Below are 115,343 nucleotides of genomic sequence, written 5' to 3'. Positions count from 1 at the left end.
GTGTGATTAATTGCGACTCAACAATGTTCAACGCTAGAAAAATGCCGGCCGGCAAGAAAGCACTACTCGTAAGTCCGAACTGGACAAGGCCTACTACTAACAATACAAGGCAGCTAGCGATGCCGCCTAAATAAGGTACAAAGTTCATGAGAGCGACTAATGCTCCCCACAGTAATGCATCTTCGATACCAATGTAGAAAAATACTGCTGCTGTAGCTAAACCCAAGCAGGTGTTAATAATACTGATGGTAACAATATAAGAGGAAAGCTCGTGTTGAATTTGACCAACCAGAACTAACGCGCGCCTTTTATCGGTGACAATAGGAAAGTCTCTAATAAAAACGTGAAATAGACTGGGCCCAAACACTAATAAGAAAAATATGAGCACAAAGCACGCGAGAATTTGTGCGACCATCAATGGTGCATTGCTAAAAAGCGTTAGGCCCATATCTATGCCATTCTGCTTAATTTTATCGGTTACCGAGTTTGCATTATCAGCTTTTGGCGGGGGCTCAGGCGGCTGATCATCCTCGCTAAACCAGCTAAAGAATGACCCTTCTTTATCTGCAGGTTTAGTGTCGACTGGGGGCTCAGTGGTGTAGCCATCTATATGGCTACTAATTTCTTCAATTTCTTCAGTTATTTCCGTTGCTATCTTGGGGAGAGATTGCATCCAACGTTCGGCAGGCTCGGCTAGTTCCAAAGCTAAAAAGGTAAAAGGGGCGACGAGTATTGCAATGAGAATAGCTGCGGAAATGGTTGGTGGCACAAAGAATTTCTTGGCAAAAGCCACGAGAGGACTAAGTAATAATGCAACAAATGCAGAGAAACAAAGAGGAATAAGTAAGGTTTTGGCAAGATAAAGTGTGTAGATAATAGCAAAAATAACAAGCGTATTGAGCAACCTTGTTTGTTGGGCTATTTTGGGAAAAGAGCCAGAGTACTTCTTGTTCCGTTTAGTTTGCGTAGAGCCAGCGTTATCCATGTCTTAGCCTCTGCAGAGAAATATTTTTGCGTATATTTCTTTGAAATTAGAGTGTTAATATTACGAAAATTTCATCATTAAAGTTCACAAACAATACAGTTCTTAATTTAGATCAACCATCCCTTAACGCACTTACGTTTCCCTCGCCGACTTCTCCCGTTTTTACCTGTAAATAGCAACGCATACATTAGCGTTAAAAACACTATCTTTATTTGAGTTCGTGAGTCTGTTGGCCTTTATCACAGTAGTAAAGTGATTGTGGTCAAAATGTTAGCCATAGAGAACTTTATACTTTAGTATATTTTTTTCCTTATAATTTGAGAGCGCTATGCCAGAGCCAAAGTCTGAGGCTGTATCTTCTTTCACCAATGACACTCCATTCCAAGCTCTCGTAGAAAACATCACCGATGCGGTTATCCTAACTGATATTAAAGGGCTTATCACTTATGTGAACGATAAAGCACGTGTTATCTGTGGTCTTCATGAGTCAAATAATGTCGATGATTCAGTATTCAGTTTGTTTCCCGATGAAAAATCGGACCTTATTATTCAGCAGTTTGAAAACGTTCTTAAACATGAACAAAGCACGCCATTAGAAATTCGTTTGGGAGCAGATCATTCTTGGTTCAAACTCACAATATTTCCTGTTATGAAGGATTTTGTAGGTTTTTCTTTTCATGATTTTTCGATGAAACGAAGACTACAGATTATTTCCAATTCACAGCGAGATGCTATGAGGCTAGCGTTATCCGGCGCAGACTTAGAGGATATATTGGCATGTTTGGTCAGCGCCGTGGAAAAGACCATCGACTTTCAGGGCGTTTGTGGTATCTCATTAGTTTCAGAGGATGAGCTGTCGCTTGTTTGTGCTGCAGCGCCTTCAATGCCAAGCAAAACACGTCAATATTTTGATAATTTAGCCATTGATGATTTATCGCCCTTGGGAAAATGCTGTCAAACTCGTGATGTGGTCTGTGTCGATGTCAGCGAGCAATCTGAATTTCATGATTTTTGTCGCTCTACTCAAGAGTTAGGGCTGCAATGGTTTTGGTGCCGGCCCATTTTATCTGCTGAAAGTCGCACTGTTTTAGGGACTTTTTGTTTATTCCATCATGAGCGTTTTACGCCCTTGCCTGATGATGTCGATATGATTAACGCGCTCTCGAAAACTGCCGCAATTATTATCGAGCGTAATAACGAAAATCGTGCTCGACGTGAGGCTGAATCGGCGTTATTGAAAAACGTCGAATCATTCAATAAACAGCGAAGATTGTATGAAACGGCCTTGTCTAACACACCAGATTTGCTTTACATCTTCGATCTTGAGGGGCGCTTTACGTACGCAAACAACGCCTTGTTGCAAATGTGGGGCATGACGTGGGATGAAGCTATTGGAAAAAACTGCTTGGAATTAGGCTATGAACCTTGGCATGCCGATATGCACATGCGAGAGATTCGACAGGTCATTGAAACTAAACAATCTATTCGTAGCGACGTTCCATTTGACGGTACCAACGGTCGACGCATATACGATTACATCTTCGTTCCTGTTATTGGTGAAGACGGAAACGTTGAAGCTATCGCAGGTTCAACAAGAGATATAACAGAACGTAAGCAAGCCGAAGAAATGGTAAAGCGTGCAGAATCGCGAAGGCGCTTGGCGCTAGAGGCTTCGCATAGCTTTGGTATTTGGGATTGGGATATTAAGCAAAATATCTTTACAGCAGATGAACGTTTAGGGGAGCTATTTAATCTTACCAGCGATGAAGCAGAGCACGGTGTGGCGATTGAAGTACCCAGTCAGTATATCCATCCGGATGATTTAGATGCGAATAAAGTAGCCATCCAAGAAAGCATCGACAATGGCACGCCCTATAACCAGGAATACCGTATTTTACAAAAAGACGGCACTATTCGCTGGGCTTCTTTTAGAGGTCAGGTAATTTATGACAGTGCAGGGGAACCCGAGCGCTTTCCAGGTGTGGGGGTTGACACGACACGCGAACGCAATGCGGTAGAAGCGCTTCAAGAAGCTGACCGCAGAAAAGATGAATTCCTTGCTACGTTAGCCCACGAGCTGCGTAATCCTTTGGCGCCCATTCGAAATGCGTTAGAGATTTTACAGTCTCAAGATTATAGCCAGACGCAAAAAAGTGAGGCTTTCGGGCGGGTTGAGCGCCAAGTAACCCAGATGACAAGGTTAGTTGATGATCTTATGGACGTGTCGCGCATCACCCGAGGCAAAATTAGAATTCATCGGGAGCCCGTGAATTTATGTGAAATATTGGGCACGGCGATAGAAACGATTCAACCTTTAATTGATGAAAAGCGGCATACGTTATCAGTGGAAAAAGTCTCCGTTCCTATTTGGGTTAACGGTGATCTCATCCGGTTGTCGCAGATTTTTTCAAATATAATCAATAATGCTGCTAAGTACACGCCAGCCGGTGGAAAAATTGATGTTCAAATCAATACGTCGAACAACAGGGTAAATATCGTTGTTAATGATAATGGTGAAGGTATTCCCACCGATAAATTAGACTCAGTTTTTGATATGTTTACTCAAATTGATGGTGCTCTTGAACGCTCTCAGGGCGGCCTAGGCATAGGTCTTACCTTGGTTAAAAAGCTTACCGAAATGCACAGCGGAAGTGTGCGCGTGCACAGTGATGGTGTGGGAAAAGGCACATCGTTCTCGGTCACATTACCTGTACTAGAAGCTGCACAGAAAACGGAAAGTAAACCGGAAAAGAGCAACAATGTTGTGGGTATTACTTTTGAAAAGCTTAAGATTTTAATTGCTGATGACAACCAAGATGCGGCTATTACTATGGGCTGGATCTTGGAGGCAAAAGGCTGTCTTGTACAGGTTGTGGAGGACGGACCATCAGCATTAGAAGCTGTGCAGACATTTATACCTGATTTAGTCATGCTAGATATAGGCATGCCTGGAATGAATGGCTACGATTTATGTAAATTACTTCGTGAAAATAGCGCGTTAGCCAACGCAATATTTGTGGCTCAAACAGGATGGGGACAGCCATCGCACATTCAGCGCTCGAAAGAAGTTGGATTTAACCATCACCTCGTAAAACCTTTAGATTTAAACGATCTTGAACCAATAATTGCGCAAGCATGGCAGGTGAAAATATCCTCAAAGCATTAACGCCTTAAGTTTTCAGTAATGGGTTTGTGCCGATTCGTCTTTATAGCCCATGATCTTCTAGGTTCATTTGTTTTTTGACATGATGGGGATGATGGTTGAACACAAGAATGACGCTACTTCCTATTAGCGGCATGCAGCAAACCCTTCAAATGGATAACGATGCGTTAGCCATATTAACTGGCCGAGAGCCTCTAGTGACCGGCAGCGAAGGACTGGCCGATATTCATATTATGAACGCCATATTCGAGGCGGCAAAAACGAGCAGGCGGGTGAGCCTGTAGTTGTTTACGGACCATGAATAGACCTTTATTGCTCACTCATGAACGCTCATACAAATGAACTTACTTAGGGGTTTTGTATAAGTCACCTATCTAAATAGCAAGCCCGTTAAGAAAGCGGGCATGTTTATTACTAATGTAGCTAAGGCCTTCAATGGCAGAGTTAAGCGATTCGGCATCGGCGAGCTGCTCAAACCACGCATTAATTTCTCGCCCCTCTATCAAACCCATGACAGCTCCTAATACAAAGCCACGGTGCACGTTGTCTCCACCTACGTTCGTATTGGCCATAAGTGCGCGCTTAGAGTTATCTACATAGCGATAGGCAAAGTATAAAATACTTGGCCACGCATCACTGATATAGCATGCAGGTGAAAACGTACGGCCCACTACTTCAATATCGCTTTTTTTCTTTGAAATTAAACTAGGCAAGTTCAGCCTACCAGAACGCTGAGCAATATCTTCAAGAATAGCGGCAGGTTCTTCATCCTCTCTGAGCATCAACCTATTCAGCAAGTCAACGTAGAGGTCGCAAACCATAGCAAGTGATTCATCTGGATGGGTCAGAGAAAGATGATGGCGACAAATTGCTTGAATATCTTTGAGTGGCTGTTGTTGAGCTATCTGAACAATAGCAAGGGGCGTTACCGATACCAGCCCGCCAATAGATGCGGTATCGTGTGTTACTGCACCGCATTGATTTGCAGGAATCCCACGTTCAAGCTTGGCAAAAAAGCCGCGGTGGTAAGACTCCGCATAGGTGTCAGGATGTTGTGGCTCATCAGCGCGCATAAAGGCTATATAGCGCGAGAGAAATTCATCGGGTTCATAACCCTTGAGCGCACAGGCTAAAACAATGCGAGCACAATGTGCATTGAGTGTATTCTCTCCAGCTTTCATTCCCTGATGATAATGAACGTTGTCTTTACCCCAAAACTGTCTTTTCCCTTTAAGAATGACCTCGCCCACTATTTCCCGCTGACTGCCAGACGCCCTGTTTGCACGTCCGCCTTGTTGTGTAGAGTGCAGCGACATTATGGATGAAGGGTGGAACGAAGGGGCATCTTCAAATTGTTCGATACCTAACGGAAAGGCTTTATAGATATCGGCAGGGTTATAGTACCAGTGCACAGGCATGGCAAGGGCATCGCCGATAAACGCGTTCTTAAGTGCGGCTTTTGCGCGCTCTAGTTTCAGTGAAGACATATTTCTCTCGCCTATGTGTTGATGCGCAGTAATGGATATTTATTTACTGACCGTAAAACGTTTACGCGTGAGTAACCCAAAGTGATCGTTCTTTTACCCCTCAATTGCAGCTGTATTGAAGACGTATGGGAAAAAGGCTGATGGTAAAGGTAATATGGTTTTTACAGGAGGAAACGCGCTGGCGATAACTTTATACTCGCTTTTTTTAAACGCGCAATGGGTGCCCTAATGTTCATCGAAAAGCGACTTATTCCGAATGTATTTTCGCATATAGTGATACGTGATAGGGCGCAACAACCAGCTTTTAAGAGACATTAAAAATCGCCTGTGAGTAGGCGTGTTTTCATAAATTTTATCATCATGCAGCCAAAGCATTTTCCCCACATGCCAAAAATAAAAAGGGAAGGGAGGCATGAAAGTTATCACGTCAAGATCGCAGCAAATGCGATACGTTCTATGATGTAATAGGTAATGTTTATACCATGACCGCGTTCCGACGGCCGGCTGCCCGAAAGTGACTACTCTTTTTACCGATTTCGCAAACCTTCTCTCAAAATAGTCGGCCATTAGCACGGCGACGGCGCCGCCAGATGAATGGCCTATAAAAGAAAATCGCTTGCCTTGCTCGCGAAGGGGGTCTAACACTTTAACCAGTAGCTCTCTAAGCGGTAGTGCGTCTTCTGAGGTTTTCGTACTTGAATACATTGGCTGAGCAAGCAATCTGGCAAAACCCCAATGTACAAAAAAACTTCTGTTTAGCTGTCGTAATCTATACGGTATGAAAAACAAATTGGCGAACCAGTCTTTGAATCCTAGCGAACCACGAAAAACGATAATGACTTCTTTTTTGTTTTTTACCCACAGGATCCTTACGCTCATTCTGCCGTACTTGTCCACAAGGTGGCGTTCGTGAAAGGGGTCTAATATTTTTTGATATTGTGCGTCAGCATCAGGGTAGGCGAGTTGGCAAAGAATGGCATATCGTTCGTATTGATAGCGTTTCAGTTTCTTCATGAAAACTCGTATCGAAGCAATTTGCGTGTTTGAGGTTGAGCCTTCGCAGACTCTTTCCGAGAGTTTCCTACGTTACAGGTGGTTTATTTCAGAGTTATGACGGCAAAGGGTTATTTTGCTTGAGTGATATAGGGCCCAGAACATAGAGAGCAGAGAGAACAGAGAGAACAGAGAGAGCAGAGCCAACGGTTTACTCTCTAAACAGGTTGTTTTAGTCAGTTATTTCAGCAGCGACAACAGAGATTTCCACAAGTAGCGCTTCGCGCGCCATATCAGCGGTTACACAGGCCCTTGCTGGCGCATAACCCTCGGGCACCCAGTTGTCCCACACCTCATTCATCTTGGCAAAATCATCCATAGTTTTCAGATAAATAGTGGCAGAAAGCATATGTTTTCTATCGCTACCCGCTTGAATAAGCAGGCTGTCGACTTTATCCAACATAGTCTGAGTTTGGTGAGTAATGTCTTGTGTGGCATCAGCACACACTTGCCCACATAAATAGATAACGCCATTGTGTTTCACAATACGACTCATGCGCTGCTTAGTTTCCATTCTTTCGATGTTCATTAAAAAGGCCTTTCAATAAATTGGGAGAGGAAATGTTGAGCGACTTTAATCGGTTTGCGGGGGTACTTCAATTTATTCTCACTGCTGTTAGCTTTGCAGCTTGAAAGAGTCACAACACGTTAAACAACTTATTCTCTCTAATTTAAAAAATATTGTGAGATTTATTTCTCGGCCGCGAATCATTAGTCAACTACATTCTATTTGGGTAGGAGCAGACACTAGTGGTAGGCATGCTTTTAGACCAACTATAAAGTGATTAAGATAAAAAGACTTAGGCTATGCAAAGATTCAATCCATTGAGAATAGTGAAATGAGCGTCGATAGGCATGGAATGTACTTAGACATCATAGAAAGGCACAAGGGAATAGTGTTTAAAGTCGCTCGCTCCTACTGCAGCAATGAGTTTGACCGAGAGGATTTAGTCCAAGAAATTCTCGCTCAAATCTGGCGTTCTTTAGATACCTACAATGATAGCTTCAAAATAACAACTTGGATGTATCGAGTGGCGCTTAACGTTGCGATATCGTTTTACAGGAAAGATAAGACAACTGCTTATAAGCATACAGAAATAGAAGACAAGTTAATGAGTTATGACATGGAAGCTGAACGAGCAAATGAACAGAGTTTGAATGAGTTATACACATTTATAAACGAACTGAGCAGCGTAGATAAAGCGGTATTCTTGATGTATCTAGAAGGTGAAAGCCAGTCTGAAATTGCGGCTAATTTAAAAATCACAGTTTCAAATGTTTCCACCAAGATCAGTCGAATTAAACAGAAGTTAAAGACAAAATCGGCTTAAGAAAAAAGGGATGAAATATGAATTTAGAACAGATGCAGTCTGTGTGGCAGGCACATAGCGAACAGTTAGATGAGAGTATGAGCCTGAATAAAAAACTACTTCAAAAGATACAGGCTGAAGGTAACAAAAGCGAGTTGAATAAGCTCATTTTGACGAGAGCCATTGAAGGCATTGTATTTTTTTGCATCGTTCTTTCTTTGGGAACCTATATGGCTTCGTCCTGGAGTCTAACCGCACCGGTGGTCTCTGCATTTGTGCTCAATGTATTTGCAATAGTAGGGCTAGCCGGGAGTATCGGCCAAATCGCGGTGTTAAGTAAGATAGACTTTTCGAAACCAATGAAGGAAATCTTGAATGATCTAATTGCTGTAAGAACGCACAGTCTGAATGTTTTTAAACTACTAATTCTATCTGCACCTTTTTACATGGCTTATGTATTCCTGGGCTACGACCTGTTTTTTGGCGTTGATTTATTCTCATTAATGTCGGCAAACACAGCAATTAGATTTTCAGTTGTTGGCGTGATATTTGGAGCTATGGTGGCGCTGCTTGTCCATAAACTCAAGCCAGAAAATAGAACAAATAAATTAATTGCTTGGCTTTATCAGGAAATATCCGGCCGCAGGTTAACGCACCTGTTAGATCAATTCGAAAGTATGGACAAAGAGTGAGAAGAAGGGGCCATTAGATTGTTTTTTAGCGAGGCACATCAGTCCGGAAAAGTCGATAAGACCGATACTCGGCCGCCACGCTTGCGTGGCAATTTGCTGAATTTCAGGCACAAAAAAACCGACTCAAAAGTCGGTTTAAGTATCTGCTTCTGTAAGAAGAGATGGTACCAGTGGGCGGACTTGAACCGCCACGCTATCGCTAGCAACGGATTTTGAATCCGTCATGTCTACCAATTCCATCACACTGGCATAGTGTATAGACATCAACGTGGTGTTGATGCTTGGCATTATAGCGATGCCGCGCGCCTATACAACTACTTTTTGTGCTTTTTATGACTAAGTGCCGAAAGATTGTCCAAAGGCGCTCGCCGCTTCAGCCATTTCTTATTTTTTGTCACTCGGTATAACCTTACTCTTATCTTTCAATTAATAACTAGGTTTGCCGCTGCTACCATCTCTGAAGCGTCCAATTAAGTGCAATTACCGCAATGATTGAAGATGCAATTGGCATTATTGCCTTGGCGTAAACCTTTACGTTTCGAATAGCCAGTAGCAGGGGTAGCAACAAAGAAACAATGGCGAGTTGACCTATTTCAACCCCTAAATTGAAGGCCAATACGTTCATTACCAAGCTGCCCGACTGGGCGTTGAGGTCACCAAACACGCTGGCGAATCCCATTCCATGTAATAGTCCAAAGCCAAAGGTGATAAATCCTAATCGCATGATGATCGGAAACATGTTGTTTAATGCGGTGATGGCCACGGATAAGGCGATACCTAACTCTACTATACGGCTATCGAGCGTAATGAAATTGAGCGCTGTGGCCGTTAAGGTTATTGAATGAGCAAGAGTAAATGTGCTCACAAGTATCACCGTATTTTTAAAAATACGCGCTTTGCTTGCCGCTCTTTCCCAGCGGTTATTGTTTCGACGAAGGTTCACGGTAAGTAAGGTAGCAACCAAGAAGAGAATGTGGTCAAGCCCGATGAAAATATGCCAAATACCTTGGTATACCATTTCACCAAATTGAGTGAGCCAGTCATTGTTTAGAGGGGAAACAGTAATTGATGTTCGCTCGCTGTCTAATACATATACCCCGTTAAAGTCGTTTAGCGTTATCGATGTAAGCAACTTATGGGTAGGAAAGTCCGCGACAATGCCTGTGTATTGCACGGTTAGCTCATTTAACTTTGCGCAAGTGACTTTAAGCGGGTAGGCCAACAACGATTCTGCGGATATATTTTTTATAGATGGTGGCGCTGTACTGAGCGCACAGCGCTGGCCATTATCACTGATGATAACATTGCTCTGTATATAACTGTTTGCCAAGCTGTGGTGTCGATTCACCTCGCCCCACGTAAGGCTACCGTTGTTATCAATATCTAACCCTGCAGCGCGACCGATATCTTCGGGTTTTAATAACAGTTCACCGGCCAGCACAGTGTCTGATGTGCTATTAAGAGTTAAATACCCGTTGCTCAACTCGTGAGATAAGACGTCAGTACTAAGAAGTGTAAACATTAATAGCGCTATAAGCATGTTTATACTTTTTTGATTGAAAAAGGCAACAGTGCTACACATCAGTGGATACCGCCTTTGCTTGTCGTGCCCGCTCTAGCAATTGCTTATCGCTATTATTTTGCGCATATTGCCAGTTAAGTTCGGCAAACTTTAAAGCTAGGGCATAGTTTGGTTCTACCTCTAAAAAGTAAGTTGCGACTTGTGCCGCGTGTGAGCTATCTTCACGCCAAACGCGAATCTCCATATTTTTAGCTAACTGAGATTGTACAGGAGAGGTTTGAATGCCCTGTGCTCGCTCTGCCTTAGCCCATTGAAGGAGTAAGCCGTCATCGGCAGTAGATATGTCAGGTACAGAGGCCTCTAAAGTCTCGGTTATGATTTTAAAATTGCCAAGCGTAGTCTGCGCTTCTGCCCAAACCAGCAAAGCGCTAATCGGAAGCTGTGAGAATTCCGTTTTGCCTAATAACTGAAGTGCCTCTTCAGCATTGCCTAATTCTAGCGTCATGTCTGCAAGCACTTCATAAAACCATTCTTGTTCAGTATGTGTGGCTGAACCGGTATATATTTCAAATGCTTTAAGCTTTTGTAGTAACCTAGGTTCAGCTTTTTGCGAAAAATCTGCGTTTACCATACAGGTAAAGGCAATCAAGAAGCTGGTTTTTCCAACTAACTGTTCGCAATATTGTTTTGCCTGTTTTGCGTTGCCCCGCTGAATATTGATATCTGCAAGAAGCAAATGCGCAGCTGGGGAGCGGTAATGTGATATTTGTGCTAAATGCTGCTCGGCTTGCTCAAATTTATGAATACCTTGAAGTAACCTAGCTTCAAGAACAACAAGACGCTCTTTTTGACCTAGATTTAATGCGTCATAGTTATTTCGCATTGCACGTGTAAAGCGTTCTACACGTTCCCGTTCATTGCCCTGTGCAAAAAGATATCGGCTTTGTGATAAAAGTTTATCTGCTTCATCAAAGCCTTTAATTGATGCGTGCTGGGGCTCCCAGGTTGCTATCACGGTATTGTAATTTAATGCTTCGTTTTGAATGTTTGCTGCGTTAGATTCGGTAATAAGCATTAGGTTTGAAAATAGGAGGGTGAAAGCAAACGTTTTAATAAACTGCATTGTCGTTTCCTTTAAAAAAGCCTTCCATGGCTTTACGGTTGACACTGTTTTCCGCTACCGATCCAGACTGTTAATCGATGAGTAAATCGTCGAAAGTCGTATCATCAGCATCCTGTGTGAACTCTCTTCCGTTAATTGGTAGTGGTTCGTCGGTAGGGGCTTGGTTAAATGCATCACGGGTATAGCTAGAAAACGATACCTGCTGAGCTTCTATGGTTACAGAAACCGATGCAGTCACCTCAGGGTTTACACCATCTGACACGGTAAACGTAAAGCTATCGCTGCCTGTTACCTGAGCGTTTGGTGTGTAAGTGAAGCTTCCATCAGCGTTAACTACAGCACTACCTAAGCTACCGTTTTCTCCAAGGCCGAAGGTAAGCGAATCGCCATCTTCATCTGTCGCAGTTAACGTACCGTCAAAGGCAATATCAGCTTGCGTCGTCAGCATCTGATCCACCGCTACTGGTGCCACATTTTCCTCGGGTGGCGTGTAATCGTCGTCATCATCGCTGTCAAAACAGCCCGAAAGCGCTAATACCAATCCCGATATGACCCAAACTCGGCGAGAGCGAGCGTTCGCTGAAGCAAAGCGCGCAATCGAAAATTGGCTGGAGTCATGATTAAATAATGTTTTCTTCATAGGCATAATTGCGTTCCTTATTCTGAACCAGCAAGCGGTGTTTTAAGGTAAGGGAATGCGTTATCAATCATGCTGGCGTCTACAGGTGCGCCGTCAGTGAAAGGTACGGTGCCCACACTTGCATCTTCTGGTGCACATAAACCTAAATCAGTGTCTTCACCTGCTACTGGAATAGGGTGACATAGGCGTCCCATTACTACGCGAAGTGCAATGTCCACCACGTCATCACCTGGGCGGCGACCGTTAGGGAAACCTGCTAAGTCATTTCCTGCTACACCAAAGGCCGACTGTGATTCAGCAGGTGTTGCTGGAATTCCAGTGTTTAGGCGAAGCATTTCAGACGCAGTTACGGTAGCTTGTTGGTTAACACCTGGGAAACCAGTTAGGAACGCTGTTACCAAGTCCGTGCGAGGGAAGTTAGTTGGTGCAAGAGTTTCAATCTCCGTACCCAGCGTGGTATTTACCGCATCTTTGAAAAGAATGTTAAGTAACTCAGGCAGTGATGGGTGAGTCACATAATCAGCGAATTGACCATCATTGCTAGGGTGAGAGGTTGAGAACTTATCCTTGTCACCGATACCAATAACCAGTTCATTCACAAGTGGACTTCCTAGACGAGAAACCTGTGTCATCGCTCCACCGTTAGTTTCTGGTTTTTCAAACGTCGCATCTGGGTTAAGAATGCGAGCTTGAGGTAAGCTTGCCGTTGTCCAGCCGCCAATTACGCCGTTTCCTTCGCCAGTCACACACGCAGCAGGCACTTCAATAGAAAGTGCCGTTACGTTCTTGTCTGCCAAGTCATCGTTCATCGCGCTTTGAGTAATACCGCCCGGGAACCCTTGGCCATCACCTGCACCCGGCGCACTGTCACCTTCAACAGGTACATAGTTTACAAGGTCAAAAGTTTTACCCAGATTTACGACGAAGGGGTCTTTACGCTGCCCAACGAATACCTTGGCCATGTCGTCGCAACCAGGGATGCTGAACGAATAGATAAAGCTTTGGGCATAACGGGCGTATTCCGCTTCGCTTGTGAAGGTTTTATTGCCGATATAATCAAGGGGCTTTTTAAACATATCGCCCATGGCTGGCGTTAGCGTTGTACGCGTACCTGTTTTAATGTCGCCACTGACCATAGTAAGACTGTACATTTCTGAAAAGTTTGCTGCGCTTGAATCATCTGCACTGATACCGCCAACGTTTTTAAGCGGTACTTTTACCATCTTTTTATCGCCTTCTGGGCCGATGGGTAGCGCTATACCTTCATTATCAGCAGCTAGCATGTTATTAAAATTAAAAACAAAGCTAATGTCTTCTACAGCATCACCATCGTTATCGATATGAATGGCGTAGTGGGCATTTGGATCCATAGCAAAGTAGTTAGGGCCGCCGTATGCATCCTGCAATGGAATGTAGTTTGCGATGAAGGTGACGTAGCCTTCTCGGCCTTGTTCATAACTGTTAAATGCGTAGAAGTCAGTGCTGTCTAGCGCTGGATGACGAGTAATGTTCGGTGCTTCTCTATGGCTTGACGCGACTGCGCCCGCTGTTATGGCTGCACACGTTACAGCAACGGCCAAAGACAAGGTTTTGCGTTTAAATTGGATCATGTCGAGTCTCTCTGTTTTTATGAGTTCAAAAGTTAAACGACTGAGTTTTGGCTTTAGATGCAAAATAATTTAAAAAAATGAAAAAAAGTTTTTACAGAAAGTTTAGATATAAAAAAGGCCACATAAACAGTGGCCTTAAGATGTGTCGCTTTTTGCTAGAAAACTTAAACTGACACAATAGGAGCAATATAAAGTACTTCGGTCGGCGAGCCAGTCACCGAACCACCTGGCGCTTCTAAACTAACAGCCAGGGCTGCGATACTTTGACTAAGTAAAATGTCGGGTGTCGCCCGAGTATCTCCGTTAGCCTCCGGCAAAAGCCCGAGCGAAATCGGTGCTTCGCCGTTTGCTGGTACCATCCAGAGTTCATAGTCTTTATCTGCAAGGGCAACAAAGGCATCAGTCACCTTAACGTTCATACTATCGCCTGAAACTTCTATTACCCACAATGGCGTGTTGTCTGCGTTGTTGACCACGGCAATATGCGAAACGACAGGAGCTGGTACAGGCTGCATGACGAAAAGTAATACGGCCAACACCATTGCTGCAGCTGTAGATATGAACGATAAGTTCTTCCAGCGTTTCTGCTTTTCTTTCTCAAAGTCGATAACCTCGCCAGACTTACTAGAAGGTTGTGTATCGCTAGCTACGCTTGCGTCGTCAGCGGCTTTATGTCCAAGTTTTACTTGGATGTTTTCCCACACGTCGTCTGGCGGCGTCACAGGCGGGAGCGTCTCCGCAAAGCCGGTTAGATATTGTTCCCATTGGGCCGTTGCATCGCTCACCGCTTGATATTGCATCATTAACTTTTGATAGCGTGTGCGCGCTTTACCTCTGAGGGTACCAACAACGTATTCCGCTGCCAGTGCATTAAGTCGTTCTTCTTTCAAATAATTCATAGTGACAAGCACCTCTGCAAGCTCTGCAAGCCTCGTCTTATCCAGCTTTTAATTGTACCAAGGGGCGAGGCCAAGTGACTCACCACTTCTTGATGAGACATACCGTTAACGTAAGCTAAATGAATAGCTTGGCGCTGAGGGCCGTCTAATTCATCCAAGCACGCGGCTAGTTTAGCTTGCTCTGCACCCAGTTTAACATTTTGTGAGCTCTCTACTCCCGATGGTGCATCATCGTTTAGCTCAACTTCGTTTCTTACATTGTGATAGCGAATTAAGTCCAGTGCCCGATAGCGCACAATGCTTACCATCCAAGTGAGCACGGTGCCTTTGCCTCGCTGATAATTGCCTGCGTTATGCCATATTTTAATGTAAGCATCTTGTGTGGCTTCATCGGCAAGCTCTGGCCGTTTTAGTAGCTTTAAAGCAACTGCATAAAGCTGTGGGCTGGTTATTTTATAAAGCTCTGCGAAGGCTTTTTTGTCACCGTCTGCTGTTTTACACAGCAAAGGGAACAAAGTTTCATGTTCCATCGTTGCTCCTACCTTTTATTGTTATGGCACCATTCTCACGATGATACTGACTTTCGAAAAATGCTGCTTCTAAGTATTTAAACTAGCACGCTTTTTAAACATTCACATAAAATATTGCGGCGTCAAAAGGGCCTACGCCGCTATTGCTATTAAAAGCTTATGCGCGGTTAATATTTCAAGGAAACAGTAAGACGAACGTTTCGTGGTTCAACCGGGTGATAGTGCAAATCCTCTATGCCATCTTCAGGTTCGCCAGGAAGTCTCGACGCATAAAAGTAGTCGATATCATGATCATCACTATCAAGGGCGTTCAACACTTCTAAAGTCACGTCCCACATCGGCTGACGATAAGCGACCTGTGCGTTCATTAAAAACGTTGATGGCGGTGAAACTTCATCGAAGCTTTCCACCGTACGAGAACTTAAATAACGACCTCGCAGCGTATAACTAAATCCAAGCTGGTTGCTGTTTTGAAAATACGTGAGGCCCGCGCTCACAACGCCCGGAACTGTACCGTCAATATGGCGGCCTTCGCCTTCTACGCTGTCGCTGAATCTTGCTTTTGTCCAAGCAGCTTCAATGTCAGTTGTTAAATGATGATTAACCCAGTAGTAGGCACTTACTTCTATTCCGTGTCTTTCTGATGGTCGACTCGCTTCGGTGAAGCCTGCGTCGCCGACATAAACAAGTTCACTATCTAGTTCTAGTCGCCACAATGCAGCTGAAACGTTATAAGTTCTATTGTCGGTAAAATTAACCCCGGCTTCATAACCAAGAGACTTCACTAGTAACGGTGATGGTTCGGTTGCATCCCCACTTACCGGATCTACAGTAATAGTTGCACCCCGCGCGTCGTTTGAGTGATAGCCTTGACCGATATTGGCAAATGCGGTGAGCTGTTCAGACAGCAAGTATTTCAGACCTGCTTTTAACGTAAAAATACCATCGTCAGCACTACCGCTGTTGGCGTCTAAATCGCTATCTACGTCAACATCTAAGTAATCATAACGACCGCCTAACGACAGGCTTAATCTATCGTTTAGAAAAATATTGGACTGAGCAAAAAGTGCATAGCTGTTGCTTTCTACCGCGTCTTCTCTAACGGTGCCAAACCGGGTTAAATTTTGAGTGCGATACAAGCCTACATTGTCAATATCGTCAAAGCGCCACTGGCCGCCCAAGGTAATACTGCTCCCTTCTGTAATAGCGAGGGGGAGGGTAGTGAATATTTCACCGCCATAGATTTTTCTATCATCAGCTTGTTCGAACTGATCGCCTCGCTCAGGGTTATCGAGGAAGTAAGTGAAGTTAGAAAATAAACTAAGCTCAGTGTCTATGGCATAAATAGAGGCGTTCCATGTGTCGCTAGCGTAGTTTGCAGATAGGCTATAGCGAGAAGACTCCCCACCAACCTGGGTATCGATAGAGCCAAGGCGGTCTATTAAGCCGCTTTGAATAGCACGCTCTGGTACCTGATCGGCGCCATTCCAACTATTATCATAAGCCATGCCTGTTATGGTAAGTTGGCCATCTAACATTGGCGTAATATATCGAATATGAGCGTTTTTCTTTTTTACGTCTTCGTCAACATCAGTCCATGGGCCGTCATAGGTTTGATATTCTAAAGCCGTAACAACGCGGCTTTCTCCTGTTTCAAACTGGTTTAGTGCAACGGCGCGCTTAAATCCAAACTCGCCTAAACCTAAGAATACCTGGTTATTTTCAAGGGAATCTCTCAAATTAAAAATCGCGCCGCCTGCGCTAGAAAAATCGCCAATGTTGGCATAGTAGGTACCTTTAAAGTAGCTAAGGCTGTCGATGAGTTCAGGAATTATAAAGTTTAGGTCGCTGTATCCTTGACCGTGGCCGTGGCTACGCATGTTGACCGGCATTCCATCAACGCTTACGGTAAAATCGGTTCCATGGTCAAGATTAAAACCGCGAAGAAAATACTGGTTGGCCTTCCCTGAACCGCTGTGTTGCGTCACCATCATACCCGGAATAAATTCCAATATTTCACCAGCGCGTAGCATTGGGCGGTCAATCATAGTGTCACCCGACACCCATCCCTGAGAAGCAGAAATAAATTCTCCATCTTTTACCGACGAGTCACCGCGTACCCGAATATGCTCAATATCACCTTCTGGGTCATCGAGGGCGAGTGTGGGCGCAGTTGCGAGTAATATAGCGCTAGCAGTTAATGTTTTTGCAAAAGTTAATGTGGTCACTTTATGATTTCCGTTATCAGTTTTAATAACCATAACGAATGAATGAGGTGCTTGGATGCATTTTTTTAATAACTGTGCAGTCATCGATTTATCAATCATATTATTAAATGACGTTTAGTGTGGCTTATTGTGTTTATGCTATAGGGCGCTTGTGTCAAAATATGCATCGAAAATGATGATGTGAAGAGATACCCGTGGCACGACACGATAAGAAAGTTAAGAAAAGGCAATCGGCACCAAAATCGTCGACGACTGCTGAACATGAAAATGCGAGTAGCGTAGACTCAGAAAGTGAAACCCTTGAGCGAGCGGGGTTTATCCGCAGGTTACTTGCTATGGTTTACGACACCCTAGTGGCAACCGCCGTAGGCATGTGCGCAGCGATGGTGATGATAGTCACGCTGGTGGTTATGTTAAAAAACGGTACGCTCGATTTACAGGGGTACGCGGAGCCCGCTGACCTTATTCAGGCGTCGTTTGGCTATAAGCTGCTTATTCAAGCTTGGGTAGGCTTGTGGATAGCTGGTTTTTTCTTATGGTTTTGGCGCAGAGGTGGGCAAACATTAGGTATGCGAGCTTGGCGCTTGCGGATTTATAGCACCGTTGAAGAGCCCATGACTTGGCCTCGCTTATTCATTCGACTTTTTGCATCGCTAGGTGGTCTCGGTACTCTGTTGGTCTTATTTGATTTTAAGAATAAACAGTCACTGCAAGACCGTTTAGCGAAAACAGAAGTGTTGAAATTAAGCAAAGAGGCAAACGATCACAAAAGCTGGTAGCGTGTGTGTTGGTTGGCTTGAGAAACATATTTTAGAAGGCTATCACTTACTAGCGACGATAATCTATCGGTCAACTGGTAGTGAGTATATAAGCTTTAATACGAAAAAAAGTATTAAAAAAAAGAGGCGAAGCCTCTTTTTTTATATGTGCTGTAAGCTTTCAAAACACCAAGCGTAAGTCACGTTGTTGTTTGATTATCGCCTTAGCATAATACCTGCGACGGCAGCAAACAGCAGGCTTGGTAGCAAAGCACCAAGGAACGGCGGCAACTGATATACTAAGCTCACGGGGCCAAATACTTCGTTTAATATAAAAAAGCCAAAACCTGTTAGTACGCCCATAATAACGCGAGCACCCATAGTCACGCTGCGCAACGGTCCGAATATAAACGACAGCGCCATCAACAACATAACGCCAACTGATATAGGCTGAAAGATTTTTCGCCACAGCGCTAACTCATAGCGAGATGGATCTTGGTCGTTATTATCTAGATAGTTCACGTAATCAAGCAGGCCAGTAATAGACAATGCTTCGGGCTTAACCGCCACAATCCCCAATTTATCGGGAGTAAGGGTCGAGTTCCAGCGCACACGATCGCTTTCATCTAACGTGACATTGGTTTCTGTAAACTGGGTTACTTCCACGCTGTTTAGCCACCAGCCATCGCCGTCAAACTCTCCATTTTTCGCATAGGTGATACTGTCTAGTGAAAGGTCAGCATTGAAACTAAATATGCTCACATCTTTTAGCGAGTCTTGGCTCAGCACTTGGCCAATGCTCACAAACCTGTCTCCATCCTTTGCCCATACAAGCTTGTCAGATGAAAATAAACTTCCGCCCGAAATGGCTTCTGTTCTTATTTGTTTAGCTTTGGTTTCACTGTAAGGCGTTACCCATTCACCTATGGCCATCACCAGTAAAATCATAACAAGCGTCGATTTCATGGCCGAGTTGATGATATTCCAGCGGCTCATTCCCGATGCTTGCATGACCACGAGCTCACTGTTGCTGGCCAAAACGCCCATGCCAATAAGACCGCCAAGCAGGGTAGCCATAGGAAAAAATTGTTCTAAATCACGGGGCAAGCTTAGTAGTACGTAGATAAAAGCGACGAGCATGTCGTAGTCGCCTTCGCCAATTTTTCGCAGCTGTTCTACAAATTTAATAAGTGCGCTTAAGCCAATAAGTACACTAAGCGTAACGGTAATAGTGCCTAACAGCGTACGGGCGATATATAAATCGAGGATCTTAAACATCTATTTCTTCCTCAATATCCAAGCGCGAAGCTCTGTGCCAGTTTTCCTGTCTCGCACAATAAGCATAACGCCTATTATCAGCATAATGGTATGAACCCACCATAAACCAAGCTGGGGCGGCATTTTTCCGTCCTCTAATACTCGTCTGCTTGCAAGTAGTAGTAAGAAGTAGCCAAGGTAAAGTAAAATGGCAGGGAACATTTTCCCAAAGCGCCCCTGACGCGGGTCAACGGCGCTAAGAGGAACGGCAATAAGCACTAAAAATGGGATGGATAAGGGGATAGCAATACGCCATTGAAGCTCTGCTCTAGCTTCAATACTGTCGTCTTCCCAAAGCTCGTTGGTGGGCAAAACACTTACCTTGCGACGGGTCTCGTCTGCAGGTTTATCGGCTATCTGAATCTGGTATTCATCAAACTCAACTTTACGGAAGGCCTTTTCAGACTGCTTGCCTTCGTACTGCACCCCTTCTTTTAATACAAGGTTTCGCGTGCCGTCAGGGTTATTAGCCACTTCACCAGTTTGCGCATACACAACGCGGACATCGCCTTCGCTGTCAGCTGTTTGATTTTGCGACAGGAAAACACGCTGTAAAGTGTCACTCTTGTCTACATCATGAACAAAAATAACCGCTTTCTCGTTACCGGTCTGTTGGAACCGGCCAGGCATCAGCGCCGAAAGTCCCGCCTCGTTTCGCGCTTTTTCCCGCAGTTGATATTCATTTTCGGCAGCCAGAGGCGCGAAATACAGTGTGATCGCGCCAGTAACTACCATGATGAGCACAGATAAAAATAGCATCACCCGCGTAACGTACCATTCACTGATACCACAGGCGCGCATCACCGTCATTTCACTGTCTACATAAAGCCTGCCGTGGGCCAGCATTATGCCTAAGTAAGCACTGATGGGCAGCACCAAAGATGAGAGAATGGGGGCATATAAACCCAAGAATCCAAGCACTAGCCCAGCGGGAATGTCACCGTCTGATGCATCGCCTAAAACGCGCACAAATCGCAAGGTGACAAAAATGGCCATTAGGATGAAGAAAATCGCTAACTGAGATTTCAGCGTTTCCTTAAGTAAATAGCGGAATATCAGCATCTCAGCCCTTCCGGAAAATTAGGAATTTTAGTGAAAGAATGCACAATTTTGTTTAAACTTACTGTTTTTACAAGTTTTGCCTGCAATCATAAACCGTTTGCACGGTGTTTTGACGCAAAATTAACCTATATTCAATAGGCATGAAAGCGTGTATTGCAGCGAACTAAAAAGTTATGCTGCGTATTAAAACATAAAGCAGCGCGAAACGTTACGTGATTTTAGTCATCGTGCAAACCATAAACGACGAAAAGCGAGGTGATATCGTGGAGTTTAGTGTAAAAAGTGGCAGTCCTGAAAAACAACGCAGTGCATGTATTGTTGTGGGTGTCTTCGAGCCGCGTCGCCTAACGGCGGTGGCCGAACAACTAGACGAAATCAGTGAAGGTTATATCAGCAACTTGTTACGCCGTGGGGACCTTGAAGGTAAAGCGGGTCAAATGTTGTTGCTACACAATGTACCTAACGTACTGAGCGAGCGCGTGCTTCTAGTCGGTTGTGGCAAAGAGCGCGAATTAGATGAACGTCAGTATAAGAATATCATTGCCAAAACCATTCAAACGTTGAATGAAACGGGTTCAATGGAAGCAGTGTGTTTCCTTACCGAGCTTCACGTTAAAGGCCGTGATACTTATTGGAAAGTGCGCCAAGCTGTCGAGGCAACGGAAGACACGCTTTACACCTTCTTGCAGCTTAAAACGAAAAAAGGCGAGCCTCGCCGCCCGCTGCGTAAAATTGTATTTAATGTACCTACCCGTCGCGAACTGACGGTGGGCGAGCGTGCTATTGAGCATGGCTTGGCCGTTGCTCGTGGTGCAAAAGTGACTAAAGACGTGGCCAACATGCCACCAAACATTTGTAACCCCGCTTATCTGTGGCAACAAGCGCAAGAGCTAGCTAGCCAATACGACAGTGTCACTGCTGAAGTGGTTGATGAAACCCAAATGGCAGAGCTAGGTATGCAGGCATATTTAGCGGTTGGTCGTGGGTCTGACAACGAAAGCATGATGAGTATTATGCATCACCGCGGCGGTGCTGCAGACCAAGCACCTATTGTGCTTGTTGGTAAAGGTCTTACTTTTGATTCTGGCGGTATTTCAATTAAGCCAGGCGAAGCCATGGATGAAATGAAGTACGACATGGGCGGCGCTGCAGGCGTGCTTGGCACAATGCATACCATCGCTGCACTTAACCTGCCAATTAACGTTATCGGCGTACTAGCAGGCTGTGAGAACATGCCAGACGGTAAAGCATACCGCCCAGGCGACATTCTAACGACCATGTCGGGCCAAACCGTTGAAGTGCTTAATACTGATGCAGAAGGCCGTTTGGTATTGTGCGACGCACTAACTTATGTAGAGCGTTTCGAACCAGAGCTTGTTATTGATGTTGCTACGCTAACGGGCGCGGCAATTATTGCGCTAGGTCATCACGCAACGGCAGTAATGAGCACGCATAACCCTCTTGCTCACGAGCTACTAAATGCATCGGAGCAAAGCTCAGATCGCGCATGGCGTCTACCGCTATGGGATGATTACCAAGAGCAGCTTGAAAGTCCGTTTGCCGATATGACAAACCTTGGTGGTCGCCCTGCAGGGTCAATCACAGCGGGTTGTTTCCTGTCACGCTTTACTAAAAAGTACAACTGGGCGCACCTTGATATTGCCGGTACGGCATGGCGCAGTGGCAAGAACAAAGGCGCAACAGGCCGTCCAGTGCCAATGCTGTCTCAGTTCTTGATGAACCGCGCAGATATCAAATTAGAGGACTAATCATAAATGCCACAAGTGATATTTTATCAACTTACCAGCAGTGACAATGGTGTGGCAGGCCGCGCCAGTGAAGTCATTGCGTCAGCGTTTGCCAATAAGCAAAAAATTAGCGTGTTGTGCGATACACAGGCGCAAGCTGAAGAAGTTGATGAATTGTTGTGGCAGCTACCGGCTGACCGCTTCGTGCCCCATAATCTTTTTGGTGAAGGGCCGCAGTCGGGAACGCCGGTGGAAATTTGTTGGCGGCCAGAGCAGGTAGCCAGACGACAAATGGTGGTAAATGTGGGTTCCGGCATGGTGCCTTCGCCTAACCAGCATCGTCAAATCATCGATTTTGTACCCGTGGACGAGAATGCCAAACAGGCCGCACGGGTGAGATACAAAAACTATCAGCAAGCTGGATGCAATATGCAGTTTAAATCTGCATAGCTCATTCGCGTTTAGCTTCAATTTGAGAGTGTGTAATGGATAAAACCTTCGAACCGCAGTCCATCGAGCAGCAATGCTACAAGTCATGGGAAGAGGCGGGTTTATTTAAAGCTTCAGGTAGCGGCGACCCTTATTGTATTTTGCTTCCGCCACCAAACGTTACCGGTAGCCTTCACATGGGCCATGGTTTCCAGCAGACCATTATGGATGCCTTAACCCGCTATCACCGCATGAAGGGCGATAATACGCTATGGCAAGTGGGTACCGACCACGCCGGTATTGCTACCCAAATGGTGGTAGAGCGCCAACTTAATGCACAAGGCAAGACGCGCCACGATTTAGGTCGCGAAGACTTCATCAAAAAAGTGTGGGAATGGAAAGAGCACAGCGGCGGTACGATCACCGGTCAAATGCGCCGCTTAGGTACGTCACCTGACTGGTCTCGCGAAGTGTTTACCATGGACGAAGACCTGTCTAAAGCCGTCACTGAAGTGTTCGTTAAACTACACGAAGAAGGCCTAATTTACCGCGGTAAGCGTTTGGTTAACTGGGACCCAGTGCTTCACACTGCAGTATCTGACTTAGAAGTACTGAACGAAGAAGAAGACGGCCACATGTGGCACATGCGCTATCCGCTAGCGGATGGCAGCGGTGAACTAGTGGTTGCGACAACGCGCCCTGAAACCATGCTAGGTGACACTGCGGTTGCGGTACACCCGGATGACGAGCGTTATCAAGGCTTTATCGGCAAAGAAATTAAGCTACCGATTACTGGCCGTTTAATTCCGGTTATTGCCGATGACTATGTCGACCAAGAATTCGGTACAGGCTGCGTTAAAATTACGCCAGCTCACGACTTCAACGACTACGACATGGGTAAGCGTCATAACCTGCCTATGATCAATATTCTTACTGACGATGCGAAAATTAACGACGATGCGCCAGAAGCGTATCGCGGTTTAGATCGCTTCGACGCCCGTAAGCAAATAGTGGCTGATTTAGACGCACAAGGCGCATTGGTTAAGATTGAGCCGCATAAGCTTAAGGTGCCACGTGGCGACAGAACGGGCGCGGTTATCGAACCATACCTAACTGACCAATGGTATGTAGCCGTTGAGTCTCTGGCTAAGCCCGCGATTGAAGCGGTTGAAAGTGGCGAAATTCGCTTTGTGCCAGAGAACTGGAATAAGACTTACTACCAGTGGATGCACAACATTCAAGACTGGTGTATTTCACGTCAGCTGTGGTGGGGCCACCGCATTCCAGCGTGGTATGACGAAAACGGTAACGTTTTTGTTGGCCGCACCGAAGAAGAAGTGCGTGAGAAACATGGCCTAGGCAGTGACGTAACCCTTTCACAAGATGACGATGTGCTAGATACCTGGTTCTCAAGTGCGCTATGGCCGTTCGCGACCATGGGCTGGCCAGAAGAAACACCAGATCTTGAAACCTTTGTACCGTCTTCAGTGCTAGTAACTGGCTTTGACATCATCTTCTTCTGGGTTGCCAGAATGATCATGATGACCAAGAAGTTCACTGGCAAGATTCCGTTTAAAGATATTTATATTACTGGCCTTATCCGTGATGAGAACGGCGATAAAATGTCAAAGTCGAAGGGCAACGTGCTTGACCCAATCGATTTGATTGACGGTATTGATATTGAGTCGCTAGTGACTAAGCGCACTGCGGGCATGATGCAGCCTCAGCTTGCTGAGAAGATTGCTAAGCGTACCCGTAAACAGTTCCCTGACGGTATTCAGGCTTACGGCACAGATGCATTGCGCTTTACTTTTGCAGCGATGGCGTCAACCAGCCGCGATATCAACTTTGATATGGCCCGTGTTGAAGGCTACCGCAACTTCTGTAACAAAATTTGGAACGCATCCCGTTTCGTATTGATGAACACAGAAGAGCACGATACAGGCCGTGACGGGGGCGAAATGGTGCTTAGTATGGCCGATCGCTGGATTTGGGCTAAGTTCCAACAAACGCTGGTTGAGTTTGAAAAAGCGCTTGAAGACTACCGCTTTGATATTGCTGCGCAAACGGTCTACGAGTTTACTTGGAACCAGTTCTGTGACTGGTATCTAGAGCTCACTAAGCCTGTGCTTAGCAATGACGTCAGCACTGAAGCTGAAAAGCGCGGTACCCGCCATACACTAATTAACGTGCTAGAAAGCCTGCTTCGCTTGTTGCACCCGCTAATGCCGTTTATTACCGACACTATCTGGCGGCGCGTTGTGCCACTGAGTGCGCTTAAGGTGGAAGAGGGCGCAAGCATTATGGTTCAGGCATTCCCAGAAGTTGATGCGGCGAAGCAAGACGATAAAGTGCTTGCAGACATTGAGTGGGTGAAGAAGTTTATCGTAGGTATTCGTAATATTCGTGGTGAAATGGATATCTCGCCAAACAAACCACTTAATGCGCTACTTAAAAACGTAAGCGATGAAGACGCCCGTCGTCTTGATGCGGCTAAGGCATTCCTAGACAAGCTTTCTAAGCTTGAAACCGTTACGATATTAAAAGACGGTGAAGAAGCACCAGCCAGTGCCACAGCGCTTGTGGGTGAGATGGAAATTCTTATCCCAATGGCAGGGCTTATCGATAAAGACGCAGAGCTTGCCCGTATTACTAAAGCGATGGAGAAAATCGAGAAAGACGTATCTCGTACCCGTGGCAAATTAGGTAACGAGAAGTTCGTAAGTAATGCGCCAGAAGCGGTAATTGAGAAAGAACGTGCGAAGTTGGACGAGGGTGAAAAAGCCCTAGCTAAACTTAAAGAGCAGTTCGAGACCATTAAAGCACTGTAAACGAAAATACTTCAGCTTTAACTGGCTAATGAAGTAGATAAATAAAAGGGTTACCTCACATTTGAGGTAATCCTTTTTTTATTTGATGAAGCTGATAATCAAATAAAGTTAACCATCTAATCGTTTGCCTAAGTATTGTTTAAGCATAGCAACAAGCGCCTTTTGCTTAATGGGCTTGGTAAGATAGTCATTCATACCGGCATCAAGTGCCCCTTGTCTATCTTCCTTCATCGCATTTGCCGAAAGGCCAATAATAGGTACACCGGTAAAACCTTTCTCACGAAGTATCCTTGTTGCTTCATAACCATCCATAACGGGCATTTGAACATCCATTAATACGAGGTCATATTGCGGTGCATTTTCCACTTTTTGTACAGCCTGTTTTCCGTCTTCTGCGATATCGAAAGTAAGCCCAAGATTTGTCAGCATCTCGCCTGTTACGAGTTGATTGATATTATTGTCTTCCACCAACAGCACGTGGCCTTCAAGCACAGTATTTATGGTTTCATGATCAAACTTCGTATTGTCATTTCTGGCGTCTTTCGAGATCACTTGATTTATAAAACGATCGAACTGCGCTGGCGTAAACGGATGCATAATTGACGGTCCGTCCCACAGCGAATCGTATTTTGATTGAAGCGCAGTACCCGCTGTCTCGAACACCAGACCTACCGACTTGCCTGTTTCGTGTAAACTTTTTAGCCAAGTAAGGTTTTCTCTAAAGGTAGTGAAATTTTGTACGTCAAAAATAATGAATTCGGGAAGGTCGGATATTTGTTTCGCTTCCTCAATCGATAAATGTCGCTGTTCCAAGAGCTGAATTTGATGACAATAGGCCAATGGCAGCAAGGGCGCTTGAGTAATATAAAGGCTATCTAAAGGAAGCTGAGGGGTTTGAGCCAAGACGCCTGCCTGGTTTTTAAACGCTTTCAAAGGCAGCTCAATTTTAAATGTACTGCCTTTACCTATTGTAGACGTCGCATCTAGGCGCCCCTGCATAAGTTCTGTGAGCTGGCTTACAATAGCGAGTCCCAAGCCAGTACCGCCATATTTCCTGTTCGTCGACCCATCGGCTTGAGTGAATGGTTTGAAAATTCTATCCAGTTGAGATGGACTCATGCCTATGCCTGAATCTGTAACTTCCATTATGAGGTTAAGCACATTTCCTTTTTCATTTAATGTGCCGTTAAACACTATGTCAACATGACCTTGCTCGGTGAACTTAACGGCGTTATTACCAATATTCATAATGATTTGGGCTATACGCAATGGGTCGCCAATAACCTGCGGGGGAAGCGAAGGGTTAACTGTAAAGTGAACGGATAAGTTCTTTTCCTTGGCGCGTAGTGCAATAACTGCTATCAAGTTATCGAACAGTGAATGCAAGGAGAAACTTACTTCTTCTATTTTTAACTTGCCAGCTTCTATCTTTGAAAAGTCGAGTATATCGTTTATCACGCTTATTAAAATTTGGCCTGAATACGCTGCTTTATCCAAGTATCCTCTTACCGTATTTGAAAGCGTTTGCTGTTGAGCAAGTTCTATCAGACCAATAATGCCATTCATCGGAGTACGGATTTCGTGACTCATATTGGCTAAAAACATACTTTTAGACGCAGTTGCCTGCTCTGCTTTTATCTTCGACTCTGTTAAAGCACTGTTTAAACCCTCCAGCTGCGTATTCATGTTACGCGCTTCATGTAAAAGCTTTTCAGTTTGGCGATTCTTATCGCTAAATACCAGCGCTGCTTTTGCTAATTTACCAATCTCATCTTTGCGATTACTGCCGGGAATATTAGCGATTTGAACGCCTTTAGAAAGCTTGTTAAAGACCAAAGTAATGGAACGGATAGGACCAAGAATACGAAAGGTAGAAAAGAGCGCTGCTGACAGTGCGAGAAGTATCGCTATAAGGGAGAATACCTCACCGTTTTGCTGAGTATGCTTGGCTATTTGATACGTTCTTTGTGTGGCAACTTCAGAATTCGCGGTGACTTGCTTAGCTAGCTCACCACTTAGGTAAAGAAATTCGTTGGCTGAGCCTGCCATGACCACATTGACGAGAAATAAATTGCCTTGAATGAGCTGAGTCAGTTTAAAGAAGTCGCCCTTTAGTTTAGCCGTGAGTGACTTTATTCTTTGTTGAAGGCGCTCGTTTTCCGAAAAGTTGAGACTCTTTAAGGAATCGGCTGCTTTGTTAAATGATTGAATAAACCTCATATCAGGCTTCATTAGATACTTTAGCATTGCGTTTTCAGCACGAATTAGAAGAGTTTTCGCTTCTTCCACCGAAACAACGGAAACTTCGCCTTTTGCTAGGGCTTCATCTAACAATGTGTTGAAAAAAGTAATATCTGAAAGTGTGCCTTGGGCTATTAAATTGTCTCTCTCGGAGCGGGCATTGACGACCTGTGAGAAGTTCTCCTGATAAGCATTTAGGTGTTCTCTCATCCTCGAAAGAATATACCTGTCGCCCTCTTTGCTTCCAGATTGCTCCGCAGCGTCTAGCGTGTCTAATTTGCTGTTTATTGTTACCATCAGCCTGCTGAAGCGTGTGATCGCAGACTTACTGGCGTTTTCTTTAAAAATAAGTACGTTTCTTTGTAGGTCTACAACATCACGCTCTAACTCTTTAACAATGCCGACATTGATAACTGCGTTAGCTGCTGATGAAACTCCTTTACTCAAAACATCCTGATTTTTACGAGCAATAAAGCTCTGTGCCAGAATCAAAGTGATTAGCGCAAGAAAAACGGTGATAAGCTGTATGCGAATTGACGATAACATTTGAACTTACAGAACCCTATTCCATTTTATTAGTGATACTTCTTCCAGAGAGATCATGCGGTAATGAATTCGTACCACTTTTGTAAGCTATATTCATACGTAGGCATAACTGTGTTCCAAACTGCGACGTTACTCAAACGGGTTTCATAACTGCCGCCATTGCGCTGTGCGCCGGCTTTAACACTTATCTTTCCGTCGGTTCCCTTCAACGGCTCTGATGCTACTTTTCCTTCGTACCAATAATCCCATTCGGGCTTCGATAAATAGGAAGCCGAGCGCTGAGGATTAGAAATATAGTATCCCTGTCTAGCGATAAATGCGCCAGGCCAGCCAGATAACCACCAGTTCATGTACTCGTATGCGACGTCTTTCGCTCGTCCTTGTGTAGCGGAAGATAAACACATTACGCCGTGCCAGCCACGGTAACCTTCTTTCGGCGCAGCAAATTTCACAGGAATATCTTGACCATTAAGTGCTGATACAGCGGGCGAGAACATGCTTTCAATAGACACTCTGCCACTTTTCATAAACTCAACCGATTCAGGGACTGATGTCCAAAATCCGTTGAAATGATTTAATTGCGTTAACTCTATAAGAAGGTTGAATAAGTCATCCAGCTCGTATTCAGTAATGGCACCAATATCTTCAAATTGTATAAAGCCTTTGGCCTGTGCGGCAAGCGCTAGGTCAAACAAACCAATCGTTGGATCATTCACGATACCCACTCTACCTGAATATCGAGAGTCTAATAACCATCCCCAGCTTTCTTCTTCACTTTGGAGTTCCACAGGAAGTTTCGTTGTGTCATAGCCAAAAGAGTCAACGTTGTGTACGTAGGGTAAGAAGCTAATTCCATCTGTATGCTTTTCGCCCAAGGATCCGTTGCCTTGAACATGAAGGATTTTATGCGGTGCATCGCCTGCTCCCTCTCTTGCATTTCCCGTGAGTTTACCGGTCTTGGTAAGGTTATTTATTTCTTCCCAATATAGCAGACGCTTTTTTTCTATTGGCTGAATAGCTTGAGCTCGCCACAGTACGTTGATGCTGTTAGACCACTGCTCATAGAGATCGAATGAATTTGGGAGCATCGATGCCTTCTGAAGAACTCTAGCACTGCCGCCGGGTTCAAATGCTATGTTTATGCCCAAGTCTTCCATCGCCCGCTGTCGTATATCTTCTTGGAGCGTTACGTGGGTACCCATTACACGAAGTGTGGGTTTAGGCTTTCCAATAGCAAAAGGAGTCACGCCCGCAGTCAAACCGAAAGCCAGTCCACCCTTTAACAGGGTTCGTCGTGTTGGCGAGGACTTTTGGTTTTTATTATATTTTGCAGGCATATACGCGCGTCCAAAACAAACGGTAACTTAGTTTTATTCTGGCATCGATTGTACAGAAGTACCAAACAATGTTGCGCTTCTGCCAAAAATAAATATATGAATGTGAGTGAAACTCAGCTTCAATTGGCCGAAATTGAAGAGGTATCAGCCGCGTTAAGTCAAATGTCAAAGGCCACTGAAGAAGTATCTCACAACGCTGTACAAACATCAGACAAAACTAAAAGCTGTAACGAGCTTGCAAGCGCAGGTAATCAGATAGTACAAAAAACCGTGGATGATATTCATAGCTTAGGTGAAAGTATAGAAGAGACATCTACTAAAATTTCTGAGCTAAATGAAAAAAGTGAACTCATTAATACCGTACTTACAGTAATCAAATGAATAGCGGAGCAAATAAACCTATTGGCGCTGAATGCTGGCATCGAGGCTGCGAGAGCAGGCGATAAAAAGCTGCAATAATTTGCAGCCTTATCAGTTTGCACGCTGTGTACTCAATCTATCTTTGGCTTCTTACCGACAATCTGCGTATGAATGCTACTCCACCTAGCATAACGAGCGTGAGAAAAGTCCATGTGCCACCGTGCTCTTCAACGACCACAACTGTCTCTTCTTCGACGTGCTCGTAGTTTTCACTTTCAAGAGGAACATACGCAAGAGCGCTATCATCGTAGGCATCTGTGTAAGCGACTAGCATTTCTGTATCTGCGTCATAAAGCTCTAGTAAAATATCGTAATCACCCGGAGCGTACCCAGATAAAAGATTACTTTCAATTGTAAACGTGTCCGTGGAATCTTCTGAATAGATGTAAAAGTCAGACGTCACATGAATAGCTTCATAAACATCGTTTCTACCTAGGTATAAAACTGCATAAACAGGGGCGCGTGTAAAAATAGTATCGGCGTCGAACTCGATTGAAAAAGTAGAGTGATAGCCATCGTAGTCAATATCTTGCTCTAACGATACCCAGCTTTCGTAAATCCAAAATTCATTAATACTGCTAACGACAATGTCGCTAAAAGACTTATTGATGCCCAAATGTTGCGTGTGTTTTCCAGTTTCAAGAATATTCGCGTCTTGATGAAGAGCGCCATCCGAAGACTGAATTTCATCGCGTTGGCTATTTACAGTATCTGTGGTCTTCGATTCAAGCGACGCCGATGGAACAAAGGGCTTGTCGTAGCGATACTCTTTAGACTCAACGGCTTTTAACGGCGAGTCTGATTCAATTGTTGCATGCGCAGGCGCAGTGAAATTCAATTGCACTGCGGTAAAAGCGGAATATGTGGCAAGTGCGAGTAGTAATTTTTTCATCTGTCCATCCTTTTCCAATCGATAATGACAGTGTCATTGTTGATGGAAAAAGATGAACAAAAGCTGAAGGAGAACTTAACGTGCTTATTTAAAAAACTAAGTGCAAGGCTTAGTCATCGAATTGATATTCGTCTTCTTCGTAATCGCCTTCTTCACGGGGTTCAAAGTACGTACCCCATCCATCGTACGTTACGTCGTGTTTGTCAGCGATTTTTAGCAGTGCGTCAGAATCTGCATTGAGTTTTTCAATATCCAGTTTCCTTTCAACTATAGCGTCGAAGCAGAAAATTGTTTCACCGTCATCTAGCATCAATTCCTCTGCATCCGTAACTTCAAAACCGGCTTTAAATGCATCTACGGCGGCTTTTTCTAACACATCGAAGTCTGTACTGGCGAAGTGGTGCTCAATGGTATAGTCGGCGTCTGCTTGGCTGCCGTCTTCTAAAAGGGCATCAATGGTTTCTTGATTAAACTCGTACCACTCTTCTCTTTCATCGAACTGGGTCATAATAAACACTCGTTAGCAATTTTGACGCAAGTTTACCTGCTTTTTTCTAGTTCAGCGACCTGAGTATTGAGCGTATCGAATTTTTGTTTCATTTCATTATTGAAATGTACCATCCACTCTTTGATTGAATGCGCTTCAGTAAGGGGGACGGGAGCAGAAATATCAATGAGCACTATGCCATTGTCCCAACGGTTCCATTTCACTTTGTTGTGCAGGTTACTAGCTGTAACCATGACCACGGGCTCATTGGTCGTTTTAGCTAAACGAAATGCTCCCTGCTTAAAAGGTAGAATACCTCTGCCGTAACTTCTGGTGCCTTCAGGAAATAGCCATACTGACGTCTTCTTTTTTGCAATACGGTGTGCGGCAATATCTAGCGTATTTCGGGCTTTACCCGAGTTTTTTCTATCAATCATGATGTTCCCAGATAGCCAGTATATTTGGCCGAAGATAGGGATCCACTTTAGGCTTTTTTTACCAATTGTGACCACGCCAGGAAGGGCAGCTTTACAAATCGTAATCACGTCAAAGCTATTTTGATGATTGGCTATAAATACATAAGGTTCATTAATTTTAACCGCTGGGTCCTTTCTAATGATGAGTTTCAGGCCCACAATTTTCGCCATGAGAGAATATAAGCTGCCCGCTGCATGAACGTTATCTTTGTGAAAAGGGCGCACAATACAAATAATCAACAACACAACGTTGATAAACAAAAAGGCGATAAAAAGTGCTGGAATGCGGAATAAAGCGATCAAAACAACTCCTAGATTCTATTGACGCGCGCAGTATAGATGAAGTTTCAGCGTACACTTGTCCGATGAGTTTTTACAGCGCAAATCTTTTTATTTAAAAAGTCCTTACCTTTATCACCTTTAGTATGAGGAAATTTTGCCGATACCCAATTACAATAAGAAGAAGCGCAATCGAATTTAACTCGGTAACCAGTATATGCAAACATTCACTCCAGACGACCTCGAAGAAGATATTCTCGCTGACCTAATGGAGGAAATTAACGAACTCTATGAATCTAGTGAGCAAACTCTGATTGAATTAGAGCTTCGTCCTGAAGACAACGAGTTGCAGCGCGCTTTGTTTCGCTCTATTCATACAATCAAAGGCGATTTGGGCTTAGTTAACTTCTCACCGATGATCCCACTTTTGCAGCACGTAGAAGACTTGCTAGATTATTTACGCAAAGGGCAGGTGGCTTACACAAGCACAATGAGTGATTTGGTATTGCTGACCATGGATAGGGTTAAAGCGTTTGTAGAAAGCGTAATGGCCAATGGTAGTGCTGAGTACGATGACAATCTTCATACCCAGCTAGTTTTGGCAATAAGCCGGGTGACACCTGAAAATTCATCTGATCATGAGAAGCGTCTAACAGAAGCCGTACTATTACTAAATCCGGCTCTAGATAGAGTGATTGACGATAACGAGCAATCCAATGCTCAAAATAAGCCGGTCACCCTTGCGGCAACGGGAATACCAAAAGACATTAGTAGCGAAAAAAAGCAGGATATTCTGTTTTTCCGAGATCTAATGCAGTCTATAGAGCGCCGTTCAGATTACTGGGCTGGGCGTGGTGATCGGGTCGCAAAACTTGCTATGTACATTAATGACGTGGCCGAAAATCCTATTGACGAGGACCAGCTTGCCGTTGCCAGTTACGTTCACGATTTCGGTATGGCATTTATGCCTCTAAAGCTACTCCATAAAGGAGATGCTCTTAGCGATAACGAGTTTAATCTTATGCGCTCTCACGTATATAAGAGTGCGCGTTTGTTAGAGCATTTAGACCAGTGGGATATGGCGCGCAAAATTGTGATGCAGCATCACGAGCGTACTGATGGAACCGGTTATCCACTCGGGCTTAAAGAAGACGATATTTGTGAAGGCGCAAAGTTACTCGCTATAGTGGATACCTATGACGCCATGACTCATCCCAGAGCTCACAATGAAGATAAGGTGTTATCAAAAAAAGAGGCGGTGATTGAAATTAACCGCAGCGCCAAAGGCCAGTTCAGCATGAAATGGGTGAGAATTTTCAACCAGGCAATGACGGCGCTTTTGACCAAAGGACATTAACAACCTGCAGTCTTTTTGGGTGAGCTTTTAATAGAAGGCTAAAAGCTATTCAAAAATGATTGGCAAGTCAGACAAATAAAAATAGCAGGCCTGCGTCTGCTATTTTTGAGGTTTGCCTAACTCAACCAGATAATTAGTTTACACCGAGTTCTTTGAGCTTTCTTGTTAACGTGTTGCGGCCCCAACCTAAACGCTTAGCAGCATCTTGCTTATGGCCGTGTGTGTGATGCAGTGCTCGCTCAAGCATAACGCGCTCAAACGTCAGCATCGCGTCGTTAAGAATATTGTGATGACCGTCACGAAGTTGCTTATCCGTCCAGCTAGCCAACAAATCTGGCCACTCCCCCGATTCTGTGCTCGGTTTCTCTATCGCGTTGTCATTATGGATCTCTGGTGGTAAATCGCTAGGCAGAACTTCTTGACCACTTGCCATCACAGTAAGCCATCGGCACACGTTTTCTAATTGTCTGACGTTACCTGGCCATGATAGCTGCGACATGACGCGTTCAGCTTCTTTAGAAATACTCTTAGCTTCTACATCCAGCTCCTTTGCCGCACGACGTAAGAAGTGTCGCGTTAGCAGGGGAATGTCTTCTCTGCGTTCACTAAGAGAGGGGAGATGTACGCGAATTACGTTTAAGCGGTGGAACAAATCTTCCCTAAATTTTCCTTCAGCAACACGCTGTTCTAAATTTTGGTGGGTTGCTGCAATAATGCGTACGTCCACACTCACCGATTGATGACCGCCAACGCGATAAAACTGGCCATCAGCAAGTACACGCAACAGTCGAGTTTGCACATCTAACGGCATGTCACCAATTTCATCTAAGAATAGCGTACCGCCGTCAGCTTGTTCAAAGCGACCTTGGCGAGCTGCTTGTGCACCAGTGAATGCACCTTTTTCATGTCCGAATAATTCAGACTCTACAAGGTCAGCGGGAATAGCAGCCATGTTCAGCGCAATAAAGGGTTTACTTGCTCTAGGGCTGTGCCTGTGAAGCGCATGTGCAACCAGCTCTTTACCTGTGCCAGATTGTCCGTTAATGAGCACGCTGATTGAAGAGCGTGAGAGGCGGCCAATGGCGCGAAACACTTCCTGCATAGCAGGGGCTTCGCCGATGATCTCGGTCACCACATCTTCAGGCTGTGCTTTTGATACGTTTGATTGTTCCCGAGAGTGGGCAAGTGCCCGCTGGGTTAATGTAACCGCTTCGTCTATGTCGAAAGGTTTTGGTAAATATTCAAACGCACCCTTTTGATAAGCGTTTACAGCGCTATCAAGATCAGAATGCGCTGTCATGATTATAACGGGAAGCATAGGGTGCGAAGAATGCACTTCGTTCAATAAAGTCATGCCGTCCATTTGTGGCATTCTAATATCTGAAATGATGACTTCAGGGGCTTGGCCGCTTTGAAGTTGAAGTAATAAATCTTCAGGGTTTTCAAAACTTAAACAGCTTATTTCAGCTGCCTGTAAGGCCTTTTGCAGCACCCAACGAATAGAACTGTCGTCATCGACAATCCACACAGACTCATTCGTCATCGTCTGTCTCCTTACGATCGATTGGTAGATAAATTACGAACTCAGTGTGACCAGGGTAGCTGTCTACATCTATTTTGCCGCCGTGGTGGTTGATTAGGGTCTGTGATATTGACAAACCCAGCCCAGAGCCATTCTGTTTACTTGTGACCATGGGGTAGAAAAGTGTGTCTTTAATTTCCGGCGGAATGCCCGGTCCGTTATCAATAATCTTTATTTTTGCCACTAGCGCATAACGTTTTGTTTGAATCGTCATCTGGCGCTCTATGCGTGTTACTAATTTTATTTCTGGATTAGGCGTTTCGCTTTCTGTTAGCGCCTGAACACTGTTGCGAACAATATTGAGCACCGCTTGCTGGATCATATCTGGATCGAGCATCAGTGGCGGTATACTCGGATCATAATCGCGAACAATGGCAATAGGACTATCGGAGTCAAATCGCATAAGGCTGCGGATTTTTTCAAGGGCCTGATGCACGTTGCTTTCTTCGAATCGTGGCAGTGAATTGGGCCCTAGTAGACGGTCAACCAAGTTGCGAAGACGATCAGATTGCTCAATGATCATGCTGGTAAATTCTTTGTGCTCGTCGTTTAGCTCTTTTTCTAAAAGCTGTGCTGCGCCGCGAATGCCGCCAAGTGGGTTCTTAATTTCGTGAGCAAGGCCACGCACTAGTTCTCGGGCAGCATAATGCTGTGCGTTTTGCAGTGTTTCTCGCGTTATGCGCTTTTGCTGATCAATTTTTTTAACTTCAAATAGCAGGCGTGGGCCGTCTTCAAAGTGCAAATTCGTTACAGTCAAATCAGCAGATACGTAGCGGTTATCTCTAAACGCCAATTTAATTTCATTCTCGGTGAAATCTTCACCTTTCCTTATAGCGGCTTTAAGGCGGGTGGTCTCTATTGTGCCCGGTAGAAAGAAGTCTTGAAGTGGGTGTCCGATAAGCTGTTTTAACCCAGTTTCAAACAAAGCTTCACCCGCATGGTTGGCATAAACAATCGTAAGTTTATTGTCTACCATCACCAATGCGGTGTTTAAGCTATTGATTAGCTGTTGTGTTTCTAACTCGGTGGAATGCATCCGAGCTCGTCTCCTTTGCACCATGTTCGTGCATTGTAGCTTGCAATGATGCGGTGCGCGAATAAAGAACTCAGCAATAAATATTCACTGAACCTCTGTGGTGCGCTTGCATAACAATGGTTGCACGCTATTAGTTATTAATTAACGCCGATGCCTGATGAAGGTAAAGGGTTTGAACTGGAGACGATGCAAGAGTCTTGCCCGTATTGTTAGTTAGTTCAACTTTGTAGGTGTGTGCCCCACGATGGATACCAGATAACTTAAAAACGCCGGAATTATTGCTAGCAATTGGGGCATCATCAAGAATTAACCGATAGATAGGTGCTTTAGGTGCACCAGTTTGAGTCGCTGAAATGGTAATTTCACCTAAATTATTTCGGATTGTCGCCTCAGGTGCTGGAGATTTGATTACTACGCGGTATTTCGGCTTTGGTGCATCGGGCTTGAGTGGTGGTGGCGGGGGAACTTTCGCAGCGGTAACTACGTTCTGTGTTTTTTCATCAAACGCTAATGGCTCTGCATTTTTTTGCGGCTTATCGGTGTAAGTAACAGATCCATCTTTTCCAACTACTTTATAGATTGTTGTAGAAGAAGAGGTTCCAGCGACGGGTGCATTGACGCCTTCAGCTGAGTCGTTCATTTGTGCATCTTGCTGCGTACTTTTTTGTTCATTATCTTGACTTATCGCAGTGGCCTTTAAAGGAAGCAGCCCATAGCTAGCCAGCGTCAGCAGAGATAGTAAGCAGATATTTCGCGTCATGTTTTGCACGTGTTGTTACCTAATCAATGAATTGTTGGGCTGCCTGTTAATTACCTTTGGCCGATCACTTAATTGGTCTGGCTAGATATGACTAAAGCAAGCGCATACTAAATTCTGCCAAAAAGGGGGCTCTATTAGTACTTTTTACCGAAACCACATAACCATAGTAGATAATTAGCGCGCATAAAAAAAGCCCGCAAAGCGGGCTTTAGTATATATCGCTATACAGGTGTGATTACACGCTGTAGTACATATCAAACTCAACTGGGTGAGTTGTCATGTTAAGTTTGGTTACTTCTTCAGACTTAAGGTCGATGTATGCATCGATCATGTCGTCTGACATAACGCCGCCGGCTTTAAGGAAGTCACGGTCGTTATCAAGCGCTTCAAGCGCCATTTCTAGCGAGCTTGCAACTGTTGGGATTTCCGCTGCTTCTTCTGCAGGTAGGTCATACAAATCTTTATCCATTGCATCGCCAGGGTGGATCTTGTTCTTAATTCCATCAAGACCAGCCATAAGCATTGCAGTGAACGCTAGGTATGGGTTAGCTGTTGGGTCAGGGAAGCGAACTTCGATACGACGCGCTTTATCACTAGTTACGTGTGGAATACGAATAGACGCTGAGCGGTTACGTGCTGAGTAAGCAAGCATTACCGGCGCTTCGAAGCCAGGAACTAGACGCTTGTATGAGTTAGTCGACGCGTTTGCAAATGCGTTGATTGCACGCGCGTGCTTAATGATACCGCCAATGTAGTAAAGTGCTTCTTCAGAAAGACCTGCGTACTTGTCACCCGCGAAGATGTTCACGCCATCTTTAGAGATAGACTGGTGGCAGTGCATACCAGAACCGTTATCGCCAACAAGTGGCTTAGGCATAAAGGTAGCAGTTTGGCCGTATGCATGTGCAACGTTGTGAACTACATACTTGTAAACTTGAATTTCATCAGCTTTCTTAACTAGCGTGTTGAATTGGCATGCAATTTCGTTTTGGCCAGCTGTTGCTACTTCGTGGTGGTGCGCTTCGATTACAAGGCCCATTTCTTCCATTACTAAGCACATAGCTGCACGGATGTCGTGCGCAGAATCTACTGGTGGTACTGGGAAGTAACCGCCTTTAACGCCTGGGCGGTGTGCCATGTTGCCGCCTTCGAATTCTTCACCTGAATTCCATTTGGCTTCTGCAGAATCGATCTTATAGAAAGAACCCGCCATGTCTGTGTGGAAGCGAACGTCGTCGAAAAGGAAAAACTCTGGCTCAGGACCGAAGAATACAGTGTCACCAATGCCTGTTGACTTTAGGTACTCTTCTGCGCGACGAGCAACTGAACGAGGATCGCGCTCATAACCTTCCATAGTAGAAGGCTCAACGATGTCACAACGAATGTTTACTTGTGTTTCTTCAGCAAACGGGTCTACAACACAGCTGTCCGCATCTGGAAGAAGAACCATGTCTGATTCATTGATGCCTTTCCAGCCAGCGATTGAAGAACCGTCGAACATTTTACCTTCTTCGAAAAACTCTTCATCAACTAGGCCCGCAGGGATAGATACGTGTTGTTCTTTACCTTTTGTATCGGTAAAACGTAAATCTACAAACTTCGCTTCACTTTCTTTAATAAGCTCTAATGCCTTATCAATCGACATCGTGTCCTCCAGGTTTAATGTAAAAAATGCGGGATGATCAGCTTCACCCCAACAGTGAAAAAAGTGAAAGCGATTATCATGCCATCTATATGCATGCCGATTTCTGTGGCATAGCGGGGCACCTATCACTTCCTTTTAAGTTGAAATGCACCATAACTGTGCGCTCTTGCACCCTTGTGGTGATTTGCTCTTTTTTTACGATAATCAGCCTAGAATACTTTGCAGCATATGGCTACCTAATATGTTCAATCCGGTGCAACATAAGTGTTCAATAGTTGAACAAGTGATTGAAAATCAATAAAACGTGTCCACATCAAAAAAAAAGATGCGCAAATGCCGTGGTTTTTCTGTACAATCCGCGCAAATTTTCTATCTGCATTTTTTTGCAACAAATCTAACGCATACTCCTTTCCACTGAATTGCAGTAGTCGTTGATTTACACAGGCTCTATATAAGCATGAATACCACTGATATAAATAAGTTGCGTAACATCGCAATCATCGCCCACGTTGACCACGGTAAAACGACCCTGGTAGACAAACTGTTACAGCAGTCTGGCACCCTTGAATCTCGAGGTGAGCAAGAAGAACGCGTAATGGACTCGAACGACATCGAGAAAGAACGTGGCATTACCATCCTAGCTAAGAATACAGCGATCAACTGGAACGACTACCGTATCAATATCGTCGATACTCCAGGACACGCTGACTTTGGTGGTGAAGTAGAGCGCGTAATGTCAATGGCCGACTCTGTACTTCTACTTGTAGATGCACAGGAAGGTCCAATGCCGCAAACGCGTTTCGTAACGCAAAAGGCGTTTGCCCAAGGTCTTAAGCCAATTGTTGTTATCAATAAAATCGACAAGCCAGGTGCTCGCCCTGATTGGGTAATAGACCAAGTTTTCGATTTGTTCGACAACTTAGGTGCTACTGACGATCAACTGGATTTCCAAGTTGTTTATGCGTCTGCACTAAACGGTTGGGCATCACTTGATGCAGATACTAAAGAAGACGATATGACGGCATTGTTCCAAACTATCGTCGACCAAGTATCTCCACCTGATGCAGATATCGACGGCGCATTCCAAATGCAAATTTCTCAGCTTGATTACAACTCTTATGTAGGTGTAATCGGCGTTGGTCGCGTTAAGCGCGGTTCTGTGAAGACTAACCAACAAGTCACTATCGTTACTGCCGATGGTCAAAAGCGCAACGGAAAAGTTGGCCTAGTTTATGGCTACCTTGGTCTTGCTCGTCATGAGGTGAGTTCTGCTCACGCGGGTGACATTATTGCAATTTCTGGTCTTGGTGAACTGAAGATCTCTGACACCATCTGTGACGTGAACACGGTAGAAGCGCTTCCTCCACTATCGGTTGATGAGCCTACAGTAACCATGACGTTCCAAGTAAACACGTCACCGTTTGCGGGTAAAGAAGGTAAATACGTAACGTCACGTAACATTCTTGAGCGTCTAACCGATGAGTTAGTACACAACGTTGCACTTCGCGTAGAAGAGACGCAAGATCCGGACAAATTCCGCGTATCAGGTCGTGGTGAGCTTCACCTAGGTATACTTATCGAGAACATGCGTCGTGAGGGTTACGAGCTTGCAGTATCACGTCCAGAAGTAATCTTGAAAGAAGTTGACGGTGAAACACAAGAGCCCTTCGAAACCTTGACCATCGACTGTGAAGAGCAGCACCAAGGTTCTATTATGGAGCAACTGGGTCTTCGTAAAGCTGAAATGACAGATATGTCACCAGATGGTAAAGGTCGTGTGCGTATCGACTTCATTATTCCAAGCCGTGGCCTAATTGGTTTCCAAACTGAATTTATGACGATGACGTCAGGTTCTGGCTTGCTTTACCACACGTTCGATCACTACGGTCCTTATAAGGGCGGTGTCATTGGTAAGCGTAAAAACGGTGTGCTTATTGCCAACGCTAACGGTAAAGCGCTAACTAACGCCTTGTTTAACCTTCAAGAGCGTGGTCGCCTATTTATCGGACACGGTGTAGAAGTATATGAAGGTATGGTTATTGGTATTCACAGTCGTGACAATGACCTTACTGTAAACGCGCTTAAAGGTAAGCAGCTTACTAACGTTCGTGCATCTGGTACTGATGAGGCGCAGACACTCGTTCCACCAATTAAGATGTCTCTTGAGCAAGCGCTTGAGTTTATTGATGATGACGAACTCGTTGAAGTAACGCCTGTTTCTATCCGTATTCGTAAGAAGCTTCTTACTGAAAACGAGCGTAAGCGTGCATCACGCGGGCCTAAGTCTTAATACCTTCTAAGACTTAAACAACTTTTAAAATGCCAGCTTTTCGCTGGCATTTTTTATTCTGAGTGGGCACTTATCTATGCGGATTAACGGTATAAAGTGGCCAAAATTTCGACCAATGGGTAGTGGTCAAAGGTAATTTACCCACCTATGCTTAGATTAATTGGGTTCGGGCCTAAAAAAGGCCTTAAGCTGGCATAAATTATAATTACTTACCGATTTTTAAGGGGATCGTATTGTTTTCTGTAGCCGTAGTCGAAGACGACCCTATCACACTTGATATGATAACTGATGCGCTGGAAACGCAGTTAGACGCCACCGTTTATTCGTTTACACGCAGCAAATTTGCTCGAGACTTTTTATTACAGCAAACTTCTGACTCGTTGAATCTCATTATTAGCGATCAAGTTATGCCGGATTACGATGGTTTAAGCTTGTTGAAAACCTGCCATTCTTCAGGTCTCAACGTTCCATTTTTACTTATTACCGCGGACCCAAATAAAGAACTGGTTATTGAGGCTCGTAAACTTCAAGTCACGGGTTTTTTAGCTAAACCACTTGATATGATGGAATTAATTCAAAAGACCCAAGAAGTAGCTGCACACAAAAGGTAATGGCATTAAGTGATGTTATTTATCTCTATTTAAGTACATTTCGATCTAGCGAAATAGCGTTAAATCACGATATTCACCCTAGTTTATAACGTAGGAAACTTCTACACTGTTGCCACAAGTTTTTATGCAACAGGATGTAATGTGAGCACGTTATTCGATAATACCCCCCCTCGAAAAGACACTTTCTCGTTTAAATGGCAAAAGTACAAAGGAAAAGACGTCATTCCTGCGTGGGTTGCCGATACCGAGTTCCGTTGTGCTCAGCCAATACTCAATGCTATTTCAGGTTATGTAGAACATGGTAATTTGGGATACATTCTTCCGGCACACCATGAAGGTGCAATTCAAGCGGTAGTTAGATGGCTTAAGGATAAGCACAATTGGAACATTAAGCCAGAGTGGTTAGTGTGGACTCCTGGCGTGGTGCCAGCGTTTAACGTTGCCTGTAAAGCTTATTGTGAGACAGGCGATAAAGTGCTTATTCAAACCCCGAATTACCCGCCTTTGTTAGCTGCACCTAAGCTAAATGGCCTAGAGCGGGTTGATATTGGTACGGTAGTTCAACATGCTAATGGTGACAGCGCCGATACGATTAATGAGGTAGAAGGCGCGCGCTACACATTAGACTTTGATGCACTAGAAAAAGAGGCAGCAGATCCTCGATGCAAACTGTTTATTCTATGTAACCCAATGAATCCTGTGGGCTCGGTATTGTCTAAAGAAGAGTTAGATCGTATTGCCGATATTTGTAACGCAAACAATGTAACTCTCTGTTCCGATGAGATTCACTGCGACCTCATTTTAGAAGAGGGAAAAACGCATATTCCTGCAGGGCGTGAATCAAACCTTGCGGAAAATAGCGTTACCTTAATGGCCGCGAGCAAGACCTTCAATATAGCGGGCTTAGGTACCTCATTTGCTATTATTCCCAACCGCCAACTGCGTCAGGCATTTACTAATGCCGCAGCAGGTGTTGTGCCTTGGGTTACCGTATTGGGGCTGGCAGCAACTGAAGCGGCTTTTACCCAGTGTGACGATTGGCACCAACAGCAACTTACTTACTTGCGTGAAAACAGAGATATGGTCTTCAATACCATTAACAGCATAGATGGGCTGCGTATGCTAAAAGCTGACGCCACCTTCCTTGCTTGGGTGGATGCAAGTGGCCTTGGCGTTGAAAATGTTCAGCAGTGGGCAGAGGAAAAAGGCGTGGGCCCATCGCCTGGCATCGACTTTCACAAAGCGGATCATTTTCGAATTAATTTCGGCTGCAGCAAGGGGATGCTCCAAGACATTCTCCAACGCCTAGCCAGCTAAAGTCGGGGGCAAAGTGCTTTTAAGCCCAAAGCTGAAAGCTTTAACCTATTATTGACGTTAAAAAGGGCCAAAGCGGCCCTTTTTCTATGCATTCTGTTAGTTACGTTGGCTTACTGCTTTTAAAACCTGCTAACAGGGTTAACTTACAAAAAAGTCAGATTAATTCTGCCCTCATTTCTGTAACTAGCCAAAAACGCCGATTAGTTTATATAAACCTAAACCAATCACAGTGCCTACTACCACAAAGCCCGCTACGTTACTTTTCCACGTGTTTCTAAATTCTCCCAACGCAGTGCTCTTGTTCATTACCACTAGCAAAAATATGGCAATGATAGGGAGTAGCAGGGCATTGGTGGCTTGTGCGAACAAGATAGCGGGTAACGGTTTAAAGCCAAGTGCTGCAACGCTTACACCTATAACAATGATAATGAACCACACCGCCTTGAAGCTTTTACTTTGCATATTGTCAGATAAACCAAGCGCACCAGTTACTGCGTAAGCGGCTGCGAGCGGTGCCGTGATCGCACTGGTCAATCCGGCTGCAAACAAACCAAGTGCAAAGAACCACTGCGCTTTATCACCTAAAACCGGTTTGAGCTGTTCTCCCATATTAGATGCGTCCATGGTGGCAGCTTGATTGAAAAACGCCATCATGGCCGTGGCCATTACAATTAGTGTGATAAGTCCGCCCATGCTTATTGCTCTGGCAGATTGATTGCGACAGGCAACAACAGCGTCGTGTTTATTCTGTCCTTGAGATGATTTAGCTACGAGGCTAGCGTGTAAGAATAAATTATAGGGAACGATAGTTGTGCCAATTAGCGCTAGCACAGTTGTAATCGCATCGGCATCCAAGCGGGGGGAGATGAATTGGCTAAACATAGCAGCAACGTCAGGCTTGGCTACCAATAGCGTAACTAAAAACACCCCAGCCATAATAAACACCAAATAGACTAGAACGGTTTCAATCCATTTGTAGCTTCCAGACCAAAGCAAGACAATCGCTATAGTGCCCAATATGCTGGCCCATGGACCGATGCCTATGTTAATGAATGCATCTAGACCAATAGCTGCTCCGGTTAAATTTCCAGACTCATAGGCGGCGTTTCCGATACCGATGGCGCTGACTATAAGCAAAATAAACACATTTTTTAGCCAGGGTTTATATGCCATATCTTTCATTGCACTGGCCAAGCCCTTGCCACTGGCCACGCCTAATCGAGCCGCCATATCTTGCAGCACTATAGTAGCGAAAATGGAAAAAAGCAGCGCCCATACGAGGTGAAAACCAAAGTTAGCACCTGCTAAGCTTGCTGTGGTTACTGTTCCCGGCCCTATAAATGCGGCCGCGATGATATATCCTGATTTATCTTTTGCCATTGCAACGACTCTTAGTTAAGTTTTGCTATCATGACAATAGGTAGGCGAGCACGCAACAGTACCGCTAAACCAATACAGTAACAGATTGGTTTTAAACCTATTGTCGCGTACCCAATGCGGGCAAGTCATTTTTCTCTCGCCTTCACCCAGTTTAAGTGAGGGTAAAAGGTTAAAAAATACGCCCTTAGCAAAGTGGGCGCGCAGACTACCGTTTCACGAAATAGAACGCAAATTAAAATAGGACATTAATGGTGAAAGACGGCTATCCGATAACGATGGTGAGCGATATTGTGTCGTTGCCTAATTTTGAAAACGTTCTTCCTTCTACTTACCAAGTTGATGGGATGATCTTTGCCGTAGCCTCCGCACCAGAGATACCCATGCCCGAGCAGTGGATGCCTTGGTTAATTCAGTCAGGTGACAGTAAACTTGTAGATAAGGACGTAGATAGGCTGGCTGATGCGCTGATGAATGGTTTACGCGCGCATCTCGATTTTATGCGACAAGAAAATTCACCACTGCCTAAGGAACTAATTTTGGCCGAAGAGGTGAATGGCTTCAGAAGACCCTCGAAAGCATTAGAAAGCTGGTTGATCGGACTACTTCATGTCCACAAGTTATTAGAACCCGTTTGGGAAAATGCGTGGCAACAGTTCGAGAAAGAGAGAAGTGACAGCACTAAAGAAGCGCCGGAAGCGCGACTATCACGTTGTTTAAAGTTGTTTTCTACATTGGCAAATGTGGATTTGACCCTTTCGTATCGCAATGAAGAACAAACCGAGCAGTTAAAAATTAACATGGCTCTACTGATAAAGCAGTTGCCGTCAGTACTTGCCGATTATACAAAACTTTCGGGCGAGTTGGCTGGGGCGTTGCCTAATCAGTTTGAGACATTCAGCAATAATTAACTACTGTTTGCTTGCACATTAAGTTTTGCAGCTATCGCTGTCGCTGATGCTGGCGCTGATTTAATGTGTGTTTGAGGGAAGCTGTGTAACTGTCCAGTTCCAGCTTCGCTTTTTCGTATTGTTCGTTTAACCGCAAGGAAGCCGGTTCCCTCATCAAGGCTTTGAAGGCCAAATCTGTTTGTTTGAGCAAATCTTTAAGGTGTTGATTACTGTCGTCCATGTCGTATTCCGATAATTACATTTATTTAAATCCGAGAAACAGCTTTAACCCGGTGCTTTCTTGCGCTTACAGTCGTTATTGCTGGTTTATCGCTTCAGGGCTCGATACTCCTTTTATCAAGCCCCAAAGGGGTTAATTTTTCGCTAAAGAGGCTTTACTACCGCCAAACAAACAATAGCGAGTATAGCCAATACCGGTACCTCATTCAAAAAACGGTAAAAGCGAGGAGAATGCCTATTTTCGTCTCGCTCAAATTGCTTCAACAACTTAAACAAATAGAAGTGGTACCCGTAAATAGCAAGTAAAAGCAATAACTTTATGTGAAGCCACCCTGACATTTTAAACCATGTACCGCCATAACTAACAATAAGCGCAACGCCGAATGCTAGAGTTAACAAGGCGAATGGGGTTACGAAGAACCATAGCCGACGCTCCATAACCTTAAATTCGTCTTTTACAACTTGTGATTGAGTGGTGGCGTGATAAACAAAAAGCCGTGGTAGATAAAAAAGCCCTGCCATCCATGCCAACATGAAAAAGATATGCAGTGCCTTAAACCATAAAATGTACATATTAATATTGCGCCTTCTGTAAAAAACTTTGCAAGATATTCCAGGTAACTACGCCAATAATATCGTTAAGTTCTTGATCGTAAATATAAACTGCGCCAGAGCGCGAATTTTTAAGGTGTTCATACACCTCGTGCAGCGTTGACTGGGCGCTAATGCCTTCCATCTCGTAGTAGTTAAGCGCCGTCGCATCGTGTTCCAGACTGACATTGTATTGGACCAGTTTATACTGCACATCTATTTCAAACTTTGATTTTTGAACGACAATTTGTGTTGGATTACTTTCTAAATAATTGAAAAGTGCAGCTTCTGGAGCATCGTGAAACAACTTGTATTCGGTATTCATTGCAGCGAGTACGCCAGTTTTCTCCAGCGCTTCTCGAATTGAAGAAATCGCGTAGGGCAGGTTCTGATAGTCAAGCTGCCGTATAAATATGGATCGGTTTCCAAAAAATTGCGTGGAAGTAACATAAGCTGGCACGATAACAAGCATGGCCGGCAATATAATTTGCGGGCTGTAAGAAAGCTCCATAACCGCTGATAGGGCTGCAAGCGGGGCATGTAGTACTGCAGTCAACATACCTGCAATGCCTAGTAGCGCAAAGCTATTCGTAAATTCGGGAACATCAATAAAGTAAGATAATGGTAAAAGAAGCACTGCACCCGCTAGCATTCCGATCACCATTACTGGACCTATTATCCCTCCTGGTATGCCCAAGCCAATGGCAAAAACCGCTAAAATTACTTTGAACACCAAGGTTGAAACAAGCAGGAGCGCGCCAGGGGAGCTATCAAACAAATGCTCAACGTCTATAAAATTAGCGCCAAGAGCCTCAGGAATGAACATGCCAATAGTGCCTGTAATCAAAGCTGCGAGTACAAGTCGCCACACCATAGATACCGGTCTAAAAAGTGTCATAACACGCATTAGCTGACTGTTAAATAATACAGCTAAGACACCTAAAAGAATGCCTAAAAGAACCAAGTAAAAGTACATCCATTGACTAAACGCGTTAAACGATAAGAATGACAGTTCGTTGACCTCACCAAACACGATACGCGTAAGTACCGAACCGCAGGCTGCAGCTAGCATGATGGGAACAAAGATATGGATTTTGTATTCTCGGAGCACAACTTCCATTACGAAGATAACTGCGGCGAAGGGGGTATTAAACGAGGCAGATATACCAGCAGCAATACCGCAGCCAGCAAGTATTCGAATACTGTTGTAAGGAAGGCGAAGCCACTGGCCTAAAAAGCTGCTACTTGACGCGCCCATGTGTACTGAGGGGCCTTCTCTTCCCACTACAAACCCGCCCGCTAACGCAAGCATACCGCCAAAAAATTGGTTGATGGTGGTTCTTAGAGGCACATAGCCATAATAATATTTTACCCGGTGAATAACGAAGGGAATACCAAGGCGGTAATGTTTGAAGCCAGTTAGAAAAGCAATGAAGAGTATCAGCCCCACACTTATCAAGGGCATGATAAACCATACTAACCAATCGTGAGTGAGAACCGATTTAAGCGACGATACGCCTGTTTCTTGCAGCCATTCCACACATAGCCGGAACAAGATAATAATAAGCGCAGCGCAGGTTCCCCCTACAATGCCCAGCATGCACAACTGAATGGATGTGCGTGGGTGAGCTACTTCCTCTCTTAAAGCCTGCAAGCGCATGTTGTGTTACAGTAGGTTAACGTAGCTAGCAGCTTACCATAAACACTTAAAATTCATAATATTTAGAACGCGTTAGCGTTTTGCATTTTTGTTGATATAGAGATCATGACAACCGATCAGTTAAAACACATTTTAGGAAACTACAAATGGTCACTGCTAGTGGCTTTTATAATGCTAGGCATGGTGGGATTTGGTTATAAACTCGCCCGTATGATTGACGAGGGCGACAGTAAAAAAGTTCATGCGCAGCAAGAGACAATTGCTATTTTGTCTGAAGAGAACAATGCGTTAACGACTAAAGTGAATCAGCTTGAAGTGGCCGTTGAGATTGCGTCGTTAGAAGCTGAAAAAATTGTTAATACACTCAGTGAACAGAAAAAAGAGATAGAAGCTCAGCAAGAGTTAATCAGCTTTTACGAACGGGTAATGGCGCCAGAAAAAACTGAAGACGGCTTTGCTATCGAAGGGGTAGAGGTTTTCAAACTAAGCGACACTACATATCAATTAAGGTTGGTTTTATTGCAGTCAAAACAGCAAAAGGCGGTGATAAATGGCGATTTAACGATTGCTGTTGTAGGTAAAAAAAACGGCGAACCTATTACTCTCAAATCTGGTGAGTCGAACCTGTTAGCAGAGAACGTTAAGTATCGGTTTCGTTTTTTCCAAGCGGTTAACGTTATCCTCACCATTGATAAAGATATCGATGTGGAATCCGTTGAGTTCACTACATCAGTTTATCAATACAAAACTCGAAAGGGTACTTATGAGATAGGGGTTCCATGGAGCGAGGCCCTTTCTGTAGAGATTGAGTAAGTGGTTTTAAGCAGTGCTTTTGCTGCAACGTTTGGGGGGCCCTTTTTGCACTTCATTCTCATATCTTTTTCTATTTAAGATGTCGTGCCCGTTACAACTTTAATGCTCGAGAATTGCTGTCCAAACTAGGGCGCACCGTTAAAGGCGCGCCTGTTTAATACCAATCTATGCAGACTGGTATAAGTGAACTGCTAGCTAGAAAGGGTCACCGTACCTTTCATAATGCCGATATGGCCTGGAAATGAGCAGAAAAACATATATTCTTCATCTTTGCTCAAGCCTTCAACAGAAAACGTAGTTGAGGTTTGCTCGCCACCACCGATAATATCTGTAGCGCCGATAACGCGCTCATCATTAGGCTTTACATAGTTGTTATCTAACCCTGCACTCATGCCATCGGTTGCCACAGCTTGACCATCGGCTTTAGTCGTCATAACCCAATTGTGGCCCATAGATTGTTTCGGCAATTGGCCAGTGTGTTTAAGTGTCACCGTAAATTCGCTACAGCTCGCCGGAATGGTCACGTTCGAGGTGTTGAACTGCATGGCATCGTTTGATTCTACAGTAACCTCACAATCATTAGCGAATGCACTAGAGGCCAAAAAGAAGAGGGCTGTGCCACCAAGTAATTTCTTGATCATAAAAATTATCCTTTGAATTTAAAGTAACTGCACCTTTCGGTGGAATAAGAAGACTCGGTTAACTATACGGGAAAGAATACCACTGGATCATTGTATATGTTAATGGTTATCATTTGTATTTGTGCTTAGGGGGCGTTTGATTCGTCTTTCATAACTTTTAACGCACAAGGAAGCCTATGTCATCGATAAGCAATGTACAGCAACAAGTTCGACTCGGAAACAGCGCAGATGAGCTGGATGTATTGAATATATATAATCTTGATGGCGTAACCTGCATTGCTGATTTGTTGCCAAGCGATAGCGACAAATTTTCTGTCTACCAAAATGCAGTTGAAGTGCTTTATGAAACCATGTGCGACCCAATGGTCAGTCAGCACTGGCGTTACAGTTGTTTAGCGCATCTTTACAAGCCTCTGCTTAAAGCTGAGCGCTATGCTCGCAGCGAGAGTGATCGAATTGCGCTTGCAAGAATAAAAATAGATATGCATTTGCTAGTGCCCTATTTTCTTTAGAGAGCTTACAGAATAGAAAGCTTACAGAGTCGCCTGCACCAATGTGAATGACGCGTAAGCGCTTATGGGCATGCCACATAACACGAGTTTCACCAACACAAGGATACGAGTAATGACAGCAACACGCACAGAACGCGATAGCATGGGAAAACTTCAAGTCCCTGAAAATGCGCTTTACGGCGCGCAAACTCAGCGGGCTATTCAAAACTTTCCAGTAAGCGGGCAGCGTATGCCTGAAGCTTTTATACGTTCACTTGTTACAGTGAAAAAAGCGGCAGCACAAGCCAATATGAAACTCAACGCTCTTGATAGTAATCGTGGGCAAGCCATTGTTAAAGCCTGTGACGAGTTACTTTCTCTTGAAGATATTGTGCAGCATTTTCCCGTCGATATTTTTCAAACGGGCTCGGGGACAAGTACCAATATGAACGCGAACGAAGTCATTGGGAAATTGGCTTCGGGTTACGCAGATGAAGAGGTTCACCCCAATGACCATGTTAACTATGGTCAAAGTTCTAATGATGTCATACCAACAACTATTCATGTTAGTGGCGCCATGGCGCTTACAAACGAGCTTATACCGGCTGTCGAAAGCCTAATTGGCATCATCGAGGTAAAAGCAAAGTCGGTGTCGCAGTACAGCAAAACAGGGCGCACCCATTTAATGGATGCCATGCCGGTAGGAATGGACCAAAGTTTGTTAGCGTGGGCAGCACAGCTTAAGCAGCAAGTTAAAACACTGCGTGCAGTGCAACCTGCTATTCAAACTCTTGCTCAGGGCGGTACCGCCGTAGGTACAGGCGTAAATGCACACCCGGAATTCGCGGTTACCTTTTCCGATAGTTTAAATGCGCTTACCGATGTAGGCTTTAAACCGGCAGACAATTTCTTTGCGCTTATTGGTTCTCAAGATACCGCAGTCACATTATCTGGCGCGACCAAAAGTCTTGCGGTTACGCTCATGAAAATAGCTAACGATTTGCGTTGGATGAATTCGGGGCCGCTTGCTGGTCTTGGTGAAATTGCCTTACCTGCATTACAGCCTGGCTCGTCAATTATGCCAGGAAAGGTGAATCCAGTGATCCCCGAGGCGGTGGCGATGGCCTGTGCACAAGTTATAGGCAACGATGCAGCCATAACAGTGGGAGGGCAGTCGGGTAATTTTGAGCTAAACGTCATGCTGCCTATGATTGCTAATAATCTATTATCAAGCTTGTCGCTAATGACCAACAGCGCCAAGCTTATCGGCGAGCAAGCCATTGAAGGTTTCACTGTTAATAAAGATAACATTGAGACACCGCTCTATCGAAACCCAGTATTGGTTACCGCTCTCAATCCTGTCATTGGCTATGCAAAAGCAGCCGAAATAGCCAAAGCGGCATATAAAGAGAATAAACCGGTTATTGACGTTGCCGAGGCCATGACAGATATACCCAGAGATGAGCTAGAAACCTTGCTCGACCCTAAAGCACTTACTCGTCCTTAAGCGCTTAAAACAGAGATGTAGTATTAAAAAAGTGCGGTGTTTTACCGCACTTTTTTTATGGTGAAATAACCTTCAATTCTGAAGCAATATTGGTGAATCCCTTTGTTCGTTAAAAATAATTCGCTTATTGGCATAATATTGGCTAACACAGCAGTGAAAAGGGCATTACAGTTGCTGTATGTACGGAGGTTTTTTGATACAGTGACCCATTGAAACTATTTGAATCGCTGCGTAAGACGGCGACAAACTATTGCGCTAATAGGTTTTGCTAGTACCAAGGTAAAAGCAACGCCTTTTCGGGAAGAAAAAATGACAGAAACTTGCTTTCGCATGAAGGGCACTACGCTCACCAGTATTGTGTTAGAAGTAATAGATTTTGAACCAGATAACTTCGAAGCTCAGCTATCGCAAAAGATTGCGAGCGCGCCGCAGTTTTTTACCCGTTCCTCACTGATATTGCACCTGATAAAACCCTTGTCAGCTACTGAGTTTGAATTGCTTGTAGCGCTGTGTCGTCGCTTGCAGTTACAACCCATGGCGGTGAAAGGAGAGGTGGCTGAACTTAAGCCAACCATTAACGATTTGGGCTTGGCAGATGTCAGCCAGAGCAAGTTTACCGATAGTGTACTTCGCTCGCAAAATCCCTCTCAGCAAGCTACTGCGAGCAACGGAAATAGTAGTGAAAATAACGGCGACAGTCAGGCACAGCAGTCATCAACTAGCGCCGCGAAACCGTCATCAGGCAGTGATGCTCCGCCATCTGCGGTAAGGCCTTTGAAAGCTGAAATTAAACCAGCCAAAGTAATAAACCGCCCGGTTCGGTCAGGTCAGCAAGTTTATGCTGAAGGCGGTGATTTGGTGGTGACAGCGTCGGTTAGCGAAGGTGCTGAACTTCTCGCCGATGGCAACATACATGTTTACGGCACGTTGCGCGGGCGCGCGCTGGCCGGTGTTAAAGGTAACACGGGGGCCCGTGTATTTTGTCAGTCGCTAGACGCGGAACTCATTTCAATTGCAGGGCAATTTATCATGCACGAAACCGTTAAAGGTGAATGCTGGAAGAAGCCTGCACAAGTATATTTAGAAGAAGAAACATTACGTATAGAGCCGTTGGCTTAATGCTTTGTACGCACCAATAGGAAAGAATAGATGGCAAAGATTATCGTAGTAACCTCAGGAAAAGGTGGTGTAGGTAAGACTACATCGAGTGCAGCAATAAGTACGGGGCTTGCGTTAGCAGGTCATAAAACGGTAGTGATAGATTTTGATGTGGGTTTGCGAAACCTTGACCTTATCATGGGATGCGAACGCCGCGTTGTTTACGATTTCGTAAATGTTATTAATAAAGAGGCATCGCTCAAGCAGGCCTTGATTAAAGACAAGCGCACAGAAAACTTGTTTATTCTTCCAGCGTCTCAAACGCGAGATAAAGATGCGCTTACGGTTGATGGTGTTCAAGCGGTGCTTGATGAACTGAAAAAAGACTTCGAATTTATCATTTGTGATTCACCTGCGGGTATTGAGCAGGGGGCACAAATGGCGTTGTACTTTGCTGATGAAGCTATTGTTGTTACCAATCCAGAGGTATCATCAGTACGAGATTCAGACCGCATTTTGGGTATATTGCAAAGCAAGTCTATGCGCGCTGAGAAAGGCGAGCCAGTTAAAGAGCATCTTTTGCTAACCCGCTACAACCCAACCCGCGTAGAAAGCGCTGAAATGTTGAGTGTTGCTGATGTTGAAGAAATATTGGCTATACCGCTATTAGGTGTTATTCCTGAATCTGAAGCGGTTTTAAAAGCGTCTAACCAAGGTCAACCCGTTATTCTTGACGAAGATGCCAATGCAGGACAAGCTTATGCTGACGCCGTCAAACGTCTGCTGGGCGAAACTGTTCCACATCGTTTCCTTGAAGCAGAGAAAAAAGGGTTCTTTAAGCGCCTGCTAGGAGGGAAGTAATGGGTATTTTCGACCTGCTTAAGAAGAAGCAAAAGCCGAGCACTGCGGCGGTAGCCAAGGAGCGTTTGCAGATCATTGTTGCGCACGAACGTAAAAGGCGTACTGAGCCTGATTACCTGCCTATGATGCAGCAGGAAATTATTCAGGTTATTCGCAAATATGTGACGATTGCTGACGATCAAGTGTCGGTGCAACTGGACAATAATGACGATTGCAGCGTACTTGAACTCAATGTGACGTTACCTGACAGCAACAGCTAAGTCTGGCAGGGAAATGCGCCCTGGCATAGAAGCCAGTACTATAATGGTTTTATACCAGTGCCACAGCGTTTTTTCACCAGAGCTACAGCACGCTATGACTAACGGTTACGTGCGCTAGCTGTTGATAAGGTCTTCATCTACATCAAGTTGTTTAGAGGCCTGTGCAATTAAGTTCTCATCAAGTTGAGGCGGAGAAATATCGACGCCTTCGCTTAATCTAGCAACAATAGTGTCTAATACGTCTACCCGTGCTTGCCACTTGTATTCCCCATTTATAATACGCCACGGCGCGTAGCTTGTGTGAGTACGTTCAAACATCTCGTTCACTGCCTTAACGTATTCTTTTCGCATTTTACGGTTATGTAAGTCTTCTTCGGTTAACTTCCAGCGTTTAAATGGATTGTGAAGGCGTTCCTCAAAACGTTCGCGTTGCTCTTTCGGTGAAATGTGCATAAAGAGCTTAATAATACGTACCCCGCTATCACTGAGCGTTTTTTCAAACGCATTTATTTCGTCATAACCTCGTTGATAGGTCTTTTCGTCGATAAGCTGGTCAACGCGCTCCACCAGTACTCTACCGTAGTGTGAACGGTCGAATATCTTGAGGGTGCTGGGAGAGGGTATGTGCTGCCAAAAGCGATAGAGAAAATGCTTGTCTTGGTCCTCTTTTGCAGGCTTAGCGACAGGAAATACGCTTACGCCACGAGGGTCTAACTTCTCCGTTATACGTCTTATCGCGCCACCTTTACCAGACGCATCCCAGCCTTCAAAAACGACCAACGCACGCTTTTTCTGATGGAAGTAAGATCGCTGAACGTGAAAGAGCTTCTCTTGCTGTTTTCCTAATGCGTCCTTGTATTCTTCTTTGCTATCAAAACGAGACTGCCCGAAATCCTCAAACAAAGCAGGGGGAGAAGGAAGCAATAGCGTATTATCGGTATTATTCATTAGCGCGCCTCGATTTTAATGATTCAGTGCACAGAGCCAAAAAAAGGGGCTCTGGTATTTCAGTGTTAACTACTTAGCTTTATTTTTCTATCTTTACGTTTAGTTTATTGCTCGCTCGATGGTGGGGATAAACTTGAATCGTTAAGTTTTGCCCCAATAATTGCTTACTATCCGCAAGTATTAGATAATTGCGAGCAAGCACAAAGTGCGTAAGCACGAAGTTAATTTAGAGGTGGGTATGTCTGTAGAAACGGCGTTGCCGATAGAGTTTTCTGACGCTGCAGCAGCGAAAGTGAAAGCCCTTGTTTCAGAAGAAGAAAATCCTGATTTGAAATTACGTGTATACGTAACAGGTGGTGGCTGTTCTGGCTTTCAATATGGTTTTACTTTTGATGAGAAAGTGAACGAAGGCGATATGACCATCGAGAAAGACACGGTGACCATGGTGGTTGACCCGATGAGTCTACAATATCTTGTTGGTGGCGTAGTTGATTACGTAGATGGCCTAGAAGGCTCACGGTTTTTAGTTCAAAACCCCAATGCCACTACAACCTGTGGCTGTGGTGCGAGCTTCAGCGTTTAGCGTTCTTCGCAAAGCGATAAGGCTTTTTCAAATAGTGAGCGCTTTTTGTACGGATTCAAAATGCGCTAAACGTTGATGACTTCTACAACCATAGGCATACATCGCATCATTTTGTATGCCTATCGGTTGTCTTGTTTTTATACTTCCTTTTGTTTTCAAATTCCGGCTACACTAATTTCATCAAACGACCACGTTTAGGATAGCGTTATGAAATTGTATGGCTCAACGACTTCTCCCTATGTACGCCGCATACGTATTGTACTCGCCTCCACTGAGCACGAATTTTTAAACCTTCAAATATTTTCGGGTGAAGACCGAGAATTGCTCGCCTCCCGCAACCCGACGCTTAAAGTGCCTTGTCTTGAGGACGAGGGGCAAATGATTTTTGATTCCCGCATTATTTATAACTATCTTGCCGACAAGCTTGATCACGACGGCTTAACTTGGGAAGAAGAAAATCAATTGACCTTGATAGATGCAGCTAACGATTCGTTTGTACAACTCATGCTTCTTAAGCGTTCAGACTTTGATATTAGTGAAGATAAAATGTATTTCAGGCTTCAAAATGAAAGAATTGAAGCTGTGCTTACCGCGTTAGTTGACCAGCTTGATGCTGGTGGTTTTAGCGGATGGACTTACCCAGAAATTTGCTTATATACCATGATCGACTGGGTGCTGTTTCGCGAATTACACAGTATGAAGGCATTTCCAGAATTATTAGCGTTTCACGAAAAGCATCACAACCGTATAGAGGTTACCGCTACCGATCCTCGCGGTTAGCGCTAAAACTTTTTAGCAGAAAGAAAAGCGATAAAGATGGGCTATCGGATAATCAATAGCCCTTCGCAAAGTCGAACTGATACTTAAGCGGCAAACGCGCTAAATAGCGCTCAGCATTTTCTAAAAACACGCTTGCTACATCACTTGGCTGGGATTCCGCTGCCGTATGAGCCGTTATGGTAATGTTTGGGTGTTGCCAGAATCGGTGAGTAGGAGGTAACGGCTCATGCCGAAATACATCGAGCACGGCATGAGCAAGAGTACCTTTATCGAGCGCACTGATTAATGCTTCATCGTCTACAGCACTTCCGCGCCCTGCGTTAATAAATATACTGTGAGGTTTTAAAGCATTAAAAAATTCATAAGATAGCAAGTTTTGTGTTGTTGGCGTGTCTGGCATCAAATTAACGATGTGATCACAGGCACCGGAAAAAGCCTTTATTTCGCTTGGCGTATACACGCGCTCAGCACCTTTTACATCGTTACCACTTCGCGTTAAACCCACCACTTTCATTCCAAAAGCATTCGCTACCGGTATCAGCGCCTGTCCGATGTTGCCAAGACCCACAACACCAAGGGTTTGCCCATTAAGCGCAGCGCGAGGCGATGCCTCCCACTTAGGCGTGGCTGCCCGCTGATTTTTTTCAAAAGCGTTTAAATTTCTTGCATGCTGGAGTAGATAGGCAAATACATATTCACGCATGAGCTTGCCAAAAATTCCCTTTAACCCAGTGAGCACATAATCTTTTCTGCCTGCGTTGAGAAGCGGTGCATTACCTGCCCATGTTGACTGACACCACTTTAGCGCCGAACACTTATCAATAATAACAGCGGTAAGATCTGGGTCGGAAAGTAGTACGGTCACATTATCGGTATCGACTTGATCAGGATGGCATGTAACCTGGTCTATTGTTAGCAATGACTCACGATTTGTTCCTCGCAATGCATCACTATCAGCAATTTTCTGTTGTAAAGCCTCAGCAATTTCATGGGCTTCATCGCTTAGTATTGTCAGTTTTATCATTCCCAAATCCCTCGCGGCTGGTCGCTTAACGCATGGTAAGTAAACATTTCTTTCCTAGACGTACAACTAAAATCGTTCAGCAGGTTGTTCTAAAAGTGTGATTTAAGTTTTACATTTTTGTAAATGGTGTTGGTGCAACGTTGATTGCACCTGAAGTTAATTCGCAACGGAATCGTCATGCAGTCAGAAAATAATGCCCAAAAACCACTAGCAACACATATTGATGTGAAGCACGCTAAAGTACTCTCTCCAAAGCGTAACACAACCCAAGCTGAAACCACGCAGGCTCTGGTGGATGAACAGCTCGCTCACTTTGGTATCGATTCAGCAAGCGATTACGGTAAAGCACTTGCGAGTACTGCACATCACCTTTACGGCGCACAAGCAAGCGTAATGCAATTGTGGGACATTACCAGCAATACCTTGCAAGGACTTGATAAAGAAGACAGAGTCGCGTACTTCAATGCTAAAAAGTTTCTTTCTTTCCAGATTGCTAAAATTCTAGATACGTTACAAAATCCCTTTCGCGCAACTTACCAGAGTTTATCAAGCGGAAATGGCTCGCAAGGGCACTATCCTCTATTTGACAACGTCACCGCGCTCTTCTCTGCAACGCCAGTGGTCGTGCGAACGGCAACCTATGTATATGCCTGTACCGAGTGGGTAGATGATGCGTTTCAAGGCAAAGAGTTTACTCACCAAATTTACTCGCGATTATTAAACCCAACTAATATCTCTCTTGCTAACGCTATTGTAGATATGGAAGCGGGCCCTTACGCCGCCGATTATCTTGCATGGAACTTTAATTCAGGCATGGCGGCAATTGATGCCTGTTTATCAAATGTACTAAGTCACGGCGATGTACTTATCGTTTCTAGAAACGTGTACGGTGGCGTCTATCAGTTGCTCCATGATTATTTCGCTCGCAGCAACCGCATGGATATTCAACTTGCGTGGTTTGACGGTTATGACGCGCAAAGCTTTGCTGAATTTATGCAAACAACGAAAACTGAGCATGCGTCTCGCTTAAATAATGGCGCGAAGATGCATGTATATCTAGAGTCGCCTTGTAATCCACATGGTTATGTATTGGATGTACCGGGCATCTGTGAACTGGCTCACGCACAAAATGCGTTGGTGATGTTGGACTCAACGCTTGCTACGCCTGTTTTACATCAACCCCTGCAGCACAAAAATAAGGCTGCACGACCAGACTATGTGATCCACAGCTACACCAAAGATTTGTGTGGAAGTGGCGCAACCACGGCGGGCGTGGTGATAGGAGAGGGGCATCGCATGTTCCAACCTAAAGGCAGTTCCGCCAATGGTGTAGACTGGTCAGAAACCATGTTCTGGGATGTGTATTACATTAAAGGCGCGTTTCTAGATTCTGAAAAGGCCTTTGACGTATTAAACGGTATGAAGACCCTTGAACAACGCATGATGACGAAAGTTATCAACACGCAAGTCTTTACTGCATTTCTTAATGCTCACGATCAAATTCGCGTTAACTGCCACGCGTTGCCTGAACACAGTAATGCTGGGCTGCGCGAGAAACAGCATACACATGGCTGGCCGTGTACGTTGTTTACCGTTGATATGGCGCCGGCAAACTTACCTCGCGATGTATTCGTTCGCTTCTTTGATGCTCTAGAGCCCGCGTTTAGTCATCAAGTGAGTATTGGCCAGAACAACACGATTATTCTATGCCCTGCGTTGACGTCTCACTCTGAACTTAGTACAGAAGAACAGAAAAAAGCTGGGATTGAATTAACCACTATGCGCATAGCCATGGGAACCGATAACGTCAAGCAGCTCATTGCCCATTTCATGTTAGCCGCTAAACATTTTATCGAGCCACACGTGCCAGGTTTTTGTGAGAATTTTATGGCAAATGCAGACATTGACAGCTTGTATTTATCGGTGAGTGAAAGAGTTTGTTCGCAGCACTTTGGCAGTAAAGCCAGCATGGACTCATTGATGAAAGGGGCATAGCGTTATTATTTAGCTCAAGAAGTTGCATTGAGCAGTCGATAGAAAATGTTGAGGATGTACTCCTTCTCCCGGGCCTTTCCTTACGCGGGCTCGGGATTTTTTTGTATGAAAGATTAATGGCGCTGGTAAGCTCACGCCTTTATCTTAAAATAAAAGATACAACGACTCTTAATCTTGAAGACTATCTAAGGCGGCTTTATGCACGAGTTTAAAATTGATGTAACGCTAGATGCATCATTGCCCTTTGTTTTTGCAGCATTTCACGAACCTGAATATCTATCTGAATGGTTTGCGCCGGGTGATTGTTCAGTGACACAAATCATGTGCGACTTTAAAGAGGGCGGGCGTTATCGCATAAAAATGATGGACCCCAGCGGCATTGAAATGTCTTTGACCGGTGAATACGTGACTATATTAGCAAATGAACAGCTATCGTTTTCCTGGGCATGGGAAGACGACATTGAAGAGTCGATAATAACAACAGTAGATATACACTTTGAAGAAACCGAAGGAAACAACGTTAGGCTCGTGCTTTTGCAGCAAGGGTTTGTGAACAAGCAAGAGTGCGAACAACATAACTATGCCTGGATGTCGTGTTTGGAAAAGCTCGCTGTGTTAGCTGCTCAGAAAAAGTCATTCAATTAATGGTTTAGCCTTTATCTGTAGGCTAGGTTTGATTGCGCTAAAGCGCGCGTAATAGAGGCAGAGCGAGAAGCTCTGCCTTTCTTTTTTACCAACAAAAAGTGCAGCGCTATTATGCCTAAGTAAGAGACGTCATGGCGTCTTTTCCACTTTTTTCACGGTAAGTTTCATAATCGTTATAGCCTTCTTCTGAACCACCATACCAAGTAGATGGATCGTCGAATGATGCGAGCGGGTAATCGTGCTTGAAACGAGTAGGTAGGTCTGGATTGGTTATCCATGGTCTACCGAAGGCTATCATGTCGCCATCGCCAGCAGACAAGCGTTTCTCTGCTTCTTCTTTTGTATAGCCACAGTTACCCATGAGCATGCCGTCATACAAAGCTCTGAACTCTGCAAGCGTCATAGCCTCGCCACGCTCGTGAAAGCCAAACGCTAGGCCGTCCATAACGTGAAGATAGCCTATATTCAAAGTATTGAGCTGTTGCGCAACATAAGTATAGGTTTCGCGGAAATCATCGGCACCCATGTCGTTGAAGACACCGTTTGGCGATAATCTAACGCCCACTTGCTCGCTTGACCACACGCTTAGTACAGTGTCCATGACTTCTGCTAAGAAGCGATAGCGATTCTCTAGGCTACCGCCATAGTCGTCGTCACGTTGATTGCTGCGGCTATCTAGAAATTGGTTGATAAGATAACCATTAGCTGCGTGTACTTCAACGCCGTCGAAGCCTGCCGCTTTCGCATTAACCGCCGCCTTTTTGAAATCTTCAATGGTTCGCTTAATGTCATCATAGGTCATTGCCTTTGGCACTTCGTAAGGCTTTTTACCTTTTGGTGTGTGGATCTCATCACCTTCAATCTTTATTGCTGAGGCTGATAAGGGCAGTTCACCGTTATGAAAGTCACTATGTGACGCACGCCCAGTATGCCATAGCTGCAAGATAATTTTTCCGCCAGCTTGGTGAACGCGGTCCACAATAGAGCGCCAGCCATCTACCATTTCGTCGGTGTAAATTCCTGGAGTATCAACCCATCCAATACCTTCTTCTGAAATGGCTGTAGCTTCTGTGATAATGAGGCCCGCGTTGGCCCGCTGGACATAGTGATCGCCCATAATTTTATTCGGTATGCGATCGGCGCCTGCCCGTCCTCGGGTCATTGGTGCCAGCACCATTCGATTTTGAAGCGTATTACCTGCCCAATCAAAAGTGCTAAAAAGTACTGAATCTGTCATTCCTTATCCTTAATTAATCTGAATACTTCAATAAGGGGCACGAAATAGACGAACCCCTTGTACTTGAGATAGTAGTGAATACATAAATATGGGGGACTTGGATTGATCATTAGGGCAATAGAGAAAAGATATCCATTTAAACTTCAGTGCACGAGGATCCTTGATTTCAACACTAGACAGTAAGGCACCAAAAAAAGCGCGCCTTTCGGCGCGTTTAATTAAGGGAAAATAAGAGCCGCAAGGTTTATGTCGAACCGTAGGCCTATAACAATTGCGTCATCAAGCGCGTTGACTCTGTCGCGCTCTGCGAACTGGTCGGGGTTAATAACATAGTGTACGTTTGGCTGAATTCTTACGTGTTCGTTAAGTTGGTAACCATAACTGAGCTCTAACATAGTTTGACTACTTGCCGGCGTGCCAACGCCGCCATTCAGAGCTCGCTGAATACGCTGGTCTTCTAGTGCTTCGTTACTATACTGCTGGCGGGTATATACAAAACCAATGGTATCGTCAGGACGTGAGGCAAATGTACCGCGCAATACGAAACCCGCTTTTATATAGTAGTCTTCGATTAATTCGCCTGAAGTGCCGGTTAGCACAGCGCCAAACAGCGTTAGTCCTTCTTTTGTAAGTGGGTTAGGGCGAGTAACGGTTTGTTCAAAGCGTGCGAATATACCCGAGCGACCGTTCCTAACTGCATAACCATTTCCTGACTGTGCTGCATAGTTGCCCTCATCATCAAATACAGGATCGGTATAATCAGCACCATCGTACCAACCGCCAATCTCATATCTTTTTGGAAGCTCGTCATCATTCCACGTGGTTTGATAACCTAGCGTAAACGGAACTACGACGCCGGTGGCCTCATTTGTAGCCCAATCAAATCCGTGGTCCCCCAGGTCTTGATGGCTGGTATTGTCTTCATATATTCCTGTATGGAAGTAGGTCTTTGGTGAAAGCCAGTATTTTGCATGTCCGCCCCAACTCGACACAGGCCACCAGGTAAAGTTACTGGTTCTAAAAACAAACGTGGGGTTGCCGCACGCTGCGTTTGTTTGAAAGTATTGGCAAAGCTCAGACCCCAAAAAACTGATGTTGGCCACTGTGCGTCCACCTTCTACTTCCAAGTCACCGTCAAGAAATGTTGATGAAATAGTAAAGCGAGCAAGACGAGTGTTTTGACCACCAAATATTTCCTGCACAGAAGTGCTATTGCCGATGTAATGCTCTGCTAGGTTTTTTCCATGTCGATTGGTCATCGCAATATGAACTTTAGTGTCGTCCCAATCTAGCAAGGTATTTAAATCTAATTCTCCTCCTATAAAAAGCTGTCCCGCGTAAGCACTACCTCGTCGCTGACCTCCCTCAATATTTGTCGCTGACTCGCCGGTGTAACTAGCTTGAAAGTCGAACGCTTCTTGCCAGTTACCTTGTGATGCTAAACCGGTAGTAGAAAATACGAGCGTACTTGATATAAGCGCTGCAAAGAAAAATTGCGATATTGTCTTAGCCGTGCAGAAGGAGATAGGTTTATCCATCATTTTTCTCTCAATTAAAATACGTTGCGAGTTTGAACTGTTATGACCTTGTGACGAAAAATACAAAGGTATTTCTTGTCTGTAGCCCGCTAATTCCTTGTTAAATCTATAAAAAATGAACCAATTGAAATAACAGCGTGTTAACACTTTCTTAAGGCAAGACGAAATCTATCTAAATGTATCGATTAAATCAACCGTGTTTATTTATGTGTTTTTGCTGGTTTGTTTAATTTTGGTTAAAAATTCAAGCAGGTTCGATTGTCGAAGATAGTTATTGTGGCTCACATAAAACCGTCAAACGTTACTTTTTATATTATTGATATTTATATTATATTTTGTTTTTTGATAATATGCGTTATTCGAGGGTGGAGGGCTTTGTTAATTAGTCTTTTAATCCAAAGTATAAATTTTTACCTTTTTATAATTAAATAAACTAAATTGATTTATTGACAGTGATAAAATGCGGTGATTAAATTGGTTAACTAATTATTTACAAGCAAAAGGCCGTTTATATGAAAAACAACGCCCCTTTAGTTTCCAAAGACACATTACTTCCCTTTATACTATTAACAATTTGCTTCGCTGCATGGGGGGTTGCTGCCAATATGACTGACCCACTTGTTAAAGTGTTTAGTAAAATATTTACCATGTCTTCGCTGCAATCAGCACTTGTACAGTTTGCCTATTATGGTGCGTACTTTTGTCTGGCAATTCCTGCAGCCTTTATCAATAAACGCTTTTCTTACAAAACGGGAGTGCTCACCGGATTAGGGTGTGCTGCTGCGGGAGCGTTTTTGTTTTATCCAGCCAGTCAAACTATGACCTATGGCTTTTTCTTGGCCGCCCTCTTTGTATTAGCGGGTGGGCTATCTATTCTTGAGACCTCAGCTAATCCTTACGTAATGGCTATGGGAAGTGAGAAAAGTGCTACTCGCCGCCTCAATCTCGCCCAGGCGTTCAACCCTGTGGGTACAAACTTAGGGGTATTTTTAGCCGCGACCCTTATTCTACCGAACCTGAATCAAGCCTCAGCAGAAGAGCGGGCAGCCATGTCCGTAGGCGAGCTTAAATCTGTTATCGGAGCTGAACTTGATGCGGTAATGCTGCCTTATGTAGGTATGGCTTGTGTGCTTGTGTTAGTTTGGGTTGCAATAGCACTGATTAAAGCGCCCATTCAAGAGTCGGTAGAGTCTAGAGTAGAAGACGTTAAGCTTGGTGCATCGCTAAAACGCTTAGTGGCAAACAAGCACTATCGTTTTGGTGTATTGGCTCAGTTCTTTAACGTTGGCGCGCAAACCTGCGTTTGGACGTTTACTATTCAGTACGCTATGACAGCTATGGGTGGAAATGAGGTTAGTGGTGGTGAGATATTGCAATACAGTATGATTGTGTTTCTTATCTCTCGTTTTGTTATGACGTGGGTCATGCAGTACCTTTATCCAGCGAGACTTCTAATGATTATGTCGCTAATCGCAATGGCGCTGTGCATTTTTATGACTCAGTCACCTAATTTAGCGGGCGTAATTGCACTTGTTTCTATATCTGCATGTTTATCACTCATGTTCCCTACGATTTACGGTATTGCTCTTGAGGGATTAGGAGAAGATACCAAGCTTGGTGCTGCAGGTCTTGTAATGGCGATACTGGGCGGGGCAATTATGCCGTTATTCCAAGCCGCTATTATAGATAGCGCAGGAGTAGTAATCTCTTATGTTGTTCCCGCTATTTGTTTCTTGCTAGTGGGTGGCTATGGGTATTTCGATATGCGCGCCAAAAAAGGATGTGTTGACAATAAAAGTAAAGTAGATGCTGAGGCGTTAAAAGATATGGAAATGGGAATCGCCAAATAGGTGATAAGCGTTCTTCATGAAGGGCGATGCTACAGCGCCCTTTTCATGCTTTTTTAAAAAGCGCTCCGAGCACAGTGGCTTTAGACGCCCCTGTTACCTCAGGTACATTGCCGGGTATGTCATTGACATAGGCATGTGCAAACCACGCAAATGCGGCACCCTCAACGTGTTGAGGGTGCATGCCAAGAGTAAAGCTATCAGAAACCTTGTAGTTATCTAAGGCGTCCACAAGATAGGCCAAGAGCGCTTTGTTAAATGCGCCCCCTCCGCAAATAATAACTTCGCTTGCTTCACTACATTTATTTACTCGTGGTAAGTACGTCTTGATATCTCGAGCAATAGTTTCGCCGGTCAAAGCCAGTAAAGTAGCCTGAACATCCTTTGGCGCTAAATTGTTACTCGCCTCTTCACCATCTAACGCCGTACTAGAAGGAAAGTAATCTGCGAGCGTGTTACTTAACCAGTCGATATTGAAATATTCTCTACCTGTACTTTTCGGCGCAGGTAGCTGGAAATAGTCGTCCAGTAGAAGCTGCTGAAGCAGGCCCGAGTGAGGGGTGCCCGATGCTGCCCAGGCACCGTCTCTATCAAAACTCTCATTCAAATGAAGGCTTATCCACTGGTCCATTAACCTATTTCCCGGTCCGATATCAAACCCTCTGGGTGCGAGGCCTTCATGTTGAGGGGAAAGCAGTGAAACGTTAGCAATACCACCTATGTTCACAAGGGCGCGATATGTTTTACTACTAGCAAAAATTGCATTGTGAAAGGCGGGAACAAGGGGAGCGCCCTGTCCTCCAAGCGCAATATCCTTACGCCTAAAATCGGCGATAACATCAATGCCGGTTAACGTGGCAATAGTATTGGGGTCGCCTATCTGGCAAGTAAAACCTCGAACTGAGGATTTGGCAAAGTGTGCCGATAGCACGTCTGCATTTGGGTGGTGGCGTACTGTTTGGCCGTGGGAGCCAATGGCCGTTATATCTGATGCAGTAAGGCCGTTTCGTTCAAGTAATTCTAAGGTAACCCGGGCAAAGGTTTCAGCAACTAGTCTGTCTGCAATTGCCAGACTATTCAGTTCGTCAGGGCCTTCTGTGCAAAGCGCGTTAAGCGCTGAAAGTAACTCGTTTGAATAGGGTGTTGAATGTGCGGCGAGGGTAGTACACGAGGTTTGTGTAATATCACACAGGACGGCGTCGACGCCGTCCATGCTAGTGCCAGACATAAGGCCAATATATTTTGCCATAGCGCTGCTATTTCATCGCAAGCATAATACGTTTGTTGTTGTTAAGCTGCTGTTGACGAAGTTCTGCTATTTCCATAAACCTTTCTCGCTCTTCCTTTGCAATCGGTAGCGCTTTTGGTAGCTCTACTGTTCGTGGGTTTCTATGTACACCATCTACCAAGAATTCATAATGTAGATGCGCGCCAGTCACCATACCTGAGCTACCAAGATAACCGACAGTTTGACCTTGTTTAACGGTATCTCCAACCTTCACTGCACGTTTCTTAAAGTGAAGGTATTTGGTGGTATATTTTTCACCGTGTTGAATAAAAACATGGTGGCCGTTGTATTTATCATAGCCCGCTTTGATCACTTTTCCATCGCCAGCGGCCATGATTGGTGTGCCAACCGCAGCAACATAGTCAGTACCGCGATGTGCTTTCCAGCGCTTTTGTACAGGGTGAAAACGCGCTTTTGTGAAGTTAGAACTTACGTATCTAAAGTTAACGGGCGCACGCAAGAAGCTCTTACGCATACTGCGGCCTTCAGGCGTATAGTAGGTACCGTCTTCATGAAGGATCGCGCTAAAATGTTCACCTTGGTTGGTAAATTCAGCAGCCACAATATCGCCATAGCCAACAAACTCACCATCAATATATTGTTCTTCGAACACGACATTGAAGGTATCACCAGAACGAATCTCCATTGCAAAGTCGATATCCCAGCCGAAAATTCCAGCCAAATTCATAATTTGATTACTGGTTAAGCCAGCGTCGCTCGCGGCATTCCAAAAGCTAGAGTGAATTTCACCTTGCGCGAAGTTATAGCGAATGTCGACATCACGTTTCTCAAGCTGGGCAGTAAGCCCGTTATCATCGCCAGACGTACTAGGACGAACAAACAGGGTTTCCGTTGAAGACAGTTTGTACTTCAATTCTCCAAAACTACCGTCTTTATTTGCTTTAAACGAGAGTTCATCGCCAGGCAGCAAAGTAACAAGTGTTTTTGCTAGCTCGCCAGCTTGTGTCACATTATAAACGTCGCGGGCAGTAAAACCTGCTCGTTTAAATAACTTTGCTAATGTGTCGCCACTGCGAACTTTATAGGTTTGCCACGTAGACTCTTCTTCACCAGAAAACACATCAGTAGACGGCGTAATATGCAGATCTACCGGATAGCGAACGCCCGCGTCTAAAATATGCGCCTCTTGATGGCGGCTAGCTTCAACTGGCTCCGACGGCAAAAGGATAAGCCCGCCAAGAAACAGACTCGCGATAGCGATACCTGTTCTGTGCTGCTTAGGTAAATTTTTATATAAATTGACCGCTTTTGAAGGGTCTAATTTCTTTCTCATACTACTGCCCACCTGAGAAATGTTATGTGCACAACTCTATTTCACATACGTTGCTTAAAAATGCAACTTTTCTCATTATTTTTGTTAGCGCAAATTGTTACACCCAATAGCTCTTAACACCGTGGTCATCTAAAGTGTGCGCTGAATATTAGCGAATGTGAAGGCTTTAGCCATCCCTTTACGTTCGACATAAGACAATTCAGTACACAGATTTCACGTTCAAAACTGTTGGGTTTAACAACATGACTGTTTGTAATCCGTTTTTTGACGCGCAAACCTTTTAATGGTTCCGTTGTACGCGTAAAATGCCCGCCATTATTGAATGTACAGTTTATTTAAGAGTGTGACTTACAAATGAAAGATTGGCAAACAGCGCTAGCTGAGATTAAACGGGGCGTAGATGAAATACTTCCCGAAGAGGATTTAATTGAAAAACTAAAATCCGGCAAAACCCTAACCATTAAAGCGGGTTTTGATCCAACTGCGCCCGATCTGCATCTTGGTCACACTGTATTGATCAATAAGCTGCGTACATTTCAGCAACTAGGCCACAAGGTTGTTTTTCTTATTGGCGATTTTACTGGCCTCATTGGCGATCCTACAGGTAAAAATGTAACACGCAAGCCCTTAAGCAAAGAACAGGTATTAGAAAACGCGAAAACGTATCAAGAACAGGTGTTCAAGATCCTTGATGAAGATAAGACGGAAATACGTTTTAACTCAGAATGGATGGATAAACTGGGCGCAGCAGGCATGATCAAACTCGCTGCAAGCCAAACGGTTGCGCGTATGCTAGAACGCGACGACTTTAAAAAGCGTTATAACAATGGTCAACCTATCGCTATCCACGAATTTCTATATCCGTTGGTGCAAGGTTGGGACTCTGTAGCGCTTGAATCAGATGTTGAATTAGGCGGTACTGATCAGCGCTTTAATCTACTTATGGGTCGTGAACTTCAAAAAGAGCAAGGTCAAAAGCAGCAATCTATTGTGATGGTACCGCTACTTGAAGGCCTAGATGGCGTTCAGAAGATGTCTAAATCTTTGAACAATTACATCGGTATCACAGACGCGCCAAACGATATGTTTGGTAAAGTGATGTCTATTTCCGATGATTTGATGTGGCGTTACTATGATCTTATCAGCTTCCGCCCACTAGAAGAGATAGCTGAGCTTAAATCTCGTGTTGCTAACGGTGAAAACCCTCGTGATATTAAAATCATGTTGGCGAAAGAAATTATCGCACGCTTCCATGACGATGCCGCAGCTGAAGGCGCGCATCAAGATTTCATTCAACGCTTCCAAAAAAATGTCATTCCTGACGACATGCCAGAGCTTGAAATAGCGCTAAGCGACGAAGGCATTGCAATTGGTAATTTGCTAAAAGAAGCGAAGCTTGTTGGGTCAACGTCAGACGCTATGCGTATGATTAAGCAAGGTGCAGTCAAAATTAACGGTGACAAAGTGGAAGATACCCGTTTAGTTATCACTGAAAAAGGTGAAAACGTGTACCAAGTGGGTAAACGCAAGTTCGCGCGCATCACACTTGCCTAGTGTTTTTCTGAAATGTTTTGAAAGCCCGCTCATTTGAGCGGGCTTTTTTTTGCTTGAAATATCAATTTTGAAACATGGTTGGCGATTTTTTCTTTAAAAATACGATTTGTTGCTAGTGCAACATTGACGTACTAGCCAAAATTGGAAACGAGCATGTTTGGCTTTTGCTCTTGTAAATAATTGGCGCTACATGTTTTTTTAAGATTTTTTTACTTTTTTAAAAAAAGTTTGTCAGGTTTTTGCCATTGCCATCGTCTATAGGGGAAAAGTTAAACAATAATCCCAACTGTACGATGAGCAGTTTACGCGTTGCAGCCTGGGGTGAAACACCAGCGATATTTAAATAAAAAATACTTAGGCAATGCAAAAGGATAGAACAATGACAACCTTAACTTCAGCTCATACAGCATACCAACACGCTAATAAGAGTCTTCCTGCAAAAGAAGCATTAATATGGCTTAAAGAAGGCTGGCAGCTTTTTAAGAAAGCACCAATCAAGCTATTAGGCCTTTCATTTTTAATGCTGCTTATGGCTGGGCTTCTTCAGGGACTCTTGGGGCCTGTCGGGTTAGGAGTATCTAAGTGGATAAGCCCGATTTTAGCTACCTTCATGTGGTTGGCGATCGCTAATTTAGCAGTAAAAGGCAGGGTAAGCCTGTCAGGTGGGACATTGCGTTCATGGGCGAATATTGCATTATGGAGCTTAACCGGGCCCGCAATAGCGTGGATTCAATTTCAAATTGGCGATATGTTAATAGGGGCTGAGTCAATGGCGGCTTTAGCAAGCGGTAATATAGTAGATGTACCTGCTTGGAAAGTTGGGCTAATGATGGGCTCGGCGACACCAATAAATCTACTGCTTCTATTTGTACCTTTGTTGCTAATTTTAAAGCATCATTCAATCTCAGCGTCTTTTAAAAATAGTATCGCTGCGGTAATAGGCGCTTATAAACCCATGTTAGTAGTAGGTGTGATGATGTTCTTGAGTGTTGCACTAGCGCCTTATACCTTTGCATTATCGGGGTTAGTGTTAGGTCCTATTGTTTCATGTGCATGCTTTGTTGCTTTTCAGCGTTTGTTCCGATAATCGATCACTGAACGAAACTCGACAGCTCATTTACGGCGTGGAATTAAAAATAATAAAAATGGAATTGCAGTGAAAGAAACCATGCAAATTGAAAAACTGCTTTGTGAATACGCGCCACTCATGGCGCGTATTGCGGCAACGTTTGAGGCCAATAAATCCCTTCAAGATGAACTGATACAAGAAATATCGCTGGCGGTTTGGCGTGCTTTCGAAGGAGCTCCAAAAGAGGGGGGGAGTGGCTTTCGCGGAGAGGCAAGTGTGAAAACATTTGTGGCCAAAGTAGCGCACAACAAGGCGGTTGACCACGTGATTAAAGAGCAGCGGCGTCAAGAGTTCACTCACGAGGGAGAATTTGATTCTTCTCACACTACCAGCGCTAGTTCATCTCGAGATGCAACGTTACAAGAGAATGCGATGGATCTCATGACTGGCTTACGTCAGCTCGAAATAAAGCACAGACAGGTACTTGCCTTGCTTTTGGAAGGTTTCAGTCAGCTGGAAATTGCCAGTATGTTAGGTATCAAAGAGAGTGCAGTCGCTAAACGAGTAAGTCGCGCCCGCCAACAGTTAACACAGATTATGGGACAGCAGCCATGAGCGGACACAGAAAAGCCATGAGCGAACATAAAACAGCCATGAGCGAGGGTAAAAAGCCATGAGCGAAGAAGGATCAAATGTGAGTAAAAACACTTCCAGTATGAGCGAATTAGATAAACAGCTTGAACAGTGGCAAAGTGCATATAAAGAGGCAACGCCTTCAGTGGATACTGATTCACTGATTAAAGACACCAAAAGCGCGAGATTTAAACTTAAACTAAGAGGTGCCTTTGATTTCGCCCTTGGGCTTGCGGTTTCTGTGTGGTGCTTAACGTTAGTGCTGTTTGAGCCCTTAACTGCCTACCAATTTTTTCTGTTTTCGGTACTTACGCCTATCCCTGTTGCGTTTGGAATATGGGGATATTGGGTAAGACAAAAGCAGTGGAGAGCGCAAACACTAGACGTGCAGTCGATGCTGTCATTTAAACAAATCCAGCTACAACAGCAGTTACATTACTGGAAAGTGAGTCTTTATGGATGCGTAGCATTGTGGTGTGGATTGCTAGTGTTAGCTATTTTTAATGTGCTCATGTTCGATACGTATACCTTATGGGGTACACAACTACTCATTAACAGTGTAGTCGTGTTCGTCGTATATCGCAGGTATAAAAAGCTAACGGCAGACTTGCCGGCGGCGCTGGCGAAAATAGACGACATGAAATAACTAATACCAGTCCGCAAAGGTAATTACCTACTCAGCGAGAGTTAAAATTAGCGTAATCGTGGCGTGTTAACGCAGGTATAAAAGCGGTAGTTTCAGTTCTATAACTCTAGTATAGGAGCGAAGCCCCCATAGATAAGGCGCTTACCGTCAAACGGCATGGGGTTTTCGCTATTGTTCATTCTAGGGTCTTGCATCACCTTCTGCCATGCGGTATCACGCACTTCTTTTGATGGCCAAAACGCAATTGAAAACACAACGGTTTCATTTTCTTTAGCTTTTACAGCTAGGGGAAAAGACGTCACCTCGCCATCGGGGACATCGTCACCCCAAGCTTCGAGTATTTTTGTGGCGCCATATTCTTTAAAAATATCACCAGCGAGTTTGGCGTGCTCAATGTATAGCGCTTTATTTTCGGTGGGAACGGCTACAGCAAAGGCATCAATATATGACATGAGGTGACTCCGTCAAAGAAGAAGTGACTAAAGTAGCCTAAATTATAGTCAGCATGCAATATAAACATTGTTAGCGTTCTGCGAATTTCGCCCATTGATAAAGACCATGCAGCGCGAGCCTTCTCGCTTTCGCAAAAGGATAGGTTTTAAGTGGCGAACAATAAAGGGGAAGGGATAAATCGACGTCACAGGTACCTAGCATACGTTGAGCGAGTCTTTGCCCAGCAAATGCGGCAAAAGAAACCCCCGAACCGCAGTATCCCATGGCATAACCGATAGTAGAGCCAGAGCGGTGTGTATTATTGTTGCTAGCGTCATTGTAGACGAAAATTCGGGGCATACTGTCTAATGACACACTCACCCAGCCACTCCAGAAATAGTTCATGGCAATGCTACTTAGCGCTGGAAAACTTTTTACCATGGCGTTATAGAGACGCTGCTTTTCTGAGGAGTTGTCGCCACCTTTTCCAGTTACCGCGCCACGACCACCGAATAGTAGGCGTCCGTCGGGTAATACACGATAATAGTATTTCATCATTCGTGTATCCATAAAACTCATTGGCACAGTTAGCCCAGATTGCGCACGCTGTTCATCATTCAATGGAGCTGTGACAAAAATGCTCGACTGAACAGGGAACTGCTTATTATCTATGGCGTCGTGAAAGCGCTTAGGGGTATAAGCGTTAGTGGCAATTAGTATGTGTTTGGCTGATACAGAGCCGTTCGGGGTTGTAACTACATATCTTGTCTTATGCTTCTCGATACGGATAGCAGGAGAGTCATAGTAAAGCGAAGCGCCAAGTGCTTTTGCTACTCGTGCATACTCGCTTACCAATTTTAACGGATGTAAACACGCTCCATTTACTTCAACTCCCCGTAAGTCCCCTGAATGCCGAAGCGAGAAGTGAGATCCTCTTGACTAAGTAGGGTACTTGCTACGTTGAACTGAGATTCATGGTGCTTTGCGCTATCGCACAGTAGGTTGGCTTGTTTTGGGCTGTGAGCAAGTTTCAAATAGGGTCCTTTGACTAGGTCTACGTGCATATCAAAGTCTACAATACGTTGATTGAGTAGATTTACCGCGCCATCAAATTCAGCCTGCATACCTTTAGCAACCGCATATCCCCATCTATTTTCTATGGCACTTAATGCTAGGCGACCGCTTCCAGAAAGAATGAAACCACCATTGCGACCTGCGCAGCCAAAACCCAATGAATTTGCGTCGAGCAGTGCTACCTGTTGACTAGCTTCAGCAAGCGTCATTGCAGCCGACAGCCCAGTATATCCCCCTCCAATAACAAGGTAATCTGAACTTATATTTTTACTTAACGGTGGCAGCGTTTCAGGTTTGTGAGTGGCATGCCAGTAGCTTTCGGCTAGGGGCTGAGATGGTGAAACGCCGTGGGAAACTAAAGGGTCGTAAGGCATAAGAAACAAAAAGTAGTAAATACTCGATAAAGCTTAAAATTCAAGAAGCATTTCTGCGCCTTCACATTCGCAATATTCCGTGCATATAGGGCAGTCGTAGCCTTCATGAATAGAAGCATAGCGCCATTTATTGGGGTGTTTTTTTATAAGCTGCCCGCCATTTTTGGTGAAATACTTAAAAGCGCTATTGCCAGGGCTGGCCAGCCAAATGTGTGCTAGTCCCGCATCTGCGCCTTGTGCCTTTGCACACTCAATAGACTTATGCAGTAATTCGCTCCCAATTCCTTTACCTTGCATGTCTGGATCAACGGTGTTGCACTTAAAGTAGCAAACATTTTCAGCTGTCGCAGGCCACAAGGAAGGCGTGCACCATTCGTCGCTTTGCCATTGGTTGTGAGCAAAGGTTAAACGAAAACCAACCACGTTATTTTGATTCAGCGCCACCCAACTAGCGTTGATATCGCCTACAAAGCTTTTTGCGTAATAATCGGCTAGCAAGTCATTGGTAAGATAATTGTCGCCATGCACCTTATTACCCAGTGAAATTACACCTGCAAAGTGGATAGGCGAGAGTGGCGCGTAGGTTATATCACATTGCGCCAAAACGTTTTGATGCATAGGGGCTGACTTCATGACTTCTCTTTACTTGGAGTATGCTTTATCCCGTCTAGGTGAACATCCAGAGCCTCTACGGATATAAGTATTTCTCTCACGGACATCCACAGTGAATAAAGCAATGAAACTAGGCTTGCTGCGAAGACCCAATTGCCCACCTGCTGGTAAGTAAGATAAATGGCGAGCATCGAAACGACGCACAGAAAAAAACTCCCGACACCAGCTATTTGCATGCGTTTGATGAGTTGAATGCGTAAACGCAGGTTTTTGATTTGAGCTTGCGTATTATCGTCTCGTTCTTCTTTCGAGAAGTTTCTGATTATCGTGGCGAGCGTCAAAAAACGATTTGTATAGGCCAAAAGTAGCAATGAAATTGCTGGAAACAACATGGCTGGGGTAGAGATATCTATTTTCATAAGAGGGTTATACAATCGAAGAATAACGAGAGTGTATCACACGCTGTTATCAACACACAGCGCACAGCGTCTTAGGTAATGTGTGCTTGATTAGAGGGTGTTGAGCAACACTAACAAGCGTTAGTAAGCAAAAATAACCGTGTACGCAAGGGCCAATAAAGTTACATTCTATCGACCGTCATTCCTGCTGCACTCCAACCTAACATGTCGCCTTCCAAATGCATGACTTCAGAAAAGTCGAGGTCTTCTAATACTTTCATTGCGAGTTTGGCTCTTCTGCCAGAGCGACAATAAATGATGATAGGCTTATTCTTGTGATTTTCTAATTCGCTAAGGTAGTCGTTAATATTTTCGTGAGGCATATTTACTGCCCCTGGTATATGGCCATCTGCAAATTCTTGTGGAGAACGCACGTCGATAAGCAGCCAGTCTTTATTCGCAACGCGTTCAATGAGGTAAGGCGAGGCAGCGACAGATGCTTGTGAGGTCGCTTTTGCAGTACATTGAAGCGTTGCAAAGAGTGCAACACCGACAATAAAAAGAAAAAACACAACAACTATTCGCATGCTAGAAAAACTCTTACTCTCACTTCGAAATTAGACTTAAGTATAACGCTTATGCAATTTAGTTTATACCTTCACACAGCAATTTTAGTTCATTTATTAAACGCAAAGAAAAGCGACTGGTAACGTCAGGATCTACAACGAGCAACGGTGCGTCTAAGAAGTCACGGTGCTTGGCCCAAAAAACTTCAAGGTCTGTGCGTGTGCTCTTTGACGCCGCCACTAATACGTGAGGTTGCCTCATTAAAACATCTTTTACGCTTACCTGTGGATAGTCGACGGGGCTGTCGTGGAACAAGGTTTGGGCTCCGCATACATTAAGCAGTTTATTCGGCCATGCTCCCGGCCCAATAGACATAAGCGGCACCGTCCATGAATAATAGAATATGGGTTTATTGGCGACCTTTGCGTATTTCTCTTTTAGGGCGTTGAGTTCGTTAATAAATTTACCTGTTAGTGCGTTGGCACGTTTTTCTGTACCAGTCAGTTCGGCGAGTCTGTTTATTTCTCTGGGAATGTCTTCCAAATTTTCAACGTTACTGCTAAAAACCTCAAGCCCTAAAGAGGAGAGTTTGTGAATATCCTGAGGCTTATTTCCCCCATCCCAAGCGAGGATTAGATCGGGTTCAAGGGCTATTATAGTGGCGATATCTGCACCTTGATAGTCGGCTACGCGAAGAATAGCTTTGGCTTCCTCTGGAAAGTCACTGTAGTCGCTTACGCCCACAAGGTTTTTGCCTAGCCCTAAACTGAAAGCCCATTCAGTTAGGTGGGGAGCAAGGCTAACAATCTTCAATGAAGCGTCATCTTTTAACTTTATTTCATTATGCGCCGTGCTGCTTGTGCTAGCAGCATGTGACAGCATGCTTATGAATGCAGCCGAGAAACATAGATATATAACGCGTAAACTAAATGCATAGCGAAATACATTTAGCATTTTACTTTGCACTAGGTTGCTGCTTTTCTGACGCATCACTACATTTTTCATCGTTTGTTGAAGCCCATGAAATACTCGATTTATTTCATCACTGCGGATAGGTAGCAGTGGTCGCTGCACGGCCGTCGACTACTTTCACCATTAATTAAAAGCTAGGTTAGGGCCAAGGCCAAAATCGCAAGAGAAGCCACGGCCGTTGTTGCTAGCATCGCATACGTAATTGTAGATTTGGCAGCAATCATGTTTGAGTATTTCACATCGCCGTCGCCCCCAACTCGGGTATAACGAAACTTCCTATTTGCGTAAATTGCCGGCCCGCCAAGCTTTATATTGAGAACGCCGCCCATCAATGCAAGAAGTAACGAAGTTTTATCTTTTACTGGTGAACGTTTTATTGCACTCATCCCCTTGATTGGATGACTAACGAGAAGAGTTACTAATCCACCAAACAAGGCTGGTGGAAAGGTAAGTAAATAAACGAGTTTTCGCACCGGTCGGGCAAAATAAACCATGCTTGGCGTGCGATAATGCCATTGCCAAGACGTAAGTAACAGTAAACGATAGATAAGTGCACCAACTGGGCCAGTTACTACATAATAAAATATGACACCGCAGTAAAGATAAAGAAATTTCAGCCACAGCGACTCAATTGCGGCTTTAGCAATGCCAATATCAGACAAAGAGCCACATTGCCTCGCGGTCATTGTTTGCACCATCTCTCTTGCGAGAGACTTTTTATTTCTTCCCACACTTGCCAACACTCGTTTGTATTGTTGGCGCTGGTAGCCAAAATCGAGTAGCGCAATAAGAATGATGGCCTCGAAGAAAATAGGGTATTGGGCCATATAGACTAAAATGGCAATACAAGTTACCAATGGAGCAAGCAGGACAAGTGCAGCGAGAGTGCCTGAAATATAATGCTGGCTAGGGCCATAGTCGCGAGATGGTACGACTTTGCGCCCCATCTGTTGTACAAGGTAGCGCATTAGTGTTAGTGGATGAGTACTTTGGGGCCAGCGCCATATTGCGTCTACGGCGACAGCTAACCAAAGTACTAATAGCGACTGATATCTAGGGTCGCTAATAATGTCTGTCATCTTATTTTGCGAGGGCTTTTATCATCGCCATTACAAGCTGTGCTGAATTTTTGGCAGCAGTGTCTAAATATTCTTTGAAGCTAACCGATGATGTTTTTCCAGCAATGTCCGACAGCGAACGAATCACAAGAAATGGCGTGTCAAGCATGTAGCAAGTTTGGCCTATAGCGGCGCCTTCCATTTCAACTGCTTTCATATCAGGAAATTTCTCACGTAGTTCTGCCACGGCTTCATCGCTGCCGATAAATGCATCGCCAGTACAAATTAAGCCAGTTGTCGATTGAAGCGATGTAATTGTTGCCGCAGCATTATGTGCTGCTTCCATCAGTGTGGTATCACAACGAAAATCTTCAGGCATACCGGCACATTGACCTAGCTTATAACCAAAATGAGTCAGGTCGGCATCATGGTGAATGACGTGGCTAGCAATCACCAAATCGCCAATGTTGAGGGCTTTATCAAAACCACCGGCTGAACCGGTATTCACCACAGCATCGGGGGCGTACTGCTCAATAAGCACAGTGGTGGCAAGGGCTGCAGCAACTTTACCAATACCGCATTTAACTAACACAACGTCTAAGTCGTTAAGTGTGCCTTCATAAAATGTAAGGTGCTTCCATTGCGTTTCTTTTACATCGCAAAGTGACGCTTTAAGTAGCGCAACTTCTTCGTCCATTGCACCTAAAATACCAATTTTTTTCATAACTATACCGACGATGTTGAGGGGATTTAACGGGTGAATACGCTCTAAAGTGGTTTAATTGTATAAGGAAATCTTTAAAACTGACAGAAAAATGCCTTTGTTACTGCTATTTGAGAGTAAGAAAATAGCAATGTAACAAAGGCTAGGGGAAGTTAGGCTTGTTAGATTAAGCCGCCGCGGGTCTGCTTGAACGAATTGGGCGAGTTGGTCGCTTGGTCGGCTCAGGGTTATGAGTCGGCAATTGAGCCATCTTCTGCTGAAGGCGACGGTATGGAATGAGTTTATTTTCCAGACATTCGCGAATGTCATCTACCGTATAGCCAGACTTTACTTTAATTCTTGCGTGAGGAAGGCCAGCAGCGTCGAGCGCTCCTGTGACAAACCAGTCTTTCTGAGTTTTGTAGCCTTCTTTACCTTGGCTGTGAACTAAATCGATAGCCATTACAGGGCTCATATCTTGTTTGTTTACTAAAACAAAATCTAATTGACGGCTAGATGCTCTGCTTAACGCTTGGCTAGCCGTTTTTTTGTTGGTTGACTGTCGCACTGCAATGAGGTCGTTAAGGCGCACGCGGCACACAATTCTAAACTCTCTACCTACGGCCTGCTCTATTAGATTTAGGAACGTATGCTCCACAGGAGTAAATAATTGTGGCTTTCGTCTAAATGGAAACGCGACCCCGCCATCTGACAATTTAATGGCACCTAGCGCAACTAAAATAAGTAACATCATTAGAATAATTGCCAATTCCATCGTAACCCTCGCAAATATCAAAAAATAAAAGCCCGTGACAATTCGGTTGGTTAAGGTGCGCTAGTTTTTTGAAACTAACTCGAGCACTTTAGCTTTACCAGTGTCAGAAAAATGACACCAAGCATTGTCACCGTGTTGTACTTATCGAAATTGCAAGCCAGATGCCAACATGAGTAGTTTTACATGGCTTTTTAAACTGAGGGATTATTTACTGTTTGACGTAACCAGAATATCGATTTGGGAACCAGCATTATCGGGGCTTATTACTACCCTAATAGCCTTATCTTCAGACGTGAGTAACGTGCGCCCGCTAACGGGGGAGTGAGCTTTTAGCAAGGGATGTGCGGCTTGATAGAAACCGAGCATCTCCCGTGTGGAGCGTGGAGAATGGTAAACCATTACCGCTGTCATGCTTTCGTCAAATGCTTGGCATTGGCGGGCCTCTTCGGAAATTTTAACTTGCTGAAATTCCGATGGGCAAGACACTAAAGTAGGTTGCTTCGCAAAAGCGCTCTTTGAAGCAGCGTTAACCGAAACAGTATCGCCGTAGGATGAGCCACTTGTGCTTGCGAACACTGTCAAACATAGGGCGAGTTTTTTAATGTCTAAGTTCTTCATAAATAGCGTTTTGCGTAGTTTAATTCTTATTTGAATTTAGAATACTAGAGCCGTTGGTCCAGTACATCAACTAAACCTTGGTCTATTAACGTATGTTCTCAGCAGTTTTCGTATTTTCTGGGCACGCTAAAACAAAAAAGCTCGATAGTCAGACTATCGAGCTTTTCGTTAGCGGTTATTTTAGTGCTGCTTAAACGCCGATGTAGTCCATAATGCCTTCTGCGGCTTTACGACCTTCGTCAATTGCAGTAACAACCAGGTCACTACCACGTACCATATCGCCACCAGCAAACACCTGGGGATGAGAGGTTTGAAAGGCGAACTTACCTGCTGAAGGGGCGCGTACGCGTCCTTTTTCATCAAGCATGATGCCGAAATCTCCGAACCATGGTGCCGGGCTTGGTTGGAAGCCAAACGCAATGATAACTGCATCCGCTTCAAGTACGTGCTCTGAACCTTCTACTTCCACAGGGCGACGACGACCATTGGCATCTGGTGGCCCCATTTCTGTCTTAACGAGCTTAACGCCACAAGCTTTACCGTTTTCATCAACAGCAATGTCTAGCGGCTGGAGGTTAAATTTAAACTCTACACCTTCTTCCTTAGCGTTAACTACTTCTCGGCGTGATCCGGGCATACTCTCTTCGTCACGACGGTAAGCGCAGGTTACCTGTGCAGCGCCTTGACGGATTGACGTACGCACACAGTCCATGGTGGTATCACCACCACCTAATACAACTACGCGCTTGCCTTTCATATCAATGAAATCAGAGGGGGCTTTTTCAAGGCCCATTACGCGATTGGTATTAGCGATAAGGAAAGGTAGGGCTTCGTAAACACCTTCAACGTGCTCGTTGTCAAAGCCGCCTTGCATCGACTTGTAGGTACCCATGCCAAGGAAAACAGCATCGTATTTATCAAGCAAGTCTTGGAACTGGATGTCTTTACCGATTTCGGTATTAAGTACGAACTCAACACCCATCTCGGTAAAGATTTGGCGGCGTAGCTTTATTACGTCTTTCTCTAATTTGAAAGACGGAATACCAAACGTAAGTAGGCCACCGATTTCTTCGTATTTGTCGTAAACGACAGGTTTAACGCCGTTACGAACCAGAATATCAGCACATGCAAGGCCTGCAGGACCTGCACCCACGATAGCCACTTTTTTGTCGGTCCATACCACGTCTGACATGTCTGGGCGCCAACCCATTTTAAACGCAGTATCAGTAATATACTTTTCAATACTACCGATGGTGACCGCACCAAAATCGTCATTCAGCGTACAAGCGCCTTCGCAGAGCCTGTCTTGTGGGCAAACGCGACCACAGACCTCTGGCAAGCTGTTAGTTTTATGCGAAAGCTCTGCGGCTTCTAAAATTCGGCCTTCGTTAGCCAAGCTCAACCACTGAGGAATGTAGTTGTGCACGGGACACTTCCATTCGCAATAGGGGTTACCGCAGTCCAAGCAGCGATCTGCTTGGCCTTCGGTTTGAGATTGGCTAAGCGGCTGATAAATTTCCGCGAACTCATGTTTGCGTACCATGATCGGCTTTTTCGGCGGATCGATACGTTCAACATCGACAAATTGATATACGTTCTTTGCCATAAACTAAATCCTCTTACTGAGCCTGAATGCGTAATTCAGCACTTGAACGACTGATGTGACCAAGCAAGTTTTTCACATCACTGGTTTTTGGCTTAATAAGCTTAAAGCGTTTCAGCGTTGCGGCGAAATCAGTAAGCAACGATAACGAATGCTCGCTTCCTGTTTCTTCGTAATGCTGATTAATTAAGCCACGTAAGTGCTCAGCAAGAATTGCTTTATCTTCAATTGACATAACATCGACTAGTTCGGCATTTACACGGTTGTCAAGATCGTCGCCATCATCCATAAGATAGGCAAAACCACCTGTCATACCAGCACCGAAGTTAACACCAACCGGACCAAGAACAGCCACAATACCGCCTGTCATGTACTCGCAGCCGTTATCCCCAATACCTTCCACTACCGCAATGGCACCAGAGTTACGAACGCCAAAGCGCTCACCGGCACGGCCAGCAGCAAACAGCTTACCGCCGGTTGCACCGTAAAGGCAGGTGTTACCCATAATGGCGCTGTCGTGGGCGTCGTATGAGATGTCGCGAGGCGGATGAATAACCAGCTTACCGCCGGTCATCCCTTTACCTACATAATCGTTGGCATCGCCTTCAAGGTGCATATGCAGGCCGCCAGCGTTCCATACGCCAAAGCTTTGACCTGCTGTGCCAGTAAGCTCAACTTTGATAGGTGTATCTTCAAAGTCGTGGTTACCGTGATGTTTAGCAATTTCACCCGACAGCAATGCGCCTACAGAGCGGTCTGTGTTGCGAATTGGGTATTTAAGGGTAATCGACTTGCCCTCAACCACAGCTTGCTGACCGTCTTTGAGCATCTGGGCATTCAGCTCGCCTTTATCAATTGGCGCGTTAGTCGTTTGCGAGCAGAATAAACGCGTGTGCTCACCTGCTTTAGGCTGCGCTAGCAATGGAGACAAATCTAAACGGTTTTGTTTAGCAGTAATGCCATCTAGCACCCTAAGTAGCTCTGTGCGACCAACAAGGTCGTCGAACTTAGCAATACCCATCGACGCCATGATTTCACGTACTTCCTGAGCAATGAACTTAAAGTAGTTCATTACCATGTCTGGTAGGCCGATGAAGTGGTCGTCACGCAGCTTTTGATCCTGCGTTGCTACACCGGTTGCACAGTTGTTTAGGTGGCAAATACGCAAGTATTTACAACCTAAAGCCACCATTGGGCCTGTACCAAAGCCAAAGCTTTCCGCACCTAAGATACCTGCTTTTACAACATCAAGACCGGTTTTCAAACCACCGTCGGTTTGAACGCGAACCTTGTGGCGTAGTCCATTTTCGATAAGTGCTTGCTGAGTTTCAGATAAACCTAATTCAAATGGGCTACCTGCATACTTAACCGATGTTAGCGGGCTTGCACCTGTACCGCCGTCGTAACCTGAAACGGTGATAAGGTCGGCATAAGCTTTTGCTACGCCCGTTGCGATCGTACCTACACCCGGCTCAGATACTAGCTTAACTGATATCAGCGCCGTTGGATTAACCTGTTTCAAATCGAAAATTAGCTGCGCTAAATCTTCAATTGAATAGATATCGTGGTGTGGAGGCGGTGAAATAAGAGTTACACCCGGCACAGAGAAACGTAGCTGTGCGATGTACTTATTTACTTTGTCGCCAGGAAGCTGACCACCTTCACCGGGTTTTGCACCTTGCGCCACTTTAATTTGAATAACGTTAGCGTTAACCAAATAATGAGGCGTTACACCAAAACGACCTGATGCAACCTGCTTAATTTTAGAGTTCTTTTCAGTACCAAATCGAGAAGGGTGTTCACCACCTTCCCCCGAGTTTGACTGACCGCCCAAGCGGTTCATGGCAATCGCCAGCGCTTCATGGGCTTCAGGGCTTAATGCACCAATTGACATTGCTGCGGTATCAAAGCGAGGGAATAGATTTTCCGGTGCTTCTACTTCGCTAATATCAATAGGATCGCAATTAGGGTTGATGGCTAGCAAGTCGCGAATGTGCGCAGGTGCACGCTCGTTAACTAGCTTAGCGTATTGCTGATAGTCGTCGTAGTTACCTGACACCACCGCTTTTTGAAGCGTGCTAACTACGTCAGGGTTATAGGCGTGGTATTCGCCGCCATGTACATATTTTAGCAAGCCGCCGTGGTCTACTGATTTACGCTTGAGCCACGCTATGCGATTGAGGTTAATAAGGTCTTGATGGAAGTCATCGAAGCCTGCACCTTGAATACGCGACGTCACGCCTTTGAAACAAAGCTTCATCACTTCGTTATTCACGCCCACTGCTTCAAAGAGCTTAGAGCTACGATAGCTAGCTACAGTGCTAATACCCATCTTAGACATGATCTTATACAAGCCTTTATTGATACCCTTACGGTAGTTCAACGTGGCCTGCATAGGAGAAATGTCTAGCTCGCCTTTTTCGCAAAGCTGCTCGATAGTTTCGTATGCAAGGAATGGGTAAACCGCGGTTGCACCCAAGCCGATAAGTACGGCAAAGTGATGCGGATCGCGGGCGCTTGCCGTTTCAACAACAACGTTCGCGTCGCAGCGCAGTGACTTTTCTACCAAACGGCGCTGAACGGCACCCACTGCCATTGCTGCAGGGATAACTAAGCGGTTTTGTTTAATGTTTCTGTCAGACAGAATAACGAACGCAGCGCGTTTGTTTTTAACCAGCATTTCTACTTCATTACATACGCGCTCAATGGCTTTCTTCAAACCTTCTTGCGGTGCATATTGAAGCTCTACCACTTCAGAGTAGTAGTTGTCTGGGTTGAATTCACGCAGCTGTTTAAGGTCGGTATACATCAATATTGGCGAGTCGAACAATACTCGGTCAGCGTAACCTGACGTTTCACTAAATACGTTTTGTTCACGTCCAATACAGGTTGCCAGCGACATTACGTGATTCTCACGTAGCGGATCGATAGGCGGGTTAGTAACCTGTGCAAACTGTTGACGGAAATAGTCATAGATTGTGCGCTGACGCGATGACATAACCGCCATTGGCGTGTCGTCACCCATTGAGCCAACGGCTTCTTGACCGTCTTTCGCTAGCACTTTCACAACCTGCTGAATTTCTTCGTAGCTATAGGCGTGCAGCTTGTGATACACCGCCATAGCGTCATCATTAAATACACGCTTACCAATAAGAGAGGCATCAAGCTCCTCGATAGGTGTAAGTCGGCGAATGTGTTTATCTAACCACTCTTTATAAGGATGGCGAGCCTTGAGGTCGTCATCAATTTCGGTAGAACGCCAGATTTTGCCCGTGTAGGTATCTACAGCAAGCATTTCACCTGGGCCAACTCGACCTTTTTCGATAACGTCGGCCTGCTCGTAATCCCAAATACCTACTTCAGAGGCAAGGGTAATGAAACCGTTCTTAGTAATAACGTAACGAGCAGGACGTAGACCATTTCTATCAAGGTTACAGGCAACGTGGCGACCGTTAGTTAAAACGATACCCGCTGGGCCGTCCCATGGTTCCATGTGCATAGAGTTGAACTCGTAAAATGCACGAAGATCATCGTCCATGGTCTTGTTGTTTTGATAGGCGGGTGGAACAAGTAACCGCATAGCACGGAATAAATCCATACCGCCGGCTAAGAATAGCTCCAGCATGTTATCCAGCGATGATGAGTCTGAACCTTCAGTATTAACAAAAGGTGCTGCATCTTTAAGGTCTGGAATAAGTGGCGTTGAGAATTTAGCAGCACGTGCCATTGCCCAGTCGCGGTTACCTTTAATAGTGTTAATTTCACCATTATGCGCAAGGAAACGGAAAGGCTGAGCTAGCGGCCAGCGTGGTAATGTGTTTGTTGAGAAGCGCTGGTGGAATACGCAGATTGCGCTTTGCATACGCTCGTCGGCAAGATCGTGATAAAAGGCAGGCAAGTCTTTCGGCATTACCAAGCCTTTGTAGATTGTTACAAGGCCTGAAAGACAAGCCACATAAAAATCGGGATCTTGTTCAAGACGCTTTTCTGCTCGGCGGCGGATCATATACAAACGACGTTCTAGGTCGCGTTTTCTCCAGCCTGCAGGTGCGTTAACGAACACCTGTTCGATTTGCGGAACGCCCGTTAGCGCTAATTCACCCAGTACTGAGCGGTCGACAGGCACTTCGCGCCAACCCACTACTGATAATGTTTCTTTTTCTAGTTCTTCATTAAGTACTTCACGCGCGGCTTGCGCAAGCACTGGGTCCTGACTTAAGAAAATCATGCCCACGCCGTATTTTTTGCTGAGTTTCCAGCCATTTTCTTCGGCGATTGCATGGAAGAACGCATCCGGTTTCTGTAGTAATAAACCACAGCCGTCACCGGTTTTCCCGTCGGCGGCGATACCGCCGCGATGCTGCATACGGTCAAGGCCGTGTATAGCAGTTGTTACCAATTCATGACTGGCTTCCCCATGAGTGTGAGCGATTAAGCCAAACCCACAGTTGTCCCGGGAATCATTGGGATTATATAAACTCATCTCTTAACTCCTTCAACCTTTTGACTGGGCAAGGTATGCGTTGCGTGTAGATGCGCCTAGGTTTGCGTATCACAACATTATTAGACGTCTTTTAGCCTGCTAGCGTTATTGCTTACAGTGCGCGCCTTTCTTGTCGTTATTTATTATTAGAGGATTACCAGTCGTTTCCGCATTTTTATGCATTATTGCGATGCGGGCCGTACAAAATACCCACATTGAAAACTAAAATCAAACGCTAAAATTGCTCGGCTTCTTAGCTTTTAGTATAAATATAAATTAATTGTTTAATTTCAATAATTTGCATTATTTATTTTAGGTTTGTAACAAAATTGTTATAAGCCTAGAAATTCAATTAAATGGCACCGTCTAAACGATAATAGTTTTCGTTTGCATAATTATCATGAATAAATATGCTTTTTAGTTGTCATTTTATGTTGTCAATGATGGGTTGGGCTGTATTTTTATTAAATTGTAAAGTTTTAGTTCCGGTTACATAAGAAGTTTGCTATGTTGGTTAAAAAATAACCTGGTGTAAAGTTGGATATGGTGTTAATGCAATAATAGGTACTTCGACATTACACTCTGAATTGGCCGGCAAGCGAGCGTTTCGGTAAAAATTGAAGAATAAAAATTCACTGTCGTAGCGATAGACGCAACTATTAAGGAAGATGAGATAATGCCCCTGTCCACACTGCCTAAAACTTCACTGAGGCTCGCTGAACACAGATTGGTAGGCGAGAACGTGAGCTTTAAATCGTCGCCAAATACTTCTGGACCATTTGAGTCTAACGCTCCTGATACCATTGTCATTCACTTTACCGCGGGAAGCAGTTTGCAATCGTCAGTCGATGTCCTCACTAGTGCAGATAGTGGCGTTTCCGCCCATTTCGTCATTGGCCGAAACGGTGACATTGTGCAATTGCTGCCGACCAATCAAATAGCATGGCATGCTGGTGTAAGCGCTTATGCTGGAAGAACTGACTTAAACCGCTACTCAATAGGCATCGAGCTAGATAACGCGGGTCAGCTAGAGCCGAGAGACGACGGTCTCTTTGAAAGCTGGTTTGGCAGGCGTTACGAAAAGAGCGAAACGATAGAAGCACTTCACCCTAATCAATCCGTTATGGGCTATTGGCATAAATATACGGATATTCAAATTGCCACAACAGCAAGCCTTTGTCGTTTGCTTTGTGCTCACTATCCAATTTCTACATTGATTGGACATGAAGAAATTGCGCCTTCTCGAAAGGTTGATCCCGGCCCGGCCTTTCCCATGGAAGCATTACGAAAATTGTTGATGTTAGGTGCATATAAGCAGGAGTCGCACTCATATAAAGATGGCCTAAACAATGAGATCGCTTTGCGTCAAGAAACCCATGAGAGATCTGAAAATACTGTACATAACAAAAAAGGTCGCGTGGCTAGCGTAAGCGCAAACACGTTAAATGTGCGCAAAGGGCCAAGCGCGTCATTTTCATTGGTTGATAACACGTTGCAAAAAGGCGAAGTGCTGAAGATATTAGAAACGCAGGGGGAGTGGGCTAAAGTTTCATTTACAAAAATAGGATGGGTGAACACGCAATACATTAATGAAATCTCCGAGAGATTACCGTTTGAAGGATAGTCATTGACCTTGTGCATGTAGATAGAAAATTATCTATGCGGATTGGTATAACGCATTCCCGAAGTGGTGAAAGCCTGATAGGATAAAGGCAAAATAAGTTTCAATTTGACGTACATGCATTCAGATTCACCAAACGATTCTTGGGCAATTCGCTTTGCTCAATTTGTGCAGCGATTTGGCACACTAAAGCTCAGCATACTATTCGTTGTGCTTTCCCTTGTGTTCACGCTTGGCGGTTCATACGTAATTCGCGTAAGTATGGGGAGTCAGGTCCAGCCTGATGATTTTATTAGCGCCGTAGTCCTTACGATGCTTTCAGCGCCATGGGTATTGTATTTCTTCAGTGAGCTAATTAAGCAATTAGAAAACTCACGAACTAATTTAAAAGAAGTAGTAAGCCAGTTAGAAAGTTTGCGAGAAGAAGATGTGTTCCTGAATCGAGAGCTTCAGAGCAATATCAGGCAATTGAACCATGAGATAGAGCAGCGAAAACAAGCACAAGAAGAACGTGAAGCTCTTTTTAAAGACCTTGAAAGAGAAATTCAAGATAAGTCAGAACAAGAAGCCCAGGCTCGCCGTCTTTCAACATTACTACGTTCAATTATTGATGCTTCTCCAGATCTCATCTACTACCGCAATGAAGAAGGCCGTTTTGCTGGCTGTAATCGCATTGCTGAACTTATGACGGGTAAAACCGAGCAAGAGCTTTTGGGGTTAACGCCGAAAGATGTGTATGAAGAAGAGCTTGCCCGCCAAATTGTTGCCAGTGATCACGAAGTATTAGAAACCAACGCCAGTATTACCGAAGAATTGTGGTTGCGCTTTGCTGATGGTCGTCGACGCTACTTCGAAATGAAGCGTGTGCCTTTCTTCGATAAAGAAGGTAATCGTCTAGGCTTGTTGTCCTTTGGTCGAGATATGACAGAGCGCAAACAAGCTGAAAATGCCGCTGCTAAGGCTAGCACGGACAAAACCCGCTTTATCGCTACCATCAGTCACGAACTGCGTACGCCACTCAATGGTATTGTTGGCTTGAGCCGCATGCTGCGCGATACAGAGTTAACCGATGAGCAATTTAGCTGGGTGAGTACAATTTACGCCAGCGCGATAACATTAGGGAACATATTCAACGATATTATTGACTTGGATAAGCTCGACAGAGACAAGCTTGAGCTAAGTCTTAAGACTATTTCACTTAAGGATTTTACTGAGGAACTGAGCAGTATTATTCGCCTGCTTGCAGGAGATAAACAACTCGATTTTAAAACCAAGATTAACGAACCGCTGCCGCGTCTTGTCGAAATAGATGGAACCCGCCTACGGCAAATTTTGTGGAACATCCTATTCAACGCAGTGAAGTTTACGCAGAAAGGGCATGTGAGTTTATCGGTGTCTGCAACTAAGCCAGATGGCGATAAAGCATATGTAACGTTTGTTATAGAAGACACGGGTGTCGGTATTCCTGAAAGCGAGATTGATAAAATTTTTGCGATGTACTATCAGGTTGACCATCCCGACCATCAGTCGGCAACTGGAACCGGTATTGGCCTGGCGATTTGTAAGCAAATGGTTGACTTGATGAAGGGTGAAATTCACGTTTCAAGCCAAGTAGGCAAAGGGACTCGGTTTGAAATTGTGTTGCCTGTGCAAATTTCTAATAGCCCAATGAAAGTGGCCCAGCTAGAAGTTACCGGGCTCAATATCTTGTTGGTAGAAGATATTGAGTTGAACGTAATGGTAGCCAAAGCCTTGTTAGAAAAGCTTGGTCAGAAGGTTGATGTAGCGATGACCGGGCAAGAAGCTATAGATAAAGCACGAGCCACACAATACGACCTTATACTGTTAGACATTCAGCTGCCTGACATGACAGGGTTTGACGTGGCAAGTACGTTAATTGAAGAGGACTTAGTTATGCAGACGCCTATTGTCGCGCTCACGGCTAATGTTATCAAAAAACGTGACGAGTATCTTGAGAACGGTATGGACGATGTGATTGCCAAGCCGATCAAAAAGTCACGGGTTATTGAAGTCTTTAATGAGTTATTTCATGCACCTCCTGCGCCTCTAGAAGTTGATGGGGAAGTAGAACGTCCTGAACCAAACAAAACATTAAGTAACATTTTAGATATGGACTTATTGCAGATGTTGGTTGATACCATAGGGGACGAAATGGTGCGCGCCAGCGTTAAAGTATTCCAAGAAAAAATGCCTGAGTACATGGAAATACTCCAGCTAAGCTTAAGTGCAGACGAAAAATCAGAAGTGTGTTCACAAGCCCATAAGATTAAGGGGGCTGCTGGCTCTGTTGGTTTGGCACGAGTGCAGCGTATTGCTAACCAAATACAGCAGGGCGACCATCCAACGTGGTGGGAGAACGTGCATGATTGGGTGGAAGAGCTGCAGATGGCAGTTCAGCATGATATGAAAGCACTGCACGACTGGCTTAACGAACAGCAAGTTGACGATTAACTTGCGCAGTGCGCTTTATACCAATCCGCATAGAAAAGTGCCCACTCAGAAGGCGCTGGCAAGTTTCCTAGCGAAGCGTGGGAATGCAGGAATGGCTGCTCCCTTTCAAATTCCCAGAATGAAGCTAGGAAGCTTGCCAGACCTTCCCGAAGGGCGAGTTTAAAATGTCCGTACTCTTTGTTGTGTCACCTTGATGTAGAACTACTATACCTGCGGTAACACGCCGCGATTACGAACATTTTAACTCTCGCTGAGTGGGTAATTATCTATGCGGATTAATGGTATTACACATTATCAATGTAAAAAGAGGGCTTGCCCTCTTTTTTATTGCTTAGCTAAGAGATAAACGTTGCTCCAAGGCTTAAGGTTTTCTAGATGTTTAGCAGCGTTGAGTAAACCCGTAAACCGAACGGGCTAATTTAGAGGTAAAAGGAATTTTCGTGATGACGACTGACACGCCACAAGAAACCGTGTTTTCCAACAATCAGCTTAGCGTTGATGAAATACCGTCTTTTAAAACTCTTGCTTTAGTACCTATATCCAGAAAGTATCGCGCGCTAAATATCTTCTCAATTGGGTTAATAGCCTTTGCGTTGACGGGGACTATCACAGGGTTGAGGTTCCAGCGTTTTTGGTCGCTACCAGACAATCTACTTCTAGCTTACCCGTACGTTGTTGCAGTAATAGTTGCAATTGGTGGCGTGTGGGCGTTGTACCACTTTTTTGCCGACGTTCGCATATTTTACGCAATACGAGAACAAGACATAAGCAAGCAGTCAGGGCTCATTTTTAGAAAACTTTCTTGCCAACCCATACTGCGTGTTCAACACGTGGAGGTAAATCGCGGTCCGCTAGACAGATGGGCCGGCCTTGCTTCACTTCAAGTTTTTTCTGCAGGTGGCGAAATGTACACGTTTGAAATTCCAGGGCTAAGCCTGTCGCGCGCAGAGCAGTTGCGTGAATTTATTCTGGCGCATAAAGATATAGGTGCACGCTAATGGCAGCGTCTGGGTCTTCTGAAAACCAAACTATAAACATTATGCGGTCACAAGAGCCAAACGATGATGTTTCTCTATCCCTACAAAACGACGGTGAAGGGAACAGTGAAGATAAGCCTGAAGTCGAGACTGGCGGCGACTGGCAACGGCTTGCTGTTATTTCAATTTTGTATTTTACCATTCGCAACTTTACCAATATGGCGCAAGGGCTTATTTACGCCGTTCCCGCATTAGCCATTTCGTTCAACATTTGGGATAACCTTTTTTCTCCTCAAGTGCTTATTGGCGCCGGAGTCTTATTTTTGTCCACGAGTGGCAGTGGTGTAATCAGCTACTTGATGTACAAATTTCGCGTGCACAACCAGCACGTTGAAATTCATCATGGTGTATTCCAACGCCGTTATACCAACCTGCCATTGTGGCGCATTCAAAATGTTAAGATAGAAAGGCCGTTTTACTATCGTCCTTTCGGCTACGCACTCGTGGTGCTTGATACAGCCGGGAGCGGTAAGGAAGAAGCCAAAATAGTGGCGGTACCTGAAAGTTACGCGGAAGCCCTAAAAAAACAGGTGCTGTATGAAAAAGTGCAGCACATCGGGGATGACGTTACTGGCAAATCTGATGAGGAAATGGGAGATAAGGATTCTAGTACACAACACTCCGCAAAAATCGATACTGCAGCTGCCAGCGCCCATACAAATGAAGATGTGCTTAACCGCCGTTCGGTTAAAGATATTATTATTCATGGCATTACTAATAATCGCGTTTGGATCATACTGGGTGCCGCAGCGCCTTTTTATGACGACGTCTTTGGCGTGGTTTCAGAATGGTTAGCAAGCAAGGGGTTACAGCTTAACCAAATCGTAGGCGAACAGACGGTGGCATGGTGGCAGTTTGGACTGTATGCCTTTGTTGTGTTAATGATGATTATGGCGTTGGTGGCGCTGCTTAGTGTTGGGGGCGCGCTTTTCACCTTCTACGGCTATACGCTTTCAAGGACAGGAGACCGGTATATCCGTCGCAGTGGTTTGCTTAACAAGCTTGAAGTTAGTATGCGAGCATCGCGTATACAGATGATCACGGCAAAGCAAGACTGGTTAGATAAAGTGTTGAAGCGGGTTAATTTGTATTTCGAGCAAAACTCAACCGCTGGACAGCAAATGCAAGAGCTTATGTCGCCGAATAAGCTCATTGTGCCATCAGTAACTGAAGATGAAGCTTTTGCACTTAGCCAGGAAGTAATGCCTGGCTGTGATTTGCGTGGACAGCATTATCAAACGATAAGTCGGCGCTTCATTCGATTTTGGCTGCTAGCAGCTTGGACTACTCCACTTCTCGGCATTTTCGTCGTTGGTGCAGTAACATCTCACTTAGACATTATGATTGGCGCAGTCTCTACTTTTATCATAGTGGCCCTTTTACTGACACTTAGATGGTGGCGGTGGGGAATAGCCTACGATAACAAGTACGTTTACATAAGACGGGGGCGAGTAGGCGTAGACTATCAATGCTTCGAGCCCTACAAAGCGCAGCAAGTGATCGTAAAGCAGAGTATATTTATGAAAAAAAGAAAGCTTGCCACTATTAAGTTTGTGCTGGCCTCAGGAGCGGTGACGGTGCCCTTCCTACCTGAAAAGTACGTGAACAAGGTTGCTGACAGCGTGTTGTTTGAGGTGGAGGCGACAAGAAAGTCTTGGATGTAATTGAGCTGGAATTAGTCAAACTCACTTTAATTACTGAGTAAAAAGCGCCGCCTTTTTAAAAGCTAGTACTTTTTACTCATTACGTATGATTTTTGTTTAAAGCTTTATTCTTGGTAAAACTTTAGTGCATCTAGCACGTCATAGCAGGCGCCCATTGTATGATAATCCGTTTTTCCAACTGGGCTTTTAGTCTCTTCTAGCTTTTCATTGTTAGCCGATAAAATCCTGAACCAAGCGCCATACTTGTGGTCGACCATGTGCCTCCAAGAGTAATCCCAAACCCGGTTGTACCACTGCCAATATTTTTCGTTACCCGTTTCCAGCGCCAATCGGGCGGCACATGCAAAAGATTCAGCTTGTACCCAAAAGTATTTTTCATCATCACAAATACTATTGTCGGGAGCAAAACCGTAGTATAAACCACCATTTGTTTCGTCCCAGCTCAACTCAATTACGGAATCGAATAGCGAGCAGGCGCGTTCAACTAACCAATCTTGTGGTTCATATTGGTGAATTTGTAACAATAGCTTTGCCCACTCAGTATGATGACCGGGCTGAAAACCCCAAGGACGAAAAAGGTTTTTAGGATCATCTTTGTTGTAATCCCAATCTACTTCCCATGTCTTCGTATAGTGTTCCCAAATTCGACCATCAGCTTTGTTTGCTTGACGAATGGTGATATTTCTAGCTAACTCTATAGCGCGCTGGAGAAAAGGAGCGTAGCGTGTTGCTTCGTAAGCCGCAATCAGCGCCTCGCAGCTATGCATGTTTGCATTCTGCCCACGATAATCACTGCATTGTGAAAAGTCAGCATTAAATTCGTCGTTGTATAATCCGAATTCGCTATCCCAAAAGTGCGTTTCCATAAGAGAAAACGTATCGTGAATATACTGCTCTGCCTCTTTTACCCCAGCGCGAAGTGCCCAGCTATAGGCTAAAATTACGAAGGCTAAACCGTAGCAGTGGTTAGTTGCATCAGTAACCGTGCTTTCGGTTCCATCCACAGACAGTGTCCAAGCGTAGCCCTTAGTATCTTTCTGCAAATGATATTCACGTAAAAATTCAATGCCAGACTCGACACGCTCCTTATAACGTGTATCACCATAAGCTATGTGAGCTCTCGCATAGTTAAAAACAAAACGTGTAGAGCTCACTAAGTGACGAGTTTGTTTGTCATACACACTGCCGTCATCCATAAAGTTCTGATAGAAGCCGCCTGATAGAGCATCTACATTAGGCTCGTAGAAAGCCAGTATACTTTTTATATGTGTATCTAAGAATTTATTGGATGAAAAATCTGGTTGAGAAAGCATTCGAAGATCCCCTTAACCTTTTTCTGTGGTGTTTGGCAAAAGCCAGTAAAGCGCCATGGCTGCAGTCCAAGAGAAATCGGCTCCGCCACTTCGCGCGCCAGTTTCTGCATGGAATGATTCGTTAAACCCACTTGTATAAATACAAGCACGACTACCTTCTGTGATTCGCTGCGCTTGTTGCGTGAAACCATACTCTTCCAAGCCTAACACTATCATCCAATTTATATGAATCCAGATAGGCCCACGCCAATAGCGCTGAGGCTCGTAGTTAGGGTCTTCGGGGTGGGTCGATGAAATGGCGTATTCGCTATGATTAAGCCACTTATCTAACTCATCAATTAGCAAGTCAGTTTGATGCTCGCCAACGAGACCTGCGAAAAACGGTAATAGTCCGGCAGATGTACGAGCTTTACACATTGAATTGCTTCGGGTGTCAAAACTATGAAACATATTAGTTTCGGCGCACCAAAGCTTGTTAATTACGCCTTCAGTCAGGTTGAGTCTTTTCTCAAGGTAAGCTGTTTGTTCGTTACTTACACCAACTTTTTCGCATATTGCCAGCAAATCTTTCGTGGCGCGGTGCAGAATTGAAATAATGCTCACATCGTTTACACGATACGGACAATCTTGATAAATCAATGTATCGTCGAAATTCATCTTGCGGAAAAAGTCGACAAGATACAAAAAGCGATCATACTCCTTTTTGTGTGGACGTTCGGAGGCATCGATGTGATTTATGTCACGACGCGAATATTCCCAATCTACACATGGAACAGCTTCTAGTGCTGCATCCCAAGCAGGGCTATTATCCATGCCTGATTCCCACGGATGATAACTTACTACTAAACCTGTATTTTCAGGATCTCTCTGCTTATACCACCATAAGTGGTAATCGATGAGCTGGGGAACGATAGTCTCTATCTGAGACTCAGCAAGAGCACGATCTTTCGTCTCCTCAAACAAAATCTTGATAACGGAAGCTAGCACGGGAGGCTGAGTAATAGACGTACTATCCGGTGAATTCTGTACGCCCCAAATATCAGGACCAGGGAAGTAAGTATCTGAATGCTTGTGGAAAACAACATGGGGCACCATTCCTGACTTCCATTGCGCGCTGAGCAATGACGTAGTTTCTTCCCAAGCTCTAGGCTCATCAAAAGGAAGCCAACCTAAAGCCACGATGGCTGAATCCCAGTTCCACTGAAATGGATACAGTCCGTGCGTAGGCACCGTATAGCCACCAAGATCGTTTTTAATTAGCGTTGCTTTCGCTTCTTCAATGAGATGCGCATCACGGTTTTCTATATTCATCATTAATGTTTACCCAATATGAGTTTTAGATTTAGCAATTATTACACAAAAATTTAAAAATAAAACCCATTTTGGGTTGAAAGTGATAAATTTGTGTTTTATTGTAAATGGGAAGTTAATCGCGAGGTGTTGTGTTCGGCAGTGTGTGAAGCCCTACTAAGACACTCAACATAATTAAAAACGGTTGGAGATACACAGTGAATAAACTACTTCTTGCGACGACTATTTCGTCGCTATTAGCTGGCAATGCAATCGCCCAAGACGCTGAAAAAAATGATGGTGCTCAAGGCGACAAAGCTAAAAAAGAGTATGAACAAATCGTTGTTACGGGCACCAGTCGTGCTCGTTTGGTAGCGGAAACGCCGCAGTCGACTACATCCATGGGCGCGCAGGAAGTAGCGAAACTCTCAATGAGTAGCCAAGCCGATGTTCTTCGTTATGTACCGGGTATAAAGGTAGAAGGCGGTGGTGGTGAAGTCGCTACTAACTTGCAAGTTAGAGGCTTACCGTCATCAGGTCAGTTCCAATTTACTCCATTACTGTATGATGGTTCACCCACTTTGAGTGCGTTTGGTCTTAACTCATCTGCATACGATGTGTACTTTAGGAACGATTTAGGTATTGAGCGTGTAGAATTTGTTCGCGGTGGTGTATCTAACCTATTTGGTCAAGGCTCTGTCGCTGGGGTTATTAACTACCTTTCTAAGAAGGGAACTGAACTTTCAGAAAGCACAGTGCAGCTGGAGTTATCTGATAACAATCGCAAGCGTTTAGATTTTGCGACAAGCGGGCCTTTGAACGAAAAAGGTATGTATTACGCTATGTCTGGTTTTTATCGTTATGATGAAGGCCCAATTGACACTGGACTGCCTACTGAAGGCTACCAAGTTCGCGGTAACATTCACAAAGAATTTGATGACGGGAGCGGTTACTTCACTATCTATGGCCAAGCCATTAACGATGAAGTGCAATTCTTTCTCCCTCTGCCACTCGACGCTCAAAGCCGAGAGCGTGTTGCTGGCAATGACGGGCGAGAAGTAGAATCAACCCAGACTTTCTACGCATCAGGTTTATCTTATGACACTGCAGATGGACGCTATCGCACTCCGATTGAAGAGGGCGTCGCAACAAGAGGTGGCTCGGTGTCTATGGAATTCTCGAAAGATTTGGGTAATGACTATAGCGTACTTGCGCGTGCGAAATATGCAAGTTACGACCACCAGTTCAATTTATTCCTTGATGGAGACGGCATCATTAATGTGCCGGAAACGCAAAGTGAATATTTAGCAAACCGTGGGCTTGATGAGCTAGGTAGTGCAGCATTTACTTATGCGGGAACAGACATTGCGCTACCCGAAGGTGACCTATTATTTGCAAACCGTATTCTAGATAGAGATAGACCCGCTACAGACTTCTCATCTGAGCTGAATATTGTTAAATATCTCGATATTGGTGACTTCTCCCATAGCATTACGGTAGGTACCTTTTTCTCAAGTGCTGAGGCAGAAGACAACAATGTAATTACTCGATATCTTGGTGAGTTTAACAACCAAGCTCGTTTGGTCGATTTATCGATTACCGATCCAGATAACAATAGCGTAATAGTCAGTCAAAATGGCGTCACCGGCCCTGGTATTAGTTTCTCCGATACGACTATTTCTGCACGCAGAAATGCCTTCTATATTGCTGACCAAATGCAAAGTGATGATTGGATCATTGATATTGGTCTGCGCTGGGAAGAAATAGACGACACGATTACACGAGAAGGTAATCAAACGGTTGTCGTTAATGACGATCCTATGCTCTATCAAGACTTACAGGTGAATGTAACGGGTAACGGTGCTTTAACTCACGGTAACGTAGATAACTCGGAACTTGCTTATTCAATAGCTGCGCTCTACAAGCTGGCCGATAATTTCAACGTTTATGCTAACTATTCACGAGGGTTTTTCTTCCCTGAACTTCGCGGCGTTGCGTTTAATCCTAACGGTCAACCAGGACGTTACGAAAGTGAAATAGTGAAGCAAGCTGAGGTAGGTGCCAAATTCTTCTTAGATGATTTTGTGGGAACGGTAGCGTTGTTCAAAACCGATCTCGAAGACAGACGTTCTGTTGACTTCGTGAACGACGAAAACGGCGTAGCAATTGAAGTCCCTGTTTTTCAGTCTACAGAAGCTTATGGTGTTGAAATCGTTGGTAGCTACAACATCACCGATGACCTAATTTTTGACGCTAACTTTACCTACACTGATCATGAATTTACCGAATACGATTCAGATCCTTCTGTGATTGGTAACGAGTTAAGAAGAAAGCCGAACGTAATGTTTAACTCTGCCTTGCGTTATACGCTAGATGACTGGGATATCTCTTTCTACCACAATTACCACGGTAAAAACTTTACTAACGACGCTAATTCTGTTGAGTTAGATGACTTCCACGTATTCCGTTTAGATACGGGCTATACATGGGAACTCGGACAGAATGAGCGACTTCGTGCAAGTATCGCTGTCTGGAATCTATTCGATTCAGATGGTATTACTGAAGGGTCTCCTCGTCTAGGTAATAGCCAAACGGCAGGTGAATCTTACTTCGTAGGTCGCCCTATATTACCGCGCCGTGTGTCTTTGCGTTTGCGTTATGATTTCTAGTCGACGTTGACACTCCCCCTCGCTGATGGCTCTTAGCGGAACTATCAGCTTTTTATTTCGCGACTTGAATAATAAGAACAGCATATGAATTTTTTAGATTATATTGTAGTGATAGGTTACCTTGCCGCTTTGCTGTATATGGGGTTCGCCTTAAGACAGCAAGAAGACAAGGGTGATTATTTTCTTGGTGGCAGAACGTTAGGCTGGAAGCCGCTAACACTTTCCGTAATGGCCACACAGCTCTCTGCAATTAGCTTTATTTCTGCTCCGGCTTTTGTTGGACTGCGGGATGGCGGCGGTATGATTTGGCTGTCTTATGAACTGGGTATTCCTATTGCTATGATCCTGCTACTAGGTACTATCCTTCCGTCTCTATACAAGTCGGGCGTAGTCAGCATATATGACTACCTAGAGCAAAGATTTGGACGTTTAACTCGCGTTCTAATAAGCATTGTTTTCCAATTTAGCCGTGCGTTTGCAACGGGTATCATGATTTATGCAGTGTCGATTATTCTGCAAGGCACTATGGGCATTGAAGCTTGGCAGGCCGTGGTGCTTACCGGCATTATTACTGTGCTTTATTCGCTTCAAGGCGGTATGAAAGCGGTAGTTTATGCCGACGCCATACAAATGGTAATAATTGTGCTGGGCACCATAGCGTGTATAGCCATCGGTCTTCATGCACTTGGCGGTTTTGACGCACTGGTAGAGCAGGCTCCTAAAGAGCGGCTAACCGCAATAGATTTTTCTTCTTTGGGTTTTAGTGGCGATGGATTTGGTTTCTTGCCAATGCTGTTTGGTGGGATTGTTCTTTACGCGTCCTATTATGGCTGTGATCAAACACAAGCTCAGCGTGCGTTATCGGCAAGAGACGAGAATGACCTTCGGAAAATGATTGTCGCCAACGGAATTATTCGTTTTCCTATAACATTGCTGTATTGTTTTTCTGGGTTAATTGTTGGCACACTTGCGCTTACCAACACTGACTTTTTCAGTAAAATCCCTGCTGATAACCCAGACTGGTTGATGCCGACCTTTATCCTAAATTACCTTCCGCATGGGTTAATAGGGCTTTTGATTGTGGCTATCTTATCTGCCGCTATGTCTTCGTTAAGCTCAGCTATCAATTCACTATCGGCGGTGACCGTTGAAGACTATTGCCGCATAACCGATACAGAACTTGAGCAAAAAAGTTATCTTCGCGTGGCTAAAATCACTGGTTTAATATGGGGTGGCGTTACGCTTGTTCTTTCTCTTTTTGCAGGAAATATTGCACCAACAATAATTGAAGCTATCAACAAAGTTGGCTCTGTATTTTACGGGCCTATACTCGCGCTCTTTTTACTTGCCGTAGCAAGTAAAACGCTGAGCGGACGACACGTTAATTTGGGGCTCATTGCAGGCGTTGGAACAAACATCATTATTTGGCTATTCGTTCCAGACATTTTTTGGTTCTGGTGGAATGTCATCGGCTTTGTTGTCACCTGCGTGGTTTCAATAGTAGCGCGCAGTGTATGGCCTTCATCAGTATCTTCAAATGATACTAAAAAGCTTGTTTTTCACTCGATTCTAACCAAGAGCGACATTTTCATATTGCTAGGCTTTTTTATCGTCATGCTAAGCGTATGTTTACTTCTCCCTTCACTATTTTCATAAGGGTCCTGCGGACCCTTTTAGAGGTTTCAAATGATTAAAACATTCCTTTTATCTTTGTATGAAGAAGCGGTGAGAGTTAGCAAACCTAAACACTGTTTGCCAAAGTACTTCGCTTCGTTTGATAAGAATCAGCGAGTATGTATTCTGGGGGCGGGTAAAGCGGCAGCAGATATGGCCGTTGAGGCCTATAACTACTTCGGCGATAACGCTTACGGTTTGGTGGTGACACGTTACGGCTACGAAAATACAGAGCCTACAGGCAATATCGAGGTTCGCCTTGCTGCACATCCAGTCCCTGATGAAAATAGTGTAGAAGGGGCTAAAGCGTTATTGTCTTTGGCATCTAAGGTAGCCCCTTCAGAAAATGCTATTTTCCTTATATCCGGCGGCGGGTCGTCACTCGCTTGTGCTCTGCCAGAGGGTATTTCACTGGATGAGAAACTTGCACTGCACAAATTCTTATTGCGAAGTGGTGCAAGCATTGAGGAAATGAATACAGTTAGAAAACACGTTTCTGTTATCAAGGGGGGAAGACTTGCCGCTGCGTCGAGAGGGATAAATACAAGCTTAGTTATTTCAGATGTTGTGGGTGACGACCCAGCTTTTATTGCCTCAGGACTAACGGTTCAAGATACTACAAAGCCTGAAGATGCAATCGCTATTCTCGATAGGTATGGATTTAGTGAAGCGTCTTCTATTCGTGACCACTTAAATCAAGCTTTGCCGCTTCCGAAGGTCTCAGGTGACTACACATTGGTGGCTAATGCGCAAAGTGCAATTGATGCCGCTGTTAAAAAAGCGAAGGCGGCTGGTTGGGATACCGAGATTATTAGTTATACAGAAAGAGGAGAGGCGCAAACAGTCGCTAAACGGCATGCAGAAATCGCGCTTGAATATAAGAAAAAAGGTAAGCCAATTCTACTTTTTTCAGGCGGAGAACTTACGGTGACCCTAGGTGATTCTGAAGGTGAAGGCGGGCCGAACCAAGAGTATCTCATGGCTCTTGCACACGCACTCGACGGAGAGCCAGGAATTAGTGCCCTAGCAGCCGATACAGATGGAGTTGATGGCAGCAAAGATGTGGCAGGCGCCTTTATTGACGAAGGTACACTTGCGAAGGCATTTAATAAGGGGCTTGATGTAAACGTATTATTAAATGAGCACAATAGCTTTGGCTTTTTTGATGCTCTTGACGCGCATATAGAGATTGGGCCAACACGAACAAACGTGAATGATTTCAGAGTGATTTCTATTTCAACGTAGTGGGAACTCAGCGTAAGTTACGTATAATAGGTACAGCTTAATTCGAATATGTTGAAAGTGAAATCTATGCTGACATCGGCGAGAAACAATCAATTGCTGCGTGGTAATTTCGAGCTTGGCAAAGGCGAAAAGTTGCTTCAAGACAATCCCAAAGCTATCGTCAAAGAGGTGTTTTGGACTCACGGCATAACACAAAGAGCAATATCTGCCGCCACAAAAATACCCCAGCAGACCGTTTCTCGTTTGGTGATTACACTTATTGAAGATGGTCTTATCAGAGGCGTCGGTGAATCGGGGAAAGCCTCCACAGGACTAGAGCCAAACCCCGAGTATGCTTATAGCTATGGCTTGTCGATATTGCTTGATGCTATATCCATTGCTTTGATGAACTTTAAAGGTGAAGTGGTTGCAACCCGGCACGTAGAATTAGACGATATGGGAATTGCTTCGGTACTATCAAAAGCCGTGTCTGAAGTTGAAGCAATGTCAGCAGAACATAGTATCGATAATGACCGTATACTCGGTATTGGCGTAGGCATTTCAGGCTTCTTCAGCTCAAATGATGGCAAAATGAATACGCACCATGCAATTGAAGAATGGGCTGATATCAATATTGCAGATACTGTGGCAGATGCATTTAATTTACCCACTTGGGTAGTAAATGATGGGACGGGAGCCGCCGCTGGTGAGGGGATCGCAGGGGTAGGGCGGAAGTATAAAAACTTTGTGTACTTCTTCGTATCAAGTGCATTTGGCGGGGGGTTGATCAATAACGGTGACATGATTCGGGGAACCCATGGCAATGCCGGGGAGCTGGGCGATATGCTACCTGCTAAACTGTATAGCCACCCAAACCTGAAGTTGCTTGAGCGTATATTGTTAAAGCACGGTGTTGAGGTACCATCAATGTATCGCTTAAATGAAGTGTTTGATCCTGAGTGGCCTGGGGTTGATGAATGGATCTATAAGGTGCAAGACTCATTCGATTTAGTCGCAACGGCAAGTTCAGCATTGCTTGATAGCCAAGCCATTATCATCGGCGGTCACATACCGACTAAATTGGCGCAAAAAGTCATTCCAAGGATTGACGTATATGCACAGTTTAGACGTGGTGCTAAGCGTCCGATGCCCGAAATCGTTTGCGCTGGAGTAACCGATTGCCCGGTTGCAGTGGGAGCAGCAACACTGCCTATAAGAGACTGGTATTTGTAATTTAATCTATGCTTGTAAAGACACTTTTTGCTTTCTATCTCTAAGAATTATCTGATCTTTACCTGCATGCTTCGCTTCGTATAATCGAGCGTCAGCAACTTCTAATTGAGACTCCAAGGAGTCGTGCTCTTCGGCACACACACCGATACTGCACGTCACGTTGAATTTATGGTGAGTAAATCTGGTGGTGCGCACAGTGTCCATAAATGTAGCGAGCGCTGAAAGATAAACTTTTGGTGGTCTTACTGAAACTACAGTGAATTCTTCACCACCGTAGCGGACTATCAGGTCGTCTGGAAAATAGTCTTTTAGAAGTGCGGCGAATTCCTGTAATAATACGTCGCCGGTTTTATGACCGTAAGTATCGTTCACGCCTTTAAAGTTATCGGCATCTATCATCGACACTATGACATTTGATCTGGTTCCTTTATTTTCGAACAACTCTTCGGCTTTTTCATAAAGAAAACGGCGGTTATAGACCTTAGTAAGTGGATCTAAATTAGCTGAGTCACGAATAGTTTGAATCATTTCCTGCGATTCAAGGTTCTGCATTATGCGGCAATAGAATTCTTCGTGATAAAAGGGCTTTGAGAGAAAGTCATTCGCGCCGCTTTTAATAAATTTAGAAGTAAGCACGCTATCGCCAGTGGCAGAAAGCCCGATAAAAACGAGATCTTGCATTCTCTTTTCGTGGCGTATCGCCTTAACCAATTCATAGCCGTCCATGTTAGGCATACGATGATCAGCAATCACCATTTTAATGTCGCGATGATTATCAAGCTCATCGAGCGCTTCCACACCATCGCTTGCTTCGTGAACTTGAAACCTGAATTTGCGAAGCAAGGAGCAGATATGGTTCCGGCTCGTCATAGAGTCCTCAACAACAAGTACCTTTGTGTTTAGGTTTTTTCTTAAGCGATCAACCAGCTTAGATACCTGTAGGTAAGAATAGCGAGACTCTTTCGTAATATAGTCTAGCACGCCCTGATCGAGCAGTTGCGAACGAGTAAATTCATCGAAGTTACCGGTCAGTACGATTGTTGGAACGTTATGAGAAAGTGCTAATTCGACGCTTTCGCCACGGGGGGCGTCGGGAAGATTTAAATCAACAATAGCGGCCAAGTATTCGGTGCCGCTCTCAAGAGCCCCTTTGGCCTCAGCTAAATCTTCACAGAGATCACATGTAAAATGAGGATTTTCTTCAATAAGTTTATTGACGATCTTACGGACAGTCACGCTGTCTTCTACTACAAGCACTTTATACATGTGAACTTCTCTTGATAACTACTCGTTTATAGTAATCAACAATTACTAAAAAAGCCCTCTTGAAGAGGGCCTTTCATACGAATGTCTATATTGAGACTTTTCGATGCCGGCTAATGCTCTTAGCTCTGTTCGACAGGAACGCGCACGTTTCCTTCCATAAGCACCCTTGCACTTCGGCTCATTACTGCTTGGTTGATATGCCACTTGTCGTCTTCAAATGACGCTTTCGCACCAACGCGTAGCGTGCCAGAGGGGTGCCCAAAGGTCACTGAATCTCTGTCTTCTCCGCCAGCTGCTAGGTTCACCAGAGTACCTGGAATTGCTGCAGCCGCAGCGATAGCTACGGCTGCCGTACCCATCATTGCGTGGTGAAGTTTACCCATTGATAACGCGCGAACTAGCACATCAATATCAGAGCCTAAAATGTCTTTTCCGCTTGATGCCTTATATCTTCTAGGAGGTGCAACAAACGCAACTTTAGGCGTGTGTTGTCTGTTTGCGGCTTCGCCTACATCTTTAATTAGACCCATTTGAACAGCGCCGTGTGCACGAATGGCTTCGAATTTAGACAGGGCCCCTGCATCGTTGTTGATGTCGTCCTGTAATTCTGTGCCCGTGTAGCCAATATCTTCAGCGTTAATGAAAATAGTTGGAATACCCGCGTTTATCATGGTCGCTTGAAGTGAACCAACACCAGGTACTTCAAGTGTGTCGACCAATCGCCCTGTGGGGAAGATAGCACCCTCACCGTCCGCTGGGTCAACAAATGCTACTTCTACTTCTGCTGCAGGAAAGGTAACCCCGTCTAGCTCAAAATCACCGGTCTCCTGCACTTCGCCATTAGTGATGGGCACCTTGGCAATAATCGCCTTATTGATATTGGCTTGCCAAATATTGACAATCGCAATGCCGTTTTCGGGGATTCTATCCTTGTCGACAAGGCCATTGCTGATTGCAAACGCGCCAACGGCGGCTGTTAAATTACCGCAGTTACCGCTCCAGTCCACAAATGGCTTGTCTATGGCAACTTGCCCAAATAGATAGTCGACATCGTAACCTTCACGTTCACTTTTGCTTAAAATAACGGTTTTGCTGGTGCTTGATGTAGCACCACCCATACCGTCAGTTTGTTTACCGTATGGATCAGGGCTTCCGATAACACGCAGAAGCAGGGCATCGCGCGCAGGTCCCGGCTTTTGCGCTGCTTCTGGCAAATCGGTTAAATTGAAAAACACACCTTTACTGGTACCTCCACGCATGTAGGTAGCCGGTACTCGAAGTTGTGGCGCATACTTTGTCATGTTTTTTCCTTCCCAAAAAATAGTAAACCCTGTCAACAGAAGTTAGCTGATTTAGGAAGTACTGAGTTGGGTGCGGGACCCTCAATTCGCATGGATGCGAATTGGGAGCCTACATGGATGTATTCACGGCGTGTCCTGCAACCGGCTCAGTTCTTCCCAGCTGAATCAGCTAGCTTCCGCTTCTAAGAAGTCTTTGGCGAAGCGTTGTAGTACCCCGCCTGCGCTGTAAATAGAGACTTCTTCACCTGTATCTAAGCGACAGGTTACGGGCACTTCTAGCTGCTCGCCGTTTTGACGGTTTACTACTAGCGTCAATGTTGCGCCTGGTGAAGGTTCGCCGCTTACGTCGTAGGTTTCCGTGCCGTCTAGCTCTAGCGTCTTACGTGTCGTGCCAGGCTTAAACTCAAGCGGTAGCACGCCCATACCAATGAGATTAGTACGGTGAATACGCTCAAAGCCTTCAGCTACAATCACTTCAACGCCTGCAAGACGCACGCCTTTAGCTGCCCAGTCCCGTGATGAACCCTGACCGTAGTCGGCGCCTGCAACAATAATCAGAGGCTGTTTACGGTTCATGTAGGTTTCGATGGCTTCCCACATGCGGACTATTTGGCCTTCTGGCTCAACGCGGGCCAGTGAACCTTGCTTCACTTCACCGTTTTCCAGCACCATCTCGTTGAACACTTTCGGGTTCGCAAGAGTAGCGCGCTGGGCGGTTAAGTGATCCCCACGGTGGGTGGCATACGAGTTGAAGTCTTCTTCGGGTAGCCCCATTTTTGCCAAGTATTCACCCGCGGCACTGCTTGCCATAATGGCGTTCGAAGGTGATAAATGGTCTGTGGTGATGTTGTCACCTAAAATGGCTAACGGACGCATACCCTTCATGGTGCGCTCGGCATCCATTGCACCTTCCCAATAGGGTGGGCGGCGAATGTAGGTGCTCATTTCACGCCAGTCGTAAAGTGGGTTAATGTCTTTTCCATAGTCAACGCTCAAGTCGAACATTGGCTCGTATACTTTTCTGAAGTGTTCGGGCTTCACCGACTTAGCAACAATAGCGTCAATCTCTTCATCGCTTGGCCAAATGTCTTTAAGCGTTACCGGGTTGCCGTCTTTATCAGTACCTAGTACATCTTTTTCAATGTCAAAGCGAATGGTACCGGCAATAGCGTATGCTACAACCAGCGGTGGCGATGCCAAGAAGGCTTGCTTAGCATAGGGGTGAATGCGACCGTCAAAGTTACGATTGCCCGATAATACCGCCGTGGCGTATAAATCACGGTCAATAATCTCTTGTTGAATTTTAGGGTCTAGCGCGCCGCTCATACCGTTACAAGTAGTACACGCAAAGGCAACTACGCCAAAGCCTAAATCTTCTAACTCGCTCATTAAGTTGGCTTCTTCAAGGTACAGCTTAACGGCTTTAGAACCTGGCGCTAGTGAACTTTTCACCCATGGCTTGCGGGTCAAACCGCGCGCGTTTGCATTTCTGGCAAGTAAGCCTGCTGCAATCACGTTTCGCGGGTTAGAGGTATTAGTACAGCTGGTGATAGCTGCGATAATCACCGCGCCATCAGGCATTTTGCCTTCTTCTTCAGTCCATTTAGCTGCGATACCGCGACTTTCTAAGTCGCTTGTGGGTAAGCGTGCATGCGGGTTAGACGGCCCGGCCATGTTTCTGCCTACGGCAGACAAATCAAACGTAAGAACTCTTTCGTACTCGGCAGTTTCTAAGTCATCAGCCCAAAGCCCAGTGTGTTTAGCGTATTTCTCAACAAGCGCAATTTGCTTTTCTTCACGCCCAGTTAAGCGCAAGTAATCAATAGTTTGCTGGTCAATGTAGAACATGGCTGCAGTGGCACCGTATTCCGGTGTCATGTTCGAAATGGTAGCACGGTCGCCGAGCGTTAAGTGCGATGCACCCTCACCATAGAATTCCAAGTACGCCGATACAACGCGCTCTTTACGCAAGAATTCGGTAAGCGCTAGAACAATGTCTGTAGCCGTTATGCCTGGCTGTGGTTTGCCGGTCAGTTCAACGCCTACAATATCGGGCAAACGCATGTAAGATGCGCGACCAAGCATAACACTTTCAGCTTCAAGTCCGCCAACACCAACTGCAATAACGCCAAGTGCATCAACATGTGGTGTGTGGCTGTCAGTGCCCACTAGTGTATCAGGGAAGGCGACGCCGTCACGAGCTTGAATAACCGGCGACATACGCTCCAAGTTGATTTGATGCATTATGCCGTTACCTGGAGGGATAACGTCTACGTTTTTGAACGCGGTTTTAGTCCAGTTAATAAAGTGGAAACGGTCGTCGTTACGTCTGTCTTCAATCGCACGGTTTTTCTCGAACGCGTCTTTTTCAAAACCAGCGTGCTCAACAGCTAATGAGTGATCAACAATCAACTGCGTTGGAACAACTGGGTTCACTTTCGCCGGGTCACCGCCTTTTGCTGCGATAGCATCGCGAAGGCCTGCTAAGTCTACAAGGGCTGTTTGCCCCAAAATGTCGTGACAGACCACGCGAGCAGGAAACCACGGAAAGTCTAAGTCGCGCTTGCGATAAATAAGCTGTTTAAGCGAGTCGGTTAACATGTCAGGGGCGCATTTGCGCACTAAGTTTTCAGCCAGTACACGCGACGTGTAAGGCAGCTTGGCATAGGCACCTGGCTCAATAGCATCTACCGCTTCACGGGTATCGAAAAAATCGATACCCGCGTTAGGAAGCGGTTTACGGTAATCAATATTCATAAAATCTTAACCTTACGCGCGTTCGCTGATAGCAGGCACTGGGCGAAGCTCTTCACCTGTGTACTCGGCAGATGGACGAATAATACGGTTGTCAGCGCGCTGTTCCATTACATGCGCGGCCCAACCTGTAAGACGAGACATTACGAAGATTGGCGTGAATAGCGGTGTAGGAATGCCCATAAAGTTATACGCAGAGGCATGGAAGAAATCGGCATTACAGAAAAGCTTCTTCTCGCGCCACATGACTTCTTCACAGCGAACAGAGACAGGGTAAAGCACGTCGTCGCCCACATCGGCAGCCAGTTTTTCTGACCATTGCTTGATGATTTCGTTACGTGGGTCAGAATCAGAGTAGATAGCGTGGCCAAAGCCCATGATCTTCTCTTTGCGCTCAAGCATGCCCATCATTTTCTCTTCAGCGTCGTCGGCAGAGGTAAAGCCTTCTATCATTTCCATTGCGGCTTCGTTTGCACCGCCGTGAAGTGGGCCACGCAGTGAACCGATAGCACCGGTCACGCAAGAATGCATATCAGATAGCGTTGAAGCACACACTCGTGCTGTAAATGTAGACGCGTTAAACTCGTGCTCGGCATACAGAATTAGCGATACATGCATAACTTGTTCATGCAGTTCACGTGGCTTTTCGCCATGAAGCATATGCAGGAAGTGACCGCCAATTGAATCGTCATCGGTTTCAACATCAACGCGCACGCCGTCGTGCGAGAAGCGATACCAGTAACAAATAATGCTAGGGAAACATGCCAACATACGGTCTGTCACATCTTGCTGTTGCTCGAAGCTGGTTTCCATTTCAAGGTTACCTAGCATTGAACAGCCTGTACGAAGTACGTCCATTGGGTGGGCATTTTTTGGAATGCGCTCTAGCACTTCTTTCAGTGCTGTTGGAAGGCCGCGCATGCCGCGAAGTTTTGTTTTATAAGCGTCCAGTTCAGACTGGTTAGGTAGCTTGCCCTTAAGAATAAGGTACGCCACTTCTTCAAACTGGCAGTTTTGCGCTAAGTCTTTTACGTCGTAACCACGATAGGTTAAACCAGAACCTGATTTACCTACGGTTGATAATGCTGTTTTACCTGCAACTTGGCCGCGTAAACCCGCGCCACTTAACTGTTTAGCCATCTTGTTGTCTCCGGTCTTGTATAATATGTAAGGTACTTTTGAAAAATATTTCTGATTAAAACGGTTAAAACTCAACTTAAACTGGGTGCGAGGCAGCGAAATAGCGGGGGCGGTGCACAGGGCGTCACCCCTTTGAGGCATGGATGCCGAAACGGAGCCCCCATGGATGGGTTCACGGCGTGGTAACGCCCTGTGTACTGCCCCTGTTCCAAGGAGCTTCACCCCTGCATCCTCGTACCCGCCAACTTCAAGCTGCAATCGTTTATTAATTTAGTTTTTGCTTTCTGCGAATAGGGCATCTAGCTTTTGCTCGTATTCGTGGTAGCCAAGGTAATCGTATAGCTCCATGCGTGTTTGCATGGTGTCGACAACGGCTTTTTGGTCGCCGTATTCAAGTATAGATTTATACACCATTTCTGCTGCTTTATTCATAGCGCGGAATGCACTTAGTGGGTACAGCACCATGTCGGCACCCCATTCGCCCAGTTCTTCTTTATTCCAAAGCTCGGTTTTGCCAAATTCTGTGATATTGGCTAGGATCGGAACGTCTAGTGCTTCTGCAAATGCGCGGTAGTGCTCTTCAGTTTGCACTGCTTCTGCGAATATGCCATCTGCCCCTGCTGCAACATAGGCTTTAGCACGTTCAATGGCTTTCTCTAAGCCTTCTTGAGCAAATGCGTCAGTACGGGCCATGATGAAAAAATCTGGATCTGTTCTGGCATCTACCGCGGCTTTAATACGGTCTACCATTTCAGCAGTGCTCACAATTTCTTTATTAGGGCGATGGCCACAACGTTTTTGTGCCACCTGATCTTCCATGTGAACGGCCGCAGCTCCCGCTTTTTCCATATCACGAATGGTTTTGGCAATGTTAAATGCACCGCCCCAGCCGGTATCAATATCGACTAAAAGCGGTAGATCACAGGCACTGGTAATACGCTGAACATCTGCAATTACGTCATTAAGCGAGGTCATGCCTAAGTCTGGCAAGCCGTAGGATGCATTGGCTACGCCGCCGCCTGATAAATAAATGGCTTGGTGACCAATAGCTTTTGCCATCATGGCGGAATAGGCATTGATAGTACCTACAATTTGTAGGGGTTTGTTCTGCTCAAGGGCGGTTCTAAATTTCTTTCCTGCACTCATGATAATCACTCGCTTATTTGAAAGTAGGGTAGAGGTGAATAAGATTTGAAGAAGCGTTGGTAGAATTAACCATGATTCAACTTCTTCTCAATATTGTTTTTTGAATAAAGAATATGGCGGCGCATAAGCATTTCTGCTAGTTCCTCGTCGCGGTTCGCAATGGCGTTAACAATGTGTCTATGCTCGTCAAACGCAGTGCTCACACGGGGCCCTGCCATACCTAACTGCACGCGATACATGCGTACAAGGTGATACAAACCGTCAATAAGTACGCTAATTAAATGTTCGTTTTTGCTGCCAGTTACAATTCTGTAGTGAAAGTCTACATCGCCGGCCTCTTGATAATAGCTGTGGCTGTCTTTGACTTTGTCGAAGTGGCTGTCTAGCAGTGCCTGCATGTTTGCAATTTCATCATCGCTCATGTAGCGGGCAGCTAAACGGGCCGCCATGCCTTCTAACGCTTCGCGCACCTGATAAAGTTGAATGAGTCCTTCGGGTGAGAGTGCTACAACGCGAGCGCCAACATTGGCTTTGCGCTCTACAAGGTGGCAGGTGGCTAAGCGGTTAATTGCCTCGCGAATAACCGCACGACTGACCTCGTACTTTGTCGACAATTCCATTTCACTCAGCTTGCTGCCTGCGGGAATAACGCCCTCTACTATGTCCTTTCTCAGTTGAAAGAACGTGCGGTCAGCGTTGGTTATGGCTTGTTCGCTTTTTGATAGCACAATACATAGTCTTTTTTTGAGGTAATGTCGACAATATATGTCTTATTCAGTCTTTATTCAAGTGTAAGTGGTGCATATTGTCGACAAAGGGGTGAGATATTAGTCGTACGTTGGCGGTGAAAAGTCCCGGTATTTTTCATCAGTACTAAGGATATGAGTGATGGATTCATGAAAAAAGTGCTGGGTACTGAAATTGTTTTTACCTGTAAAAGGATAAAGAATTGTTTTTAAAGCGCGCTAACTTTCAATAGCAGTAATGCGTGGTTGAATTTTGTCCAACTGGTCAAGCTTTCAACATTGGTTTTTTTACACCATTTTTTAGTGGTTAGACCTGTTAAGTATTTGAATATATTTAGTTTTTAATCCTATTATCTGAACTTTAAAGTCAGTGCGATACCTAACCAATTAGTCTAATATTGAAGTCTTGATTTAGTAAAAGTGTAATATTTCACTTTGCAAGATCGCAAAGTGACGGTAACATGTCGTTCCAGTCTTCAAGCCTAAATTCTTCTACTGAGTTTTAAGGGACTGGAAAAGTATTCACTACTTTTGAAGCAGAGTTTTATTGAAAGTAAGTTTGTAATGTTTTATTACGACTTACTTTTTTATTGCCTGTAATCCGGTATTAGCACAAGGTTATGTGCGCCTCTTAATTCAGTGAGTTTAGCCTTTCAAAGTTCCAAAGAAGAACTTGAAGCAGCCTATAACAACAAATTTATACCTAACACTCACGCAAAAGGGGTTACACCATGAAAACCAATACTGACGTGTCTAAGACACTCGCCAGTAAGCTTTCACCTGTCGCACTAGCAGTAGCGATGACCGTTCCAGCTCTTTCAAACATTGCCGTTGCTCAAGAAGCTGAAGCAACAGAAGAACAAAAGTTTGAAGCCATTACCGTTACCGCAACAAAACGCCCTCAAGTCATTTATGAAGTTCCTATCGCAATCAGTGCTTTTGACGGCGACAAGCTAGCAGCACAAGGCATTACAGATCTAACAGACGTAGGTAAGTTTGTACCAAACCTTAACGTTACTGGTTTCTCTGCGGGCCACACGTCTTCTGTAAACCCTTTTATTCGTGGTATCGGTCTTCAAGATCACCTTATTACTACAGATCCTGGCGTAAGTGTCTACGTTGACGGCGTCTATCTGGGTCGTCAAGTTGGTCAAAACTGGAGCTTAAACAACATCCAGCGTATCGAGGTGCTTCGTGGCCCTCAGGGTACACTATATGGTCGTAACTCAATTGGTGGTGCTATCAACATCATTACAAAAGAGCCAGATCAAGGTGATGTAACTAAAGTAAATACCGAGTTTGGTACTCGCGGCCGCGTTAAAGCCGACATCTTTGTTAACCATGGCTTAACTGAAACTGTTGCGTTCAACATGAATCTAGCGTTTAACAAACGCGATGGCCTAGGTGAGTTTATTAATGTACCTAACGCTGAATACGATGTGGGTGAAACTGAAGATATTTCAGGTCGTGTATCACTTAAGTGGGAACCGTCTGACGACTTCCGCATGGTACTAACCGCAGATGCAAACAACGGTGACGGCGGCCTACGTCCTTACACTGTGCTAATTGACGAAGTGGGCTCTGCGCGCTATTTCGGTGGTGGCAACGGCTTAGGTGTTGAGTTGCGTAACACAGATGTTACACCTGAAGGTGCTGACATTTATGATAATGCTACAGGTACTGAAGCGGTAACTGGCGTATCGAACGAAGCCCGCGGTCTTTCACTGACTACCGAGTGGGATATCAACGAAGATTACACCGCAAAGGTGGTAGCTAGCCAACGTACATCTAAGTACAAAGCGGGTCTTGATGATGACGGTACCGTTTTTTCATTAGATCAGTTCCCTGAGCGCGGTGAAGCTGACCAAACCTCTATTGAACTTCAGCTTAACGGCTACATCAACGAGTACACTGACTTTGTTGCTGGTCTTTACTATTTCAATGAAGAAGGTAGCAACCGCCAAGGCGACGACTCTAACTTCGACGGCGGTCCAAACTTACTTGAGCTAGACCAAGAAACCACATCTAAAGCGGTATATGTAAATGTGCGTCGCGACCTAACTGATGAGCTAAGCGTGTCAGGTGGTATTCGATACACCGAGGATGAAAAAGAAGCGTCTGCTAACGTATTTTCAGCACTTGGTACAATCTTCGACTCAAACGAATGGGATGAAGTTACTTGGGAGCTTGCTACCAACTATACGTTTGAAAACGGCATGACAGGTTACGCAACTATTCAGTCTGGCTACCAGTCGGGCCAGTTTCCAGCACGTCCTTACTGCCTAATCGGCCAGTTCTTCGGTGCGGGTGGCTTCGATGATATCGAAGGCGCGCAAGCTGCCGTACGTGCCAATAACTGCTTCACAGCGTCAGACAACATTACTGCAACTAATTATGAAGTAGGTATTAAAGGTCGTGTAAACGACTACTTTGACATCAGTGTTGCTGTATTTAACACTGAGTTTGAAGATCTGCCTTACCAAGTAAGTCGCGTAAGCGAAGGCGGTTTCGACACAGCCAACCTTGTTGTTGAACAAACATCACGCGGTATTGAAGCTGATGCAACGTTCAACTATGGCAACTTCAGCATGATGACCAGCATTGGTTACATGGATGTTGATGTGGAAGAGCAAGACGGGTTTAATCCGGTAGCACCACTGACTCCAGACCTTACGCTAGCAATTGGTCCACAATACACCTTCGAACTTGATGGTGGCGATTCAATTCGCGTGCGTGCTGACTACTCTTACCGTTCAGAAATGTACGGTGAGCCAACATCTGCGCCAGAGCGTATGACAGAGCTTGACAGCCGTGCGTTAGTTAACTTTGATATCGCGTATACGCCAGCGAATGAAGCGTACACAGTCGCACTTTACGGTCGCAACATTTTCGATGAGCGTTACGACAATGCGCGCTTGAATACAGGTGACTATATCCTGCAAATTTTAAGCAACGACGCGAGTGAGTTTGGCGTTAGATTCTCAACTGAATTCTAATAGCTACAACGAGTTATGATTACAAAGCCAGTCTTCAGACTGGCTTTTTTTTGCTTATTTTTTCTTGTTTTATCTTCATTATTGGCATAGTTTTAAAACTGTTCTAGCAATGTCCGACGATTATCTATGAAAACAAGCGCGCTTTACGGCATTACTTTACTCGCAGTATCTATGCTTGTATTTGGCTGCACTTATACTGTGTATCTACCTGACGATGTAGAAAATCACGCTAACAAAAACGATGGAGTAGCGACTGCTAAGCCAGAGTTTGGCAATCAGTGCCGTTATAGTGGTAACGGTGAATATGGGGTATGCCCAACGGCAAATGGTGAAATGGTTGGAACTGCGTGTTCGTGTCCTTCACCATCAGGGCAAATTATGGGAACGGTGTCTAGATACTAGGCCCTTATCGCAGCTAGACCTTAAAATCATATGGAGTTGAGGTGTGGGATTGTTTACCAATTTTAAAAAATCGCGGTTGGAAAAAAAGTTTAAGAAAAATGAATGGGTGGTTATACAGCCCATTTCGTTCGCTCAGTTTGAACAGCTTATAGTCGACCATGTTGATAGCGGCTGGGAAATTGAAGATGACTATGAAAGACTGGCAGAAAATACGTCAAAGTGGCAATGCGAATTACGCAAAGGAACCAGTATTCTTACCTGCATTTGGACAGCTAACCACCAAGGTATTGTATATGGACCTGAACGGGTACTTACCGGACTATCTGAAAAGCTAAAAGTCTCCACATCTAAAACTATCACGACACCTTGGTTTTAAGTTAGCATTTTTGGCCAGCAATTAGAGCCAGCCTTTTTGTTTCGCTATGCGAGCAGCGTCTACCCGGTTTGTGGCGTCTAGCTTAGATATCGCTTCTGACAAGTAGTTTCTTACGGTTCCTTCAGATAAAAACAGCGACCGCGCTATATCTTGAGTTTTCAGCCCTTCTGATGCCAGCTTAAGCGCCGACATTTCTTTTTTTGATAGCGGGTTGTTGTCATCTAATGCCATTATCGCAAGCTCGGTGGAAATTACCTTTTCTCCGGCAGATACGTCATGAATTGCCTTTATTAAATAGTCGCTATCCGATTCTTTTAAAATAAACCCTTTTACCCCTAAACTTAACGCCCGCTTGATATAACCTGGTTTTGAAAATGTGGTCATAAGGACCATCTTGGTACTGAGGCTTTCATTGGCGAGATGAGCCGCTAAATCTAGTCCAGATACCAGCGGCATTTCTATATCGCTCAAAATGATATCGGGCGCAGGGTGTTCATTTAAATAATTAATCGCTTCTTGTCCATTGCTGCACTTACCGACAACAGTTAGATCGTCTTCTAATGACAAGAGCATGGCTATGGCATCGCGAACCAAAGACTGATCTTCAACGATCAAAATAGTAGTGACTTTTGAATTCATAGCGCAGCCTTCATAGACGAACTTTGATCAACGTTGAGTTGAAGAATGACAATGGGGTGGGGGGTAAAGGAAATGTCCACATTGGCATGGATAGATGCGGCGCGCTCTCTAATTCCCATTAGACCGTTCCCTTCTTTTATCGACTCACTGCTCTTAACAATTCCATGGTCTTTATAAGTCATCTTCACGGTCTGTTCGTAAACTTCAACACTGAATGACACCGTGTTTCCCGTTGAGTAGCGCAGTGTATTTGTCGTAAGTTCCTTGATAATAAGTGCGAGCTGACTTTCTTGTTTTGTACTTAAACGTGCGTCTTCTCTGTCTTCAATATTGGTAATAACGGTAAAGCCATTTTCTTCCAAAAGCGCCTTATCTTTCGCTATTTCATCACAAAGCGAAAGCTGCTTAATATCTGATACTGCTTGGCGAATATCGCTCAACAAAGACTGAGAAAGCTGGGCTAATGCTTTCACTTCACGATGAGCCTCTTCGATTTTGTCTTTACTTATCAGTTTATCGGCCAGCTGCGCCTTTAAAGAAATGGAGCTAAGAGCGTGTCCTGCTACATCGTGTAAATCTCGACCTATACGCTCACGTTCGGCTATCGCGGATAATACCCTAAGGGCTTCCGCCTGCTGGCTTTCTTTTAAGCCGTGAAGCGTTTCTTTTCGCTCCATAACGCCAAAGCCAAATAGAACGATGCTGTTCAACAAGGAGGCAAGAAGGAGGAAACCAGCACCGTCAAATACGGAAAAGTTTAATGATGTAAGTAGTACCATCATGGTGCTGATGGTAAGTATGCCTGTTCTCAGCGAGTTATAGTACCCGACGATGAAAGCAATAAAACCTACAATTGTTGCAGCTCCTGGATTTTGGAAGCTGCAAGCCACTGATAATAAAAACATCAGCAGCAAAAAGCTCGGCAGTGTTTTAGCGGGTTGTTTTATAGCTCTAATGTAAAGAGTGACGAAGCAAATATATCCTGCTGATTGAAATATCCATGTTTCAACAGGTAGTGGGCGTGAAATAATCAGTGGGACAAAGAAAAACAGCGAAAAAAATAAACTGCCGTGCGACCAGCGTTTTTTGCGTCCATTTCCCAAAAGCGGCATGACCGGCACCATATCGTTCTTGTCTACATGGCTTATAGATTCCCCCATTTTCGCAGTGCCATCACCTACATGAGCGGTAGGCACTGCGCTGGTGTTATTTATTATGTGGTTTTGGCTGCGCATTGCGAGTATTTCGTCCTTACTGAAATACAACGGCTGACTTGCTAGTGATAAGCAAGGTGCCCGAGATAATTAACATAATACCTAGCACGGCATAAATGTCGAAAGTTTGTTTCCAAAATACCACCGAAGCAGCGGTGATAAGTGCGATACCCATACCTGACCAGATCGCATAGGCAACGCCAATCCCCATGTTTTTTAAGACCATGGCAAACAGCATTCCGGACACAGTATAGAAAAATATAGCGCCGTAGCCGAACGCCCACTTTTCCCAGCCGTTAGACATTTTAAGTAGCATGGTAGCGGTAACTTCCGTAACGATAGCAATGGCTAAAAATAAGTAAGTCATGATGAATTCCTTTTGGTTGTTTTGTTGTAGAGCGTATTCTATTGCGGTAAATCGTGCTTAAATTGGTATCTGAGCGTTTGCTCTTTTCTTCACATTGCAGGTTTGAAAGCGACGTTCGAGTGCAATTAAAGAGACGATATAAACTGAAACTATGACCGCAGATATGGCTTCGACACGAGCATCCGGGAACAGATACCAAGCGCCAACAATGCCAAAGGTTCTTGCGATAGTGTGGAAATAACCTACCCAGTGTTCAATAGCCCAAGATAGTGGCATCCACATGAGTCCAGCTAAAATTCCTATGCTAAGAGAAACCGTTGTATGGTCTATCGCCGCAACCGGAAGTGCGATGGCGAACACCAAAAGGCTCATTAGCATGCCAACGAAAAAAAGGCGATCGAAGCTATTTGATGTGGCCTTTTTAGCAAAAAATCGCTCGCCGGTGAGGTATGACAGTCCAGCACCTAAGTAAAAAATAGCGCCAGTACCGATATACAGCATCCACGTGATTGTTAATTCTGACACAAAGGGAGCGCTCGCGCCTAATGTTGCCCAAACAATAGTACCGGCCAGTGGCATTGCGATGAACCGGTTCTGTTTAAAGCTTTCGCGTTGCTGTTCAAGCGTTGGCTGAGTTCTTTTTAAGCTGATAGCTGTGCGAGATGACGATACCTGTTCCATTTCTTTCTTACCTTTCTTGGTTATTTCGATAGGTCAAGTATGCGTGAGTGTTGTGCTTTGGGTTAGTCACAAAAATCATCAATAGTATGTGACATTTGTCACCAAATGCTTAGAACAGGCTAATTGAAAAAGGTCGACTGGCGAGAGTAATTAAATGCTTAGTTTAAGTTACTACGAGTACTTTAAAGATTATTGCGTTTGCTGCTTTTTCTTTGTTTTGCGTTTATTTAATACTGATACACCGTCTTCTTTTGAAAGTAGGAGGCTGTCGTAAAT

Annotated in this window: 99 protein-coding genes, 1 tRNA gene and 2 pseudogenes (2 of these 102 only partly in view); 42 read left to right on the top strand and 60 right to left on the bottom strand. The window is 44.7% G+C overall.

What is annotated here, in order from left to right; all coding sequences use genetic code 11:
* On the bottom strand, nucleotides 1-985 hold the 5' portion of the coding sequence (locus ACM0P2_RS15810; protein WP_159120067.1) for an AI-2E family transporter. The gene continues 185 nt to the left of window position 1, outside the view; the window shows 985 of its 1,170 coding nt (coding positions 1-985); it begins with the start codon at nucleotides 983-985; its stop codon lies beyond the left edge, outside the window.
* Between the two features lie 328 nt (nucleotides 986-1,313).
* Between ACM0P2_RS15810 and ACM0P2_RS15805 the strand changes: the two genes are divergently transcribed.
* Nucleotides 1,314-4,151, top strand: coding sequence for a PAS domain S-box protein (locus ACM0P2_RS15805; protein WP_419226795.1), 2,838 nt, complete (start codon nucleotides 1,314-1,316; stop codon nucleotides 4,149-4,151).
* 110 nt (nucleotides 4,152-4,261) lie between these two features.
* Nucleotides 4,262-4,432: pseudogene (locus ACM0P2_RS15800) on the top strand (gfo/Idh/MocA family oxidoreductase); the annotation flags it as partial.
* Between the two features lie 90 nt (nucleotides 4,433-4,522).
* On the opposite strand, the gene ACM0P2_RS15795 reads toward ACM0P2_RS15800, so the two are convergent.
* From ACM0P2_RS15795 to ACM0P2_RS15785, 3 genes are all read right to left on the bottom strand, one after another.
* On the bottom strand, nucleotides 4,523-5,635 hold the full coding sequence (locus ACM0P2_RS15795) for an ADP-ribosylglycohydrolase family protein (RefSeq protein WP_419226794.1): 1,113 nt from the start codon (nucleotides 5,633-5,635) through the stop codon (nucleotides 4,523-4,525).
* Between the two features lie 225 nt (nucleotides 5,636-5,860).
* Nucleotides 5,861-6,649 (bottom strand): lipase family protein, encoded by a 789-nt coding sequence (locus ACM0P2_RS15790; RefSeq protein WP_159120070.1) that lies wholly within the window; start codon nucleotides 6,647-6,649, stop codon nucleotides 5,861-5,863.
* Between the two features lie 211 nt (nucleotides 6,650-6,860).
* Nucleotides 6,861-7,217, bottom strand: a complete 357-nt coding sequence (locus ACM0P2_RS15785) for a RidA family protein (RefSeq protein ID WP_159120071.1) — start codon at nucleotides 7,215-7,217, stop codon at nucleotides 6,861-6,863.
* 310 nt (nucleotides 7,218-7,527) lie between these two features.
* Here ACM0P2_RS15785 and ACM0P2_RS15780 point away from each other — a divergent pair, with 310 nt between their 5' ends.
* On the top strand, nucleotides 7,528-8,019 hold the full coding sequence (locus ACM0P2_RS15780; protein ID WP_419226793.1) for an RNA polymerase sigma factor: 492 nt from the start codon (nucleotides 7,528-7,530) through the stop codon (nucleotides 8,017-8,019).
* Between the two features lie 17 nt (nucleotides 8,020-8,036).
* The gene (locus ACM0P2_RS15775; RefSeq protein ID WP_419226792.1) at nucleotides 8,037-8,690 is read left to right on the top strand and encodes a hypothetical protein; all 654 of its coding nucleotides are present in this window, start codon (nucleotides 8,037-8,039) and stop codon (nucleotides 8,688-8,690) included.
* Nucleotides 8,691-8,852: 162 nt separating this feature from the next.
* Here the strand turns inward: ACM0P2_RS15775 and ACM0P2_RS15770 are convergent.
* From ACM0P2_RS15770 to ACM0P2_RS15735, 8 genes are all read right to left on the bottom strand, one after another.
* Nucleotides 8,853-8,939: transfer RNA gene (locus tag ACM0P2_RS15770), tRNA-Leu, on the bottom strand.
* 199 nt (nucleotides 8,940-9,138) lie between these two features.
* Nucleotides 9,139-10,212: a HupE/UreJ family protein gene (locus ACM0P2_RS15765; protein ID WP_419226791.1), complete on the bottom strand. Its 1,074-nt coding sequence runs from the start codon at nucleotides 10,210-10,212 to the stop codon at nucleotides 9,139-9,141.
* 52 nt (nucleotides 10,213-10,264) lie between these two features.
* Entirely contained in the window at nucleotides 10,265-11,335 is a 1,071-nt protein-coding gene (locus ACM0P2_RS15760; RefSeq protein ID WP_173359170.1) for a hypothetical protein, read from the bottom strand.
* A gap of 70 nt (nucleotides 11,336-11,405) precedes the next feature.
* Entirely contained in the window at nucleotides 11,406-11,981 is a 576-nt protein-coding gene (locus tag ACM0P2_RS15755; protein ID WP_159117750.1) for an Ig-like domain-containing protein, read from the bottom strand.
* Nucleotides 11,982-11,992: 11 nt separating this feature from the next.
* A complete protein-coding gene (locus ACM0P2_RS15750) occupies nucleotides 11,993-13,585 on the bottom strand; it encodes a DUF4331 domain-containing protein (RefSeq protein WP_120962006.1) in 1,593 nt (530 codons plus the stop codon).
* Between the two features lie 164 nt (nucleotides 13,586-13,749).
* Nucleotides 13,750-14,484: an anti-sigma factor gene (locus tag ACM0P2_RS15745; RefSeq protein ID WP_159117751.1), complete on the bottom strand. Its 735-nt coding sequence runs from the start codon at nucleotides 14,482-14,484 to the stop codon at nucleotides 13,750-13,752.
* The gene (locus tag ACM0P2_RS15740) at nucleotides 14,481-15,014 is read right to left on the bottom strand and encodes an RNA polymerase sigma factor (RefSeq protein ID WP_173359169.1); all 534 of its coding nucleotides are present in this window, start codon (nucleotides 15,012-15,014) and stop codon (nucleotides 14,481-14,483) included. Before ACM0P2_RS15740 ends, ACM0P2_RS15745 begins: the two co-directional genes overlap by 4 nt.
* Before the next feature lie 167 nt (nucleotides 15,015-15,181).
* Nucleotides 15,182-17,275 (bottom strand): TonB-dependent receptor, encoded by a 2,094-nt coding sequence (locus ACM0P2_RS15735; protein WP_419227710.1) that lies wholly within the window; start codon nucleotides 17,273-17,275, stop codon nucleotides 15,182-15,184.
* Nucleotides 17,276-17,436: 161 nt separating this feature from the next.
* On the opposite strand from ACM0P2_RS15735, the gene ACM0P2_RS15730 reads away from it, so the two are divergent.
* A complete protein-coding gene (locus tag ACM0P2_RS15730) occupies nucleotides 17,437-18,021 on the top strand; it encodes an RDD family protein (protein WP_173359168.1) in 585 nt (194 codons plus the stop codon).
* A gap of 195 nt (nucleotides 18,022-18,216) precedes the next feature.
* Here ACM0P2_RS15730 and lptG read toward each other — a convergent pair whose 3' ends face one another.
* The gene (lptG, locus tag ACM0P2_RS15725) at nucleotides 18,217-19,278 is read right to left on the bottom strand and encodes an LPS export ABC transporter permease LptG (RefSeq protein ID WP_419226790.1); all 1,062 of its coding nucleotides are present in this window, start codon (nucleotides 19,276-19,278) and stop codon (nucleotides 18,217-18,219) included.
* A complete protein-coding gene (gene lptF / locus ACM0P2_RS15720; RefSeq protein WP_159117756.1) occupies nucleotides 19,279-20,379 on the bottom strand; it encodes an LPS export ABC transporter permease LptF in 1,101 nt (366 codons plus the stop codon). It lies immediately after the preceding gene.
* Between the two features lie 263 nt (nucleotides 20,380-20,642).
* On the opposite strand from lptF, the gene pepA reads away from it, so the two are divergent.
* From pepA to ACM0P2_RS15705, 3 genes are read left to right on the top strand one after another with little or no spacing between them, the layout of a single operon-like run.
* Nucleotides 20,643-22,148: a leucyl aminopeptidase gene (pepA, locus tag ACM0P2_RS15715; RefSeq protein ID WP_105929652.1), complete on the top strand. Its 1,506-nt coding sequence runs from the start codon at nucleotides 20,643-20,645 to the stop codon at nucleotides 22,146-22,148.
* Nucleotides 22,149-22,154: 6 nt separating this feature from the next.
* The gene (locus tag ACM0P2_RS15710) at nucleotides 22,155-22,577 is read left to right on the top strand and encodes a DNA polymerase III subunit chi (RefSeq protein ID WP_105929440.1); all 423 of its coding nucleotides are present in this window, start codon (nucleotides 22,155-22,157) and stop codon (nucleotides 22,575-22,577) included.
* Between the two features lie 35 nt (nucleotides 22,578-22,612).
* Nucleotides 22,613-25,387 carry a valine--tRNA ligase gene (locus ACM0P2_RS15705; RefSeq protein WP_419226789.1) on the top strand — a complete coding sequence of 925 codons (2,775 nt, stop codon included), beginning with the start codon at nucleotides 22,613-22,615 and terminating at the stop codon, nucleotides 25,385-25,387.
* A gap of 108 nt (nucleotides 25,388-25,495) precedes the next feature.
* On the opposite strand, the gene ACM0P2_RS15700 is transcribed toward ACM0P2_RS15705, so the two are convergent.
* The gene (locus ACM0P2_RS15700; RefSeq protein ID WP_159117758.1) at nucleotides 25,496-28,174 is read right to left on the bottom strand and encodes a hybrid sensor histidine kinase/response regulator; all 2,679 of its coding nucleotides are present in this window, start codon (nucleotides 28,172-28,174) and stop codon (nucleotides 25,496-25,498) included.
* A gap of 53 nt (nucleotides 28,175-28,227) precedes the next feature.
* The gene (locus tag ACM0P2_RS15695; RefSeq protein WP_159117759.1) at nucleotides 28,228-29,511 is read right to left on the bottom strand and encodes an ABC transporter substrate-binding protein; all 1,284 of its coding nucleotides are present in this window, start codon (nucleotides 29,509-29,511) and stop codon (nucleotides 28,228-28,230) included.
* Between the two features lie 96 nt (nucleotides 29,512-29,607).
* Here ACM0P2_RS15695 and ACM0P2_RS15690 point away from each other — a divergent pair, with 96 nt between their 5' ends.
* The gene (locus ACM0P2_RS15690; RefSeq protein ID WP_159117760.1) at nucleotides 29,608-29,892 is read left to right on the top strand and encodes a hypothetical protein; all 285 of its coding nucleotides are present in this window, start codon (nucleotides 29,608-29,610) and stop codon (nucleotides 29,890-29,892) included.
* Nucleotides 29,872-29,958 (top strand): annotated as a pseudogene (locus ACM0P2_RS15685) (methyl-accepting chemotaxis protein); the annotation flags it as partial. The gene ACM0P2_RS15690 and the pseudogene ACM0P2_RS15685, both read left to right, overlap by 21 nt.
* A 49-nt stretch (nucleotides 29,959-30,007) precedes the next feature.
* Here ACM0P2_RS15685 and ACM0P2_RS15680 read toward each other — a convergent pair.
* From ACM0P2_RS15680 to ACM0P2_RS15670, 3 genes are all read right to left on the bottom strand, one after another.
* Nucleotides 30,008-30,823 (bottom strand): choice-of-anchor H family protein, encoded by an 816-nt coding sequence (locus ACM0P2_RS15680; protein ID WP_159117761.1) that lies wholly within the window; start codon nucleotides 30,821-30,823, stop codon nucleotides 30,008-30,010.
* 109 nt (nucleotides 30,824-30,932) lie between these two features.
* Nucleotides 30,933-31,331 (bottom strand): ribonuclease E inhibitor RraB, encoded by a 399-nt coding sequence (gene rraB, locus ACM0P2_RS15675; protein WP_120961983.1) that lies wholly within the window; start codon nucleotides 31,329-31,331, stop codon nucleotides 30,933-30,935.
* Between the two features lie 32 nt (nucleotides 31,332-31,363).
* Nucleotides 31,364-32,089, bottom strand: coding sequence for a 1-acylglycerol-3-phosphate O-acyltransferase (locus ACM0P2_RS15670; RefSeq protein WP_159117762.1), 726 nt, complete (start codon nucleotides 32,087-32,089; stop codon nucleotides 31,364-31,366).
* A 193-nt stretch (nucleotides 32,090-32,282) separates the two neighbouring features.
* Here ACM0P2_RS15670 and ACM0P2_RS15665 point away from each other — a divergent pair, with 193 nt between their 5' ends.
* Complete coding sequence (locus ACM0P2_RS15665; protein ID WP_419226788.1) at nucleotides 32,283-33,422, top strand: HD domain-containing phosphohydrolase; 1,140 nt, start codon at nucleotides 32,283-32,285, stop codon at nucleotides 33,420-33,422.
* Nucleotides 33,423-33,555: 133 nt separating this feature from the next.
* Here the strand turns inward: ACM0P2_RS15665 and glnG are convergent, their stop codons facing one another.
* The 4 genes from glnG to glnA all read right to left on the bottom strand — a co-directional run bounded on the left by glnG (nucleotide 33,556) and on the right by glnA (nucleotide 38,445).
* A complete protein-coding gene (gene glnG, locus ACM0P2_RS15660; protein ID WP_159117764.1) occupies nucleotides 33,556-34,965 on the bottom strand; it encodes a nitrogen regulation protein NR(I) in 1,410 nt (469 codons plus the stop codon).
* The gene (glnL, locus tag ACM0P2_RS15655; RefSeq protein ID WP_105929451.1) at nucleotides 34,955-36,040 is read right to left on the bottom strand and encodes a nitrogen regulation protein NR(II); all 1,086 of its coding nucleotides are present in this window, start codon (nucleotides 36,038-36,040) and stop codon (nucleotides 34,955-34,957) included. The genes glnG and glnL overlap by 11 nt, the downstream gene beginning before the upstream one ends.
* A gap of 130 nt (nucleotides 36,041-36,170) precedes the next feature.
* Nucleotides 36,171-36,800, bottom strand: coding sequence for a DUF4124 domain-containing protein (locus ACM0P2_RS15650; RefSeq protein WP_236547055.1), 630 nt, complete (start codon nucleotides 36,798-36,800; stop codon nucleotides 36,171-36,173).
* Nucleotides 36,801-37,035: 235 nt separating this feature from the next.
* A complete protein-coding gene (glnA, locus tag ACM0P2_RS15645; protein WP_120961975.1) occupies nucleotides 37,036-38,445 on the bottom strand; it encodes a glutamate--ammonia ligase in 1,410 nt (469 codons plus the stop codon).
* A 457-nt stretch (nucleotides 38,446-38,902) separates the two neighbouring features.
* Here glnA and typA point away from each other — a divergent pair, with 457 nt between their 5' ends.
* From typA to ACM0P2_RS15630, 3 genes are all read left to right on the top strand, one after another.
* Nucleotides 38,903-40,735, top strand: coding sequence for a translational GTPase TypA (typA, locus tag ACM0P2_RS15640; RefSeq protein ID WP_159117766.1), 1,833 nt, complete (start codon nucleotides 38,903-38,905; stop codon nucleotides 40,733-40,735).
* Between the two features lie 233 nt (nucleotides 40,736-40,968).
* A complete protein-coding gene (locus ACM0P2_RS15635; protein ID WP_120961971.1) occupies nucleotides 40,969-41,346 on the top strand; it encodes a response regulator in 378 nt (125 codons plus the stop codon).
* A 141-nt stretch (nucleotides 41,347-41,487) separates the two neighbouring features.
* Complete coding sequence (locus ACM0P2_RS15630) at nucleotides 41,488-42,663, top strand: MalY/PatB family protein (RefSeq protein ID WP_159117767.1); 1,176 nt, start codon at nucleotides 41,488-41,490, stop codon at nucleotides 42,661-42,663.
* Between the two features lie 183 nt (nucleotides 42,664-42,846).
* Here the strand turns inward: ACM0P2_RS15630 and ACM0P2_RS15625 are convergent, their stop codons facing one another.
* On the bottom strand, nucleotides 42,847-44,043 hold the full coding sequence (locus tag ACM0P2_RS15625) for an Nramp family divalent metal transporter (RefSeq protein ID WP_159117768.1): 1,197 nt from the start codon (nucleotides 44,041-44,043) through the stop codon (nucleotides 42,847-42,849).
* A gap of 248 nt (nucleotides 44,044-44,291) precedes the next feature.
* Here ACM0P2_RS15625 and ACM0P2_RS15620 point away from each other — a divergent pair, with 248 nt between their 5' ends.
* Nucleotides 44,292-44,951, top strand: coding sequence for a UPF0149 family protein (locus ACM0P2_RS15620; protein ID WP_419226787.1), 660 nt, complete (start codon nucleotides 44,292-44,294; stop codon nucleotides 44,949-44,951).
* Between the two features lie 31 nt (nucleotides 44,952-44,982).
* Here the strand turns inward: ACM0P2_RS15620 and ACM0P2_RS15615 are convergent, their stop codons facing one another.
* The 3 genes from ACM0P2_RS15615 to ACM0P2_RS15605 all read right to left on the bottom strand — a co-directional run bounded on the left by ACM0P2_RS15615 (nucleotide 44,983) and on the right by ACM0P2_RS15605 (nucleotide 47,421).
* Nucleotides 44,983-45,171, bottom strand: coding sequence for a hypothetical protein (locus ACM0P2_RS15615; protein WP_105929653.1), 189 nt, complete (start codon nucleotides 45,169-45,171; stop codon nucleotides 44,983-44,985).
* Between the two features lie 143 nt (nucleotides 45,172-45,314).
* Complete coding sequence (locus tag ACM0P2_RS15610; protein ID WP_159117770.1) at nucleotides 45,315-45,743, bottom strand: CopD family protein; 429 nt, start codon at nucleotides 45,741-45,743, stop codon at nucleotides 45,315-45,317.
* A gap of 1 nt (nucleotide 45,744) precedes the next feature.
* Entirely contained in the window at nucleotides 45,745-47,421 is a 1,677-nt protein-coding gene (locus tag ACM0P2_RS15605; protein ID WP_159117771.1) for a chloride channel protein, read from the bottom strand.
* Nucleotides 47,422-47,526: 105 nt separating this feature from the next.
* On the opposite strand from ACM0P2_RS15605, the gene ACM0P2_RS15600 reads away from it, so the two are divergent.
* Entirely contained in the window at nucleotides 47,527-48,234 is a 708-nt protein-coding gene (locus ACM0P2_RS15600) for a DUF6776 family protein (protein ID WP_159117772.1), read from the top strand.
* Between the two features lie 191 nt (nucleotides 48,235-48,425).
* Here the strand turns inward: ACM0P2_RS15600 and azu are convergent, their stop codons facing one another.
* Nucleotides 48,426-48,875, bottom strand: a complete 450-nt coding sequence (gene azu, locus ACM0P2_RS15595; RefSeq protein WP_159117773.1) for an azurin — start codon at nucleotides 48,873-48,875, stop codon at nucleotides 48,426-48,428.
* A 176-nt stretch (nucleotides 48,876-49,051) separates the two neighbouring features.
* Between azu and ACM0P2_RS15590 the strand changes: the two genes are divergently transcribed.
* The 5 genes from ACM0P2_RS15590 to minE all read left to right on the top strand — a co-directional run bounded on the left by ACM0P2_RS15590 (nucleotide 49,052) and on the right by minE (nucleotide 53,092).
* Entirely contained in the window at nucleotides 49,052-49,387 is a 336-nt protein-coding gene (locus ACM0P2_RS15590; protein WP_159117774.1) for a hypothetical protein, read from the top strand.
* A gap of 112 nt (nucleotides 49,388-49,499) precedes the next feature.
* On the top strand, nucleotides 49,500-50,873 hold the full coding sequence (locus tag ACM0P2_RS15585) for a class II fumarate hydratase (protein WP_419226786.1): 1,374 nt from the start codon (nucleotides 49,500-49,502) through the stop codon (nucleotides 50,871-50,873).
* Between the two features lie 309 nt (nucleotides 50,874-51,182).
* The gene (minC, locus tag ACM0P2_RS15580) at nucleotides 51,183-51,992 is read left to right on the top strand and encodes a septum site-determining protein MinC (protein ID WP_159117776.1); all 810 of its coding nucleotides are present in this window, start codon (nucleotides 51,183-51,185) and stop codon (nucleotides 51,990-51,992) included.
* Nucleotides 51,993-52,022: 30 nt separating this feature from the next.
* Complete coding sequence (minD, locus tag ACM0P2_RS15575; protein WP_105929465.1) at nucleotides 52,023-52,832, top strand: septum site-determining protein MinD; 810 nt, start codon at nucleotides 52,023-52,025, stop codon at nucleotides 52,830-52,832.
* On the top strand, nucleotides 52,832-53,092 hold the full coding sequence (gene minE, locus ACM0P2_RS15570; RefSeq protein ID WP_105929466.1) for a cell division topological specificity factor MinE: 261 nt from the start codon (nucleotides 52,832-52,834) through the stop codon (nucleotides 53,090-53,092). Before minD ends, minE begins: the two co-directional genes overlap by 1 nt.
* 114 nt (nucleotides 53,093-53,206) lie before the next feature.
* On the opposite strand, the gene ACM0P2_RS15565 is transcribed toward minE, so the two are convergent.
* Nucleotides 53,207-54,040 (bottom strand): polyphosphate kinase 2 family protein, encoded by an 834-nt coding sequence (locus ACM0P2_RS15565; protein WP_419226785.1) that lies wholly within the window; start codon nucleotides 54,038-54,040, stop codon nucleotides 53,207-53,209.
* A 238-nt stretch (nucleotides 54,041-54,278) separates the two neighbouring features.
* On the opposite strand from ACM0P2_RS15565, the gene erpA reads away from it, so the two are divergent.
* Both erpA and ACM0P2_RS15555 read left to right on the top strand, forming a co-directional pair.
* Complete coding sequence (erpA, locus tag ACM0P2_RS15560) at nucleotides 54,279-54,623, top strand: iron-sulfur cluster insertion protein ErpA (RefSeq protein WP_105929654.1); 345 nt, start codon at nucleotides 54,279-54,281, stop codon at nucleotides 54,621-54,623.
* 207 nt (nucleotides 54,624-54,830) lie between these two features.
* On the top strand, nucleotides 54,831-55,403 hold the full coding sequence (locus ACM0P2_RS15555; protein ID WP_159117778.1) for a glutathione S-transferase family protein: 573 nt from the start codon (nucleotides 54,831-54,833) through the stop codon (nucleotides 55,401-55,403).
* Nucleotides 55,404-55,455: 52 nt separating this feature from the next.
* Here ACM0P2_RS15555 and ACM0P2_RS15550 read toward each other — a convergent pair whose 3' ends face one another.
* Nucleotides 55,456-56,427 carry a D-2-hydroxyacid dehydrogenase gene (locus tag ACM0P2_RS15550; protein ID WP_159117779.1) on the bottom strand — a complete coding sequence of 324 codons (972 nt, stop codon included), beginning with the start codon at nucleotides 56,425-56,427 and terminating at the stop codon, nucleotides 55,456-55,458.
* Nucleotides 56,428-56,604: 177 nt separating this feature from the next.
* Here ACM0P2_RS15550 and ACM0P2_RS15545 point away from each other — a divergent pair, with 177 nt between their 5' ends.
* Together ACM0P2_RS15545 and ACM0P2_RS15540 are read left to right on the top strand one after the other, a co-directional pair.
* The gene (locus tag ACM0P2_RS15545) at nucleotides 56,605-58,422 is read left to right on the top strand and encodes a trans-sulfuration enzyme family protein (RefSeq protein WP_419226784.1); all 1,818 of its coding nucleotides are present in this window, start codon (nucleotides 56,605-56,607) and stop codon (nucleotides 58,420-58,422) included.
* Between the two features lie 198 nt (nucleotides 58,423-58,620).
* The gene (locus ACM0P2_RS15540; RefSeq protein ID WP_159117781.1) at nucleotides 58,621-59,067 is read left to right on the top strand and encodes an SRPBCC family protein; all 447 of its coding nucleotides are present in this window, start codon (nucleotides 58,621-58,623) and stop codon (nucleotides 59,065-59,067) included.
* A gap of 115 nt (nucleotides 59,068-59,182) precedes the next feature.
* Here the strand turns inward: ACM0P2_RS15540 and ACM0P2_RS15535 are convergent, their stop codons facing one another.
* The gene (locus ACM0P2_RS15535) at nucleotides 59,183-60,304 is read right to left on the bottom strand and encodes an alkene reductase (RefSeq protein ID WP_419226783.1); all 1,122 of its coding nucleotides are present in this window, start codon (nucleotides 60,302-60,304) and stop codon (nucleotides 59,183-59,185) included.
* 218 nt (nucleotides 60,305-60,522) lie between these two features.
* A complete protein-coding gene (locus tag ACM0P2_RS15530; RefSeq protein ID WP_159117783.1) occupies nucleotides 60,523-61,842 on the bottom strand; it encodes a carbohydrate porin in 1,320 nt (439 codons plus the stop codon).
* 512 nt (nucleotides 61,843-62,354) lie between these two features.
* Between ACM0P2_RS15530 and fucP the strand changes: the two genes are divergently transcribed.
* Complete coding sequence (gene fucP, locus ACM0P2_RS15525; protein ID WP_159117784.1) at nucleotides 62,355-63,692, top strand: L-fucose:H+ symporter permease; 1,338 nt, start codon at nucleotides 62,355-62,357, stop codon at nucleotides 63,690-63,692.
* A 43-nt stretch (nucleotides 63,693-63,735) separates the two neighbouring features.
* Here the strand turns inward: fucP and ACM0P2_RS15520 are convergent, their stop codons facing one another.
* Together ACM0P2_RS15520 and ACM0P2_RS15515 are read right to left on the bottom strand one after the other, a co-directional pair.
* On the bottom strand, nucleotides 63,736-64,938 hold the full coding sequence (locus tag ACM0P2_RS15520; protein WP_159117785.1) for an anhydro-N-acetylmuramic acid kinase: 1,203 nt from the start codon (nucleotides 64,936-64,938) through the stop codon (nucleotides 63,736-63,738).
* Between the two features lie 7 nt (nucleotides 64,939-64,945).
* The gene (locus tag ACM0P2_RS15515) at nucleotides 64,946-66,271 is read right to left on the bottom strand and encodes an OapA family protein (protein WP_120961940.1); all 1,326 of its coding nucleotides are present in this window, start codon (nucleotides 66,269-66,271) and stop codon (nucleotides 64,946-64,948) included.
* A gap of 354 nt (nucleotides 66,272-66,625) precedes the next feature.
* Between ACM0P2_RS15515 and tyrS the strand changes: the two genes are divergently transcribed.
* From tyrS to ACM0P2_RS15495, 4 genes are all read left to right on the top strand, one after another.
* A complete protein-coding gene (gene tyrS, locus ACM0P2_RS15510) occupies nucleotides 66,626-67,825 on the top strand; it encodes a tyrosine--tRNA ligase (RefSeq protein WP_419226782.1) in 1,200 nt (399 codons plus the stop codon).
* 379 nt (nucleotides 67,826-68,204) lie between these two features.
* Entirely contained in the window at nucleotides 68,205-68,912 is a 708-nt protein-coding gene (locus ACM0P2_RS15505; RefSeq protein ID WP_159117787.1) for a hypothetical protein, read from the top strand.
* A gap of 69 nt (nucleotides 68,913-68,981) precedes the next feature.
* Entirely contained in the window at nucleotides 68,982-69,509 is a 528-nt protein-coding gene (locus ACM0P2_RS15500) for an RNA polymerase sigma factor (protein ID WP_159117788.1), read from the top strand.
* Between the two features lie 79 nt (nucleotides 69,510-69,588).
* Nucleotides 69,589-70,173 carry a hypothetical protein gene (locus ACM0P2_RS15495; protein WP_419226781.1) on the top strand — a complete coding sequence of 195 codons (585 nt, stop codon included), beginning with the start codon at nucleotides 69,589-69,591 and terminating at the stop codon, nucleotides 70,171-70,173.
* Nucleotides 70,174-70,271: 98 nt separating this feature from the next.
* Here the strand turns inward: ACM0P2_RS15495 and ACM0P2_RS15490 are convergent, their stop codons facing one another.
* From ACM0P2_RS15490 to gltB, 13 genes are all read right to left on the bottom strand, one after another.
* Nucleotides 70,272-70,625 carry a DUF1428 domain-containing protein gene (locus tag ACM0P2_RS15490; protein ID WP_159117790.1) on the bottom strand — a complete coding sequence of 118 codons (354 nt, stop codon included), beginning with the start codon at nucleotides 70,623-70,625 and terminating at the stop codon, nucleotides 70,272-70,274.
* Nucleotides 70,626-70,695: 70 nt separating this feature from the next.
* A complete protein-coding gene (locus ACM0P2_RS15485; RefSeq protein ID WP_419226780.1) occupies nucleotides 70,696-71,460 on the bottom strand; it encodes an NAD(P)/FAD-dependent oxidoreductase in 765 nt (254 codons plus the stop codon).
* Between the two features lie 26 nt (nucleotides 71,461-71,486).
* Nucleotides 71,487-72,053, bottom strand: coding sequence for an NAD(P)/FAD-dependent oxidoreductase (locus tag ACM0P2_RS15480; RefSeq protein WP_419226779.1), 567 nt, complete (start codon nucleotides 72,051-72,053; stop codon nucleotides 71,487-71,489).
* A 33-nt stretch (nucleotides 72,054-72,086) separates the two neighbouring features.
* Nucleotides 72,087-72,686 carry a GNAT family N-acetyltransferase gene (locus ACM0P2_RS15475; RefSeq protein WP_236547053.1) on the bottom strand — a complete coding sequence of 200 codons (600 nt, stop codon included), beginning with the start codon at nucleotides 72,684-72,686 and terminating at the stop codon, nucleotides 72,087-72,089.
* Entirely contained in the window at nucleotides 72,683-73,084 is a 402-nt protein-coding gene (locus ACM0P2_RS15470) for a DUF2721 domain-containing protein (protein WP_159117792.1), read from the bottom strand. Before ACM0P2_RS15470 ends, ACM0P2_RS15475 begins: the two co-directional genes overlap by 4 nt.
* A 161-nt stretch (nucleotides 73,085-73,245) precedes the next feature.
* A complete protein-coding gene (locus tag ACM0P2_RS15465; RefSeq protein ID WP_173359157.1) occupies nucleotides 73,246-73,650 on the bottom strand; it encodes a rhodanese-like domain-containing protein in 405 nt (134 codons plus the stop codon).
* Nucleotides 73,651-73,708: 58 nt separating this feature from the next.
* Nucleotides 73,709-74,704 (bottom strand): cobalamin-binding protein, encoded by a 996-nt coding sequence (locus ACM0P2_RS15460; protein WP_419226778.1) that lies wholly within the window; start codon nucleotides 74,702-74,704, stop codon nucleotides 73,709-73,711.
* Between the two features lie 32 nt (nucleotides 74,705-74,736).
* The gene (locus tag ACM0P2_RS15455; RefSeq protein WP_159117794.1) at nucleotides 74,737-75,681 is read right to left on the bottom strand and encodes a cobalamin biosynthesis protein CobD/CbiB; all 945 of its coding nucleotides are present in this window, start codon (nucleotides 75,679-75,681) and stop codon (nucleotides 74,737-74,739) included.
* Between the two features lies 1 nt (nucleotide 75,682).
* Nucleotides 75,683-76,384: a 5'-methylthioadenosine/adenosylhomocysteine nucleosidase gene (locus ACM0P2_RS15450; protein WP_105929486.1), complete on the bottom strand. Its 702-nt coding sequence runs from the start codon at nucleotides 76,382-76,384 to the stop codon at nucleotides 75,683-75,685.
* Nucleotides 76,385-76,550: 166 nt separating this feature from the next.
* Complete coding sequence (locus ACM0P2_RS15445; RefSeq protein ID WP_159117795.1) at nucleotides 76,551-77,138, bottom strand: DUF2726 domain-containing protein; 588 nt, start codon at nucleotides 77,136-77,138, stop codon at nucleotides 76,551-76,553.
* A gap of 204 nt (nucleotides 77,139-77,342) precedes the next feature.
* Nucleotides 77,343-77,756: a hypothetical protein gene (locus ACM0P2_RS15440; RefSeq protein WP_159117796.1), complete on the bottom strand. Its 414-nt coding sequence runs from the start codon at nucleotides 77,754-77,756 to the stop codon at nucleotides 77,343-77,345.
* Between the two features lie 190 nt (nucleotides 77,757-77,946).
* Entirely contained in the window at nucleotides 77,947-79,362 is a 1,416-nt protein-coding gene (locus tag ACM0P2_RS15435; protein WP_120961916.1) for an FAD-dependent oxidoreductase, read from the bottom strand.
* A gap of 13 nt (nucleotides 79,363-79,375) precedes the next feature.
* Nucleotides 79,376-83,842 (bottom strand): glutamate synthase large subunit, encoded by a 4,467-nt coding sequence (gene gltB / locus ACM0P2_RS15430; RefSeq protein ID WP_159117797.1) that lies wholly within the window; start codon nucleotides 83,840-83,842, stop codon nucleotides 79,376-79,378.
* Between the two features lie 676 nt (nucleotides 83,843-84,518).
* Here gltB and ACM0P2_RS15425 point away from each other — a divergent pair.
* The 5 genes from ACM0P2_RS15425 to ACM0P2_RS15405 all read left to right on the top strand — a co-directional run bounded on the left by ACM0P2_RS15425 (nucleotide 84,519) and on the right by ACM0P2_RS15405 (nucleotide 90,636).
* Nucleotides 84,519-85,466 carry an N-acetylmuramoyl-L-alanine amidase gene (locus ACM0P2_RS15425; RefSeq protein WP_419226777.1) on the top strand — a complete coding sequence of 316 codons (948 nt, stop codon included), beginning with the start codon at nucleotides 84,519-84,521 and terminating at the stop codon, nucleotides 85,464-85,466.
* Between the two features lie 114 nt (nucleotides 85,467-85,580).
* Nucleotides 85,581-87,935 carry an aerobic respiration two-component sensor histidine kinase ArcB gene (arcB, locus tag ACM0P2_RS15420; RefSeq protein ID WP_105929492.1) on the top strand — a complete coding sequence of 785 codons (2,355 nt, stop codon included), beginning with the start codon at nucleotides 85,581-85,583 and terminating at the stop codon, nucleotides 87,933-87,935.
* Entirely contained in the window at nucleotides 87,925-88,098 is a 174-nt protein-coding gene (locus ACM0P2_RS15415) for a hypothetical protein (protein WP_419226776.1), read from the top strand. Before arcB ends, ACM0P2_RS15415 begins: the two co-directional genes overlap by 11 nt.
* 280 nt (nucleotides 88,099-88,378) lie before the next feature.
* The gene (locus ACM0P2_RS15410; RefSeq protein ID WP_159117832.1) at nucleotides 88,379-88,933 is read left to right on the top strand and encodes a PH domain-containing protein; all 555 of its coding nucleotides are present in this window, start codon (nucleotides 88,379-88,381) and stop codon (nucleotides 88,931-88,933) included.
* The gene (locus tag ACM0P2_RS15405) at nucleotides 88,933-90,636 is read left to right on the top strand and encodes a PH domain-containing protein (protein ID WP_419226775.1); all 1,704 of its coding nucleotides are present in this window, start codon (nucleotides 88,933-88,935) and stop codon (nucleotides 90,634-90,636) included. Before ACM0P2_RS15410 ends, ACM0P2_RS15405 begins: the two co-directional genes overlap by 1 nt.
* A gap of 104 nt (nucleotides 90,637-90,740) precedes the next feature.
* On the opposite strand, the gene ACM0P2_RS15400 is transcribed toward ACM0P2_RS15405, so the two are convergent.
* Complete coding sequence (locus ACM0P2_RS15400) at nucleotides 90,741-91,949, bottom strand: AGE family epimerase/isomerase (protein ID WP_419226774.1); 1,209 nt, start codon at nucleotides 91,947-91,949, stop codon at nucleotides 90,741-90,743.
* A 12-nt stretch (nucleotides 91,950-91,961) separates the two neighbouring features.
* Nucleotides 91,962-93,263: an MGH1-like glycoside hydrolase domain-containing protein gene (locus ACM0P2_RS15395; RefSeq protein ID WP_419226773.1), complete on the bottom strand. Its 1,302-nt coding sequence runs from the start codon at nucleotides 93,261-93,263 to the stop codon at nucleotides 91,962-91,964.
* Between the two features lie 194 nt (nucleotides 93,264-93,457).
* On the opposite strand from ACM0P2_RS15395, the gene ACM0P2_RS15390 reads away from it, so the two are divergent.
* The 4 genes from ACM0P2_RS15390 (at nucleotide 93,458) to ACM0P2_RS15375 (ending at nucleotide 100,039) form a co-directional block, all read left to right on the top strand.
* A complete protein-coding gene (locus tag ACM0P2_RS15390) occupies nucleotides 93,458-95,908 on the top strand; it encodes a TonB-dependent receptor (RefSeq protein ID WP_419226772.1) in 2,451 nt (816 codons plus the stop codon).
* An 84-nt stretch (nucleotides 95,909-95,992) separates the two neighbouring features.
* A complete protein-coding gene (locus ACM0P2_RS15385) occupies nucleotides 95,993-97,564 on the top strand; it encodes a sodium:solute symporter (protein WP_159117805.1) in 1,572 nt (523 codons plus the stop codon).
* 30 nt (nucleotides 97,565-97,594) lie between these two features.
* Nucleotides 97,595-98,827, top strand: coding sequence for a glycerate kinase type-2 family protein (locus ACM0P2_RS15380; protein ID WP_159117806.1), 1,233 nt, complete (start codon nucleotides 97,595-97,597; stop codon nucleotides 98,825-98,827).
* 69 nt (nucleotides 98,828-98,896) lie between these two features.
* Nucleotides 98,897-100,039, top strand: a complete 1,143-nt coding sequence (locus tag ACM0P2_RS15375; protein ID WP_159117833.1) for an ROK family transcriptional regulator — start codon at nucleotides 98,897-98,899, stop codon at nucleotides 100,037-100,039.
* Nucleotides 100,040-100,045: 6 nt separating this feature from the next.
* Here ACM0P2_RS15375 and ACM0P2_RS15370 read toward each other — a convergent pair whose 3' ends face one another.
* The 6 genes from ACM0P2_RS15370 to ACM0P2_RS15345 form a co-directional block, all read right to left on the bottom strand.
* The gene (locus ACM0P2_RS15370; protein WP_159117807.1) at nucleotides 100,046-101,305 is read right to left on the bottom strand and encodes a diguanylate cyclase; all 1,260 of its coding nucleotides are present in this window, start codon (nucleotides 101,303-101,305) and stop codon (nucleotides 100,046-100,048) included.
* Between the two features lie 119 nt (nucleotides 101,306-101,424).
* Nucleotides 101,425-102,606 (bottom strand): 2-methylaconitate cis-trans isomerase PrpF, encoded by a 1,182-nt coding sequence (gene prpF, locus ACM0P2_RS15365; protein ID WP_159117808.1) that lies wholly within the window; start codon nucleotides 102,604-102,606, stop codon nucleotides 101,425-101,427.
* Nucleotides 102,607-102,771: 165 nt separating this feature from the next.
* Nucleotides 102,772-105,363 carry a Fe/S-dependent 2-methylisocitrate dehydratase AcnD gene (gene acnD, locus ACM0P2_RS15360; RefSeq protein ID WP_159117809.1) on the bottom strand — a complete coding sequence of 864 codons (2,592 nt, stop codon included), beginning with the start codon at nucleotides 105,361-105,363 and terminating at the stop codon, nucleotides 102,772-102,774.
* 12 nt (nucleotides 105,364-105,375) lie between these two features.
* Nucleotides 105,376-106,500, bottom strand: a complete 1,125-nt coding sequence (gene prpC / locus ACM0P2_RS15355; protein WP_159117810.1) for a bifunctional 2-methylcitrate synthase/citrate synthase — start codon at nucleotides 106,498-106,500, stop codon at nucleotides 105,376-105,378.
* A 270-nt stretch (nucleotides 106,501-106,770) separates the two neighbouring features.
* Nucleotides 106,771-107,646, bottom strand: coding sequence for a methylisocitrate lyase (gene prpB / locus ACM0P2_RS15350; RefSeq protein WP_159117811.1), 876 nt, complete (start codon nucleotides 107,644-107,646; stop codon nucleotides 106,771-106,773).
* A 65-nt stretch (nucleotides 107,647-107,711) separates the two neighbouring features.
* The gene (locus tag ACM0P2_RS15345) at nucleotides 107,712-108,374 is read right to left on the bottom strand and encodes a GntR family transcriptional regulator (protein ID WP_105929505.1); all 663 of its coding nucleotides are present in this window, start codon (nucleotides 108,372-108,374) and stop codon (nucleotides 107,712-107,714) included.
* 749 nt (nucleotides 108,375-109,123) lie between these two features.
* Between ACM0P2_RS15345 and ACM0P2_RS15340 the strand changes: the two genes are divergently transcribed.
* From ACM0P2_RS15340 to ACM0P2_RS15330, 3 genes are all read left to right on the top strand, one after another.
* Nucleotides 109,124-111,388, top strand: coding sequence for a TonB-dependent receptor (locus ACM0P2_RS15340; protein ID WP_159117812.1), 2,265 nt, complete (start codon nucleotides 109,124-109,126; stop codon nucleotides 111,386-111,388).
* A 126-nt stretch (nucleotides 111,389-111,514) separates the two neighbouring features.
* Nucleotides 111,515-111,790, top strand: a complete 276-nt coding sequence (locus ACM0P2_RS15335) for a hypothetical protein (RefSeq protein ID WP_159117813.1) — start codon at nucleotides 111,515-111,517, stop codon at nucleotides 111,788-111,790.
* A gap of 43 nt (nucleotides 111,791-111,833) precedes the next feature.
* Nucleotides 111,834-112,166 (top strand): hypothetical protein, encoded by a 333-nt coding sequence (locus ACM0P2_RS15330; RefSeq protein WP_120961884.1) that lies wholly within the window; start codon nucleotides 111,834-111,836, stop codon nucleotides 112,164-112,166.
* A 21-nt stretch (nucleotides 112,167-112,187) separates the two neighbouring features.
* Here the strand turns inward: ACM0P2_RS15330 and ACM0P2_RS15325 are convergent, their stop codons facing one another.
* The 5 genes from ACM0P2_RS15325 to ACM0P2_RS15305 form a co-directional block, all read right to left on the bottom strand.
* Entirely contained in the window at nucleotides 112,188-112,805 is a 618-nt protein-coding gene (locus tag ACM0P2_RS15325) for a response regulator transcription factor (RefSeq protein ID WP_159117814.1), read from the bottom strand.
* Complete coding sequence (locus ACM0P2_RS15320; RefSeq protein WP_159117815.1) at nucleotides 112,802-114,040, bottom strand: sensor histidine kinase; 1,239 nt, start codon at nucleotides 114,038-114,040, stop codon at nucleotides 112,802-112,804. The genes ACM0P2_RS15325 and ACM0P2_RS15320 overlap by 4 nt, the downstream gene beginning before the upstream one ends.
* A gap of 16 nt (nucleotides 114,041-114,056) precedes the next feature.
* Nucleotides 114,057-114,386, bottom strand: a complete 330-nt coding sequence (locus tag ACM0P2_RS15315) for a DMT family transporter (RefSeq protein ID WP_105929510.1) — start codon at nucleotides 114,384-114,386, stop codon at nucleotides 114,057-114,059.
* A 57-nt stretch (nucleotides 114,387-114,443) separates the two neighbouring features.
* The gene (locus tag ACM0P2_RS15310; protein ID WP_159117816.1) at nucleotides 114,444-115,067 is read right to left on the bottom strand and encodes a DUF7010 family protein; all 624 of its coding nucleotides are present in this window, start codon (nucleotides 115,065-115,067) and stop codon (nucleotides 114,444-114,446) included.
* Between the two features lie 189 nt (nucleotides 115,068-115,256).
* Nucleotides 115,257-115,343, bottom strand: partial view of an MFS transporter gene (locus ACM0P2_RS15305; protein ID WP_159117817.1) — the 3' end only. The gene runs 1,278 nt beyond the window's last position; only the last 87 of its 1,365 coding nucleotides appear in the window; its start codon lies off the right edge, out of view — the gene reads right to left on this strand; the stop codon is at nucleotides 115,257-115,259.

The organism is Alteromonas sp. OM2203 (assembly GCF_048517045.1).
GTDB lineage: Bacteria > Pseudomonadota > Gammaproteobacteria > Enterobacterales > Alteromonadaceae > Alteromonas > Alteromonas gracilis.
This window is presented reverse-complemented; position numbering and strand designations above follow the sequence as displayed.

What these genes read in the sequence shown, in the direction of transcription:
- ACM0P2_RS15790 (WP_159120070.1), bottom strand. Translation starts at nt 6,649, where the DNA reads ATGAAGAAACTGAAACGCTATCAATACGAACGATATGCCATTCTTTGC.
- ACM0P2_RS15480 (WP_419226779.1), bottom strand. Translation starts at nt 72,053, where the DNA reads ATGCCTTACGACCCTTTAGTTTCCCACGGCGTTTCACCATCTCAGCCC.
- arcB (WP_105929492.1), top strand. Translation starts at nt 85,581, where the DNA reads ATGCATTCAGATTCACCAAACGATTCTTGGGCAATTCGCTTTGCTCAA.
- ACM0P2_RS15400 (WP_419226774.1), bottom strand. Translation starts at nt 91,949, where the DNA reads ATGCTTTCTCAACCAGATTTTTCATCCAATAAATTCTTAGATACACAT.
- glnL (WP_105929451.1), bottom strand. Translation starts at nt 36,040, where the DNA reads ATGCATTCCACCGAGTTAGAAACACAACAGCTAATCAATAGCTTAAAC.
- ACM0P2_RS15535 (WP_419226783.1), bottom strand. Translation starts at nt 60,304, where the DNA reads ATGACAGATTCAGTACTTTTTAGCACTTTTGATTGGGCAGGTAATACG.
- ACM0P2_RS15320 (WP_159117815.1), bottom strand. Translation starts at nt 114,040, where the DNA reads ATGCGCAGCCAAAACCACATAATAAATAACACCAGCGCAGTGCCTACC.
- ACM0P2_RS15620 (WP_419226787.1), top strand. Translation starts at nt 44,292, where the DNA reads ATGGTGAAAGACGGCTATCCGATAACGATGGTGAGCGATATTGTGTCG.
- ACM0P2_RS15395 (WP_419226773.1), bottom strand. Translation starts at nt 93,263, where the DNA reads ATGATGAATATAGAAAACCGTGATGCGCATCTCATTGAAGAAGCGAAA.
- minC (WP_159117776.1), top strand. Translation starts at nt 51,183, where the DNA reads ATGACAGAAACTTGCTTTCGCATGAAGGGCACTACGCTCACCAGTATT.
- ACM0P2_RS15735 (WP_419227710.1), bottom strand. Translation starts at nt 17,275, where the DNA reads ATGGTTATTAAAACTGATAACGGAAATCATAAAGTGACCACATTAACT.
- ACM0P2_RS15690 (WP_159117760.1), top strand. Translation starts at nt 29,608, where the DNA reads ATGAATGTGAGTGAAACTCAGCTTCAATTGGCCGAAATTGAAGAGGTA.
- ACM0P2_RS15710 (WP_105929440.1), top strand. Translation starts at nt 22,155, where the DNA reads ATGCCACAAGTGATATTTTATCAACTTACCAGCAGTGACAATGGTGTG.
- ACM0P2_RS15435 (WP_120961916.1), bottom strand. Translation starts at nt 79,362, where the DNA reads ATGGCAAAGAACGTATATCAATTTGTCGATGTTGAACGTATCGATCCG.
- ACM0P2_RS15380 (WP_159117806.1), top strand. Translation starts at nt 97,595, where the DNA reads ATGATTAAAACATTCCTTTTATCTTTGTATGAAGAAGCGGTGAGAGTT.
- ACM0P2_RS15745 (WP_159117751.1), bottom strand. Translation starts at nt 14,484, where the DNA reads ATGAATTATTTGAAAGAAGAACGACTTAATGCACTGGCAGCGGAATAC.
- ACM0P2_RS15610 (WP_159117770.1), bottom strand. Translation starts at nt 45,743, where the DNA reads ATGTACATTTTATGGTTTAAGGCACTGCATATCTTTTTCATGTTGGCA.
- ACM0P2_RS15405 (WP_419226775.1), top strand. Translation starts at nt 88,933, where the DNA reads ATGGCAGCGTCTGGGTCTTCTGAAAACCAAACTATAAACATTATGCGG.
- ACM0P2_RS15605 (WP_159117771.1), bottom strand. Translation starts at nt 47,421, where the DNA reads ATGCGCTTGCAGGCTTTAAGAGAGGAAGTAGCTCACCCACGCACATCC.
- lptG (WP_419226790.1), bottom strand. Translation starts at nt 19,278, where the DNA reads ATGTTTAAGATCCTCGATTTATATATCGCCCGTACGCTGTTAGGCACT.
- ACM0P2_RS15555 (WP_159117778.1), top strand. Translation starts at nt 54,831, where the DNA reads ATGAAATTGTATGGCTCAACGACTTCTCCCTATGTACGCCGCATACGT.
- ACM0P2_RS15785 (WP_159120071.1), bottom strand. Translation starts at nt 7,217, where the DNA reads ATGAACATCGAAAGAATGGAAACTAAGCAGCGCATGAGTCGTATTGTG.
- ACM0P2_RS15325 (WP_159117814.1), bottom strand. Translation starts at nt 112,805, where the DNA reads ATGAATTCAAAAGTCACTACTATTTTGATCGTTGAAGATCAGTCTTTG.
- typA (WP_159117766.1), top strand. Translation starts at nt 38,903, where the DNA reads ATGAATACCACTGATATAAATAAGTTGCGTAACATCGCAATCATCGCC.
- ACM0P2_RS15600 (WP_159117772.1), top strand. Translation starts at nt 47,527, where the DNA reads ATGACAACCGATCAGTTAAAACACATTTTAGGAAACTACAAATGGTCA.
- ACM0P2_RS15315 (WP_105929510.1), bottom strand. Translation starts at nt 114,386, where the DNA reads ATGACTTACTTATTTTTAGCCATTGCTATCGTTACGGAAGTTACCGCT.
- ACM0P2_RS15505 (WP_159117787.1), top strand. Translation starts at nt 68,205, where the DNA reads ATGACAACCTTAACTTCAGCTCATACAGCATACCAACACGCTAATAAG.
- ACM0P2_RS15475 (WP_236547053.1), bottom strand. Translation starts at nt 72,686, where the DNA reads ATGAAGTCAGCCCCTATGCATCAAAACGTTTTGGCGCAATGTGATATA.
- ACM0P2_RS15795 (WP_419226794.1), bottom strand. Translation starts at nt 5,635, where the DNA reads ATGTCTTCACTGAAACTAGAGCGCGCAAAAGCCGCACTTAAGAACGCG.
- ACM0P2_RS15450 (WP_105929486.1), bottom strand. Translation starts at nt 76,384, where the DNA reads ATGAAAAAAATTGGTATTTTAGGTGCAATGGACGAAGAAGTTGCGCTA.
- ACM0P2_RS15515 (WP_120961940.1), bottom strand. Translation starts at nt 66,271, where the DNA reads ATGAGAAAGAAATTAGACCCTTCAAAAGCGGTCAATTTATATAAAAAT.
- prpB (WP_159117811.1), bottom strand. Translation starts at nt 107,646, where the DNA reads ATGAGTGCAGGAAAGAAATTTAGAACCGCCCTTGAGCAGAACAAACCC.
- ACM0P2_RS15310 (WP_159117816.1), bottom strand. Translation starts at nt 115,067, where the DNA reads ATGGAACAGGTATCGTCATCTCGCACAGCTATCAGCTTAAAAAGAACT.
- ACM0P2_RS15340 (WP_159117812.1), top strand. Translation starts at nt 109,124, where the DNA reads ATGAAAACCAATACTGACGTGTCTAAGACACTCGCCAGTAAGCTTTCA.
- ACM0P2_RS15760 (WP_173359170.1), bottom strand. Translation starts at nt 11,335, where the DNA reads ATGCAGTTTATTAAAACGTTTGCTTTCACCCTCCTATTTTCAAACCTA.
- ACM0P2_RS15550 (WP_159117779.1), bottom strand. Translation starts at nt 56,427, where the DNA reads ATGATAAAACTGACAATACTAAGCGATGAAGCCCATGAAATTGCTGAG.
- ACM0P2_RS15615 (WP_105929653.1), bottom strand. Translation starts at nt 45,171, where the DNA reads ATGGACGACAGTAATCAACACCTTAAAGATTTGCTCAAACAAACAGAT.
- ACM0P2_RS15565 (WP_419226785.1), bottom strand. Translation starts at nt 54,040, where the DNA reads ATGAATAATACCGATAATACGCTATTGCTTCCTTCTCCCCCTGCTTTG.
- ACM0P2_RS15705 (WP_419226789.1), top strand. Translation starts at nt 22,613, where the DNA reads ATGGATAAAACCTTCGAACCGCAGTCCATCGAGCAGCAATGCTACAAG.
- ACM0P2_RS15750 (WP_120962006.1), bottom strand. Translation starts at nt 13,585, where the DNA reads ATGATCCAATTTAAACGCAAAACCTTGTCTTTGGCCGTTGCTGTAACG.
- gltB (WP_159117797.1), bottom strand. Translation starts at nt 83,842, where the DNA reads ATGAGTTTATATAATCCCAATGATTCCCGGGACAACTGTGGGTTTGGC.
- ACM0P2_RS15695 (WP_159117759.1), bottom strand. Translation starts at nt 29,511, where the DNA reads ATGCCTGCAAAATATAATAAAAACCAAAAGTCCTCGCCAACACGACGA.
- ACM0P2_RS15440 (WP_159117796.1), bottom strand. Translation starts at nt 77,756, where the DNA reads ATGAAGAACTTAGACATTAAAAAACTCGCCCTATGTTTGACAGTGTTC.
- ACM0P2_RS15680 (WP_159117761.1), bottom strand. Translation starts at nt 30,823, where the DNA reads ATGAAAAAATTACTACTCGCACTTGCCACATATTCCGCTTTTACCGCA.
- tyrS (WP_419226782.1), top strand. Translation starts at nt 66,626, where the DNA reads ATGAAAGATTGGCAAACAGCGCTAGCTGAGATTAAACGGGGCGTAGAT.
- fucP (WP_159117784.1), top strand. Translation starts at nt 62,355, where the DNA reads ATGAAAAACAACGCCCCTTTAGTTTCCAAAGACACATTACTTCCCTTT.
- ACM0P2_RS15540 (WP_159117781.1), top strand. Translation starts at nt 58,621, where the DNA reads ATGCACGAGTTTAAAATTGATGTAACGCTAGATGCATCATTGCCCTTT.
- prpC (WP_159117810.1), bottom strand. Translation starts at nt 106,500, where the DNA reads ATGGCTAAACAGTTAAGTGGCGCGGGTTTACGCGGCCAAGTTGCAGGT.
- ACM0P2_RS15755 (WP_159117750.1), bottom strand. Translation starts at nt 11,981, where the DNA reads ATGCCTATGAAGAAAACATTATTTAATCATGACTCCAGCCAATTTTCG.
- ACM0P2_RS15530 (WP_159117783.1), bottom strand. Translation starts at nt 61,842, where the DNA reads ATGGATAAACCTATCTCCTTCTGCACGGCTAAGACAATATCGCAATTT.
- ACM0P2_RS15445 (WP_159117795.1), bottom strand. Translation starts at nt 77,138, where the DNA reads ATGGAATTGGCAATTATTCTAATGATGTTACTTATTTTAGTTGCGCTA.
- acnD (WP_159117809.1), bottom strand. Translation starts at nt 105,363, where the DNA reads ATGAATATTGATTACCGTAAACCGCTTCCTAACGCGGGTATCGATTTT.
- ACM0P2_RS15650 (WP_236547055.1), bottom strand. Translation starts at nt 36,800, where the DNA reads ATGACGCGAAATATCTGCTTACTATCTCTGCTGACGCTGGCTAGCTAT.
- ACM0P2_RS15490 (WP_159117790.1), bottom strand. Translation starts at nt 70,625, where the DNA reads ATGTCATATATTGATGCCTTTGCTGTAGCCGTTCCCACCGAAAATAAA.
- ACM0P2_RS15545 (WP_419226784.1), top strand. Translation starts at nt 56,605, where the DNA reads ATGCAGTCAGAAAATAATGCCCAAAAACCACTAGCAACACATATTGAT.
- ACM0P2_RS15590 (WP_159117774.1), top strand. Translation starts at nt 49,052, where the DNA reads ATGTCATCGATAAGCAATGTACAGCAACAAGTTCGACTCGGAAACAGC.
- rraB (WP_120961983.1), bottom strand. Translation starts at nt 31,331, where the DNA reads ATGACCCAGTTCGATGAAAGAGAAGAGTGGTACGAGTTTAATCAAGAA.
- ACM0P2_RS15455 (WP_159117794.1), bottom strand. Translation starts at nt 75,681, where the DNA reads ATGACAGACATTATTAGCGACCCTAGATATCAGTCGCTATTAGTACTT.
- ACM0P2_RS15520 (WP_159117785.1), bottom strand. Translation starts at nt 64,938, where the DNA reads ATGGCAAAATATATTGGCCTTATGTCTGGCACTAGCATGGACGGCGTC.
- glnA (WP_120961975.1), bottom strand. Translation starts at nt 38,445, where the DNA reads ATGTCGATTGATAAGGCATTAGAGCTTATTAAAGAAAGTGAAGCGAAG.
- ACM0P2_RS15765 (WP_419226791.1), bottom strand. Translation starts at nt 10,212, where the DNA reads ATGTTTACACTTCTTAGTACTGACGTCTTATCTCACGAGTTGAGCAAC.
- ACM0P2_RS15370 (WP_159117807.1), bottom strand. Translation starts at nt 101,305, where the DNA reads ATGTATAAAGTGCTTGTAGTAGAAGACAGCGTGACTGTCCGTAAGATC.
- lptF (WP_159117756.1), bottom strand. Translation starts at nt 20,379, where the DNA reads ATGCTGATATTCCGCTATTTACTTAAGGAAACGCTGAAATCTCAGTTA.
- ACM0P2_RS15470 (WP_159117792.1), bottom strand. Translation starts at nt 73,084, where the DNA reads ATGAAAATAGATATCTCTACCCCAGCCATGTTGTTTCCAGCAATTTCA.
- ACM0P2_RS15740 (WP_173359169.1), bottom strand. Translation starts at nt 15,014, where the DNA reads ATGGAACATGAAACTTTGTTCCCTTTGCTGTGTAAAACAGCAGACGGT.
- ACM0P2_RS15775 (WP_419226792.1), top strand. Translation starts at nt 8,037, where the DNA reads ATGAATTTAGAACAGATGCAGTCTGTGTGGCAGGCACATAGCGAACAG.
- ACM0P2_RS15425 (WP_419226777.1), top strand. Translation starts at nt 84,519, where the DNA reads ATGCCCCTGTCCACACTGCCTAAAACTTCACTGAGGCTCGCTGAACAC.
- ACM0P2_RS15700 (WP_159117758.1), bottom strand. Translation starts at nt 28,174, where the DNA reads ATGTTATCGTCAATTCGCATACAGCTTATCACCGTTTTTCTTGCGCTA.
- ACM0P2_RS15335 (WP_159117813.1), top strand. Translation starts at nt 111,515, where the DNA reads ATGAAAACAAGCGCGCTTTACGGCATTACTTTACTCGCAGTATCTATG.
- prpF (WP_159117808.1), bottom strand. Translation starts at nt 102,606, where the DNA reads ATGACAAAGTATGCGCCACAACTTCGAGTACCGGCTACCTACATGCGT.
- ACM0P2_RS15410 (WP_159117832.1), top strand. Translation starts at nt 88,379, where the DNA reads ATGACGACTGACACGCCACAAGAAACCGTGTTTTCCAACAATCAGCTT.
- minD (WP_105929465.1), top strand. Translation starts at nt 52,023, where the DNA reads ATGGCAAAGATTATCGTAGTAACCTCAGGAAAAGGTGGTGTAGGTAAG.
- erpA (WP_105929654.1), top strand. Translation starts at nt 54,279, where the DNA reads ATGTCTGTAGAAACGGCGTTGCCGATAGAGTTTTCTGACGCTGCAGCA.
- ACM0P2_RS15465 (WP_173359157.1), bottom strand. Translation starts at nt 73,650, where the DNA reads ATGCGAATAGTTGTTGTGTTTTTTCTTTTTATTGTCGGTGTTGCACTC.
- ACM0P2_RS15585 (WP_419226786.1), top strand. Translation starts at nt 49,500, where the DNA reads ATGACAGCAACACGCACAGAACGCGATAGCATGGGAAAACTTCAAGTC.
- ACM0P2_RS15625 (WP_159117768.1), bottom strand. Translation starts at nt 44,043, where the DNA reads ATGGCAAAAGATAAATCAGGATATATCATCGCGGCCGCATTTATAGGG.
- ACM0P2_RS15385 (WP_159117805.1), top strand. Translation starts at nt 95,993, where the DNA reads ATGAATTTTTTAGATTATATTGTAGTGATAGGTTACCTTGCCGCTTTG.
- minE (WP_105929466.1), top strand. Translation starts at nt 52,832, where the DNA reads ATGGGTATTTTCGACCTGCTTAAGAAGAAGCAAAAGCCGAGCACTGCG.
- ACM0P2_RS15780 (WP_419226793.1), top strand. Translation starts at nt 7,528, where the DNA reads ATGAGCGTCGATAGGCATGGAATGTACTTAGACATCATAGAAAGGCAC.
- glnG (WP_159117764.1), bottom strand. Translation starts at nt 34,965, where the DNA reads ATGACGAATGAGTCTGTGTGGATTGTCGATGACGACAGTTCTATTCGT.
- ACM0P2_RS15805 (WP_419226795.1), top strand. Translation starts at nt 1,314, where the DNA reads ATGCCAGAGCCAAAGTCTGAGGCTGTATCTTCTTTCACCAATGACACT.
- azu (WP_159117773.1), bottom strand. Translation starts at nt 48,875, where the DNA reads ATGATCAAGAAATTACTTGGTGGCACAGCCCTCTTCTTTTTGGCCTCT.
- ACM0P2_RS15665 (WP_419226788.1), top strand. Translation starts at nt 32,283, where the DNA reads ATGCAAACATTCACTCCAGACGACCTCGAAGAAGATATTCTCGCTGAC.